The 115,343-nt window shown below is 62.1% G+C and carries 87 protein-coding genes and 1 pseudogene (2 of these 88 cut by a window edge); 27 read left to right on the top strand and 61 right to left on the bottom strand.

The genetic code is table 11. The annotated features are described in order from the left end of the window. Positions 1-908, bottom strand: the 5' portion of a protein-coding gene (locus AC5ZG5_RS04265) for a LysR substrate-binding domain-containing protein (protein ID WP_130224168.1). 16 nt of this gene lie to the left of the window's left edge; 908 of the gene's 924 nt are visible here — the first part of the coding sequence; it begins with the start codon at positions 906-908; its stop codon lies beyond the left edge, outside the window. Between the two features lie 150 nt (positions 909-1,058). After that, complete coding sequence (locus AC5ZG5_RS04270; RefSeq protein WP_456641139.1) at positions 1,059-2,000, bottom strand: alpha/beta fold hydrolase; 942 nt, start codon at positions 1,998-2,000, stop codon at positions 1,059-1,061. A 359-nt stretch (positions 2,001-2,359) separates the two neighbouring features. Between AC5ZG5_RS04270 and sdhA the strand changes: the two genes are divergently transcribed. After that, entirely contained in the window at positions 2,360-4,156 is a 1,797-nt protein-coding gene (gene sdhA / locus AC5ZG5_RS04275; protein ID WP_456641140.1) for a succinate dehydrogenase flavoprotein subunit, read from the top strand. Positions 4,157-4,180: 24 nt separating this feature from the next. After that, on the top strand, positions 4,181-5,044 hold the full coding sequence (locus AC5ZG5_RS04280) for a 4'-phosphopantetheinyl transferase family protein (protein WP_456641141.1): 864 nt from the start codon (positions 4,181-4,183) through the stop codon (positions 5,042-5,044). Between the two features lie 103 nt (positions 5,045-5,147). Here AC5ZG5_RS04280 and AC5ZG5_RS04285 read toward each other — a convergent pair whose 3' ends face one another. The 6 genes from AC5ZG5_RS04285 to AC5ZG5_RS04310 form a co-directional block, all read right to left on the bottom strand. After that, the gene (locus AC5ZG5_RS04285; RefSeq protein WP_456641142.1) at positions 5,148-6,554 is read right to left on the bottom strand and encodes an FAD-binding oxidoreductase; all 1,407 of its coding nucleotides are present in this window, start codon (positions 6,552-6,554) and stop codon (positions 5,148-5,150) included. A 103-nt stretch (positions 6,555-6,657) separates the two neighbouring features. Beyond that, positions 6,658-8,154, bottom strand: coding sequence for an ATP-binding cassette domain-containing protein (locus AC5ZG5_RS04290; protein ID WP_456641143.1), 1,497 nt, complete (start codon positions 8,152-8,154; stop codon positions 6,658-6,660). Next, positions 8,138-9,136 (bottom strand): branched-chain amino acid ABC transporter permease, encoded by a 999-nt coding sequence (locus AC5ZG5_RS04295; RefSeq protein ID WP_130224156.1) that lies wholly within the window; start codon positions 9,134-9,136, stop codon positions 8,138-8,140. The genes AC5ZG5_RS04290 and AC5ZG5_RS04295 overlap by 17 nt, the downstream gene beginning before the upstream one ends. Then, positions 9,137-10,018, bottom strand: coding sequence for a branched-chain amino acid ABC transporter permease (locus tag AC5ZG5_RS04300; RefSeq protein ID WP_456641144.1), 882 nt, complete (start codon positions 10,016-10,018; stop codon positions 9,137-9,139). 53 nt (positions 10,019-10,071) lie between these two features. Continuing rightward, positions 10,072-11,229 (bottom strand): ABC transporter substrate-binding protein, encoded by a 1,158-nt coding sequence (locus AC5ZG5_RS04305; RefSeq protein WP_456641145.1) that lies wholly within the window; start codon positions 11,227-11,229, stop codon positions 10,072-10,074. Between the two features lie 69 nt (positions 11,230-11,298). After that, the gene (locus AC5ZG5_RS04310; RefSeq protein ID WP_245474569.1) at positions 11,299-12,636 is read right to left on the bottom strand and encodes an MFS transporter; all 1,338 of its coding nucleotides are present in this window, start codon (positions 12,634-12,636) and stop codon (positions 11,299-11,301) included. A 231-nt stretch (positions 12,637-12,867) separates the two neighbouring features. Here AC5ZG5_RS04310 and AC5ZG5_RS04315 point away from each other — a divergent pair, with 231 nt between their 5' ends. Further along, entirely contained in the window at positions 12,868-13,782 is a 915-nt protein-coding gene (locus AC5ZG5_RS04315) for a dihydrodipicolinate synthase family protein (protein WP_456641146.1), read from the top strand. Positions 13,783-13,887: 105 nt separating this feature from the next. Then, positions 13,888-14,766, top strand: a complete 879-nt coding sequence (locus tag AC5ZG5_RS04320; RefSeq protein WP_456641147.1) for an IclR family transcriptional regulator — start codon at positions 13,888-13,890, stop codon at positions 14,764-14,766. A 49-nt stretch (positions 14,767-14,815) separates the two neighbouring features. Here AC5ZG5_RS04320 and AC5ZG5_RS04325 read toward each other — a convergent pair whose 3' ends face one another. Then, entirely contained in the window at positions 14,816-15,553 is a 738-nt protein-coding gene (locus AC5ZG5_RS04325) for a GntR family transcriptional regulator (protein WP_245474568.1), read from the bottom strand. A gap of 78 nt (positions 15,554-15,631) precedes the next feature. Here AC5ZG5_RS04325 and AC5ZG5_RS04330 point away from each other — a divergent pair, with 78 nt between their 5' ends. From AC5ZG5_RS04330 to AC5ZG5_RS04355, 6 genes are read left to right on the top strand one after another with little or no spacing between them, the layout of a single operon-like run. After that, positions 15,632-16,600, top strand: coding sequence for a Bug family tripartite tricarboxylate transporter substrate binding protein (locus AC5ZG5_RS04330; RefSeq protein ID WP_456641148.1), 969 nt, complete (start codon positions 15,632-15,634; stop codon positions 16,598-16,600). Positions 16,601-16,659: 59 nt separating this feature from the next. Next, complete coding sequence (locus AC5ZG5_RS04335) at positions 16,660-17,799, top strand: mandelate racemase/muconate lactonizing enzyme family protein (RefSeq protein WP_456641149.1); 1,140 nt, start codon at positions 16,660-16,662, stop codon at positions 17,797-17,799. A gap of 15 nt (positions 17,800-17,814) precedes the next feature. Next, positions 17,815-18,711 carry a fumarylacetoacetate hydrolase family protein gene (locus tag AC5ZG5_RS04340; protein WP_456641150.1) on the top strand — a complete coding sequence of 299 codons (897 nt, stop codon included), beginning with the start codon at positions 17,815-17,817 and terminating at the stop codon, positions 18,709-18,711. Next, the gene (locus AC5ZG5_RS04345) at positions 18,704-19,666 is read left to right on the top strand and encodes a hydroxyacid dehydrogenase (protein ID WP_456641151.1); all 963 of its coding nucleotides are present in this window, start codon (positions 18,704-18,706) and stop codon (positions 19,664-19,666) included. The genes AC5ZG5_RS04340 and AC5ZG5_RS04345 overlap by 8 nt, the downstream gene beginning before the upstream one ends. A gap of 9 nt (positions 19,667-19,675) precedes the next feature. Continuing rightward, complete coding sequence (locus AC5ZG5_RS04350) at positions 19,676-20,815, top strand: mandelate racemase/muconate lactonizing enzyme family protein (protein WP_456641152.1); 1,140 nt, start codon at positions 19,676-19,678, stop codon at positions 20,813-20,815. Beyond that, positions 20,808-21,842, top strand: a complete 1,035-nt coding sequence (locus AC5ZG5_RS04355) for a Bug family tripartite tricarboxylate transporter substrate binding protein (RefSeq protein ID WP_456641153.1) — start codon at positions 20,808-20,810, stop codon at positions 21,840-21,842. The genes AC5ZG5_RS04350 and AC5ZG5_RS04355 overlap by 8 nt, the downstream gene beginning before the upstream one ends. Positions 21,843-21,855: 13 nt before the next feature. Here AC5ZG5_RS04355 and AC5ZG5_RS04360 read toward each other — a convergent pair whose 3' ends face one another. From AC5ZG5_RS04360 to dinB, 15 genes are all read right to left on the bottom strand, one after another. Then, positions 21,856-22,035 carry a hypothetical protein gene (locus AC5ZG5_RS04360; protein WP_456641154.1) on the bottom strand — a complete coding sequence of 60 codons (180 nt, stop codon included), beginning with the start codon at positions 22,033-22,035 and terminating at the stop codon, positions 21,856-21,858. Between the two features lie 71 nt (positions 22,036-22,106). Then, the gene (locus AC5ZG5_RS04365; RefSeq protein WP_456641155.1) at positions 22,107-23,222 is read right to left on the bottom strand and encodes a WD40 repeat domain-containing protein; all 1,116 of its coding nucleotides are present in this window, start codon (positions 23,220-23,222) and stop codon (positions 22,107-22,109) included. 8 nt (positions 23,223-23,230) lie between these two features. Then, positions 23,231-23,524, bottom strand: coding sequence for a hypothetical protein (locus AC5ZG5_RS04370; protein ID WP_155255018.1), 294 nt, complete (start codon positions 23,522-23,524; stop codon positions 23,231-23,233). 22 nt (positions 23,525-23,546) lie between these two features. After that, positions 23,547-23,999 (bottom strand): hypothetical protein, encoded by a 453-nt coding sequence (locus tag AC5ZG5_RS04375; RefSeq protein ID WP_456641156.1) that lies wholly within the window; start codon positions 23,997-23,999, stop codon positions 23,547-23,549. A gap of 13 nt (positions 24,000-24,012) precedes the next feature. Then, entirely contained in the window at positions 24,013-26,055 is a 2,043-nt protein-coding gene (locus tag AC5ZG5_RS04380) for a sigma-54-dependent Fis family transcriptional regulator (protein WP_456641157.1), read from the bottom strand. A 121-nt stretch (positions 26,056-26,176) separates the two neighbouring features. Continuing rightward, on the bottom strand, positions 26,177-26,671 hold the full coding sequence (locus AC5ZG5_RS04385) for a hypothetical protein (protein WP_456641158.1): 495 nt from the start codon (positions 26,669-26,671) through the stop codon (positions 26,177-26,179). Positions 26,672-26,851: 180 nt separating this feature from the next. Beyond that, positions 26,852-28,483 (bottom strand): molecular chaperone GroEL, encoded by a 1,632-nt coding sequence (locus tag AC5ZG5_RS04390; RefSeq protein ID WP_456641159.1) that lies wholly within the window; start codon positions 28,481-28,483, stop codon positions 26,852-26,854. 96 nt (positions 28,484-28,579) lie between these two features. Then, on the bottom strand, positions 28,580-29,416 hold the full coding sequence (locus tag AC5ZG5_RS04395) for a metal-sulfur cluster assembly factor (protein ID WP_456641160.1): 837 nt from the start codon (positions 29,414-29,416) through the stop codon (positions 28,580-28,582). A 5-nt stretch (positions 29,417-29,421) separates the two neighbouring features. Next, entirely contained in the window at positions 29,422-30,444 is a 1,023-nt protein-coding gene (locus tag AC5ZG5_RS04400; RefSeq protein WP_456641161.1) for an amidohydrolase family protein, read from the bottom strand. A gap of 137 nt (positions 30,445-30,581) precedes the next feature. Then, positions 30,582-30,953, bottom strand: a complete 372-nt coding sequence (locus AC5ZG5_RS04405) for an MmoB/DmpM family protein (protein ID WP_130224117.1) — start codon at positions 30,951-30,953, stop codon at positions 30,582-30,584. A gap of 6 nt (positions 30,954-30,959) precedes the next feature. Beyond that, entirely contained in the window at positions 30,960-32,030 is a 1,071-nt protein-coding gene (locus AC5ZG5_RS04410) for an aromatic/alkene monooxygenase hydroxylase subunit beta (protein WP_028162007.1), read from the bottom strand. Between the two features lie 55 nt (positions 32,031-32,085). Next, positions 32,086-33,126, bottom strand: coding sequence for a 2Fe-2S iron-sulfur cluster-binding protein (locus tag AC5ZG5_RS04415; RefSeq protein WP_456641162.1), 1,041 nt, complete (start codon positions 33,124-33,126; stop codon positions 32,086-32,088). Between the two features lie 81 nt (positions 33,127-33,207). Beyond that, entirely contained in the window at positions 33,208-34,878 is a 1,671-nt protein-coding gene (locus AC5ZG5_RS04420; RefSeq protein WP_456641163.1) for an aromatic/alkene/methane monooxygenase hydroxylase/oxygenase subunit alpha, read from the bottom strand. Between the two features lie 618 nt (positions 34,879-35,496). Next, a complete protein-coding gene (locus AC5ZG5_RS04425) occupies positions 35,497-36,549 on the bottom strand; it encodes an NAD(P)-dependent alcohol dehydrogenase (protein ID WP_456641320.1) in 1,053 nt (350 codons plus the stop codon). A gap of 198 nt (positions 36,550-36,747) precedes the next feature. Further along, positions 36,748-37,995, bottom strand: a complete 1,248-nt coding sequence (gene dinB / locus AC5ZG5_RS04430; protein WP_456641164.1) for a DNA polymerase IV — start codon at positions 37,993-37,995, stop codon at positions 36,748-36,750. A gap of 407 nt (positions 37,996-38,402) precedes the next feature. On the opposite strand from dinB, the gene AC5ZG5_RS04435 reads away from it, so the two are divergent. Genes AC5ZG5_RS04435 through AC5ZG5_RS04445 form a run of 3 tightly spaced genes read left to right on the top strand, consistent with a single transcriptional unit; the run spans position 38,403 to position 42,740 of the window. After that, positions 38,403-39,455 (top strand): HlyD family secretion protein, encoded by a 1,053-nt coding sequence (locus AC5ZG5_RS04435; RefSeq protein WP_456641165.1) that lies wholly within the window; start codon positions 38,403-38,405, stop codon positions 39,453-39,455. Then, positions 39,452-41,782 carry an ABC transporter permease gene (locus AC5ZG5_RS04440; RefSeq protein ID WP_456641166.1) on the top strand — a complete coding sequence of 777 codons (2,331 nt, stop codon included), beginning with the start codon at positions 39,452-39,454 and terminating at the stop codon, positions 41,780-41,782. Before AC5ZG5_RS04435 ends, AC5ZG5_RS04440 begins: the two co-directional genes overlap by 4 nt. Further along, a complete protein-coding gene (locus AC5ZG5_RS04445; RefSeq protein WP_456641167.1) occupies positions 41,769-42,740 on the top strand; it encodes an HlyD family secretion protein in 972 nt (323 codons plus the stop codon). The genes AC5ZG5_RS04440 and AC5ZG5_RS04445 overlap by 14 nt, the downstream gene beginning before the upstream one ends. Before the next feature lie 78 nt (positions 42,741-42,818). Here AC5ZG5_RS04445 and AC5ZG5_RS04450 read toward each other — a convergent pair whose 3' ends face one another. From AC5ZG5_RS04450 to AC5ZG5_RS04550, 21 genes are all read right to left on the bottom strand, one after another. Then, positions 42,819-54,902, bottom strand: a complete 12,084-nt coding sequence (locus tag AC5ZG5_RS04450; RefSeq protein ID WP_456641168.1) for a filamentous hemagglutinin family protein — start codon at positions 54,900-54,902, stop codon at positions 42,819-42,821. A 164-nt stretch (positions 54,903-55,066) separates the two neighbouring features. Beyond that, positions 55,067-56,230, bottom strand: a complete 1,164-nt coding sequence (locus AC5ZG5_RS04455) for a FecR family protein (RefSeq protein WP_456641169.1) — start codon at positions 56,228-56,230, stop codon at positions 55,067-55,069. Beyond that, entirely contained in the window at positions 56,166-56,681 is a 516-nt protein-coding gene (locus AC5ZG5_RS04460; RefSeq protein WP_456641170.1) for an RNA polymerase sigma factor, read from the bottom strand. Before AC5ZG5_RS04460 ends, AC5ZG5_RS04455 begins: the two co-directional genes overlap by 65 nt. Then, positions 56,678-57,328, bottom strand: a complete 651-nt coding sequence (locus tag AC5ZG5_RS04465; RefSeq protein ID WP_456641171.1) for an STN domain-containing protein — start codon at positions 57,326-57,328, stop codon at positions 56,678-56,680. Before AC5ZG5_RS04465 ends, AC5ZG5_RS04460 begins: the two co-directional genes overlap by 4 nt. Before the next feature lie 323 nt (positions 57,329-57,651). Further along, positions 57,652-58,116: an Lrp/AsnC family transcriptional regulator gene (locus AC5ZG5_RS04470; RefSeq protein WP_130222800.1), complete on the bottom strand. Its 465-nt coding sequence runs from the start codon at positions 58,114-58,116 to the stop codon at positions 57,652-57,654. A gap of 252 nt (positions 58,117-58,368) precedes the next feature. Then, the gene (locus tag AC5ZG5_RS04475; RefSeq protein WP_456641172.1) at positions 58,369-59,130 is read right to left on the bottom strand and encodes an SDR family oxidoreductase; all 762 of its coding nucleotides are present in this window, start codon (positions 59,128-59,130) and stop codon (positions 58,369-58,371) included. After that, entirely contained in the window at positions 59,127-60,638 is a 1,512-nt protein-coding gene (locus tag AC5ZG5_RS04480; RefSeq protein WP_456641173.1) for a class I adenylate-forming enzyme family protein, read from the bottom strand. The genes AC5ZG5_RS04475 and AC5ZG5_RS04480 overlap by 4 nt, the downstream gene beginning before the upstream one ends. Positions 60,639-60,664: 26 nt before the next feature. Then, positions 60,665-61,654, bottom strand: coding sequence for an ABC transporter ATP-binding protein (locus AC5ZG5_RS04485; RefSeq protein WP_456641174.1), 990 nt, complete (start codon positions 61,652-61,654; stop codon positions 60,665-60,667). Further along, positions 61,632-62,648 carry an ABC transporter ATP-binding protein gene (locus AC5ZG5_RS04490; protein ID WP_456641175.1) on the bottom strand — a complete coding sequence of 339 codons (1,017 nt, stop codon included), beginning with the start codon at positions 62,646-62,648 and terminating at the stop codon, positions 61,632-61,634. The genes AC5ZG5_RS04485 and AC5ZG5_RS04490 overlap by 23 nt, the downstream gene beginning before the upstream one ends. A gap of 1 nt (position 62,649) precedes the next feature. Continuing rightward, positions 62,650-63,495, bottom strand: coding sequence for an ABC transporter permease (locus tag AC5ZG5_RS04495; protein ID WP_456641176.1), 846 nt, complete (start codon positions 63,493-63,495; stop codon positions 62,650-62,652). A 4-nt stretch (positions 63,496-63,499) separates the two neighbouring features. Then, complete coding sequence (locus AC5ZG5_RS04500) at positions 63,500-64,468, bottom strand: ABC transporter permease (RefSeq protein WP_456641177.1); 969 nt, start codon at positions 64,466-64,468, stop codon at positions 63,500-63,502. A 16-nt stretch (positions 64,469-64,484) separates the two neighbouring features. Then, the gene (locus AC5ZG5_RS04505) at positions 64,485-66,089 is read right to left on the bottom strand and encodes an ABC transporter substrate-binding protein (RefSeq protein ID WP_456641178.1); all 1,605 of its coding nucleotides are present in this window, start codon (positions 66,087-66,089) and stop codon (positions 64,485-64,487) included. A gap of 68 nt (positions 66,090-66,157) precedes the next feature. Continuing rightward, positions 66,158-66,592: a PaaI family thioesterase gene (locus AC5ZG5_RS04510; protein WP_028161989.1), complete on the bottom strand. Its 435-nt coding sequence runs from the start codon at positions 66,590-66,592 to the stop codon at positions 66,158-66,160. Beyond that, positions 66,589-67,602 carry a quinone oxidoreductase family protein gene (locus AC5ZG5_RS04515; RefSeq protein ID WP_456641179.1) on the bottom strand — a complete coding sequence of 338 codons (1,014 nt, stop codon included), beginning with the start codon at positions 67,600-67,602 and terminating at the stop codon, positions 66,589-66,591. The genes AC5ZG5_RS04510 and AC5ZG5_RS04515 overlap by 4 nt, the downstream gene beginning before the upstream one ends. Positions 67,603-67,621: 19 nt before the next feature. After that, positions 67,622-68,734 (bottom strand): M14 family metallopeptidase, encoded by a 1,113-nt coding sequence (locus AC5ZG5_RS04520; protein WP_456641180.1) that lies wholly within the window; start codon positions 68,732-68,734, stop codon positions 67,622-67,624. Then, positions 68,731-69,585 carry a VOC family protein gene (locus AC5ZG5_RS04525; protein WP_456641181.1) on the bottom strand — a complete coding sequence of 285 codons (855 nt, stop codon included), beginning with the start codon at positions 69,583-69,585 and terminating at the stop codon, positions 68,731-68,733. Before AC5ZG5_RS04525 ends, AC5ZG5_RS04520 begins: the two co-directional genes overlap by 4 nt. A gap of 63 nt (positions 69,586-69,648) precedes the next feature. Further along, on the bottom strand, positions 69,649-70,383 hold the full coding sequence (locus tag AC5ZG5_RS04530) for an aspartate/glutamate racemase family protein (protein ID WP_456641182.1): 735 nt from the start codon (positions 70,381-70,383) through the stop codon (positions 69,649-69,651). A 317-nt stretch (positions 70,384-70,700) separates the two neighbouring features. Next, positions 70,701-71,375: an FMN-binding negative transcriptional regulator gene (locus AC5ZG5_RS04535; protein ID WP_130222778.1), complete on the bottom strand. Its 675-nt coding sequence runs from the start codon at positions 71,373-71,375 to the stop codon at positions 70,701-70,703. A 14-nt stretch (positions 71,376-71,389) separates the two neighbouring features. Beyond that, positions 71,390-73,072 (bottom strand): hydantoinase B/oxoprolinase family protein, encoded by a 1,683-nt coding sequence (locus AC5ZG5_RS04540; protein ID WP_456641183.1) that lies wholly within the window; start codon positions 73,070-73,072, stop codon positions 71,390-71,392. Then, positions 73,072-75,069 (bottom strand): hydantoinase/oxoprolinase family protein, encoded by a 1,998-nt coding sequence (locus AC5ZG5_RS04545; protein WP_456641184.1) that lies wholly within the window; start codon positions 75,067-75,069, stop codon positions 73,072-73,074. The genes AC5ZG5_RS04540 and AC5ZG5_RS04545 overlap by 1 nt, the downstream gene beginning before the upstream one ends. Before the next feature lie 27 nt (positions 75,070-75,096). After that, positions 75,097-76,074 (bottom strand): Bug family tripartite tricarboxylate transporter substrate binding protein, encoded by a 978-nt coding sequence (locus AC5ZG5_RS04550; protein ID WP_456641185.1) that lies wholly within the window; start codon positions 76,072-76,074, stop codon positions 75,097-75,099. A 79-nt stretch (positions 76,075-76,153) separates the two neighbouring features. On the opposite strand from AC5ZG5_RS04550, the gene AC5ZG5_RS04555 reads away from it, so the two are divergent. The 7 genes from AC5ZG5_RS04555 to AC5ZG5_RS04585 all read left to right on the top strand — a co-directional run bounded on the left by AC5ZG5_RS04555 (position 76,154) and on the right by AC5ZG5_RS04585 (position 82,902). After that, positions 76,154-77,074, top strand: coding sequence for a LysR family transcriptional regulator (locus AC5ZG5_RS04555; protein WP_456641186.1), 921 nt, complete (start codon positions 76,154-76,156; stop codon positions 77,072-77,074). 187 nt (positions 77,075-77,261) lie between these two features. Next, on the top strand, positions 77,262-77,444 hold the full coding sequence (locus AC5ZG5_RS04560) for a hypothetical protein (protein WP_130222768.1): 183 nt from the start codon (positions 77,262-77,264) through the stop codon (positions 77,442-77,444). Further along, entirely contained in the window at positions 77,441-78,721 is a 1,281-nt protein-coding gene (locus AC5ZG5_RS04565) for an alkaline phosphatase family protein (protein ID WP_456641187.1), read from the top strand. Before AC5ZG5_RS04560 ends, AC5ZG5_RS04565 begins: the two co-directional genes overlap by 4 nt. Continuing rightward, positions 78,714-79,829: an ABC transporter ATP-binding protein gene (locus tag AC5ZG5_RS04570; protein ID WP_456641188.1), complete on the top strand. Its 1,116-nt coding sequence runs from the start codon at positions 78,714-78,716 to the stop codon at positions 79,827-79,829. The genes AC5ZG5_RS04565 and AC5ZG5_RS04570 overlap by 8 nt, the downstream gene beginning before the upstream one ends. Next, positions 79,826-80,758, top strand: coding sequence for a carbohydrate ABC transporter permease (locus tag AC5ZG5_RS04575; RefSeq protein WP_456641189.1), 933 nt, complete (start codon positions 79,826-79,828; stop codon positions 80,756-80,758). The genes AC5ZG5_RS04570 and AC5ZG5_RS04575 overlap by 4 nt, the downstream gene beginning before the upstream one ends. After that, positions 80,755-81,597, top strand: coding sequence for a carbohydrate ABC transporter permease (locus AC5ZG5_RS04580; protein ID WP_456641190.1), 843 nt, complete (start codon positions 80,755-80,757; stop codon positions 81,595-81,597). The genes AC5ZG5_RS04575 and AC5ZG5_RS04580 overlap by 4 nt, the downstream gene beginning before the upstream one ends. A gap of 15 nt (positions 81,598-81,612) precedes the next feature. Continuing rightward, complete coding sequence (locus AC5ZG5_RS04585) at positions 81,613-82,902, top strand: ABC transporter substrate-binding protein (protein ID WP_456641191.1); 1,290 nt, start codon at positions 81,613-81,615, stop codon at positions 82,900-82,902. Between the two features lie 492 nt (positions 82,903-83,394). Here the strand turns inward: AC5ZG5_RS04585 and AC5ZG5_RS04590 are convergent, their stop codons facing one another. The 5 genes from AC5ZG5_RS04590 to AC5ZG5_RS04610 form a co-directional block, all read right to left on the bottom strand. Beyond that, entirely contained in the window at positions 83,395-84,372 is a 978-nt protein-coding gene (locus AC5ZG5_RS04590) for a dipeptidase (protein ID WP_456641192.1), read from the bottom strand. Between the two features lie 82 nt (positions 84,373-84,454). Further along, a complete protein-coding gene (locus tag AC5ZG5_RS04595) occupies positions 84,455-85,555 on the bottom strand; it encodes an ABC transporter ATP-binding protein (protein ID WP_456641193.1) in 1,101 nt (366 codons plus the stop codon). An 18-nt stretch (positions 85,556-85,573) separates the two neighbouring features. Next, a complete protein-coding gene (locus tag AC5ZG5_RS04600; RefSeq protein ID WP_130222751.1) occupies positions 85,574-86,392 on the bottom strand; it encodes an ABC transporter permease in 819 nt (272 codons plus the stop codon). Next, a complete protein-coding gene (locus AC5ZG5_RS04605) occupies positions 86,389-87,267 on the bottom strand; it encodes an ABC transporter permease (RefSeq protein ID WP_456641194.1) in 879 nt (292 codons plus the stop codon). The genes AC5ZG5_RS04600 and AC5ZG5_RS04605 overlap by 4 nt, the downstream gene beginning before the upstream one ends. Before the next feature lie 46 nt (positions 87,268-87,313). Continuing rightward, positions 87,314-88,363 (bottom strand): ABC transporter substrate-binding protein, encoded by a 1,050-nt coding sequence (locus tag AC5ZG5_RS04610; RefSeq protein ID WP_496165431.1) that lies wholly within the window; start codon positions 88,361-88,363, stop codon positions 87,314-87,316. Between the two features lie 483 nt (positions 88,364-88,846). Between AC5ZG5_RS04610 and AC5ZG5_RS04615 the strand changes: the two genes are divergently transcribed. After that, entirely contained in the window at positions 88,847-89,329 is a 483-nt protein-coding gene (locus AC5ZG5_RS04615; RefSeq protein ID WP_456641321.1) for a GNAT family N-acetyltransferase, read from the top strand. A gap of 64 nt (positions 89,330-89,393) precedes the next feature. Here AC5ZG5_RS04615 and AC5ZG5_RS04620 read toward each other — a convergent pair whose 3' ends face one another. Then, entirely contained in the window at positions 89,394-90,116 is a 723-nt protein-coding gene (locus AC5ZG5_RS04620) for an isochorismatase family protein (RefSeq protein ID WP_456641196.1), read from the bottom strand. 161 nt (positions 90,117-90,277) lie between these two features. Between AC5ZG5_RS04620 and AC5ZG5_RS04625 the strand changes: the two are divergent. Continuing rightward, positions 90,278-90,415: pseudogene (locus AC5ZG5_RS04625) on the top strand (helix-turn-helix domain-containing protein); the annotation flags it as partial. A gap of 165 nt (positions 90,416-90,580) precedes the next feature. Beyond that, positions 90,581-91,180 carry a LysR family substrate-binding domain-containing protein gene (locus tag AC5ZG5_RS04630; RefSeq protein ID WP_456641322.1) on the top strand — a complete coding sequence of 200 codons (600 nt, stop codon included), beginning with the start codon at positions 90,581-90,583 and terminating at the stop codon, positions 91,178-91,180. 19 nt (positions 91,181-91,199) lie between these two features. On the opposite strand, the gene AC5ZG5_RS04635 is transcribed toward AC5ZG5_RS04630, so the two are convergent. The 8 genes from AC5ZG5_RS04635 to AC5ZG5_RS04670 all read right to left on the bottom strand — a co-directional run bounded on the left by AC5ZG5_RS04635 (position 91,200) and on the right by AC5ZG5_RS04670 (position 102,036). Then, entirely contained in the window at positions 91,200-93,071 is a 1,872-nt protein-coding gene (locus AC5ZG5_RS04635) for a gamma-glutamyltransferase family protein (RefSeq protein WP_456641197.1), read from the bottom strand. 12 nt (positions 93,072-93,083) lie between these two features. After that, positions 93,084-94,376, bottom strand: coding sequence for a serine hydroxymethyltransferase (glyA, locus tag AC5ZG5_RS04640; RefSeq protein ID WP_456641198.1), 1,293 nt, complete (start codon positions 94,374-94,376; stop codon positions 93,084-93,086). A gap of 10 nt (positions 94,377-94,386) precedes the next feature. Next, positions 94,387-95,760, bottom strand: coding sequence for an L-serine ammonia-lyase (locus AC5ZG5_RS04645; RefSeq protein WP_456641199.1), 1,374 nt, complete (start codon positions 95,758-95,760; stop codon positions 94,387-94,389). Positions 95,761-95,764: 4 nt separating this feature from the next. Further along, on the bottom strand, positions 95,765-96,337 hold the full coding sequence (locus tag AC5ZG5_RS04650; RefSeq protein WP_456641200.1) for a sarcosine oxidase subunit gamma: 573 nt from the start codon (positions 96,335-96,337) through the stop codon (positions 95,765-95,767). 16 nt (positions 96,338-96,353) lie between these two features. Next, positions 96,354-99,350: a sarcosine oxidase subunit alpha gene (locus AC5ZG5_RS04655; RefSeq protein WP_456641201.1), complete on the bottom strand. Its 2,997-nt coding sequence runs from the start codon at positions 99,348-99,350 to the stop codon at positions 96,354-96,356. Next, the gene (locus AC5ZG5_RS04660; RefSeq protein ID WP_456641202.1) at positions 99,347-99,670 is read right to left on the bottom strand and encodes a sarcosine oxidase subunit delta; all 324 of its coding nucleotides are present in this window, start codon (positions 99,668-99,670) and stop codon (positions 99,347-99,349) included. The genes AC5ZG5_RS04655 and AC5ZG5_RS04660 overlap by 4 nt, the downstream gene beginning before the upstream one ends. A 17-nt stretch (positions 99,671-99,687) precedes the next feature. Beyond that, complete coding sequence (locus AC5ZG5_RS04665) at positions 99,688-100,941, bottom strand: sarcosine oxidase subunit beta family protein (RefSeq protein WP_456641203.1); 1,254 nt, start codon at positions 100,939-100,941, stop codon at positions 99,688-99,690. 198 nt (positions 100,942-101,139) lie between these two features. Next, positions 101,140-102,036: a CobW family GTP-binding protein gene (locus tag AC5ZG5_RS04670; protein WP_456671179.1), complete on the bottom strand. Its 897-nt coding sequence runs from the start codon at positions 102,034-102,036 to the stop codon at positions 101,140-101,142. Here AC5ZG5_RS04670 and AC5ZG5_RS04675 point away from each other — a divergent pair. Next, entirely contained in the window at positions 102,026-102,160 is a 135-nt protein-coding gene (locus tag AC5ZG5_RS04675) for a hypothetical protein (protein WP_456671178.1), read from the top strand. The genes AC5ZG5_RS04670 and AC5ZG5_RS04675 overlap by 11 nt on opposite strands. A gap of 16 nt (positions 102,161-102,176) precedes the next feature. On the opposite strand, the gene AC5ZG5_RS04680 is transcribed toward AC5ZG5_RS04675, so the two are convergent. Continuing rightward, a complete protein-coding gene (locus tag AC5ZG5_RS04680; RefSeq protein ID WP_456641205.1) occupies positions 102,177-103,835 on the bottom strand; it encodes an amidohydrolase in 1,659 nt (552 codons plus the stop codon). Between the two features lie 240 nt (positions 103,836-104,075). On the opposite strand from AC5ZG5_RS04680, the gene AC5ZG5_RS04685 reads away from it, so the two are divergent. From AC5ZG5_RS04685 to AC5ZG5_RS04695, 3 genes are all read left to right on the top strand, one after another. Then, positions 104,076-105,902 carry a CocE/NonD family hydrolase gene (locus AC5ZG5_RS04685; protein WP_456641206.1) on the top strand — a complete coding sequence of 609 codons (1,827 nt, stop codon included), beginning with the start codon at positions 104,076-104,078 and terminating at the stop codon, positions 105,900-105,902. 35 nt (positions 105,903-105,937) lie between these two features. Then, positions 105,938-106,444: a prolyl-tRNA synthetase associated domain-containing protein gene (locus AC5ZG5_RS04690; protein ID WP_456641207.1), complete on the top strand. Its 507-nt coding sequence runs from the start codon at positions 105,938-105,940 to the stop codon at positions 106,442-106,444. Positions 106,445-106,636: 192 nt separating this feature from the next. Next, positions 106,637-107,662, top strand: a complete 1,026-nt coding sequence (locus tag AC5ZG5_RS04695; RefSeq protein ID WP_130222725.1) for a GlxA family transcriptional regulator — start codon at positions 106,637-106,639, stop codon at positions 107,660-107,662. Positions 107,663-107,790: 128 nt separating this feature from the next. On the opposite strand, the gene AC5ZG5_RS04700 is transcribed toward AC5ZG5_RS04695, so the two are convergent. Further along, on the bottom strand, positions 107,791-115,343 hold the 3' portion of the coding sequence (locus AC5ZG5_RS04700; protein WP_456641208.1) for a filamentous hemagglutinin family protein. 3,511 nt of this gene lie beyond the right edge of the window; the window shows 7,553 of its 11,064 coding nt (coding positions 3,512-11,064); the start codon falls outside the window, past its right edge — the gene reads right to left on this strand; its stop codon occupies positions 107,791-107,793.

The following is a 115,343-nucleotide window of genomic DNA, read 5'->3' on the forward strand; positions in this document are numbered from 1 at the left end:
GCACCAGTCGGGCCGATCAGTGCGCTGGCCAGCACATTTTGTAGCCAATTCCGCAGTGCAACAATCGCCGGGTCGCGCCATCGCTCCTTCAAAGCGACCAATTGGTACGTTCCCATGTAGACGGAGGTGGAGAGCAGCTCGACCAATGCACCAGTGCGAAGGTCGTCCTCGACAAGGACGTCATTTGCGATTGCCACGCCCTGCCCAAGCCGCGCCGCCTCGATGGCGAGGTGGGCATGCCAAAGACGTTGGCCGCCGAGCTGCGGCAAATCGACCAATCCGGCCAGCCGAAACCAGCGCTCCCATTGCTCCGTCGATTCCTCGTGGATCAACGCGATCGACGCCAAGTCCGTCAGGCTCGTGATGGCGGGATGACGCGCCAGATAGCTCGGGCTGGCCACCGGGAAGACCCTCGGCCGGATCAAGGGCTCGGACGCAAGATCGAGATGCGTGGTGATCACATCGGCATAGACGATCTCGGCATCGGCCTCACCGCGCGAGAGATCGGGGTGCGACAAGGTTGGCTGCAGGTTGACTTCCCATCGGTTCGGCGGGCCCGTCAGCTCCGGAAGCCTCTGCAGCAGGCGGCGGTTGGCGATGCCGGGAATACACCAGATGTTAAGCGTGGTTCGCGACGGAGGACGTACCGCAACCGTGGCGCGCGCGATGATGTCGAACGCTTGCGACAACTGCTCATAGAGGAACGAGCCTCGTTCGGTCAGCATGACGCCGCGACCCTGAGCCCGGACAAGCGTGACGCCGAGGCTTTCCTGCAGGTTCTGGATATGACGCGACACGACCGTATGGCTCACCGCCAACTCGTCGCCAGCGGCACGCATGCTGCCGGTGCGGCCAACAGCTTCAAAAGCTCTCAATGCGACGAGGGATGGAACCCGGGGCCTGGTCATAACAGTGTGGGCAATCAGCGCTTCAATCGCCGAGGGTTATGCCCCACCTAAATGTTTTCTTCAATTAGAACAGACACATCGTTGGGTGGCCCGTTCGGTAATGGGTATGAACGGTCGACTCGCTCACTCCTTGTATAGCTGGCGTTAAGCCTATTCGGGCTGCTTCGGCAGGAAGTCGATCATCAGACGTGCTATATCGTCGACCTTCTCGTCTAGCGCGAAGTGACCGGCATCCAACAGATGAATCTCCGCGTCCGGCAGGTCGCGCCTGAACGCCTCCGCGCCCGGTGCAATGAAGGATGGATCATAGCGCCCCCACACGATGAGCGTCGGTGGCTTATGCTCGCGCAGAAATGCCTGCCATGCGGGGTAAGAAGCCACGTTCATGCGATAGTCGTAAAGCAGGTCCGCCTGGATTTCTCGCTGCCCAGGTCGGGACAGGAACGCATATTCGTCGGTCCATGTATCGGGATTGTAGCGCTCGGGATTGGGGCTGCTGCCGATGTGACGGGCCTTAGCGCCTTCGAGCGAAGTGAAAGCGTCGACCTGCTCCGGGTGCGCATCACGATCGGCCCAATATTGCGCAATGCCGCTCCATTTGGCGCCGAGCCCTTCCCTGTAGGCGTTCGCATTCTGGATCACAAGCGCGCGCACCCGCTCGGGATGAGCCACCATGATGCGGTAGCCAACCGGACCGCCATAATCCTGCAGGTACAGGACATAGCGGCTGATCTTGAGCTGCTCGAGCAAGACGTTCGTGGTCTCAGCGAGATGGTCGAACGTGTAAGCGAAACGCGAGGGCGGCGGAGCCTCGCTCTGGCCGAACCCCGGATAGTCAGGTGCGATCAGGCGATAGCGCGTGGCAAGAAGCGGAAGCAAAGTATCGAACATCCGCGAGGAGGACGGAAAGCCGTGCAACAGCACAATCGTCGGCGCGTCGCTCGGCCCCGCTTCACGATAGAAGATGCCGACGCCATCCACCTGCGTGCGATGATAGGTGATCGTGGCCGAGGTCGATGGCAAGGCTGCAGCATGGGCGCCATGACCAACGGCTAGCGCGGCGACGGCCGATAGAACGGTTGGAAGCTTCATATCCTTACCTCCGGCAATGCGACTGGCCGACTTGCGACCGAAACGCGAAGAGACAAGTCCTTCGAACAGCGACACGCGACGACGTCGGTATCCGCTGAATATCTGTTGCAAGAAGATATAGGCTCGATCTCCATCCTGAAAATTCAAATAATGAGATACGTATCATCTCATTTGACGATATCGGAATCTCTCCGCGAAGCGATGGGCATGGTCAGAGCGAAGCCGATGGAATTTGGCCTGCTCGACGCCATATTGAGTTGTGTCGCCAGAACGGTCGGAGATCGATAAGCTTTTCGCCGATCGGATGGATACCGCTGAACTCAGAAAAGACCAGTTCGCACATTTGGGAGAACTGCAGGATGGCTAAAGCGTACGAGATCATCGACCACAATTATGATGTGGTGATCGTCGGTGCCGGAGGCGCCGGATTGCGCGCGGCACTGGGAATGGCATCGTCAGGCCTCAAGACCGCCTGCGTTACAAAAGTCTTTCCGACACGCAGCCACACCGTCGCCGCACAGGGCGGCATGGCGGCATCGCTTGGAAACATGGGTGATGGCGACGATTGGCGCTTTCACATGTACGACACGGTCAAGCGCTCCGACTGGCTCGGTGATCAGGACGCAATCGAATACATGTGCCGCGAAGCCGTGCCCGCGGTGCTGGAACTGGAGCACTATGGGGTGCCCTTCTCGCGCACCGGAGATGGTCGGATCTATCAACGTCCCTTTGGTGGCCAGACCATCGAGTACGGAAAGAAGATGGCCCAGCGCACCTGTGCGGCGGCCGATCGGACAGGCCATGCCATCCTGCATACGCTCTATCAGCAGTGTCTGACGCACGGCACGGAGTTTTTCATCGAATATTTCGCGCTGGACCTGCTGATGGATGATGACGGCGCCTGTCGTGGCCTGTTGGCGTGGAACATGGAAGATGGGACCATCCACCGCTTCAATGCTCACCGCACTGTGCTGGCCACCGGAGGTTACGGCCGCGTCTACTTCTCCTGCACCGCCGCCCACACCTCTACCGGCGACGGCAACGCGATGGCCCTGAGGGCCGGGTTGCCGCTCGAGGACATGGAATTCACACAGTTTCACCCGAGCGGCATCTACGGCTCCGGTTGCCTGATCACGGAAGGGGCGCGCGGCGAAGGCGGCTATCTCACCAATTCCGAAGGCGAGCGCTTCATGGAGCGTTATGCGCCAAGCGCGAAGGATCTTGCCGGGCGCGACGTCGTGTGCCGCGCCATGACGATTGAGATCAACGAAGGGCGTGGCTGCGGTCCGCGCAAGGACTACATCGAACTACACCTGGAGCACCTCGATCCGGAACTCCTGCACACGCGCCTGCCGGGCATCAGCGAGACCGCCAAAATCTTCGCGGGCGTCGACGTCACACGCCAGCCGATTCCGGTGCTGCCCACCGTCCATTACAACATGGGCGGAGTTCCGACCAATCTGCATGGCGAAGCCGTCACGTCTCGCCATGGCGATCCGGAAACGGTCGTCCCAGGACTGATGGCGATCGGGGAAGCGGCTTGCGTTTCCGTGCATGGAGCGAACCGCCTCGGCTCCAATTCGCTTCTCGACATCATCGTGTTTGGGCGAGCTGCCGCTCATCGCGTGATCGAGACCCTGCGTCCGCAAGAGGGCCACGCACCGGCGTCCGACGAGGCGACCGATCGTGCCATCGCGCATCTCGATCGCATCAGGTGGGCCAAAGGCAAGGCTGTCGCCGGCGACATCAGGCTCGCCATGCAACAGACCATGCAGCGCCACTGCGCCGTATTCCGCACCGGCGCGCTGCTGGACGACGGTTTGACAAAACTTAACGAGGTGATCGCCACGATGCGGGATGACATTGGCGTGACCGATCACACGATGATCTTCAACACCGATCTGGCCGAAACACTCGAACTGGACAACATGCTTGCGCAGGCCAGCGTCAGCCTTCATTCAGCGATCGGTCGCAAGGAAAGCCGCGGCGCGCATGCGCGGGAAGATTTCCCCAAACGCGATGACGAAAATTGGCTGAAGCACAGCCTGTGCTGGCTCGATGATGGTGGCCGCGCGCGGCTCGATTACAGACCAGTGCATTTACAGCCGCTCTCAAACGAGGTGCAGTCAATCCCGCCAAGAGAGCGCGTGTATTGATTGAGGGGGACCGCTCAATGCTGGATGTCGCTCAGTTCAAGAGAACCGGTGGCCGATGTTAGCCAACCTTGCATGAATAACGCTGCCTGCACCGGACAGGACGGTTTCGCCTCATCGCTTACCGCGTTGCAGGCAACAACGGTGGTCGCCTGGGCAATCGCCGTCAAGCGTGTCACGCCTGAAGACGATGAGTTGCGCCTGCGATGGTTGCCCCATCCGAACCTCCCGACGCCGGTCAAAGGACCGACACCCGCAGAGATCGCGTTCTGGCTGGCCGCAGTCTCCCCGCCGGAGAAAGGCGCCACGCCCGGCCCTACCGCGCTTCCTCTTGAGCAAAGCGCCGCGCTGCTTGACGTGCAGGAGACGGACCACTTGGCGCGACTCCGGCATCATGAGGACCGGCGCAGCTATCTGGCCGCCCATGCGGGAGCGCGCCTGATCCTTGGACATGCAGTAGGTCGACCGCCGAATGCGCTGCGGTTTGCACCATCGGCGAACGGCAAGCCGGTCCTTCTGGTCGATCCGCAGGAAATCGACTTCAGCCTCAGTCATGCCAGGGGCGCCGTTGCCGTCGCCGCAGCACGCATGCCCATCGGGGTCGACGTCGAACTCCTACGCGAAGTAGATCATCTGGATTCCATCAGCGAGCTGGTGCTGGCCGCCGAAGAACAAGCTGCTCTGCGGAAAGCGCCGGAGATATCCCGGTCCCGATTGTTTCTCCGCTATTGGACCCTCAAGGAGGCATTGCTGAAAGCGGCCGGACTAGGTTTCGCAGTTCCGCCAAATGAGGTCATCGTCGATGCGGGACCAAGCCCAACGGTCCTCGCAGTACCTCCTGCGCTTGGATCTGTCGCGCAATGGCACCTCCTCGCCTCTGCTGATTTCTGACGGAAGCGCCGACAAAATACGCCGTGGACGAAAATCCACAGTGGTAGTTGCTGGAGGCCAGCGCGGAAAGAGCGTCTCGTCTTCAAACAGCGCACACTGGAAATCAGTTGCTCGGGTAGATCTTTCCCGGATTCATGATTCCTCTCGGGTCCAGCGCCGTCTTTACCGCCTTCATGAGCGCCACCCCCTCACCGTGCTCCGTTTCCATGTGCACGATCTTGTGCAGCCCTACGCCGTGTTCGCCTGAGCATGTGCCTCCCATCGCAATGGCTCGGCGCGCGGTGCGAAAGGCGAGCGCCTCGGCGCGCTCAGTCTCTTGCGCGTCCTTCGGATCGAACAGGATTCCGAGATGGAAATTGCCATCACCGACATGGCCGACGATCGGCGCCGTCAGGCCAGATGCGACAATGTCCGCCTTGGTCTCCAACAGGCAGGCCGGCAGCGCCGAAATCGGCACGCAGGCATCGGTACCCATATTGGCCTTGCCGGGCTCAAGCGCCATCACAGCTTGATAGGAATTGTGGCGCGCCTTCCACAACCGCGTCCGGTCTTCCGGCCGCTCGGCGAATTGAAACGCGCCGCCGCCGTGATCCGCTGTTATCGCTTGCATCATCTCCACTTCTTCGCGCACTCCGTTCGGCGTGCCGTGGAACTCGAGAAAGAGCGTCGGCGTCTCCACATAATCCAGCTTCGAATAGCGGATTGCGGCGCGCATCTGCACCTCGTCGAGCAGTTCAATGCGCGCCATCTTCAGATTGGACTGCAGCGCCGTCACGACAGCGGCGACAGCGCCCTCAAGCGAGGCAAACTGGCAGACGGCCGCAACAGTGGTCTCCGGCTGCCCGTAAAGCCTGAGCTGGATTTCGGTGATGACGCCGAGCGTTCCTTCGCTGCCGACATAGAGATGGGTGAGATCAAGGCCGGCAGATGACTTCCGCGCGCGGCTACCGGTGCGGACGATGCGGCCATCGGGCGTGACGACGGTGAGGCCGAGAATATTCTCACGCATCGTGCCATAGCGCACCGCATTGGTGCCGGAGGCCCGCGTGGCGGCCATGCCGCCGATCGAGGCGTTGGCGCCTGGATCGACCGGAAAGAACAGGCCGGTGTCGCGAACATGCGCGTTCAGCGCTTCGCGCGTCACGCCCGCCTGGACCCGGCAGTCGAGCGAGTCCGGTGTGACCTCAAGGATTTTGTCAAAGCGCGTCATGTCGAGCGACACGCCGCCGGCAAGGGCTGCGAGCTGGCCCTCAAGCGAGGACCCCGCGCCGAATGGCGTGACCGGTACGCGGTGTTCGTTACACAGCGCGAGAACGAAGGCGACCTCCTCGTTGGTCTCGGGAAAGACCACGAGGTCTGGCACACCGACTGCCGGCAGACCCTCGCCGTGGCTATGCAGGTCGAGCACGGCCTGCGAGACGGTGACACGCGCGCCCAGGCGTTCGGCGAGCCTCGCGCGCACAGCGGCGATGACTTCAGTTGTTGGGCGCGGCAGGGTGTGGGCGTTCATGTCGGCTTCCATTGGTGACCCTGCTTCCATCTGCACCACGGCGATCCGCCTTTCAAGCCGCGACGGCGCCGGCTCTCGTGAGCACCAGATCCAGCCCGATGGCTTATTCGGCGGCCTCGCCGTGGCCGAGATAGGCGCCCATCAGGCGGGGATCACGCGCGACCTCGGCGGCGCTGCCCTCGGCGACGATGCGTCCCGAGCTCAGCACATAACCGCGATGCGCGACCGCGAGCGCCATGCGGGCATTCTGCTCAACCAGCAGGATCGCGGTCCCCTGCCGATTGATTTCCACGAGCTTGCCGAACACCTGCTCGACCAGCAGCGGAGCCAGTCCGAGCGACGGCTCGTCGAGCAGCAAGAGGCGCGGACGACTCATCAATGCGCGGGCAACGGCGAGCATCTGCTGCTCCCCGCCTGAGAGCGAAAAGGCCAGCGATGCCGACAGGCGCTTGAGGTTGGGGAATAGTTCGAGCATTTCCTCGATCAATCCCGCCAGTTCGCCGTGCGGCCGTCCATAGGCGCCGATCTTGAGATTCTCGATCACGGTCAATCCGCCGAACAGCCGCCGGCGCTCGGGAACGAGCGCCAGTCCCATTCCGACCAGACGCTCGGTCGGCTCCCTGATCAGCTCCTGACCTGTGAAGCGCACCGAGCCCGAGGCCTGCGCCAGACGCGCGATCGCCTTCAGCGTGGAGGATTTGCCTGCCCCGTTGTTGCCGAGCAGCGCCACGAACTCGCCGACACCGACCTTCAGCGACACCTGCCGCACCGCCTCGATGTCACCATAGCGGACCACGAGATCGGAGACCTCGAGCAGCGGCGCGCCGGTACCTTCGCTCGCGCGGCCGACCTGTTCATGGAGCTCCGCCTCGCGGTCGGCGCGGCCGAGATAGGCCTCGATGACGGCGTCGTTGCGCTGGATCTCGGCCGGCGCGCCCTCCGCCAGCACCTTGCCGAAATTGAGCACGGTGATCCGGTCGGCGAGCGTCATCACCACTTCCATCTCGTGCTCGATCAAGAGGATCGTCATCCCGCGTGCATGCATCTGGCGGATCACCTCGATCAGGCGTGCGGTCTCGGCGTGGTTGAGACCGCCATGCGGCTCGTCAAGCAGCACGAGGCGCGGCTCCAGCGCAAGCGCCTTGGCGATTTCGAGCAACCGCCTTTGTCCCTGCGGCAACGAGGCGGCATTCGCATCGGCAACGTCGGCAAGCCCGACGAACGCAATGATCTCGTCGACCCGGCGTGCGTTTTCCTGGTCGAAGCGCCACGGATGAGCCCTGCCGTGCCGCGCGGCAAGGACGTTCTGGCGCACGGTCATCGAGCCGAACAGGCGGGTGTTCTGGAACGTGCGTGCCAGCCCCATTGCCGCGAGCTGGTGCAATGGCTTCGACGTGACGATGGCGCTTTCGAAGCGCACCTCGCCTCCGGTCGGCGTATAGATGCCGCTGATGATGTTGAACAGCGTGGTCTTGCCCGAGCCGTTGGGGCCAATCACAGCATGGATCGTGCCCTGCGCGACGGTGAGCGATACGTCTTCGAGCGCCGTCAGGCCGCCGAAGCGTTTGGTGACGCCGGAGAGTTCAAGCAGCGCGTTCATGATGCGTCACGTCCGATCGTGCATAGGATTTTTCGCGCCGGCGAAGACTGTGGAAGGCGGAGAGAACCAGTCCGGAGAGACCGGCGGGGAAGAAGGTGATCACGAGGATGACCATGACGCCGAAGACGGCAAAGTAGTATTCCTGCATGAAGCGCAACAGCTCCGGCACGAAAGTGTAGAGGATGGCCCCGAGCACGGCGCCAAGGGGGCTGCCGAGGCCGCCGACCACCGCCATGGCGAGGTAGGAGAAGGTCGACTGCCACGAGAAGACGTCGGGGCTGATATAGCCGCGCAGCAGCACGTAGCAGATGCCGGCAAGACCGCCATAAGCGGCCGAAATCACGAACAGCATGATCTTGAGCCGCGAGATGTCGACGCCGATGGCCTGCGCGGCCAGCGCGTCGTCGCGTAGCGCGCGGATGCGCAGACCCAGCGGACCATTGGCGATCCAGACCTGAAGCAGATAGGCGCAAGCGACGATCGCGAGCAGTACCCACAGCATCTTGTCGTTCTCGCCGGCAAGCCCGATGCCCGGGATCGCGGTGATGCCGTTGGCGCCGTTGGTGAGGCCCTCCCAGTTCACCAGCAGCCGCTCGACGATCAGCGCGAAAGCCAGCGTGCACAGGGCGAGGTAATGCCCCTTCAGCCGCAATGTCGGCCAGCCCAGCGCCATCCCCACCGCGGCGGAGATTGCGATCGCGCCGATCGCGGCGACCGGTACCGGCATGCCTGCGGCCTGAAGCAGCGTGAATCCATACGCCCCGATGCCGAAGAATGCGCATTGTGCGAGCGACATCTGGCCACCGAAGCCGAGAATGAAATTGAGCCCGAGGACCAGGAGGATGTTGATCAATGTCACGTCTGCGACCTGCAGATAGTACACCGACAGGAATTGCGGCAGGAGGAGGCCGCATAGGATCGCCGCGCCGATCACCAGAAGGGCGAGCGTACGCATCGTCAGCGTGTTTCCGTCGGCAGTCATTTATGGACGCTCCAGTTCGAGTTCACCGAAAATGCCCTGCGGGCGGAACATCAGAACTGCGATCAAGACGCCGAACGCGATCACGTCGATATATTCCGACGAAATGTAGAAGGAGCCCGCCGACTCGATGACGCCGAAGATCAGGCCACCGACGAGCGCGCCGGGGATCGAGCCGAAGCCGCCGAGGATGGTCGCCGCGAAGGCACGGAGCGACAGGTTAACGCCCATGTCGGAAGATACGTAAGACAGCGGCGCGACCAGCCAGCCCGCCAAGGCTGCGAGCATGGTGGCGTAGGCAAAGATGAAAGCGATGATGCGGGCTGTGGGGATGCCCATCAGCCGCGCGGCTTCGGCGTCCTGCGCGGTGGCGCGCATCGCGCGACCGAGCGCCGTATGCTGAAACAGCGCGTGCTGGATCGCCATCATCACCGCGAGCGCCGCCAGGATGACGAGATACTGCGCGTAGATCGTGGAGCCGAAGAGCTGCACCGAGGTCGTGCCCAGGGGGCCAGCGAAGTTGAGAGGCTGCGGTCCCCAGATGATCACGGCGATATTCTGCAACGCCATGGACAGGCCGAGCGTTGCCACGATCGCCGACAATTGCGGCGCGTTGCGCAGGGGATGGTAGATTCCCCAAGCCAGCGCGGCGCCGAAGAGGCCAAGGATCACCAGCATCGCGCCGAGGTTCAGCCACAGCGGCATCCCGAGACGATTGGCGAGCCAGCCGACCGAGACGAAGGCGCCGAGCATCACGAGGTCTCCCTGAGCAAAATTGACCAGGGAGACCGCATTCCAGATCAGCGTGTAGCCGAGCGCCACCAGCGCATAGGCGGCGCCGACCGCCAATCCCACCAATACGATCTGAATAAAAGTCTGCAACATCGTAAGATCCCATCCCGGTGCCGGCCACCGGAGGTCCGGCGGCGTCGCGCGCGTTAGCTGCTGATGGCCTTGACGATCTCCGGCTTGCCGCCGGCGACCTTGGTGATGATGCCGGAATGGGTCATATCGCCGTTGCCGGTCCAGCCATAGCGTGTGACGATGCCCGGGAAGTCACGGATCGCGGTCAGGGCCTGCTGGATTCCCTCGCCCGTAATGGCATCGGCGCGCTCCATCGCCGCAATGATCAGCTTTGCCGCGTCGTGATAGACCGTGGCGTAGAGTTCCGGCTCGTCACCGGGATGGGTCGCCGAATAGAGCTTCTTCCAGTTCTGCACCCGCTCGTCGGGATTGTCCTTGACGAACTCGCCGATCGCCATGCATCCGTCGGCGCCCTCTCCGGCGAGGCCGAGGAAAATCGGCTGCGAGAATGCCGTGTTGCCGGCGATGCCGAATTTGACGCCGAGGGTCTTGCTCTGCTTGGCAATGAGCCCGGCCGGTTGATCGTCAGTCCAGACGATGATGCCGTCGACACCGGCCTGCTGGAAGGCCAGGATCTGCGAGGTGTAATCTTTGGTCGCGTCGGTGTGGGCCTGCACCAGCGCAGGCTCGACGCCGCGCTTGGTCAAGGAGGCCTTGACCACGCCCATGCCGGATTGCCCAAAGGCCGTGTTGACGTAGCCAAGTCCGATCTTCTTCCATTGCAGATCTTCGGTGACGTATTTGACCAGAAGGTCCGCGCCGATCGCATCATTCAGGCGGACGCGAAACACCCAGGGGCTGCCTTGCTGGGTGACGACCGGACCGGTTGCGCCCGTCAGGCACGGGATCTTGTATTTCGCGAGCAACGGCAGGTTCGGCAAGATACCCGGCGTGTAGTGCGGACCCACCAGTGCCACGACTTCGTCCTGGGTCGCGAGCTTGGTGACGGCATTGGCCGCCGCAGTGGGGTTCGGCCCGAGATCGTCGGCGATGCGCACTTCGATCATGCGCCCCTTGATGCCGCCCTTGTCGTTGACCTGCTTCACCGCAATCGCGACGCCGTTCTTCATCCACTGGCCGTTCTGGGCGAACTGACCCGTCATCGGTCCGGAAATGCCGATGCGGATGGGATCGGCGGCGCGTGCACGGCCAAGGATCGCCGGCATTGCGAGCGGCGCAGCGGCGATGCCCTTGATCAGACTGCGTCGAGAGAAGCGCAAGGTAGAGACCATGGCAGTTTCCTCACTTGGTTTTGCGATGCCGCCTCGTCTCGAGCGGCTAGTTTTGCGAGCAGGATCGGCTCAGTTATCCGAGCGGAGCGGACGAAGGCCGAAGACACAGGCGGCCGAGAGCAGCGCCATCGCGACCATGTAGCCGGCCACCCAATAGGCCGAGCCGTACTCGGCAAGCAGTGCGGTTGCGATCAGCGGCGAGAGGCCGCCGCCGAGGATCGGGCCGAGCTGCTGCACGAGCGAGAGGCCGCTGTAGCGAATGCGCGCCGGAAACAGCTCCGAGAAGTAGGCGCCCTGCGCGCCGTAGACCGAGCCATGACCAAGCGCGAGGCCGAGCGCGATCGCGAGCCAGATCATGCCGGTGTGCCCGGTGTTCAGCATCTGGAAGAAGACGAGCGCGAGCGCGGCCTGGAAGATCATGCCGCCTAAATAGACTGCGCGACGACCAATCCGGTCCGACAGCGCCCCGAACATCGGCAGCGTCAGGCATTCGAGCGCACAGCCAACGAGCACGCCGTTCAGGATCGTCTGGCTCGGCAGTCCGAGCTTGGTCTTGCAGTAGGTGATCGCGAACACGGCGTAGATGTTGAACAGCCCGCTTTCGGCGACCTTGGCACCGATACCGAACAAAATGTTGCCCTTGTGATTGCGGACCGCTTCGACCACCGGCACGCTGGCAGCCCCCTCCTCGCTCAGCACGCGCTTGAACGCCGGCGTCTCCGAGATCTTGAAGCGGATGAAGAGCCCGATTCCGACGAGGACGATCGAAAACAGGAACGGGATCCGCCAGCCCCAGGCGAGGAAGTCAGGCTCGCTCATGGAGGTCGACAGGATTCCCAAAAGCGCGATCGGGATCAGGAATCCGGCGGGCACGCCGATGTGGACGAGCGAGCTGAAGAAACCGCGCCGGTCGGCCGGCGCGTGCTCGACCGTCATCACCATGCCGCCGCCATATTCGCCGCCGATGCCAATTCCCTGCAACAGCCGCAGCCCGATGAGACAGATCGGCGCCAACACTCCGACCTGCTCATAGGTCGGCATGAGTCCGATGAGGAAAGTCCCAAGTCCCATGATCACGATAGTGATGAGCAGCGCCGTTTTTCGGCCGACGCGGTCCCCGAAATGGCCGAACAGCACGCCGCCGAGCGGCCTTGCACAATAGCCCACGAAGAACGTCGCGAAAGCGAGCAGCGATCCGACCAAGGGATCAGAACTCGGGAAGAAGATCTTGTTGAAGACGAGCGCGGTTGCGGTCGCGTAGAGCGTGAAGTCGTAATACTCGATCATGTTGCCGATGGCGCTCGCCACAGCAACCTTCCGGATGTCGCTGGACTCCCGACCCTTGATCGAAGCGGTCACTTGGTCTGCCACCCGGCTGGACCCGCTCGACCTAACCATTCCGCTCATGACGTCGTCCTCCGGCTTCGGCAGGAAGACATCCCTGCCCGGACTTTTGTCCGTATTGCGGACAACATGAGCAGCGAGTTATTCCACATGTCAAGTGGATTTTTCGGCCGCGTCACTACTCTCCTCTTAAATTTAGCGCGAACAACTCGATATGTTGCCGACCACGCTTGACGTCATGCGCGCATTTGTCATACAAAAATGTCCGTATTCCGGACAATAAAGGAGGATAACGTGCCAGCGAAGATTACGGGGATCATCCCGCCCCTCACCACGCCGTTCGATCAGAACGGCGACATCGACGAAAAGGCCTTCCGTCGCCAAGTGAAGTTTTTGCTCGATAAGGGCGTGCATGGCGTCTGTGTTGGCGGCAGCACGGGTGAGGGTCACACGCTTACCGCCGACGAATTCCGGCGTTTGATCGAGGCCTGCGCAGAGGAGCTGAACGGCAAGGTGCCGCTCGTCGCCGGCATCATCGCCAACTCGACCCGCGAAGCGATTGCCCGCGCCCGCGCCATCGAATCGCTCGACGTCGCCGCGCTCCAAATCACGCCGGTGCACTATCTCTTCAAGCCAGACGAGGATGCGACGGTCGGCCACTTCAAGACGCTGTCCGAGTCGGTCAAGCAGCCCGTCATCATTTACAACGTCGTGCCCTGGAACTACCTGAGCCCCGCGCTGCTGCTGCGGATCATGAACGAGCTGCCCGGCGTGATCGGCGTCAAGCAGAGCGCCGGCGACCTGAAGCTGATGGCCGATCTTTTGCTCGACGTGCCCGCGGGCAAGGTCGTGCTGACGGCGGTCGATGCGCTGCTCTATCCGTCCTTCGCGCTCGGCGCGCATGGCACGATCGCCGCGAACCCGGCCGCAGTGCCCGGCGCCTGCGTGGCACTGTGGAACGCGGTCGAACGCGGTGACCACGCGACCGCGATCGAGATCCACAAGCGCCTGTTGCGGTTCTGGAACACGATCGTCGGCGACAATCTCCCGGCCTGCGTGAAGCATGCCCTCACCCTCCAGGGATCGCCGAGCGGTCTTCCGCGGCAGCCGATGCCGGCTCCGACCAGCCGGCAAAAGGACGCGATCGCGGCTGCCCTCAAGCCCCTGCTCGAGGTCGAAGGCAGCGTGAGGCTGGTCGCAGCCGAGTGAGCGCACGACAAAGGGCGCGGCATTGCCGCCGCGCCCGATTCCGTCTAAGTCGGACTTGGTTCGCGTCCTGGATATTGCGTGGCGACGCCACCCGAAAGGTCCGACATGACTAGCGTCGACAGCGGTCGACGGAGCGTGAAGTCGCTCTTCAAGATGCTCGAGGTCCTGGAGGCCTTCTCCTCGACCGACCCCGAGCTGAGCGTTGTCGAGATCGCGCGACGTACCGGCCTACCGCGCACCACCGTCCATCGCATCGTCGATAGCCTGCGCAGCGTCGGGTTCCTGGAGCAGGATGCGAGCCGCGATCGCTACCGGCTTGGCATAAAACTGTTCGAGCTCGGCGGCAGCGCACTCATGAACCTCCCGCTGTATCGCGAGGCGCCGCCTTTCGTCGATACGCTTGCCAAGCTCAGCGGCGAGGATGTGCATCTTTGCGTCTTCGACGGCGCGCAGATGGTCTTCGTCAATCGCCGCAGCCAAATTGCTGCACGCCCGCACAACACCGTCATCACGATGGAAGCCTCGCCTTGTCACTCGACAGGCGTGGGTAAGGCGGCGCTCGCCTTCCAGAGCGACGCCGTGATCGACCGGGTCATCCGCGCCGGCCTGCCTCGCTTCACGCCGAGCACAATCGTTGAGCCCAAGCGGCTAAAGGCCGAACTGGCCGCGATCAGGTCCCGCGGCTATTCGGTGGACGATTGCGAGCATGAGCCGGAGCTGCGCTGCGTCGGCGCACCGATCCGCAACAGTGCGGGCCGCGTCTTCGCGGCAATTAGCGTGAGTGGTCCGAGCCGGCGCGTTACGGCTGAATGGGTGCCAGAGCTCGCCCGGACCGTGATGACGCACGCCGAGCTCCTGTCGATCCGACTGGGCTACCAGCCTGACTCGCACAGCCGAGCCACCGACGCTGCGCCGGAGCGCAACGCCCCCAAACGTCGTCAACGGACCACGGCAGGAACCGCACAAGGCGAACGTGGCGCCTGATCGAAGGGCTTCACCTTCCATCTTCGCCAGTCCGGGGCGCCGCGCGCAGCTAAGAGGTGACTAGCCCAGACGGTCGCCTCAATTGGCCCGTCGAATCTGCAAGACTCGCGAGGTAGTGCGCGGCATCACTAATGTCGGCGACGATCTCGCGTTCGGCACTATCGGCGTCACCCGCCACGATAGCCTTCAGCGCCGCGGTGTGGTGATCCCAACCCTTCAGCAGGACGACATATTCGGGGATCACGTAGGACAGCACCGGCCCGCAGCGCAGCCACATGTTCTCGATGGTCTCGACGAGCAGCGGGACCCCCGACATCGCGTAGATGCCGAAGTGAAACTTGCGGTGATGCTCGAGGTAGCTCTCGAGCTTGCGCGCAGCGATCAGCGACTGCATCGTCGAGAGCCGCTCTTGCAGCTTCCGCAGGGCGGCCTCGTCATGCCGCCGCAGGGCCGCCTCCCGCGCTGCGCGGCCTTCCAGCGCGCAACGCACCACCGTCAGGTCCGAAAGCTCGCGGCGGGACAGGTGCGGCACGATCGCGGAGTTGCGCGGCCCCTGCTGCAGCACGCCTTGCGCTACGAGACGGGTGACGGCGTCGCGCACCGGCGTGATTGACGTCCCGAAACTTTCGGCCAGCGAGCGCAAGGTCAAGACCGTGCCGGGCTCGAACCGCCCGGCCAGCAGCGCGTCCCGCAACTGCGCGTGCGCGAGATCCCACAGCGGTTCACGCTCGATTCGTTTCAATGCCGTCATACAACGCTCGGTATCGCGGCGCGCGACATCGCGCAAATCCCTCCTCCGGTCGGCCGTCTTGACCTACCGACGATGTTTGTTATAACAAACAACAAAACGGGAGGAAATACCACGATGAGAAAAGTTGCCGCGATCACTCTGGCATGCCTGATTTCGATGCTCCAGGCGCCCGCCAGCTACGGTCAGTCGGACTATCCCCAGCGGGACATCACCTTCATCGTGCCGTGGAACGCCGGTGGCTCGAACGACGTCGCGGCGCGGGCGCTCGATCCGATCCTGCGCGAACATGGGATCAAGATCGTCATCGAGAACGTCGTCGGCGCGACCGGCGTGATTGGCATGCGTCGGGTCGCAAGCGCAGCGCCGGACGGTTACACGCTAGGCATGGGGACCAGCTCGACGCTGGCGCTGATGGCGCAGGGCAAGGCGCCGCTGACGAATGCGCAGTTCACCCACATCGCGCGCGTCTCGACCGATCCGTTGATGCTCCTGGTCTCGACCAAGGCCGAGCAGAAATCGCTCGACGATTTCATCAAGTACATGAAGGGCAATCCCGACAAGGTCACGATCGGCACCCCCGGCAATTACAATCTGAACCACATCTTCGCCTTGATGACCGCGCGCGCGGCGGGCGTGAACCTCGTCAACGTGCCCTACACCGGCGGATCGAAAGTGGTGGCCGACCTGCTCGGTCAGCACGTCGATTCCGGCGTGTTGAAGCCGTCGGAAACACTTGGCCAGATCCAGGAAGGCCTGCTGAAGCCGATCGGCATCTTCGCCAATGAGCGGCTGGAGATGTTTCCGGACGTACCGACCTTCAAGGAGAAGGGCTACGACGTCTTTCCCTACGGCCCCGTCGTCCAGATGGCTTACGTCGTTGGTCCGGCAAACCTCCCCGACGATGTCCGCACCAAGCTGGTCACCGCGTTTCGCGCCGCCATTCAGGATCCGCGCTTCAAGGAATTCGCTAAGAAGAACGTGTTCCTTGTCGACGACCTGACCGGCGATGCGCTGACCAAGGAAGTCGACAACGTCGCGGCCACGCTCGGCACTGTGGCGTCTCAGGTCTTTCCGAAGGAATAGGCTGATGCGGCGGAATCGCTGCTCTTAACTCCAACGCTCTCCAACCAAGGTTCACGCGCTTGTCCATCAAGAAGATCACCTGTCACGTCGTCGCCGCTCCGGTGCAACGTCCTTTCACCTCCTCGCGCGGCTGGCTCTACAAGACGCGCGGCACCTGCTTGGTCGAGATCGAGACCGCTGACGGCATCGTCGGCTGGGGCGAGTGCTACGGCCCGTCAGCGGTCGCGAAAGCCTTTATCGAAACCCAGCTTGCCCCGCGCGTGATCGGCCACGACCCCTTCGACGTCGAGGTGATCTGGGAAGATCTCTACAACCGGATCAAGGATTACGGGCCGAAGGGCATGTCGATCGCAGCCATCAGCGGCATCGACATCGCGCTCTGGGACATTATCGGGAAAGCCTGCAACAAGCCTGTGCACAAGCTTGTCGGCGGCGCCTTCCGCACCGAGGTCGATGCTTACGCCACCGGGCTCTATTTCACCGACATGAACCGGCTGGTCGAGGAAGCGGTCGAGGAAGCGACGGGCTACGTTGAGGCCGGCTTCAAGGCAATAAAAATGAAGATCGGGCTTGGTTCAATCAAGCGTGACTTCGAGCGCGTGAAAGCCGTACGCGAAGCGATCGGCCCCGGCATCAAGCTGATGGTCGACGCCAATCACTGCTTCACTGTGCCGGCTGCAATCCGTCTCGGCCGCAAGCTCGAAGAGCTCGACATCGAGTGGTTCGAGGAGCCGATTTCGCCGGAAGACATCGACGGCTATGTGGAGGTCTCGCGCGCGCTCGACATGGCGGTCGCCGGCGGCGAGAACGAGTTCACCCGATGGGGCTTCCGCGACGCCATCGTGCGCAAGGCGATGGATATCGTGCAGCCCGATGTCTGCGCGGCGGGCGGCATTACCGAATGCAAGAAGATCGCGACGCTTGCCACGACGCATGGCGTGGAATGCGTCCCCCACGCCTGGGGGTCCGCGGTCGGCCTTGCCGCCACCATCCACTTCCTGGCGTCGATCCCGAACCAGCCGCCGAGCCTGTTTCCGATGCCGCCGATGCTGGAATTCGAGCAGGAGGAAAACCCGTTTCGCGATCACCTGGCGGTCGAACCGATCGTCCAGGTCAAGGGCAAGGTCGCGGTGCCGACCGGCGCCGGACTTGGCATCGAGATCGATCGCGGCGTGATCGATCGCTACCGGGTGGCGTGAACCGATGGTCCGCTCATGAAATTCGTCACCTTCAGCGAGCAAGGCTTTACGCGCGCCGGCGTGCTGCTGGACAACGGCAGCGAAATAATCGTCGACCTTGCGCATCCGGCGATGGGCGAAGCCCTCGGCGGCGCGGCACCGCAGGTGCAGGCCCTGATCGAAGCCGACCTGCCCAAAGTCGTGGAACGCATTCGCGTGCACGGCTTCGCTGCGGCAGCGCGGCTTTCGCGCGAGGCGGTCACGCTGATGGCGCCCCTGCCGGCGCCGCGGCGCATCTTCGGAATCGCACATAACTACCGCGACGCGCTGGCTGAACGCGGTATGGCGCCGCCCGAGAAACCGGTGCTGTTCATGAAGGCACCGCAAACGATCATTGGGCCGGAACAGCCCATCGTGCTGCCGGCAACGATCGGCGGGGTCACCTACGAGGCGGAACTCGCGGCCGTGATCGGCACGCGCGCCGAGAACGTCAGCAAGGAGCGTGCGCTCGATCACGTCGTCGCCTATGGCTGCTTCAACGATGTCAGCGCAAGCGAGATCATCAAGGCCGACGGCCATTTCGACCGCGGCAAGAACTACCCGACCTTCGGTCCGTTCGGACCTTACCTCGCCTCCCGCGATGAGGTACCAGATCCGCACGCGCTCACCGTGACGCTGAAAGTCGACGGCCGCATGCTGCAGTCCGGTTCGACGGCGAACATACTATTCGACGTCGCCGACCTCGTCTCCTATCTGTCGCGGCAACAGGCGCTCGAACCAGGCGACATCATCGCCACCGGCACGCCGGCCGGCGTGGCCGGGCTGCACAAGCCGCCGGCGTGGCTCAGGCCTGGTTCGACCGTCGAGGTCGAGGTTCAAGCCCTCGGCCGCCTGCAAAATCCAATCATCGAGGGGCCTGCGCCAGATGCCTGAGAAACCCGTCGTCCTCCTGACCAACGCCATGCACCCTGATGGCGAGGCGATTCTCACCCCGCACGTTCGGTTGATCGTCGCGCCGGACACCAGGCCGGAGACACTGCGCCAATGGGCAGCGGATGCCGACGGCATCATCGTGCGCGCGAAACTGCCCGACGACATCGTCGATCATGCACCGCGTCTGAAGGCTATCGTCCGTCACGGCGTCGGTCTCGACTTCATCCCGGTCGCCGCCGCCACGGCACGCGGCATCGCGGTTGCGAACCTGCCCGGAAGCAACACCAACGCGGTGGCCGAATATGTCATGTCGGCCTTGATGCATCTGCGGCGGCCGTTGCAGCGCGTGGACACGCTGATGCGCGCCGAAGGCTGGGCGACCAGCCGCGCGATGGCAGACGGCCTCACCGAGTTGAGCGGAACGACGCTCGGCATCCTCGGCGTCGGAACAATCGGGCGCCGCGTCGCCTCCATCGCGAGCAACGGTTTTGGAATGACTGTGCTCGGCACGTCGCGCCGAAAGGGATCGCTGCCGCCTGATGTCGAGGAAGTCACGCTCGTGGAGCTGTTCGCGCGGAGCAACGCCGTGGTGGTCTGTTGCGCACTGACAGACGAGACACGCAGGCTCGTCAGCCACGATCTGCTGGCGCACATGCGGCCGCAATCCGTCCTGGTGAACGTCTCGCGCGGCGCCGTGGTCGACACGCCCGCCATCATCTACGCGTTGCGGTCAGGCAAGCTCGCCGGTGCCGCGCTCGATGTATTCGATGTCCAGCCGCTGCCGTCCGACGACGCATTGTTCGATTGTCCCAACCTGCTGCTGACGCCGCATATCGCAGGGATCACCGCCACCAGCGGCCGTGCGATGGCGGTTGGCTCGGCCGAAGAAATGCTCCGAATCCTGCGCGGCGAGCAGCCGCTCAATCTCGTCAATCCCGAACACAAAGCGGTCTGAGGTCTTAAAATGCGTATCACATCGATCAAGGCGGTCCCGATCTCCTATCCCGTACCGCAGGGCCAGAACGTCAGGTTGGGCATCGGCCGCGCGGTGAAGCGCGACGCGGTGCTGGTCAAAGTCACGACGGATGAAGGCCTCGTTGGTTGGGGCGAAGCCCATCACGGCCGCTGCCCCGGCGCCATCGCCGAGCTGATCGACACCACGATCTCCGAATTGGTCGTCGGCATGGATGCGATGAACGTGGTCGGCGTCTGGCAGCGCGTCTACCAGATGCAGTTGGCGAGCCATGGCATGGGCTACGCCGCCGCGATGGCGCTCAGCGGCCTCGATCTGGCGCTGTGGGACATCCGCGCCAAGGCGGCGGGCTGGCCATTGTACCGGCTGCTCGGCGGCGCCTCAAAGCCGATCAAGGCCTATGCCGGCGGCATCTCGCTCGGATGGCAGGCGCCGGAGTCGCTGGCCCAGGAGGCGCTGGGCTACGTCGCGCAGGGCTATCGGGCGATCAAGCTTCGGGTCGGCGACAATCCGCGCGACGACGTCGCCCGCGCCACGGCGGTGCGCAAGGCGGTCGGAGACGCCATTGAAATTCTGGTCGACGCCAACACCGGCTACACGGTCGACGACGTACGTCGCGTGATGCCGGCCTATGACGAGCTGGAGATCGGATGGCTCGAGGAGCCGTTCCCGGCGCAAGATTATCGTTCGTACCGGACCGCCGCCTCGCTCGGCTCGACGCCGCTGGCGGCCGGCGAAAACCACTTTACGCGCTTCGAATTCACTCGCCTGATCGAGGATGGCGCCGTCAGCTTTGTGCAGCCGGACCTGTCCAAGACCGGCGGCGTCACCGAGGCGATGCGGATCGCCGGGATGGCCTATGCGTGGAAGCTGTCCTTCAACCCGCACACCTCCGCGACCGGCATCAACATGGCGGCAACCATCAACGTGCTCGCGGCGGTCGATGCCCCCGGCTATTTCGAGGGCGACGTCGCCAAGCACAATCCGTTCCGCGACGAGGTCGGCGGCGTCCCGTACAAGCTCGACGCCGAGGGTTGCGTCAAACCATCTGAAACGCCTGGCCTCGGGGTCGAGATCAACGAGGCTTTCATCAACGCACATCCACTGATCGAGGGCCCCTGCTATGTCTGAACCGCTGCAGGCTGAAGTCAAATCGCGCGCAACGCGTCTTGCTTACTTCGCCTGCGGCGCGTTCCTTCTTCTGTTGACGGGCGCGGCCTCCGCGCAGACCCCGGCCGCGCCCGCAGCGGCCGATCCGGACACCTACCCCAGCCACACGATCCGCTACATCGTTCCCTATCCACCGGGCGGGTTCAATGACACGCTGGGACGGATCGTGTCGCAAAAACTCCAGGAGGCCTGGGGCGTTCCCGTGGTCGTCGAGAACCGGCCGGGCGGCGGCACGCTGATCGGGACCGACGCGGTCGCCAAATCCCCGCCCGACGGATACACCCTGCTCGGCGTGGCATTTCCATTCGGCTCCAACCCGAGCATTTACAAGAGCCTTCCATACGACACCGTCAAGGATTTCGCGCCGCTGATCTTTGCGGGTCAGACGCAGAATCTTCTCGTCGTAAGACCTGCCATGCCGATCCATTCGGTCAAGGATTTCCTCGACTATGCCCGAAACAATCCCGGCAAGATCTCTTACGGGTCCACGGGCATCGGCTCGTCGAACCATCTCTCGATGGAGTTGTTCAAGAGCATGACCGGGATCGATATCGTGCACGTCCCTTACAAGGGAAGCGCACCGATGGTGAACGATCTGCTCGGCGACCATATCGACGCGGCCTTCGACAATACGCCGAACGTGCTGCCCCAGGTCAATGCCGGCAAGTTGCGCGCGCTCGGCGTCAGCAGCACGGCACGCTCGACGCTCGCGGAAGGCGTTCCGACGGTTACGGAGGCAGGCGTTCCCGGTTACGAGGTCACGGTCTGGTTCGGCATCGTCGGCCCCGCCGGGATGAAGCCGGAGATCGTCCGCAAGCCGAATTCAGAACTGAATGCGATCCTTGGGATGGATGACGTCAAGCGCCGCTTCCAGGATCAGGGCGTCGACCCCGTCGGCGGCTCCCCGTCGCAATTCGCGGATCACATTCGCAGCGAAATCCAGAAGTGGGCCAAGGTCGCCAAGGACGCTAATATCCAGCCGGAGTGAGTTTCGTTAGACGTCACTGTGTTACTGCGCTGCGCTCGAACGGTTTATTCTCGGCGATGAACCTCGCGGCCAGCACCAGGGCGCCCATCGAAAACTCTTTTCCATGCGCGGCGATCATCCGCTCGGAAAGCTCCGCCAGCTCCTTGAAGAATTGATCTTTGCTTTCGGCTTCTGGCGATTGAGTGGCTGTCATGATTTCCCTCCTGACGATAGCGGCAAGGTTTTCCGCCTGGAGCCGGATCAAGCTGTTTGAATCGGGTCCGGCTATTTGAAAATGTGCGGCGGAAACGTCACGATCGCCGCCTCCCCGTCGCCTGTTCCGAATGCAAGATGCTGACCATCGCGGGACCATTGCAAGGCGCGGACAGGGCCTCGACCGGGCGGTTTGACGACCAGTTCGTCGGGGTCTCCGATCCTGGCGACAACGACCATGCCGTCGCCGTAGCCCGCTGCCACCAGGTGACGCTCCGGGTGCATATCCACCGCCTCGACGAGGACGAATCTGGCGCGGCCGGTCGCGAGGTTGGTCGGCTGTTCGCTGGCATCGCTGAGGCTGGAAACGTCCCACGCAATCACCCGATAGCCCCCGCTCGTCACAAGGACGCGGGAGTCTGCACTCCACGAAAGAGACGCAACGCTGGCAGGATAGCCGGGAATCCGGACGATCCGCGCATCGGAAAGGCGCACCAACACGATGCCCGTTTTTGCGACCGATATGGCCAGCCAGCTTCCGTCGGGACTCCATGACAAGGTTGAGATGGAGCCAAAATCGAATGAAGCCGCCGGCTCGGGTCGTGGCCCGAAGGCACGAACAAGCAGACAGCCGTCGACCCCCATCGCAAAGCGCCGACTATCCGATGATACGGCGATTGCCGATGCAGTTCCTCCCGCACGCTCTTGCAGCCAGCCGACGTCGCCATTGGAATCATAGGATATGACTGACCCGCCAGAAGCAGCCAGAATACCCCCAGCCTGCACTGGGGTGACGAGATCGATAGGGGAACCATGGTTTGCGGCTAACTGCGTGATGCCGGATGCCGACACGCCGACCAATCGGCTGCGATCACTTGCGATAAAGCCGGAAGCTCCGATCGGGGCGAGATGAAACGGAGCATCGCTGATTGCGACTTTCGTCAACGGCGGCACCGGTTTTCGTCGCGGTGAAATCGTTGTTCGGCCTTCGTCGAGCGCGATACGACAGCGATCCTGCGGCGGCTCGATATCAGTCAGGGGAGCTATCGCCAGCGCCCCATCGGCGAGGGCGAACGCAACTACCTGTCCCGCCAGGTCGAACGCCACACTGGTAACGGGCGCGCCTAAAGTCCAGTGCCGGCCAAGCAATTCATAGAGCGTTACGGTCTCTGCTTCCATCGTATCCATCGATCGCCTCACATTCGGAGGGGCTGACCCGCGGCGGCAATCCACCTGTCCAGTTCTTCGAGACGTTGCTCCAGCGCGGCGCAATGCGCGTCGCATGCCGCCATTTTGGCATTTGCGTTTTGCAGGCGTCCGCGCGCGTCCTCTAGCTCCTTGGCGAGCGCATGCGAGGCGCCTGTTGCCGCAATCTCCTGCTCGATCCGCTGAATCTCGAACTCCGCCCCGCCGCCAAGCTGACGGTTCAGAAGGCTGCGCGATTGAGCGGACGATATCTCCTGAACGACCAGCAACCGCTGCTTCAGCATTTCGGCAAGCGTCGGAGAATCATCACTCATGAATCCGTCTCGACTTGAACCAGGATTCGCTGCAGGCACCGACATCAGATACGAAGTGTTTCTGCGCATCATTGATGTGAGATCGCAGCGAGTCCCACAGATCGACTCTCAGCAACCGCGCCGGATCTCCGGCCATCGTCTCGAGCGTCTGCAGGCCGAACTGATGTCGCAAGCCGATACCCTGCAAGACGAAATCGGTCAGCTCGCGTGCATGCGTTTCGATGAAGGGACGCAATAGTGGGTGTACGCCGTAGCTGATGCCGCGCTTTGCGAGTTCGGTCTCGATGAACACGATGAAATGCCGCACCAGGAGATTCTGGCTTTCGCCGATCAGGTGCATCATGAAAGTGACGTCGCTGTCGGCGCGCGCAAGAATCTGCGACGCCAGCGTCGCCGCCGCGACCGGCTCTCCTCCGCTCTTCTGTTCATCCCAGACAGTTGCCATGCCTGCCCTGTCCTCAGCTCCGCGAGCGATATTGATGCAATTTGCGATACAGCGTAGCACGCGAAAGCCCCAGCTTTTCGGCGGCGGCAGCAATATTGCCGCCCGCGTTTGCGACAGCCCTCTCGATGGCCCGACGCTCCATTTCGTCGAAGCGCGCGATCTCGTCGCCTCCCGATCTAGGGCCATCCTCCGCCGGCGAGCGCGCCTGAAGTGGCTGAGCCGCAGCTTCCCGGAAATCCTCCGGCAAGTCCCTGGGGGTGACGATGCCGGTGAGCGTCATCAGCACAAGGTTCTCGATCAGATTGCGCAGCTCGCGAACGTTGCCCGGCCAGCTGTAGCGCCGCAGCAATTCCATCGTGGCGGCCTCGAAACGCAGCGGTTCGGTGCTATAGGTCGCGGCGAACTGTCTGTTGAAGTGATCGATCAGGATCTCGACATCGCCCAAGCGCTCGCGGAGCGGCGGGATGATGAACTTGACGACACCGATCCGGAAATACAGATCCTTTCGGAAACGTCCCTCCGCCACCTCCTGCTTCAAGTTCCGATTGGTCGACGCCACGAGCCGGACGTCCACCGGGCGCGGCTTGCTGTCACCGAGCCGGTAGACCGCGCGCTCTTCCAGCACACGGAGCAGATAGGGCTGCAGATCCAGTGGCATCTCGCCGATCTCGTCGAGGCTGAGCACGCCGCCATTGGCAAATTCAAACCGTCCAGGCCTGCCCTCGCGCGTGGCGCCGGTGAAGGCGCCTGGCGCATGGCCGAACAATTCGCCGCCGAGAAGCTCTTTCGATACCGCACCGCAATTGAGGGCAACGAAGGGCTCCTTGCCCGTCTTCTGGCTGGCCGCGTGAACCAGGCGGGCAAATAGCTCCTTACCGACTCCCGTCTCGCCCTCAAGCAGGATTGCTGTCCGGCCGAGCGCCGCCCGCTCAACCTTCTCGACCGTTTGCAGCAATGCTTCACTGCATCCGACAATTGCGTCCTTGGCCGACATGAGTGCGGCGTGGGCTGTCGGCGACATCTGGGATACGGCAAGATTCACGCGCGGCCTCGATGCGAGCACCAGCATCGCGCCCTTCACCACGCCGTCGACCACTAATGGCTCGATCCGCTGCTCCCGCAGTTCCTCAGGCAGCCCATTCGCAAGCTCTCTGGCCAAGAAGCCGTCGGTGCTCGGGAGAAGCTGCGTTCCGATGCTCAAGTCCTGCGATTGCGCAATCCGCCGCCAGCGAACCGAGGCCATGTCGTTGTGATGAACGACCCTGCCGAACCGATCAAGAATGACGACGCCGTCCGCGCTGTTCATCCCGGGCATTCGAGAAATGCTGGCCTCGAGTAGCTGCATTCTCTCGATGCGAATCTTCTCCGAGAGAGCGAGCTCGATATGATTGGCCGCGACCACCGCGAGCGCGACATTATGCCGGTGAAAGATCGCCTGGGGTCCGGAAAAATCGACAATGCCGATGATGCTGCCGTCGATCGGACTACGAATCGGGCTGCCGACACAGGTCCATGCCTTGATGCCCTCCGAAAAGTGCTCGGCCGCATGGACATGAACCGGTTTTCCCGTGATGAGCGCTGTGCCAATGCCGTTGGTGCCGGTAACCGTCTCGCCCCACGCTGCACCGACTTCCAGGCGAATATCATGGCCTGCATCAATCGTCCGCTGATCGCCCCCCACGTCCAGCACGACGCCGTTCCTGTCTGTGATGACGACCATCGTGGCGGCGTCACCGAGCACCTCCGCGACGCGGCGGAAGGTCTCCGCACTCGAACCAAGCAAGTCATCATTCTTCAGACGCAGCTCGTAGAGATCGTCCGGCGAGGCGACGAGATTGCTGCCCTTGCAATGAGCATTGACCCCGGACTGGACACTGCGCTGCCATGATTCCTCGATGACGCCTCGCACTGGCGCGTTCTCCCGCCTGAGGTCCCCGAACGTCAAAAAGTTTTCCCATGCCCTGTTGGTTTCTCGCTCATCGTATGGCCGCCCCTGCTCCGTATCCGTGGCGCCCGGAACTTTGTAGCCTTCCAGGGAAAACGGCGGCTTGGCCATGAGCGTTTCCGTCAGCATTGGAGCACCATACGTACGTTGGCAAACAGCAACCCGATCGGCAGAAACGACCTGAACCGGACCTGATCGGAATCGTCATCCCCACAGGCCGAGTTTACGGAGATCATTCGACGTTTTTGGCGATCGCATCCAACCCGAGACGGCCGGCGATGATCTGTTCCAGGCGTTCCTCGCACACCTCATCGGGCACGCTCACTCCTTCAAGGTCGGCGAGGACCTTGCAGAGCTCTTCATCCAGCGGATCGAAGATTCCGTTCTCGCGCGTCGCGAGAGCGAAGTATCGCGATTGGCCCGTTCCGCGCAGCTCGCCGACAAAATGGAGTTGCCGCCCCGACGCGAGATCAGCGATGACGACACGGCCGTTAAGGCTGATCCGCACGTATGGTTCCAACTCTCTGGGACGGCCTGGCGGCGTCAACCAGAGCTTGCCTGATGGCTGGGGCTGCGGCGGGGGTGCGGAATTGCGCAATTCCTGCCAGCGCCCAGCCGTCAGATGATTGGCGATCGCGTCGATCTTCGTGCGGTTCTTCCGAATGAAGTCCTTCGCCGCGACCTCTTCCCGGCGCGGACCATCGCGCTTGGAAATGATGTGGACCATGTTTTCCTCCCGCCCGGTCGGTCGGATGACCGTAGAGGCTTGTGCACTGCCTCCTTCGGCTCACGCCGGAGCTTTTTAAGATTGTAGCCCGTTCTCGCTCATTGTCACCGTCCAATCATTCGACCACAAAAGGTATGGATCGTCAGACGACGATGCGGAACACTGACCGCGTACAGTGCCTCAAGCGCGCCCTAGCTTCTCTGCCCCGCCCCCCAGCGCCGGTCCCTGGGTCGGGTCGATGTACTGCGGCACGTCGGCCACAAGCGTGTTGGTGGTCAGCACCAGCGTGGCAACGGAAGCCGCGTTTCGAAGCGCGGTATACGTCACCCGCACCGGATCGACGATGCCGGCTGAAACCATGTCGATGAAGACACCGTTGGCGGCATCGAACCCCACGCCCGCCGGTGCGCTCAGCAGGTCGGCCACGACTTTCTCCGCATCATAGCCCGCATTCCGGGCAATGAATGCGGCGGGACGGGATAGTGTTTCGCGCACCAACTTGATGCCCTCGCCGAGGTCGCCATTGACGTTGCCGAGCGTGCGCACGACCACCGGCGCGCACTGCGCCAATGCGGTGCCGCCACCCGGCACGATGCCCTCCTCGGCTGCGGCACGCGCCGCACTGAGCGCATCGTCGATCAACTGGATCGTCCGTTTTTGCTCGACGGGCGTCACGCCACCCGCAAGGATCACCGCCGTTCCTCCTGAGAGCTTCGCCAGGCGCTCCTTGAGCTTGTCCTGCTCGATATTGGGTGGTGCCAGATCGTACTGCTTCGCCACCTGCTGGCGCCGCGCCGCGATCGCCGCTTCGTCGCCACCGCCGCGAATGATCACCGTTTCGCGTCCACTTGCCCGAACTTGTCGCGCGGTTCCCAGATCGGCAAGGCTGGCGTCTTCCAGCTTGCCGCCAAGCTCGCGAGCGATGACCCGTCCCCCCGTTATGATAGCGAGATCGTCCATCATCGCCTTGCGCCAGTGGCCGTAGTCGGGTGGATTTACCACCAGAACCTTGCCGCGGTTACCATCGCCAAGCAGCGTGACGACGACGTCAGGCGCGATCTCTTCAGCGACGATGACAAGCGGTCGCCCGGTCGAGGCGACCGCCGCGCGCACTGCCGACAGTTCGCCCGGAGCTTTGATCTTCAAGTCAGTCAGGAGAATGTAGGGCTGATCCAGCACCACCTCCATCTTTTCGACATCTGTCACCATGTGATGGGAGATGTAACCACGGTCGAACGACATGCCTTCGACCACTTCGAGCGTCGTGCTGGTCGTCAGCCCGTAATCGGAACTAATGATGCCATCCTTGCCGACACGCTCCACCGCCTCCGCGATTAGACCGCCAAGATGGGGGTCGGTCGAGGCGATCGTCGCCACCGCCTGCAGTGTCTTGCGATCAGATACAGCAATTGCCCCACTCTTGAGAGTCTCGACAACGACCTCGACGGCCCGGTCAATCCCCTTGCAGAGATCGACCGCCTTGGCACCGCGCTCCAGGGCTGCAACGCCTCCTTGGATCAGGCCGTTTGCGATCACCATCGCCGTCGTTGTACCATCGCCGGCAACCTCGTTGGTCTGCATCGAGACCTCACGCACCACCTGCGCGCCCATGTTCTCGAAACGGTCAGGCAACTCGATTTCCGAGGCAATGGTGACGCCATCGCGTGACACCATGGGCGTGCCGATTGGCCTGTCGACCATTGCGTTCATGCCCTTGGGACCGAGGGTCGATTCGACCGCGGCGGCAAGCTTCTGGACTCCGCGTGCGAGAGCGCGACGGGCTTCTATGTCATGCAGCAGAACTTTCGCCATTATGTTTCACTCCCACGTGGCTATCTATTTTGTCTGGTCGGGCGGACTTGCTGACCGCTCCGGTTGTTGGCACCCGCAAGCACGAGGCGCGTCACCTCATGCAACCGCGGTGGAATGCTTCTCGACTGGCCCGGCCGCCCGCACGGCACAGCCACTGCCGCAGCCTCCGCACGGCGCCACGTCGACGGCAGTCTGCCCCGCATCGCCGTCGGGCTCGCGATAGCGCGCCGCAAGAAGGCCCCTGCACAACGAGCTGTTAAACTCCATGTTGATCCGCACCCCCCGCAACCGCTGCAGATAAGAAGCAAGCTCGCGGCGCTTGATCGGATGTCCCTCGTAACTGACGAAGACCTGATCACCAGGCCGCCTGGCAAGGCGTTGTTCAACCAAAAGTTCGCGATAGCGCGGCTTCTGGCGCGCGGCTTGCTCCGAACCGAACGCGATTTCGTCATAGGTGCCTAGATTCATCTGACAAATCGCCTGGTCGTCATGACCAGCCTCTCGCAACGCCAGAATCATGACCTCCTGGCGTCGCTCGAACGCCTTGCGGCGGAACTTCTCACGTACCTCATCAAGCGAACCTCCGGAAGCAAAGTCCCGGAGTGCGTCGCCGAACGATTTGCCCTCGCTGACGCCACGATTGATCTCTTCGGCGACCATGTGATCCCGAAGCTGCAGTCGCGTCTCGCTAACCCATGACAGCGAAGACACCGCCCGCTGCATGTCGTCGGCCATGAGGAAAGCGAAGTTCGCTGAGCACCAGTAGGTCGGCAAGCGGAAGACGATATCGACCCCGCCGTCATCATCGACATTGACAAGCTCAACAAATCCAAGCTCGGTGACCGACTCGTCGAGCTCGGGATCGGTGACCAGCGCGAGGCGTTCCCATACCTCGCGGGTCCTTCGGTCATGATGCAGAAGGACAGCGTCCATCGTTGTCACTCCGCCGCGGTTGCGTGCGCGCTTCCCGCGAGCTTGCCCCTCTGCGCCTCGACATCCACCCCGTAGAGGCGCGCGGCGTTGAGACCGAGGATCTTCTTCTTTGCCTGCAGCGTCAGATCGACGCCGTGCTCCTGCTTCAGATCGTCGGGCAGCTCGAAGTTCCAGAATTTTTCGACGAGCCAGCGGGGCGTCCAGATGGCGTAATCGCTGCCGAAAAGAAGCTTGTCTTCGCCGACCCAGAACAGCAGTTCGCTGATCACTTCGGCGAAATAGCGTGGACGGCCATGGATGAACGGCAGCGCCACCGCGAGGCCGCCATAGACGTTGGTCTCCTGCACAGCGATCCAGCAGAAATCGTCCAGTCGCGGCAAGCCGCAATGCTCGATGATGAAATTAAGACCCTGGAAGTCGGTGGCTGCATGATCGACGTCGTGAACATCGAATGCATCCTTGTCCAATGGAATGATGGTCGGCCCCTTGTGGACGTGGATGTTCTTGATGCCGAGCTTTTCGCAGAGCTCGAGGCAACGATAGGCGTTTGGATCGGTCAACTTCCAGCCCCGTGACTCGCCCTTCCACTCCGCCGTATAGAGCTTCACGCCCTTTATGCCGAACGTCTCCTTCATATAATGAATGTATTCGAGCGCCCGCTCTCCATCCCGTGGATCAAAGGCGCCGTTGACAATGAAGCGATCCTTGTACCGCTTCGCCATTTCGGCGTTGCGGTCGATCGTATTGAACCCGTTCTTGTAGAATTCGGTAAGGTACGTCGACTGCACGATCGCCATATCGTCCGGGCCGTCGACGAACAGATCGTGGTACATCTGCTCGGCGCTGTACTTCTCGAACTGGTCCTTGGGCCAGAGCTTATCCGGCGGGCTGAGTGAGGTATGATAGGCGTAGAAGCAGTCAATGAACTGCTTGCCGTGAATGTTCCGCTGGTTCGCCGGACTGCCGTCCCAGAAATGGGTGTGCCCATCGATGACGAAGACTTCCTCGCCGGTGGGGGTTATGAACATGATAATCTCCAAGGTTTTGCTAAGCGCTTTTCCATCAACGTCGGGACCGCCGACCGTGCGAGAAATTGGTGGGGCCGCAGTCACCAGGATACGACCCCACCCAGGCTCGGGAGTTGCAAGAGGTCACTCCCAAGAGGTCACTCGATGTATTCGAAGACCTCTTCCATGTTGCCGAACAGCGTCACCGTATTGTCGTCGATACGCACCATTCGGCCATAATGGGTCGAGGTGTTCACTTCGAAGATCTCGGCCGTCATGTCTTTGCCGAGAATTTCGCTGATCTCATCCATCTTGAAGACCAGCTTGCCCTCACCGTCGATGCGGATCAGGGCTGGCTGGTAGGTCACGGTCACGTTCGGCTTCTTCGCCATGAACTCGGCGATGGCACGCGCTTCCACGCTGTCATTCATCGTGACGCCGCACTGATGAGAAATCGTCTGGTCGAAGACGATGTCTCCCATCTTCTGGAAGATGTTCTGGTTGGTCGCAGTTCTGGAAGCAACGGACATTGCAATTTACTCCTTGGGAAGGACGAGACCGAGCTCGCCGAGGATCTTCTTGATGCGTTCGACCGACTGTGCGCGGGCGTCGGCGTACTGCACCGGCTTCGAATGCGGCTGCGACCAGATCGGCTGCAGGCCGGCGGCCGCCTTGTTGGCGAGCGCCACGTGCTTGTCCACCCAGCCCTGGAACAGGTTCTTGTTGTGGGCGGCATGCTGATTGTCGGTCACCAGAAGATGCAGAAGGTCGATCGTGTTCGCGAGATTGCGCTCATAGTCGGCCTCGGCCGCCGAAATGACGGACGGCGTGATGAAGTCGCCGTTCGACGAGGCCACCTGCATCAGGAAGCCGCTACGAAACAGCTCACCGACGAGCGGCTCGAACACGATGTTGATGGCGAAGTATTGCTCGAGATAGTCGGACGAACCCATGATCGATTCGACCGCTTCCCTTGCGCCTTGCCAGCCCTTGTCTTCCAACCAGGTGCGCTTGCCCGCCGCGTCGTCGAAGCCCGGAATGTCCATTCCGATCTCGGCGAGATAGAGCGTGATGTCCTGCGCAAGGCGAAGCTTGTAGGACGAGTTGGTCAATGTCGCATTGTTGATCATCTGCGTATAGCCGTAGCGCTGAGCCTGCATCAGCGACGTGCCGAGGCCGAACTCGACATGTTTCCACGCGCCGAGGTGATTTTGCAGAATCTTGACCCACGCTTTGTTGAAAGCCTTCGGCGCGCCGGACTTGCGGCCGTTGGCGATCACCGATTGAACCATCCCTTCGATCTTGGACTGACGCTGGTAGTGGGTGCGCTCCCACTCCTGGTCGGGCGCACGGAATGCATGCCAGTTCGAGCTCAGCGCCGCAGTGTTGTCCTTGGTGTAGGCGCCCTTCCCGTTGGGGAAGGAGATGATCCAGTCCTGCAGCAAATAGCGTTCCGGATCCGGCTGCACATCAACGGTCACGTCCTCGTAGTGCGTCGCCCGCTTGCTGCGCGGCTCGAAATACCTGTACCTGCGGCTGTCCGAATCCGGAAACACCGCAGCGCCTGCTGCACCGGATCCCACTGAAACGCTTGGAACTGCAGTCATAGTCTCCTCCTCCCATTGGTGGCTTTGCACTTGATGGACCGGCACTCGGAAAGTCTCAGTTGGCGGCCGGCGTGAACTTGTCGAAGAAGATGCGGTCCGCTTCGACATCGTTCATCTGCAGCACCGGCGTCAGCGCCTCGATCATCGGCGATGGTCCGCAGGCATAGACGTCGACGTCTTCCCCGTATCCCGAGCTGCGCAGGTGTGCCCCGACCGCTTCATGCACGAAGCCCTTTTCCCCGCGCCAGGCTGTGTCGTCGGCTGCGTGAGAGAGGACGGGCACGAACGTAAAATCCGGATGCTTTGCCGAGAGTTCTGCAAAGCGATCGAGATAGAAAAGGTCGTTCTGCGTCCGGGCTCCGTAGAAGAAGCGCACTGGACGCGCTTCCCCGGAGCTGATGTGATCGTGGAGGATTGACCAGAGCGGCGACATTCCCGATCCGCCCCCGACCAGGATCATGGCTCCGTTTCGGTTTTCTCGCCGGAAGCAGGTGCCGTAAGGTCCCCTGATCCCGACCCTGGTTCCGAGGGCAAGGTCCCCGTCGAGCCGGGAGGAGAAACGTCCGTTCGGGTACTTCTTGATGATGAATGCGAGTTTTTGGCCTTCGAGCGGCGAATTTGCCATGGAAAACGAGCGCGTAATCGTCTCTGCCCCCGCGAGCGTGATGTCGACATATTGACCCGCCCAGAACTTCAGAGGTTGCTCCAGCGAGATCTCAAGGTGCCTGATGTCGTGGGTCAGCGCGGAGACGCTCGTCACTGTGCCCGTGAAGTCCCTGACCGGTATCGATTTCGACAGCACCTCTTCGTCATAGTTGAGGAGCTCTACTTCAAGATCCGAGTAGGCCAACGTGCGGCACAACAAAATGTAATCCTGACCACGCTCCATCTCGTTGAGCGCGAACGTCGAGTATTTCTTCAGCTCCACATCGCCCTCGGTAAGGACGCATTTGCACGCTGAACATTGTCCCTCCTTGCAACCATGCGGCAACGCGATGCCTTGGCGGAAGGCGGCATCAAGGACGGTCTCGTTCTCCTCGACCTCGAATTCTATGCCTACCGGATGCAGGCGAACGACATTAGCGGGCGCGCCCATGGGGCCTCCTCAAACCAAGGCTTGCAGAACTTTCAGGGATTGAGAGAAGGAGCCGACCGGAGCCGGCTCCTTTCGTTTGGGTCAGTTGCAGGGATTGATGGTGAATCCCTTGCGATACTCGGCGAGATGCGCCTCCCGGTCGGCCGGGCTCATTTCTCGCAGCGTCAGCAGCGGGCTCTTCAAGGTGTGGCCGCGGACATCGTCAAGCGTCCACATCTCCTTCTCGTCGAAGCGCAGGTGTGGCTGCGGCACCAGCGTCTTGCCGTCAGTGCGGACGAAGCCGAGGTCCTTGATCGCATCGGCGAGGTCCCAGCCATCGTAGCAGCTTTCCCATTCCCGCCGTCCGCTGAACCGGCCCATCGCGGGCGTCGGTCGTCCCTCGTATTCGCCGGCGAATGCCTGCACGGCAGTCCAGCGATCCAGCTCATGCGCGAAGGTATAGAGCTTGCCGTCAATCTCGTCCGTAACGATGTCCTCACGGATCAGGCAAGGCACCAGGCACGACCAGCAACGATGCGGATAGACGTAGCCGACATCGCTATTGAAGAGGATGTTGGTCTGGCCGGGATGCGACAGCTTCTCGTACCATTTCCAGAATTCGCCGAACTGGGCGTACCAGCCCGGATATTTATGCTCGAACCACTCGAAGTCCTTGTCGGTCTGAGCTTCGATCCGCCAGAAGTTCACCGACCAGCCAACCGCGAAGAATTGCGCGACCCTGTGCACGTAGTGCTTCTCGGTCAGGCGCTTCCAGGCTGTCTGGACGTCGTCATGATGGATCTTGATGCCGTATTTCTCGAGCGGCAGCATATAGGTGCGATAATAGTCCTCGAATATCCAGCGATGCCACATCTCCGCATAGGACTCCTTGGTCTTGTCGCGGTTCGTGGTTCCATACTCGATGAAGGTTCCGATCGCGGCATCGACGATCGCGTGGTTCTGCCAGAAGGCATAGCGCAGGTCCCGCTCGATCAGCAGATGGTTGTCGGGCTCCTTGAGCATGGACATCAGCATCGAATGGCCGTTGCCGATGTGCCGGCTTTCGTCCGACTGCACGGAAAGGAACACGGTCGGAAGCGCGTAGTCGCCGTTGCGAGCGGCTTCGGACGGCATCGCCACGAACAGCGTGTTCGTGAAGGCAGTCTCAGCCACGACGGTCAGATAGATGTTCGCCGAAGTGATTGCGTCACCGGTGATGAAGCCCTCACCAAACTGACGGCCGATCGTGGTGGCGTAGCACTTGCCGAACGCCTCTTCCGTGATATCGAACCCGGCCGGATCGATGTAGTTCTCCATGTACCACTTCTTGAGGTTCATCTGGATCGTCGAGTGACGAAACTCGTCGACCATCTGCATCGTGAAGCCGGTGCGGAGATCCTCACCCGGAGCGAGACGGCCGACCATCGCCATCGAGCGCGCCGCCGATATCTCGGGGAACGGGATGATCGCCAGGAACAGCTTCATCCACTCGACCCATCGCGGCTCGACGTTGCGGAACATGTCGCCGCGCAGGGCCGCATCAAGCGCGCCATAGACGCGGTTGTCCTTTTCCTCCTGCATCGGGAAATAGGAGCGAAGGACCTGTTTCATCGGGTCCTTCGGCGCCTTCGTGATCTTGTAGTCCGTGGGGAAGGTCATCGCTTCCTGGACGTAGGAAGGATTCCAGCCGAGATCTGCAATCTTCTTTGCAGCGTCACCGACGGAAATGCCGCGCTGGGCGGTGATCTTGTTGAGCGTTAGCGTTCCAGACATCTAGTCTATCCTCCTGATCGAGTCAGAAACCACATCGATATTCCGCCTGCCCTGCGCCTCGACGGGCCGGGCAGTGCTTACCCGTGCGTTACGGGCCACCTCGCGGCCGTTCTCACGACCGGACGTTTGATATCGGCAAGGGTCTCAGGATGACTGTGGAGCGCTCTGCGGACGATCAGCAGCGATCATGGAACCAGCGGCCTCGATCGCAATTGCGTTGTCCCGCAGAAGATACGCCCTCAGCTCGACATCCCCTTCCCTCGTTCTTTTCGCGGCTCGCCCCAGACGATGGACCAGTCAGCGTTGTTGTGCTCAGGAGCTTTGCAATGGGCGTGCCAGCTCGTCCGAGCGCCTCGCCAGATGATTTCTGATGACGTGAGCATGAGATGAGTGACGGTCGCGCCCGCACGGCTCTCGGCTTGACGACTGATCGAGACGCAAATTGCGACAGGAATTGCAAAATGAGAATCGCTGCAACGCAGAGGCGTCAGTTTGCATCGCAATGTTTGCGCCGCAATAGCGGTCACTCGCTTGGACCAAGTCCGCCATGGCATATGACGGGCGGACGCCAAATCCATCGCGAGCAAACGGATGCCCGCGATGGATTAGAACTCTTTGTCAAGGAATCAAAACTGCGCGTCCATGGATCTTGCCGGCGTTGAGATCGTGCAGTGCCTTGTTGGCGTCCGCGAGGCGATATTCGGCGGTTGCGAGTTCGACCAAACCCCGATCCGCAAGCGCCATCAACTCCGTTAGCTCGGCCCATGTACCGACCAGGTTGCCGATAATGTTTTTCTCGGTGATCACCATATCCACGGTCGGAACGCGGATGTCTTCACCGTAGCCAACAACGTAGTAGCTGCCCATCGGGCGGGTCATCGCCAGCCCCTTGGACGTCGTGCCTTTCTCGCCAACAAAATCGATCACGGCTTCCGCGCCGTTTCCGGCAGTCAATGCCAGAACGGCTGCCACTTCGTTGCCGTCAGCTTTCACCAGATGGTCGGCGCCCGATTTTTCGGCCAGCTTCAGCGACGCTTCGGACTTGTCGACAACGATGATATCGGCCGCACACATCGCCTTGAGACACTGGATTCCGATGTGGCCCAACCCACCTGCACCGATTACGACGCAGGATTCGCCCGGCAAAAGGTGACGAGAGGCCTTCTTGACCGCGCGATAGGCCGTGAGGCCCGCATCCGCATAAGGCGCCACATCCTTTGGCGCAAGAGTTCGTGGCAGCGGCACAATATTGCGTTCGGAGGTGCAAAGGAATTCTGCATAGCCGCCGTTGCAATCAAGCCCCGGAAACGTGCCGGGACCATGCATATCGAAGCCTCGGCGACAGGCGAGACAGGTGCCACCGGTGATCTTCGGGTGAACGATGACCGGGTCACCCTTCTTTACTCCCTCGACTTCCTTGCCAACCTCTTCGATCCAACCTGCATTTTCGTGTCCCATGATGATGGGTAGCAGTTTGTCGCCGGTCGGATCCATATGCGGCTTCCATACACCTTCGATGATATGAAGGTCGGTCCTGCATACGCCAGCACCACCGATGCGGACGATGACATCAGTCGATTTAGTCAACTTGGGATCAGGCGCTTTTTCTTCGCTGACCCACTGGTCGTTGGAAAGCTTCTCGTCGTACGCTCTCAATACTTGGGCTCTCATGTTGTCCTCCGTCTGCCCGGCGAGCTTTGCGCTCGCCATCGCGGAGGCGCCTCAGCATTTTTCGTGCCAGCGGAGCTGTACAGCACAAGCGCGCGCATCTAAGCACGTCAGGAACGGCGAGGTCTTTGCCGCTGGCGGCTAGCTGGTAAATAGGAGCTCGTACCCACCGGTCGCTTGTCGGGCCAAGGCTTTCGAGGGTTAGAGGTCTTTTTCGGCGAGTTTGCGAAACTCGTCGGGCACGGAACGAGAAATGCCAAGCGCTGCCGGGCCGTATCCGATCGCATCCCATCCGAAGCGATCGCGGATCTTGTCGACGGCGCAATCAGCCGCCCAACGGGCCATGCCTATCCTGGTGCCGGGGCGGCGCGCTTCATCTTGAAGTTCAAGGGGGAGTTCGAGCTCGAGATCCCAGTGCTCCTCAAGATGCGACACGGAGATCGCCAATAGCGAGATGGTCTTCTGGTCCGGATGATCTGCAAGGATTGCTCGCACCAGTTCCTCGGCGATCTCAGCAAGAATCATGGTCGCGGAGATCGGCGCATCGAGCGTTACCGAGCGCGTCACCGAGCTCAGGTCGGCGAAGCGAACGCGGACCGTCACGGTTCGACCGGGCCTGGACTTCACCCGGAGTCGCGTAGCGATGCGGTCCGCGAGGTGAAGCAGCGTGGGTCGAATAATCCGCTCTTCGGCCGGCTTCCTGCCAATCGCTGACTGCGCCCCTGCCGATCCGGCCCGGCGGTGAGACTTGATCTCCCGCGGATCGCGATTCCATGCCAGCGCCGCGAGTTTCTCGCCTGCAGCGGGACCGAGCAAGCGCTCGAGCGACCATCCCGGTGTCTTTGCCAGATGCCCGATGGTCAGCACGCCGATTTCGGCGAGCTGCGCCTTCGTGACGGGACCCACTCCCCACATCAGCTCGACGGGCAGGCGGTGAAGGAACTCCAGTTCGGTGTCGGGATCCACGACCACGAGCCCATCTGGCTTCGCCACTTGCGAGGCAATTTTCGCCAGATGCTTGGTGCGCGCCACACCGACCGAGATCCCAAGACCGATCTCCATCCGCACGCGTTGGCGGATTGTCTTTGCAATTTCGGCGGGCGTACCGAAGAGATGGGTGCAGCCGGCAACGTCGGCAAACGCCTCGTCGATGGAAATACGCTCCACCAGTGGCGTGAAATCGCCGATCACCTTGATGGCAGCATCACCCAGCCGTTGGTAGTCCTTGAAATGGCCGCCGACAAAAGTGAGTTGCGGACATAGCTGGCGTGCGTGCCGTCCCGGCATACCACCTCGAACCCCGAACGCCTTGGCTTCGTATGAGGCAGCAAGCACAACCCCGCCACCGACAGCGATAGGTCTGCCGCGCAGCGAAGGATCGAGCAGTTGCTCGACCGAGGCGTAAAAGGCATCAAGGTCTGCATGAAGGATGGTGGCCGCCGTTGCCATCCAGAGCGTTTACCGGTGAAATTTGACCGAAATTCACTGAGAACATAATGCGAACATGCTGGAACGCGTGTCAAGCCGGGTTTCACAAAGGCTGAGAAGCTATTGGCTGCTCAAGCCTGGGCCTGGTTGAGCGACCGTTCTCTCTTCAGCTCACGGGAACGCGATTGAGCGAAAGGCTCCTGTTGCACGGCCGTCATCAGGTCTCCGTACAGCATACCGATATCGAGACGAGACCATCATCCCCAGTGACGAGCGGACGGTACCTGATAAGGGCAGAGGTTGACATGCACCCTGCCGATAGTTGATCTTTTTGCTCGCGGAATTCAGCGGATCGAGATTGGACAGACCTAACAACCAAGGCTAGCAAACGACTACCCCGGTCACGGAAAGGGGAATCAGGCGCGGACATGCCGATCTCTGACAAGGAAATTCAAAGTACGTCCGACGCACCAAGGGACGGAGAGAAAAACACCCGCACCGCGACGCGCGCTCCTTCCATCATTGTCGGCATCGTTGCAGCTGCCGTCGTCGCGCTCTCTGTCTTCTATCTCTTGCGACCGGAACCACTGCTCGTCCAGGGCGAGGTCGATGCAACGCGGCTGGATATAGCCGCGCGTGTCGACGGGCGGGTCAAGGAAATTCCCGTCGAACGTGGCCAGAACGTTCCGGCTGGCGCTGTGCTCGTGCGGATCGACAATCCCGAAACTCTGGCCAAACACGAGCAAATGAAGGCAGCAAAGACTGTCGCCGAGGCTCAACTTGCCAACGTCCTCGTCGGAACACGGGTGGAAACCATTGCCGCACGGAAAGCGGCAATGGAGCGGGCGCAGGCTGCCCAGGTGCTTGCCCAGAAGACCTTTGACCGTACCTACACATTGACTCAGCAAGGCAATGCGCCGCAAGCCCGTCTCGACCAAGTGACCGACACGCTGCACGAAAGCGAGCGCGCAGTCGATCAGGCCAAATCGTCCTACGACCAGGCTGTCAATGGCTACACAAAGGAGGAGCGGGCGATCTCCAGGGCCAACGTCGAAAAGGCCATTGCCGATATCCAGAGCGTTCAATCGATCATCGATCAACTCGTGGTCTATGCCCCCGTCGCCTCGCAGATCTATCAGCGCAATATTGAGCCTGGCGAATACGTATCGCCGGGCGTGCCGCTGGTTACCTTGATCGATCTGGGCGACGTCTGGATTCACTTCGATCTTCGCGAGGATCTCGTCAAGGGCTTGAAGGTCGGCGATCGATTTGATGTCCGCATTCCGGCTCTCGATGACCGCCGCGTCACCGTCGAGGTCAAGCTTATTGCAACCAAGGGGGAATATGCGAGCTGGCGGGCCACGCGTGCTTCGGGCGATTTCGATTTGCGGACGTTTTCGATTCGTGCCTACCCGGTCCAGCCGGTGCCCGAGCTGCGACCAGGTATGAGCGCCTATCTCGACTGGCGGTCGCGGCAATGAGGCTGGCGTTAACACCGGGATTTCTGCTGGTCGCACAGCGCGAGTGCCAATGGCTGTTTCACGATCGTGTGGCGCTGCTTTTGATCTTTGGCGTGCCTCTCTTCGCGTTCGTGGTTCTCACAACGGTCTTCAGCCATCCGGTCATCCGGGGGCTCGGCGTGACGGTCGTCGACGAGGACAAGTCGGACGCTTCGCGTGCCCTGGTGGAATACGTCGCGGCATCTCCGAGCCTGAAAATCGTCGACCGCTCCGGTACGCTGTCCACGGCCGTGAAGGATATACGGTCCGGAAAGGCGATCTCGGCAATCTATATCCCACCGGATTTCGAGCGCGACCTGCAGGCTCAACGCCGTCCGCAGGTGGTTGGATTCTACAACCAGCAGTTCCTGACGGCGGCCGGCATTGCCTCCTCGGGGCTGAGCGATGCGCTTTCCGCCGCAGCCGCCGTGGCAGCCCCCGCGAAGCACGCAGCGCCCACACCAGCCTCGATCGGAACGATGGCCGGGGAAACCATCGCGCTTGTCAATCCTCAAAAGAACTATGCCCAGTTCCTGCTCCGTGCGCTGCTGCCGACGATCATCCATGTAGTGATCACGCTCGCGGCAGGCTATTCCGTCGGCTCCGAATTCCGCCGGCGCGACGCGCGGGCCTGGCTCGAAAGTGCCGGAGGCGATCCGGTCGTTGCGCTAGCCGGCAAGCTCGCGCCCCTCTTCGGCATCTTCCTCCTCATCATGCTTGCCGAGCCGCTCTTCCTGGAGGGCGTGCTGCAAGTCCCCTTCAGGGGAGACCTGCCGTTGATGGTGGCCGCCGGCTCGCTCCTGATTGTAGCCTACCTCTCGCTCGGTGCCCTGCTGCAGCTCCTGGTCGGCGATCTGGCGACGGGGCTGGGACTTGCGGGCCTCGTTGCCTCTCCTGCATTCGGCTACGCCGGCGTCGGCTTCCCCGCGATCGGCATGAATGCGTTTGCGCAAGTCTGGAGCGCGATACTGCCGCTGCGCTGGTACATGGCCGTGTTGTTGGGCCAAGCGGCACGCGGATTGCCGGTGTCGGACTCCGCCATTCCGTTCGCGGCGCTCGCCGGCCTGACGATGCTCTATGCTGGCCTCGCCTTGCTGCGTATAGCGAGCCTCAAGCGCAGGGGCTGGTTTGAGACGGCGCGACCAGCCGAGCAATCAGAGATCGGCCGCGCGCCCCCCGGCGTCGGCGGCGCCTTCATGGCGGAGTGGCGGCGCGTGCTCGGCGCGCGGAGCGCCTTCACCCTCCTGTTCCTGGCTCCCTTGGTCTACGGCATTTATTATCCGCAACCCTATCTGAATCAGATCCTGCGCAAGCTTCCCATCGCGGTCGTCGACAACGATCTGAGCGATCTCAGCCGCCAGATCGTCGAGACGCTGGATGCGAGCGGAGCATTGAGCGTTGCGGTCCGCACCCGTACACTCGCCGAGGCACGCACCGCAATCGATCGTGGGAAGGCCTTTGCCGCCGTCGAAATCCCCCCAAACACTGAGCGCGACGTGCTCAAGGGCATCACCGCTCACATTCCGATCTACGCGGATGCCACCTATTTGTTCATATTCAGATCGACCGCCAGCGGGGTCGCCACCGCAATCGGGACATTGACGTCCGAGCTTGTTTCGCGAGGCGCACGCTCGGATGGAAGCCTTGTCAAGGCGAAGCTGGCGAGTTCGAGCCCGGCCGACATTCTGCTGCAGCCGATCTTCAACCCCGTGGGCGGCTATGCAAGCTACATCGTCCCAGCGGCGTTTGTGCTGATCCTGCAGCAAACCCTTCTGATCGGTGCGGCGATGTTGACCCGTACTGCGCTGGCAACCGGCGGCGGAGCGTTCGCCGGCGTGCTCGGCCGCGGCATCGCCCATCTGACGATTTACCTTCCAGCGCTCGCACTTTATCTCATCGTGCTGCCGCGCATCTATGGCTTTTCAACGCTCGGGCATCTTCCACAACTGCTCGCGCTTGCTGCCGTCTTCCTGCTTGCGACGAGCTTCATGGGGCAGGCCGTCGGCGCCTGGTTCACGCGGCCCGAAAACGCAACCATCCTGCTCCTTGCAACCAGCCTGCCCCAATTCTTCACCGCCGGCTTCGCATGGCCGCGCGAGGCGATCCCCGATGTGGCCATCGCCCTGGGCCGACTGTTCCCGGCCGACTTCGCGATTGACGGCCTCGTGCGCATCAACCAGCTCGGCGCCAGCATTTGGGAGGTCGCACACGATTGGCTTGGACTGTGGTGCTTGGCGCTTGCCTATTTCGTGCTCGCCGTGATCTCAGCGCTTGCCGTCAAGAGAGGGCAGACACGTGCGCAAAGCTAGGCGTGTCGCCATCGCCGCGATCGCACTCGCGCTCGTCGCGGGCGTTGTGATCTATTCCGTCCGTGGTTCCGGATCGCCGTCCGCAATCGTTGGCGTCGTGCGGGCGACCGAGGTCAGGGTGGAGCCGGAAGTAAACGGCCAACTCGTTTCGATTGCGGTCAAGAAGGGCGCGCAGGTACATGCCGGCGATGTCCTCGCGACGCTCTCGGCGGTGGAGTTGACCGCACAGGTGGACCAGGCGCGCGCCGCGCTCGCCTCAACAACCGCGAACCGCAACAACGTCTATGCCGGCGTCAGGCGTGAGCAGGTCGACTCTCTGAAAGCTGCAATCGCCAAGGCAAAGGCCCGCCTCGACTATGTGCAGGCCCAGCTCACAAGAACCACCACGCTGGCGCGTCAGAGCTTTGAGTCCCAGCAGGCGCTTGACCAGGCCGAAAACGACGCCGCGAGCGCACGTGCCGATGTGGCGGAGGCCCAGGCGAACTACGATGCGGCCGTGGCGGGTCCGACCCAGGAGGAACGCGCGATCGCCGATGCAGAGGTGCAGGCCGCAGCGGCCGCGGTCGCGGTGCTCGAGCGTCGCCTCGACAAGATGGTCTTGCGTGCTCCCGCCGACGGTGTGGTCAGCGTCATCGCCGCAGAAGTCGGCGAGAACGTTCGCGCGGGTCAACCGATCCTGATGGTCGAAGCGGCGGGCAAGCAGTGGCTTTCATTCAATGTGCGCGAAGACCATCTGAGCGGTCTCGCGGTCGGAGAAACAGTCGGCGTGGTGCGGAACGGCAACGACGGCGCGATCAAGAGCGCCATCGCCGAACTGCGGCCGCTCGGCGTCTTTGCGACCTGGCAGGCCGAGCGCGTGATTGGCGATCACGACCGCAACACGCTACGCTTGCGCCTCGACCCACAGGGAGAGGCGGCCAGCCTCGAGCCAGGTATGACTGTTTGGATCAAGCAGTGACCACAACGCACTGCCTGCCCGTCCCGTAGCGGTCACCACCAACGACACGACATTCCCAGGCAGATCGCTCCATGCCAATTATGGAGAGCTTGGCGCGACGACCTGGCGGGTGAGCGCATCGCGCTCCAACGCCGTCAACTGCTTGGTGTCCTCCGCGGAAAATGTGCCGTTGCCAAGAACGCGGACCATGTTGTTCGGGTCATAATTGTTGCTTTGTCTGCCACGGTTCCGCTGTTGTTCGCTATTGGGGCGATCTTCCTCACTTCCTCCACCGAAGCCGAGGAACTCGACGATGATGATGGAGGGTTGCTCGCCGGCGCGCGCCTGCGGCACGGTGGCTTGCTGGGCTGCGGCGCCCGCCGTGTTCGAGGCTTCGGTCAGGCCGCCGATGTTGGGTGCCTGGACCTGCGGCACGCCAACGACGCCGCCTTGCGCCTGGATGTTGGCGGCGTTGACGATATGCAAGGCTGCGATGTTGACGAAGCTCGATGCGCGGATCCCCGCCTCGCCTGCATCGACGGTGCCGAGCGGCGCGACCAGATCGACCGTCCCGGGCGGCACCTCCGCGATCTGTCTCAGCGTCGCGATGCCGGCGCCGCTGGACGGCACGACCGGTGACACGGTGACATTGCCGTATCTGTCGTAGGCGCGTTTGGGCGGCGTGTAGATCACCGTGGTTTTGGCGCCGCGGCCGGCGTTGATGTCGCCTTCCGCCGACCAGACGATGATATTGCCGCCGAACGTGGTCATGATGCGCGACAGGCCAAGCAGCACGCTGCCCTTCGAATAGATCTGGATGTCGCCTGCCCCTTGCGTGATGAGGCCGGCATCGGCGCCCGGCGACAGCCCCTCGGTCCCGAGCGTGACCTCCCCGTTCGGCACCAGGAACTGGATGTCGCCGCCGAAATCGGTGTGCACATAACCGCTTTGAACGGTCGTCTTACCCGCGCCGGCCGCGACCGCCGCCGAGAACATCGTGATATCCCCACCATAGGCGGCATCGTTCGGCAACAACGTTGCAATCGCCTGGCGCCCGCGCAAATAAGAGCCGGCACGTGGGCCGCCATCTTCGTTGTATTCGCGCCCGCCTGCGGTCAGTTCGGCGTAATAGACCTGCCGCAGGAAGATGCGCTGCTGCGCTGCCGACAAGGTGAAGAAGTAACCGAGCGCATCGGCCTTGGACCCGCTATAGCTGAAGCGTTCCTTCAGCCAGTCATAAAGTTCATCCCCATAAGTCTTTGCCACCTTGCCGGGCTGATCGGCGAGTTTCCCCTCGCCCATGAGATTCTTCGGATCGAGATAGAGCTTCGCAAAACCGGTCCAGTCGACTTGTCCAACACCGATTTCGCCTGCGCCGACGCCGGCCTGCATCACGACACCAGCACCAGGCCGTTGGTCGCCCGCGAGCAACGGTCCGATGCTTTCGACCGTCGCGATTGACCCTTGATAGATGTCCTTGGCGGCTGTGATTTCGAGCGTACCGGGGCCGGCAATCGCCAAGCCTCCGCGCCACCCGTTGGTGGACGAGGGAGCGCCCGCATAGATGATGCTGCCGCCGGCCGCGATGGTGGACACGTCGTTCTGATCGGTGTGCAGGATCAGACCCATCGTATTGACGATATCTCCGCCTGCGAGCATCCGCAGCGGCCTTGCAGCCTGATAATAGGTGTTTGCAACGATGCTCTGATCGGGGGCGGTCCAGCTCTGGTCGACGATCCGGCCATATCTGATGCCCGTGATGTCGCCATTCACCGCATAGATGTGTGACGGCTTGCGTTGAGACGGATCGCCTTGGTCCAGCGGGGCTTTATTCTTCACCGTGCTTGAATCGAAGGCGAAGGGGTGCCCACCACTCGTGTAGGAATAGACGACAATTCCTCCACCGACTTGGTCAGCCGCATTCGCGTAATCGCCGAAATAGTTAGAGGCCGTGATGTTAAGCCCATCATTCAGAATCACCCAGGCCGGCTTGAACGGCGTCGCCAACGCCGTTGTCGGAGTCATCAAGGGACCCATCTCCTTACCGTCGCCGAAGATCGATCCTTGCGCCAGCACCTCGAGTTCGCCACTCGGTGACGGCAGCATGAGCCCTCCGCCCGGGTTATAGATATTGCCGTTCGCGGCGATCGCCCGCATGATCGTGGGCAGGTATCGGGAATAGGTTGCGCCGCTGCCCGGCTGGAGCGAGCCACCCGCGGCAAACATCTTGACGGCGGTTTGCCCCGTCCACAGCGTGAACCAACTCGCGCCGTCACCGTTCGTTTGACCGTTATTCGCGTCCGTCCAGGCCGTGAGGCCGACGCGGCCCGGATCGAGGATGGTTCCCACGGCCAGATCGCCACGCGCGCGAAGGTTGATCACGCTATCGCCCGGCGCGAAATCTCCGCCATACAGCGTGGTCATCGAATAAGGCGTCAGCGGATTGATCGGCCGCGGATCCGTCCCGTTATCGTTACGAATGTTTGTCGCGGTGAGACTGCCGAAATCTCCCGTCGCGACATCCATGGTCCCGCGCAGATTCACGAATTGGTTGCCGCCGGTGCCGATATCGCCCGCCTTCACCGACAGCGTGCCGCCGCCCGTCTGGACCAGGCTCCCATCGCCCATCACGCGGCCGCTGCCACCGACGGCGATGACCACACCGCGACCTGTGTCGCCGCCGAGCGTGCCGCCCGCTTGCAGCGTGACATTGCCGCCACCGAGCGTACCGAGGCCGGAGAAAGCGGACAGATTCAAAGCAGCGGCGTTATTGGTGTTGATCTGATCAAACGTATAGCTGCCGAAATTGATGCCCCATGCCGTGCGCTGGCCGATCTCCGAACCGCCCTGGCGCCACAGCCAGCTTCCAACCTCGTCCGCGCGCGACGTCAGCGTGCCCTTGACGTCGCCTTGCGCGGCAAGCAGGAAATCGCCGCCATGCTCGGTATAATACATGCGCTCCGAGCCGAGCGTCGCTTCATACGCGGCGTTTGCCGAGCCTAGCACTGTGTTATCGGCCAGCTTGCCTCGGCTCACATTGTAAGCATCGTTCGCCGCGGTGCCGGTCTCCCTAACTGCGGTGCCGGCGGTGTACACACCGAACAGTGACGCTTGCTCGTAGTTGCCGCCAGCCAGAATTTCGAGATCGCCGGTGCCGGTGCGCACGACGCTGACGCCTGACGTCGGCGTATTGCCGGCGGCAAGCGTGACCTGGAAAGGATCATTCAACACGACATTGCCCGAACCAGCGAGAGTGTTGGCGGTTTGCAGCGTGCGCGTGTCTGCGCTCGCAAGATCGGCGCCGCCCACAAGCCGCATCGACCATGATTGGGTGCCTGCCGCCAGCAGCGGCGAGATTGCCCAAATCCTGCGATCCCCCGGCCCGGTCAGATTCACGTTCGTCATGCCGGCCGGCAAAACCGTGCCGATCGGAATCGTAACATCCTGCGAGAACGTATACCCACCAAACACATTAAGCGCCGTCATCGGCGGCAGAGTCGTCGCCTTGATGTAGAGAGCTATCGAGTTGTTTACGACCGGCTGGTTGAAAGCAACGCCCGCTGAAAGTCTGGTGCCGGCAGGCCAGACTTCTCCCTTTACGAGCGAAGCTGTGGCCGTCCCCGCTTCGTGCAGAACCGTACCATCTGGGGCGATGATCCTGCCGCCAGTCAGGCTCCTTGGCGCGGCCGCCACCGTAAACGGCCGTGAGAGGACGACATCGACGGGAATAGGTGCCGAGAGCGTCGGGTTCGTCGTGATCTTCGTATCCTCAGCGATCGGCAGTGATATGTTGATCATGCCGGTGCGCGGGATGCTCGAGCCCTCGGCGAGCAGCGCGCCGTCCGCTGTGACCGTATAGTCGGAGGTGAGGAAACCTTGGGCCAGTACGGTCAGCGCGTCGGGCGATGCTGGCGGCGGTGCGAAACCGTCAGTGATGCTACCGTTGATCTTGAGATCGCTGGCGGCACGGACGACGAGCACGCCCGCTTCGCCGGACCCTCGCACCGCCGGATCGGCTTTTGGCCCATAGCGATAGTTGGAGAAATCGAGATCGCCTTTCGTCGACAGATCGCCGTCCGACGTGATGGCAACGCCCGGCCGCAGATGGAAGGCGGAGCCATAAGCCGCGAGCCCGGCAAGACGATTGTGCAAGTCGCCATTCTGGAGTGCCCCGTTGATGAATGCCTCACTGTCGGCATGCAGACCATCAAGGTAAGCCTGATCGATGACGCTGCCGCCTGGAAGTTCATAGGTGCGGAAGCCGTTCATCGCGATGCTGCTGCCACCGCGGATATCGAGCGGACTGCGCGCGTCGATGGCTATGTCGTTCGCGCCCGCGCCATCGCCATTCGCTCCGCCCCGACGCGGCGCGTTGATTTCCAGCTTGCCGCGCGCCACACTATCCGGCGAGGCCATATCGATGGTCGCGCCTGGCGCCAGCGTCATTGTGCCTTGCTTGGTCGTGAGTCCGACATGCGCGGTGTTGTTGGCCTCGATCGGCGCACCATAGCTGTCGGTCTGCAGAACAGAGTGATGCATATCGAGCACGGCGTTCCGCGTCAAGGTCAGATCGTCACGCGCCGACAGGCGGATGGTGCCGGGCTTCGTCCCGCTCGCATCGATCCTGCCGTCGACCGTGAGGCTGCCTTGATCGACGGAGACCGTCACATAGCGCGCCTTGACGCCGTTGCCGATGACAAGACTGCCCTGACGCAAATCGAAGCTACGCGCGCTGAAGAAGCCGGCGTCATTGAGCTTCGCGTTCAATGCGGCGAAATCGCCAAAATCCTGCGCCGCCACCGTGAACTGGCCGCTCTCGAAATCACCCGTCGACGCCCCCCTGATCGTGCCGCCGAACGAGACATGCCCATGTGCAGTGTCGATGGCCTTGGCCGTGATCGAGCCCGCGGCGTTGTTCACCGCCGAAACATCGATCACCGAGCCGGCGCCCTGGATGATATCGCCGCTCGTGCCATTCAGAACGAGATCGCCGCCCCAGCTATATTTCGTGACTTCGAAGAAGGAAATAGCACGGCCTGACAGGTCGATCACCGCGTTTCCGCCGAGCACGACGTCATGCGCGGCGTTGAACGTCAGCTTGCCGGAGGGCAAGGCAAAAGCGGTATCGACAAAGACGCTGTCACCGCCAAAGGAAACAGTCCCGCCGAGATCTGTCACGCCGCGTGTGTCCGCGGGCGCGGCCCCAGCCGGCGGGACCAGACGCAGAGCGCCGCCCGCGGTGACATCGAGCTTCGCGCCATTGCTCGCCGTGATCAGCGGGGCCGCGATGGTGAGATTCCCGCCCTGCAAGGCGCCCTGACTGTCCTGGCTCAAGCCCACTTTGAACGCGCCATCGCTGTTCGCGGTGACGCGCCTCAACGCCGTCAGCGTGACATCCGAGAAGCCGAGCGCGAGACGATTCAGCGTTGCGCCATCGGTCGGCTTGCTCTGCGAAGCGTCGTAGCCGAACAGAACCTCGTTCGCCGTGATGGCGAGATGCCCCAATCCCGTGCCGGGACCGCCGGGCATGACGCTGGCCGGCGCTTGGCTGCCATACGGAGCGGCAGTGCCGGCGCGGATGCCGTTCCAGATCAGCACATCGGCCTTGATGCTCGCCGTGTCGCTTGCGGAGCCAAGACCATAAATGGCCGGTGTGTTGAGAACGAGCTTGAGCGGATCCCCCGCCCCCTCCTGCCGCGTGGTGTCGAGCGCGGCGCTGCCGACCAGATTGAACGCGCGGTTTGCCGTGAGAATGAGTTGCTCAAGCGCGGGGACACCGGCGGTCGTTGACGGCCGCAGGAGTTTGTCGAGCACGCTCTGGGTGAGGTTCCAACCCGAGGGAAGCTGGCCCGCGGCCTGCGCCGCGGCGAGCGCAGCCTCCGTGCCGGCATTGACCTGCTCCTGTGTGACGTTGAGATAACGTGCGCCGAAATTGACGTCACCCATGGTGAGCCCGCCCGGCCCGGCCAGCACGACACTGCCGTCGGTGAGCAGCGATGCACCGCTCGCGATGTCGATCTTGCCGGGGCCGACGGCATTCAGGAATTGGAACCATCCATTGGCGATCGCGAGCACGGCCGGACTGGCATTGGGATCAGCGCCCGAATAAGGGCTTATGTTGGCATAGACATAGCCGAGCGTGGAATCGACGTTGTTGCTGCTCAATCCACGCGTATCGATGGTCGCGCCGCCCGCCATGTTGACGGCCTTGCCGACCAGGAACACCTGGCCCGCACGGATGGTGGCGCCATCGAGCAGGTTCACGGCCGCAGTCGAGCTTGCGTCGAAATAAATGTTGGCGCCGACGCCGGGTTTGTCCTCCACGAAGAACATGCTCGTGCCGCCCAGCAAGAGCGTCGATGCCTTGAAGGCATTGACGTCGTCGCTCGATATGGATGTATGCCCGGCAATAGGCGCGGCCCCTGGCGCCGTGATGTCGAGCACGGCAGGACCCGACGAGACGCTCGCCGGCTTGATGATCAGCGTGCCGTCAATACCGCCCTTGGCACCATCGAACAGCGCGGTGCCGGCGAAGGACAGCGACTTCATATTATCCAGCTGCGGCAGGAGACTGATCTCAAGTACCTTGCCGTCCTCTGGCAGACGATGCCGAAGACCGTCGAACTGGGCCGCCTGCGCGCGCTCGAAATCGCCATAGCTCGTCTCGTTGTACTGCGAATAACGGCGCGTGTTCTGGCCGGAGCTGAGGATTACCCTGGTCGGAAGCGCGTCCTGAATTCCGGTCTTGGCGACGCCGAGATAGCCCGATGTGATGACGGAGCCATTGCCGATGGTCACGGGCGCAATCGTGGTGGCTCCCGTCGAGCCAAGCTCGACGCGATAGCCGCCGGGCAGCAGCGCATAGCTGGAGGGCAGCAGCGTATAGGTGCCCGCCGGCAGTCCCGGCACGCCAGAGGGAAGCGTGATCTGCTGGCCAATCGCCGGATCGCCAGCGCCGTTGGTTGCGATCGCTGGCGCATAATCAGCGGCGTAACCGGGCAGGATCGCATAGACCTTGTTGCCGGAGGCGCTGTAGCTGTTGACCGGATTGGCATTGACGAGCGCTGTCTTCAGCACATCGACCGAACCGCCGCGGCCGGAAATGAAACCCACGCCGGTGAGCGCGCCGCCGCCGGTGAGATCGAGCACGGCCCCGACCTCGCCCACGACCGATGCGGCGTTGATCGAAACGCCGCTCGAGATCTTAATGCCGTGCTGGTCATCATACGACGCGCTTGCCAGATTGCGCAGCGTGCCGTCCGCGCCTTGATAGGTGATCCCGTCCGAGGTGCCTCCAAAGGGCATGATCAGGCCGGCCGCGCTCGCGGACGTAATGCTGCCGCTGTGGAACGTGATACGCGCGTTAGGCGGCACGGCATTGGCCGCGGACTGATCATAAGTGTTTAACCAGATATGACCCAACGGCGCGCGAAGAACGCCGCCTTGGTCGATGTCGACGGCGAAGACGGCGAGACCGCCGAAGACCGAAGCCGGGACCACCGGTGTCTGATCGTCATTGCGGCGGATGGTGAGACGGGTATCTGGGGCATAGCCGCCATTGTCCAATCCGGCCCGCTGCCCAGCCCTGATGATGGCGACCGCGCCGCTCAGAGGATAAATCTGATCCGCGATCAGCGTGAGATTGTAGGCGTTGAGGCCGCCAACCTGTTCGCTTTGGTCGGCACGGATTGTGGCATCACCAACGCGAAGATCACCGCGGCTTTGCAACGTCACCTGGTCAAAGCCATAGGCGATGGCATCTCGGATCAGCCCTGAGCCATAGCCTTGCTGGGCCGTCGCGCCGAAATGAATATCCCCGTAAACATCGATGAGATCGGCGGAGATCGTGAAATGGCTGTCCTTCGCGATCGATTGAGGAGCACCAAGAAGGAAGCCCGACCCCACGTTGATGCCGGGATAATACCCCTTGATATCCCCAACCTGTGCCGGCTTTGTCCCGCTGTAGTTAAACCCTTCCAGGCGGACGTAAGGCGCCGCAAGGCGAATGTTGACAGCGGATTGATCGGAGGGCGCCGTTATCACACCGCCTGACAAGCGGATGCTGCGCGAAAGCTGAAGATCGATATTGCCGCCAAAAACAAAGAGATCGCGAGTCGAGAGCGAGAGCGATGCAAATCCACCCGCCTCGATCTGGTCGACACCGACCACGGTGCGGCCGAATTGCAGGGCCGGATCTCCCTCACCCGGCTTAAGATCGGCGCTGAGGCCACTGCGACCCGCATACTGCACGAGGGTGATATCGCGCGACCTCTGGAAGGCTTCCGTCAAGTCGCCGGCGGCATAGGGCGAACTCGCGGTGGGTTGCCCCAGCGTATAACCTCGTTCAGCCATTGTCAGACTCAGCGCGCCGCCGGAGGCGCCGCTGCCGCCGCTTGCTGCGCGCAAGGTGCCGTCGAGCGTGATGCCGAAGGCGGAATAGAGCGAGATCGTCCCGCCATCGCTCGCGGCCGGCGTCGAGACATAGCCGTTGCCGGTGGAGACATCGACCAGCGCAGAGGTGCCTGATGCATCGATCATGGCGCCGGGACGAAGGATCACAAAGGCGTCGCTGACAACGGGCACGCCCGCGTTGTCGAGCGCGCCCGTCCCGCCGATGCGGATCGTGCCACCGTCCGGCACGGCTGCGTAGGAGACGCCGCGCTCATCGCGTCCCACCGCGCCACGTGCGGAGACATCCAGCACCGCGGCGTTGCCGATCCAGATCGACCGCGTCAGGGCGAATTCGCCATATCCGGAATTGTACCTGGTGTCGCCGGGCGCGTCCTGCAGGCTCGTGATCAGGATATTGCCGGCGGGAGCCGTGATCGCGCCGTCGATGACGGTCTGGCGATTGGCGAAGATCGAGACGGAGCGCCCCGCATCGACATTGATCGAGGCGCCTTTCGCCAGCGTGAAATCATGCAGGCTCCAGAGCGTCACATCGGCGCCGACGCGCTGCGTGACGCTATGCGCGACGGGGTTGATGATGAAGCTCGGCGGCGTCCACAGCTCCGCGGCATCCGCGACAGGGCTTCCCGTCGCCGCGTCATAGCTCTTGTCCGTGAAGCGATAGACCGGCACCTCGACGTCAAGGCGCGTTCCCTCGCCGATCTCCATGCCAGTGTTGCTGGAGATCTTGTACGCGGAGAAGCCGGACCGGAACAGCTCGGGGTCGAGCACCAGCGCATCGGCCACGGCCTTGCCGATCGCGATCGCCTGGCCCGCATCCAATGTCAGCGTGCCGCTGCCGCCAAAACCATACGCGCGGATAGCGCCCTCAAGGATGAGCGGATTGGTGAAGAACTGCGTCGAGGCCAGATGCGCATAATCATTGGCGACGAGGCTGACATTGCCGCCCTTGCCGCCTTTGGTTTTGCCATCCACCAGGATGGCGCCGCCTGACGACACGTCAATGAGCGAACCCTTCGAAAGCGTGATGCCGCCTGTGGTCGAGACGGTGAAATTTCCGCCATCAAGATGCGCGAGACGTGATGAATCGGTTTGCGTGTCGCGCTGTTCATTGGTCCATAATCCGCTGAGATCAATGGCGATCCCCTCGCCGATCGTGACCTGCGAATTGCCGTTCGCGTCGTTGAGCGCCCACCATTTCGCGTTCTGCCCCTGGCCGAGCACGGCATGCATGAGATTGGTCAACGTAATACTGCCGCCATGAGCCGTGACGTCTGCGCCGATATCGACATGCGGCGCCGCGAAGGTCACCTCCGCGCCGGGCGCAAGTTCAAGCGGCGCCTCGACAACGATTTCCTTGCTGCTCGCAAAGTTGAGACCGCCCAGCTTGGCGGCATTGATCGCGTCCGTATCGAACAACGCGGTGCCGATGCGGCTGTCAGGCAACGGCGATTTGTCGTTCAGCGCCTCAGTGATATCAGACACACGGCCAAAGACGACCCGCGCAGCGGATGCATCGGTGAGACCGATACCCGAGTAGCTGCCCAGCGCAAGCCTGCCCTCGAGCGGCGCGACGTCCTGGGGCAGCTTGTAGCCGTCGGCGGTGCCGGAAGGCCGGTTCCCGGTCTGGCGCTCACCCTTCACGATGTCGGCGAGGATGGTGGCTTCGAAGATCGACGTCGGCGTCGACAGGATAAGGGAGCCGGCGTCGCGGCCGACGGTGTAGCCATCTTCCCAGCGGGTGGAGACGCTGCCCTTGCCGAACGGGGACGTCCAGATCTCGGTCAGCTTATCGTAAACCTTGCCCTCGACGTAGTGCTTGCGCACATAGCCGCCGCCGAGCGCCATGAACTGCATATCGGCGCGCGCATTATTGATATTGTAGGTTCGGCCGTCCGCCCCGAGGAAGTTGGTGGTCCTGATATAGCCGCCCTCGTAGCTGACCGAGCCGCCGGAGACGTCGAACACTGCCCCCTTCTGCGCGACCACCTCCGGCGCCGCCAGCGTGATGGTGCCGCCGAGCGCCGTCCATTCCCCGATGCGATGGGCGGTATTGGCGAGATAGCCCGAGACCTCGAGCAGACCGCCCGGCGTATAATAGCGGTCGGTCGCATAGCCGCCTGTGCCAGCCGGCACCAGCACCAGATTGCGCGCGTCGATCCAGACATCTGCGTTCTTCAGATAATCCTGATCGCGATTGACCGGCGAATCGCGCAGCTCATTGCCTTGCACGTTGACCATGATGTTGTTGGCCGACATCGGCAGCAGCACGCCGCGCACGCCCGAGACATCGATCACCGCGCCATTCTCGGCGAAAACGCGGCGACCGGCGCTGACGGCCACCTGGCCACCTTGCGCCTGCATGATAGAGCCATCCTTGAAGACCACGTTGCCGCCACTGACGATCTCGACGCGGCCTTGGTCGAGCCGATCGGCGAGCAGCGAAAGATTGTTGAACTGGGCGTTGGCGGTCGGAACGTGGGTGAAGGCGTTGGAATCGGCGATCAACTGGTTGCGCTGGCTGTCGAGCGCGGTCTCGGCGCTGCCGAGCTCGGGCAGGATGGCGGTCAGGCTGCCGCTGCCGAGCGTGACGCTACCAGCAGCATCGGAGGCAGCGTTCAGGAGATGGATGGTGCCGCGGGTGTTGACCGAGGTAGTGGCAACCAGCACGCCGTCCTGGCCGACGCTGCGGCCCGCGAGTGTGATGTCGCCTTGCTGCGCGAAGATCAGGCCGGAATTGCCAACGACCGCAAGCGCATCGCGGACGATCGGCGAAATCTCGTTGCCGTGCGTGGTCGAGGCCTGGTTGGCGTCGGTGCCGTAGCCTGGCCGCAGCAGGAAATCGTTGCCGGCCGCAAGCTGCACCTGACCGCGCGGCGCGCTGATCGCGCCGGCGTTGCTGACCTCGGTGCCCATCAATAGGACGAAGCCGCCGCCCTGCTTCGCCGACGACGGCGCGCGGGTCGAGATCAGCGCGCCGGCCTCGACCTTCACGGCCCCACCAGCATCGGTGAAGCTGGGCACGTATTGGCCGCTCTGCTGCCGCGAATAGATGCCGCTGGTGAGGAACTGGTCGTTGGTGATGTTGGCGGTCGACGCGATCAAGCTGCCGACATTCACCTGGCTCGCACCGCCGAAGATGATGCCGTTCTGGTTGATCAGATAGACCGACCCGTCGGCCTTGATGTTGCCGAGGATCTGGCTCGGCGATGTGCTGCCGACCACGCGGTTGAGCGCCACCCAACTGGCGTTGCCCTGCTGGTCGAAGATGAGCGTGGTGCGCGCGCCGACGTTGAACGAATTCCAATTCAGGATCGCCTGCGCCCGGGTCTGCTGGATGCCGACCTGGGTCTGGCCGCTGGCATCGACGGCCTGCGTCGGCGCATTGGCGCCCTGCCATCCAGCCGCCGCCTGCAGGCCGCCCGGCGCCAGCCCATTCGGCACAGCGACCTGCGGCAGCGTCGCGGAGCGCTGCGCGGCCTGCGCCGCGCTGCGCGCCGCGTCCTGCACCGCCTGCATCGCCTGGATGGCGCGCGTGGCCCGCGCCATCGCATCCTGGCTTTGCTTGGCGACCGTCGCCGCGTCCTGCGCCGCCGACTGCGATGCAGCCATCGCCGCCGCCGATGGTGTCGGTGCCTGTCCGCCTAATGGACGTGCCTCCACTGCAGTATTGGCCAGGAACAGCGCCACCACGCTGACGCCGGTTCGCAGCGCCGCGTGACGGGCATGGCGGCGCATGGGACCATTAGCGGTCGAGGGTGAACGGGCGGACATCGGGCGGCTCCTTCAGACGACGGTACGCCCCTGACGCTGCAGCCGGAAGTCGCCGCCGCCTCGGGGATCAAGAGAGGTCTCACCGCTAAGACCGAATCCCGAGTGGCCGTTGACTACGCTTTCGGAAGATTTTTTTGAGAAATTTTTTACCCGTCCCGTCCGAATCAGCTCAGCAGCACGATTCCACCCGGCAACCGCTGCAGTTTTGCGCCGAACGCGCGCCCCAATCCCAGCAGCGCCTCATTCATCTGATCGATACGAAAGCGACCGCTGAGCTGTTTCTGGCCTAAGGCCGCGTTCATCAAGATGATGTGGCCGGGCCGATATCGATTGATTTCTTCCACGGCTTCGACGAGCGGCGTGCCGCGGAATTCGACGATGCCGCGCTGCCACTCCGAGGCTAGCTGCGGATCGACTGCGGCAATCTCGCTCAGTCCCGCAAGATCATAGCGCACGCGCTGGCCAGGTCGCAGGGCCACAACGTCGGCTCCACGTTCGATCCGCACCGCGCCGTCGAAACAGGTCACGCTGACCGGGGACCGCTCGCCGCTTGCGGTGTAGCGGACATCGAACCGGCCGGATTCGGCGATCGTCCTGCCGTGCGCCGCCAGGACCACGAGCGATCGCGCCGGGCGCATCGATGTTGCAAACGATGCTTCGCCGGAGATCAACTCGATGCGATCTTCGATTCCTTCCGCAGGACGGACGGCCAGGCTCGTCTGCGTGTTCAGGCCGATCGTCACGTCGCCGGCGAATGTGACATGGCGTTGCTCGCCGGTGCCCGTGCGGTAATCCGAATTGAGTTCGGACAATGACGGCCAAAATCCGAACGGCGGGTTGAGCACGCCGTAGACCGACGCCGCGGCAAGTGCCGCGACGCCGGCGCTCAATACCGCGCGACGGTTCATCCTGCGGCGCCGTCCCAGCGCATCGAGCCTGGCTAGGAAGCTTTCACCCGGACCCGACAGAGCATCGCCGGCGACACCAGCCGTATGCCATAGGCGCTTCGTCTCCAAAAAGGCTGCTTCATGCAGAGGACTGCGCGCGCGCCAGAGTTCCAGCGCCGCTACGTCCTTCGGCGTCATTTCTCCGGATGTGAGCTTCTGCAGCCAGTCGACCGCTTCCCGCTCCACCGGATCCAAACCAGGGTGTGCCTTGCTCATCTCAATGTTATGCCTTTCGCCGCTGCCTCCGTGAGAAAGCAAGCGACGATCGCAGGAATTCTTACCTCTAAGACGATTCTCGGCGACCGAAAGTGCACGCTCAACCCTTAAATTCCTTATAGCGCGCCAGGCAATGTTCGAGTGCCAACCGGAGTTCTTTCGCAACGAGTTGCCGGGAGATGCTGAGCCGATCGGCGATTTCCTGGCGGGGAACATTGCCGAGCCGGGCCGCCAGAAAGATCACCCGGCGCCGCTCGGGGAGTTCGTTGACGATCGCCTCGAACGCCTCCAGGTCAGACCGCGCCAACGTGGTTTGCTCAGGCGTCGGCGCATGATCGGGCAGCTCAAGCAGGCTTTCGATCTCGATCGCCGATATGCGTTGACGCCGCTCCATCCGGCGGCGATCCTCTGCCACGTTCAGCGCGATCCGGAAAAGATAGTTGCGCGGGCTTTGTACGGCGCCAATCGAATCCGCGCGCGACAGGCGCAACCATGTATCCTGCATCGCATCGCCGGCGAGATCGGCCGAGCCGAGGCGTTGAGTCAAACGCGCCTTGAGGTCGTCATAGCGATCGACAAACAGCCGGCGGATGATCGTCAAGGCGGTCTCGGTCATGGCCGGGTCCCAGCCGATCGGAGGTTGGGATCGGCCTTGCCGCACCCCTGCGCCACGCCGGGTCCTTGCGGTACAATCAAGATCAAGACCGGCTGCAGAAAGCCCGCCGGCGGTGGCTCGTCGAAGCGCACGCCGCGCAAGGTCGCATCAATCCGGTCATCAGCGTCAGGCTTGCCGGTGGACCCGATACGTTGGGATCTCTGGACGGTGCCGTCTGGCGCGATCCAGAACACAGTGGCGAAGCGATAGCTGCCCGGACGCGCGCCGCCCGATCGGCAAAGAGCATCCGCAATGCTCGCCTGAATCTGTCCATAGTAACGCCGATGTTCTGGCGATCGTGTTTGCTGCGCCGCCTGCTGAGTGGCGAGTGGCTCCGGCAACAACACGAAAGTCGTCTCGGCCACGAACTCGGCAGCCAAACCGGTGCCGGACAAGAGCTTTCGGAGCGCCTCGTCCGGTGCAAACACGCCCTGGACATCGCCGGAGAGGCGGCCGGCCGCAAGGCTCGTGTCGTAGAGGGCGTCGCGTCCGGTCGCATCGACATAGCGATTGAGCGCGGCGGCGAGTGGTTGCGAGGGGATATTGAATTCGATCGGCGCATTCGCTGGCCTGGTCTGAGCCGCGGCCACGTCGATACCCGCAGCCATGCCCGCGACGGCCAATGCGCATGCCCAAGCTGCCAGCCGTCTATTGGCCGACGTAACGACAACACGCTTGGCGCGATCCGGTCTGAGTTCGGCTAGGGCCGATCGAAGCATCACCACTGTCCCCGCCCACGCAGATCAGGACAGCCGTTCCAGCTTCCCAGCGCTACGACCTGCCCGCCGACGGTCCAAATTGCGCGTCAGCGCACATCCCAAGCCAACGCGCGGCGGACGCTAGTGACGTAATATTACGGTTTGACGACAGCCATAGCCCCTAATCCGCCTCGACGATCCAGCCCAGACACGCGGGTGCCCGCCTCAGTCGCTCACGCGAGATTCGCGAGTGGCAATTCGGTGGTCGACTTGATCTGCTCCATTGTGAACATCGATGAGACGTCGTGCAGGTCAATCTTTGCGATCAATCGCTGATAGAGATCGTCATAGGCGCGAATGTCAGACACGACGGCTCGGATCAAATAGTCGACGTCGCCGCTCAAGCGATAGAAATCCACGACCTCCGGAAAGCTCGTGACGATCTTCCGGAATTTCTGCGCCCATTCCGCATTGTGCTGGTTGGTCTTGACGGCGATGAAGACGCTGACGCCAAGGTTCAGCTTTTCCGCGTCCAACAGCGCCACCCGGCGTTTGATGTAGCCGGAGCTCTCAAGCTTCTGGATCCGCCGCCAGCAGGGCGTCGAACTCAACCCGACCCGCTCGGCAATCTCCTGCATCGAGAGGCTGCTATTCACCTGCAGCGTCGCCAAGATCTTGCGGTCGAAGTCGTCGAGCATGCAAACCTCCGAATCCAGGAGGGAAAAGAATGTTTTGGTTGCGATGAAACTTGTTTGAAGAATATTATTGTCATGCACGCGCTGCGGCTAGCATGAACTTTCATCAGGCGCTGTACAATCTCGCGGCAGCGTGTAGCGTCCCCGCCGCAAGCGAGGCCCCCCTCTTGGGAAATCTGCTGATGAAAAGCCCGCCAGGCGAGGCATCGGACGGCTAAAGCGGCCAATCCTTGCCTGTTCCGGCGGCAGTGCGGCTTACAGCCGCTGGCCGCCGCTGGCGTCGATCTGTTGGCCGGTGACCCAGCCACCGTCGTCGGACGCCAGGAACGCGACGACTTTTGCGATATCGGCCGGCTGGCCGACACGCCCAAGCGCGATCGAATTGACAACTTCGCGGCTGGCGACGGGGTCGCGCGCATTCGCGTTCATGTCGGTCGCAGTGGCGCCCGGCATCACGGAGTTCACCGTGATTTGCCGCCCGCCGAGATGAACAGCGAGCAGGCGGCTCAACGCCTCCAGGCCCGCTTTTGTCGGCGCATAGCCCGCCATGGCGGGGTACGCGGCGCGCGTTCCCATCGACGAAATGTTGATGATGCGGCCACCATCGCGCAAGTGGGGCAACAGAGCCTTGATCAGAAAGAACGGCGATTTGAGATTGGTCTGCAACAGAAGCTCGAAATCTTCTTCCGTGATCTCCTCGATCGTCGCACGCTTGCCGACACCGGCATTGTTGACGAGGATATCGAACGCCGTCTTGCCGTATCGCTCGGTTAGTTCCGCAGTGAACCTTGCGGTGAGCGCCGCAGCACCGCTTCGCGCCGATAGGTCCGCCTGCAATGCAAACGCAGCCCCACCGGCAGCGACAATCTCGTCGACGGTAGCGCGCGCGGCATCCTCGGCAGAGTGATAATGAACCGGAACGATCGCACCGTCCCCGGCGAGCCTGAGTGCGATCGCCTGCCCGATGCCGCGGCTGGCGCCGGTGACCAATGCAATCTTGCCTGCCAGCGCGCTCACACCGACCAGCCTTTCGCCGCCTCGAGTTGGCGGGCGCGATCAATCAGCGATTTGCGGTCGATCTTGTTGGTGCCGGCCCAGGGCAATTCATTGACGAATTCGATGCGGCGCGGATGTTGATAGGCCGGTCCATTGGCAATCGTGAATTTCCGGATATCGTCCACGGTCGGCTTGGCGTCGGCGCGGGTGACGATGAAGGCGACCGGGACCTGGCTGCGCTCCTCGTCCGGCAGCGGCACCACCACCGCCTGCTGCACCTGCGGATGACGCTCCAGCAACTTCTCGACCTCGCCGGGATAGACGTTCTCGCCCGAGCAGACGAACATGTCGTCGGCACGGCCGACGAAATAGTAGAAGCCGTTCTCGTCGCGACGCATCACGTCGCCGCTGTAATACCAGCCGTCGGTGATCGCCTTCGCCGTCTGCTGCGGCAGGTTGTGATAATGATCCATCAGCGCAGGATTGCGCATCAACAGCACACCCTCATTCTCGGTACCATTGATGAGCTTTACTGCCTCGGGATCGATGGGATAGCCGAGCGCGAGCGGTGGCGTTGGAATGCCCTTCGGATGCGGTCCAAACACTGCCGGCCCGGCTTCGGTGGTGCCGTAGCCGATGGAGAGCGTGACGTTCGGCAGGACCTGCTTGATCTTGTCCCACAGACCCATCGTCATCGGCGCCGAGCCAAGCATCAATCGCCTGATCGATGTGATGTCGTTCTGAGCCAGCAACTCGCGCTCCTTGATCACCCGCGCCCACATGGTGGGGACGGCCGTCGCCGCCGTTGCCTTGTATTTGGCGATCGCCTCGATATAGCTCCTGGTCTCGAACGATGGCAGCAGCACCACGGATGCGTTGGTCGCAAAGATCGTCTTGGTCGCGAACAACCCATTCATATGGAACAGCGGCTGAGCGATGATGTAGCGTTCATTTTCGTTGAGCGCTCCGCTGGTTCGGGTGGAAAGCGCCCAGAGCTGACCGAGATGCGACAACGGCACGCCTTTCGGCCGGCCGGTCGAGCCGGAGGTGTAGAGCATCTGGCCCACTTCGTCCGGTCCGGCCACGACACTATCGAAGGACTCGAAGGGCTTTATGCTCGCAGCAAAACCGTTCGGGCCGGCGTCGTCGAAGTCAATCACCGGAATGCCCTCGCGCACCTGAGGGCGGTTCGCAGCGTCGACAAAGGCGAGCGCGATCTTGGCGTCATCAATCACATAGTCGATGGTGTCGCGCGCGACCTTGATATTGACGGGCACTGCGATACAGCCCGCCCGCATGATGCCGAAATAGGCCGCGACATATTCGGCGCGATTGAATGACAGGATGGCGATATGAGTGCCGCGGCAAAATCCGCGGTCTGTCAGGTACTTTGCGACGCCGTTGGCGAGCTGATCTATCTGCCGGTGGGTATAGATTCTCGGGCCACCGGGCAAAGCGAGATCGATGATCGCTTCCTTGTCCAGATTGCCCCTGCGATCGATCAGATCGCCCAAATTGTGCCAACGCATCGGCGGAACTCCGTCCTTCGTATCAGCTAACTGGCCGCACTCACTGCCCGCGGCAGTTCGGCGGGCTGCTCAAGCAAGTCGTAATGGCAGGCCACCATTCGGCCGCCGGACACCTTCCGCAGCAGCGGCCGCACTTTGCCGCAGCGCTCGCGCGCCATCGGGCAGCGCTCATGGAAGCTGCAGCCTTGGGGTGGATTGAGCGGGCTCGGCAATTCGCCCTGCAAGACCTGCTTGGCGCGGCCGCGCGCCAATCGTGGATCGGCAATCGGCGCCGCCGCCAGCAGGGCAAGCGTGTAAGGATGCGCCGGCTGCCGCCAAATCTCTTCACCGCTGCCGCTTTCGACGATGCGGCCGAGATACATCACGATCAGCCGATCGGAAATATGCTCGACTACGGAGAGATCATGGGAGATGAAGAGAAAGGACACGCCGGTCTGCTGCTGCAAGTCCTGCAGCAGATTGATCACCTGCGCACGGACGGAGACGTCCAGCGCCGATACCGGCTCGTCGCAGATGATGACTTTCGGCTGCAACGCGAGCGCACGCGCAATACCGACGCGCTGCCGCTGGCCGCCGGAGAACTCGTGCGGATAGCGGCGCTCGGCATCCGCCGGGAGGCCAACCTGCCTGATCAGCTCGGTAACACGATCGCGGATGTCACGGCGTGACCAGCCGGCGACGCTGAGCGGCTGGCCGATGATGGTGCCGACATCGTGGCGCGGATTGAGCGAGCCATACGGATCCTGAAAGATCATCTGCATGTTCTTGCGCACGGACTTGAGCTGCCCGCTTGACATGCTCGTGATGTCCTGCCCGTCAAGCACGATGCGGCCATCGGAGCTCGGCACCAGCCGCATGATCGCCTTGCCAAGGGTCGACTTGCCGCAACCGGATTCGCCGACCAAGCCGACGGTTTCTCCGTCTTCGAGCTCAAAGCTGACGTCGTCGACTGCGCGCACAGTGCCCTGCGCGGTCTGGTACTGAACGCAAAGGCTAAGTACGGACAACAGCGGCATGTCGCGACAGCTCCTCTTCGGCGGCGAAACACGCGGCGGTGCGCCCCGGCAATAGCGGCATCAGGCCGGGCCTCTCCGCACCGCAACGATCGAATGCGTCGGGACAGCGGTTCTGGAAGGCGCAGCCGGCCGGCAGATCCGACAGCGGCGGCACGCTGCCCCCGATCTCCGCAAGTCGCGTGCCGCCCCGGCGCGTCGCCGAAGGCGTGGCACCAAGCAAGCCGCGGGTGTAGCGATGCAGCGGCCGTTCGAATAGCGCCTCCACCGGCGCCTCCTCGACCTTCCGGCCGGCATACATCACCACAACACGGTCGGCGGTCTCGGCCACGACGCCGAGGTCGTGCGTGATGATGATCAGCCCCATGCCCGAACTCGCTTGCAATTCCTTGAGCAAGGCAAGGATTTGCGCCTGGATCGTCACGTCGAGCGCCGTGGTCGGCTCATCGGCGATCAGAAGCTTCGGCCCGCAGGCGATCGCCATCGCGATCATGACGCGCTGGCTCATGCCGCCGGACATCTGATGCGGAAAATCGTTTAGCCGGCGCTCGGCATCGGGGATGCGCACCTGCCGCAGCAATTCGACGGCGCGGGTATGCGCCTCTGCGCGCGAGACGTCATTGTGCCACCGGATCGCCTCGATCAACTGGTCGCCGACGGTGGTGACCGGATTGAGCGAGATCATCGGATCCTGAAAGATCATCGAGATGTCCTTGCCGCGGACCCGCCGCATCTCGCGATCGGACAAGGACGTCAGCTCGCGGCCCATGAAACGGACGCTGCCGCCGACGATCTTCGCCGGCGGACATGGCAACAGCTGCATGACCGCGAGCGCCGTCAGCGATTTGCCGCAGCCGGATTCGCCGACGATCGCTACCGTCTCGCCCGCCGCGACCGTCAAAGACAGCCCATCCACCGCCGGCAGCACGCCGCGGCGCGTGAACAACGACACGCTCAGCCGGTCGATCTCGAGAACCGGGCCGTTGCCAGCCACCATGTCAACGATCCCTGAGTTTCGGATTAAGCGCATCGTTGAGACCATCGCCAACCAGGTTGAGCGCCAGCACCGTGATCATGATCGCAAGGCCCGGCACGGCGCAGATGTACCAGGAGGTGCGGATCAGGGTCCGGCCATCGCCGATCAGCCGCCCCCAGCTTGAGACGTTGGGATCGCCGAGCCCGAGGAACGACACTGCGGATTCGAACAACACGGCGCCGGCTATCACGAGCGAAGACAGCACGATCACCGGCGGCAGCGCATTCGGCAGGATCTCGCCAAGCATGATGCGCAAGTTTCCCATGCCCATGGCGCGGCAGGCCTGCACGAACTCGCGATCGCGTAGCGCCATGAATTCCGCCCGCGTCAGTCGCGCAATTGGAGTCCATGTGACGATGCCGACAGCGACCGTGACATACTCAATCTTCTGGCCGAGGATCGAGACGATGGTCAGCACGAAAATCAAATTCGGAATGGTCTGAAACAGCTCGGTGAAACGCATCAGCATTTCATCGATCCAGCCACCGAAATAGGCGGCGGTGGCGCCAATCGTGATGCCGATCAGAGTCGCTGTCAGGCTCGCGCATAGCCCGATCAACAACGTCGTGCGCGCGCCGTAGGCGATCATCGCCGCGATGTCCCGGCCAAGCGAGTCGGTGCCCAACGGGTAGCGCGAATTGACAAAGGGCCAGATCTCGGGACGGCCGACGATGCGCAAGGGATTGCGCGGAAACAACCAGGGCGCCGCCAGGGCGACGCCGACCACGACAATGACCAGCAGAAGACCGATCAGCGCGGCGCGGTTGCGCGCGAAACGGCGGGTGAAATCGATCGCGAGATTAAGCATCCGCCTACCTCGCCCGGATGCGCGGGTCGAGCCGCAGATAGAGCAAGTCAACGGTTGCGTTGGCGACCGCCACGAGCAGCGAGCCAAGCACGAGTACGCCAAGCACCATCGGAAAATTCCGGCTCATCACGCTGTCGAACAGCAGGCTGCCGATGCCAGGCCAACTGAACACAGCCTCGATCACGACGGAGCCGCCCAGGATGGTGCCGAGCTGCAGGCCGAGCAGCGTCACGATCGGAAGCAACGCGTTGCGCATGACATGCGCGAGCACAACGCGTGCCGGCGAGAGCCCCTTGGCGCGCGCAGTGCGGACGAAGTCGAGCCGGAACACCTCCAGCATCGAGGCCCGCATCACCCGCGCATAGGTTGCGGCATAGAACAACCCGAGCGCCGTCGCGGGGAGCACTAGGTGGTGCATGACATCGAGCGCATCGGCGAACGCGCCGTTGCCGGCTCCGATCGTCCGCATGCCTCCGACCGGAAACCAGCCGAGTTTGACTGCGAACAGCACCGTCATCATGATGCCGAGCCAGAAGCTTGGCGCGGCGAAGAAGAACACTGCGGCAAGCGAGATCAAATTGTCCCAGATCGTGTTGACCTTGACGGACGCCAGCACGCCCGCCGTGACGCCCACCAGCAGTGCCACCGAAGTAGCCGCCAGCATCAGGATCACAGTGGCCGGCAGCTGGTCCATGATCACGTTGAGGACCGGCGCATTCTGCCGGTAGGAGAAGCCGAGATCGAGCCGCATCACCGACCAGATATACTTCGCGAGCTGTACCCAGGTCGGTTGGTCGACGCCGTAGGTGTGACGGAGCTGATCCAGCATCGCCGGATCGGAGATCTGCTGCTCGGCAGTCATGACGTCGAACAGGCTGCCCGGCGCGAGATGGATCAGCACAAAGTTGAGCACGATCACCGCCAGGACTAGCGGGATTACCTGAGCCAATCGGCGAAGCACGATGCGGTTCAAGTCGATGCTCCCTTATCTAGCGATCGAGCCAGAGTTCGGCCCAGCTTTCCCCCATGAAGTCGGCGGTAGCGGAATGATTGCGGACGTCCGATCGGACGATCGTCACTGGCTCCAGATCGACCATGGGAAGCAGCGGAGCCTCTATCGTGGCCAGGCGATCGAAATCCTTGGCCAGCGCGATGCGCTTCGGCTCATCGGTCTCGACCGTCATCTTGGCCACGATCTCGTCGAGCTTCGGATTGGAATAGCCGGTGGCGTTGCGGAACGCCGCACCCTTCACGATGCCGTCGGTGGTGTAATATTGCGTCGTGCTCGGGATCAGCTCGACGCTCCCGGAATTGTTGGAGATCGCGACGTCATAGTCGTAGTCGCTGTAGATCCGCTTGAGCGAGGTAGCACGATCCGGCACCGCGAGATCCACGGTGATATCGAGGTCCTCGAACGCCTGCTTCACATATTGGCCGATCTTGATGTTCTCCTCGAACCAGCCAGCTGAAACCAGGCTGAGCTTGAAGCGCGAGCCGCCCTTCACCGGGAAACCTGCAGCATCCAGAATCTTCCCTGCTTTCTTGACGTCGAACGGATAGTCCTGGACGTCCTTGGTGAAGAAGATGGAATTCGAGCTCGCCACCGCGCCGATCGAGGGACGGGCGCGGCCGAAGAACACCGTATCGGCGATGAACTGCCGGTCTATCGCCTGCATCAGGGCCTGCCGCACCTCCTGATTCTTGAAGATCTCGCGGCGCTGGTTGAACTCGATCGTCGTCACCCAGGCCGAGTTCGAATAACCCTTGGTCTCGGCAACGAACTTGCCGCCGGAGGTGAGCCGCGCGATGTCCGGCATCGGGATCGGATTGAAGGTGCCGATGTCGAGCTGGCCCGCCTCGAAAGCAGCAGCCCGTGACGCCGGATCGCGCCACCAGCGGATGACCAGGCGGTCGAGGTACGGCAGTCCCGGATTCCAGTATTTCTCGTTGCGCAGATACTCGACATGGCTGCCACGCACCCATTCCTTGACTTTGAACGGGCCCGTACCAATAGGCGCGTTGTTGATCGGATTGGTGATGATGTTGCTGCCGGCATAGATATGCTTCGGGATCACCAAGCCGGATTTGCCGGCGAGCACGGATTTAAGGAAGAACTCCGGGACCGGCGCCTTGAACTTCAGCACCACCGTGAGCGGGTCGGTGGCCTCAGCGCCTTCGAGCGCGTCGAGCGAGACGCCGGCCGAGATCGGCTTCCAATACTGCATCGCGTTGAAAACGACATCCTCGGCAGTGAAGGGGTTGCCGTCATGCCAGGTGACGCCCTCGCGCAGCTTGATCGTATAGCTCTTGAAGTCGGCCGATGGCTTGATGTCGACGGCCAGCACCGGCTCGAACTTCAGATCGACCGTCAGGCGGATCAGACGCTCCAGCACCTTGGTCGAGGTGAAGTATGGGCTTGAGCCACCGCCCGGCGGTACGAACAGGGATTGCGGCTCGAAGCCGCCCCAGGTGCCGATCAGCGTACCGCCACGCTTTGGTGTTTCCAGCCCGGCCAGCGCAGGTCCGGCCATGCCTGATGCGAGCGCGGCACCCGCCGTGGTGATCAGAAAGTCACGTCTTGAAAACCTGCTCATCGTGTGGCCCCTCTATGATTGCGTCGAACGGGCTCTTATTGCAGCGCCCGTTTGCCCCGTTCCCGCTGTTACTTTGCATCCAGCGTCGAATAGGTGCCCCTTCCGATCGCGAGCAGTGAGCCTTTCTCGTCGAACACGTCGACATCAGCGACGCCGACGCTCTTGCCGGCGCGGCGCACGCGTGACACTGCAACCAGCGCCGTATCGACCGCAGGCTTGAGATAGTCGACGCGGAAATTGACGGTCGGCAGGCCCCGTCCGACCATCATGCCAACGGCAAAATCGCCGACAGTGTCGATGACAGAAGCGATGACGCCGCCGTGCCACTGCTTCGAGCCGGGACGACGCTCGAATTCCGGACGCATCGCCGAGCGCATGGTGACTTCCTGCTTGACCGGATCGGCGTCAATGACGGTCAGGCCGAGGAACAGATTGAACGGCGAGACATCCAGCATCTTCTGGATGTCGGCGGCCGTAAGGGTCGTGACTTCTGTCTTGCTCACGGCGTCACCACGACTTTGCCGAACACCGCCCGATCTTCGATCACGCGCACGGCTTCCTTGGCCTGTTCGAGCGGATAGGACTTGTCGATCAGGACCTGCAGCTTGCCGGCCTGCACCAGGTCGAACAGCTTTTCGATGTCCTCGCGCTCCCAGCCGTTGGAGCCGAGGACCTGTAGCTCGAAGGTCCATATGAAACGGATGTCCTCGGTCGGCGCATACCCGGCCGTGGCGCCACAGGTCAGCAGACGGCCTCCCAGCTTCAGGCAGCGAAGCGATTTCACCCAGGTGTCGCCTCCGGTAAAATTGACGACGACGTCGACGCCGCCGCCTTCGACGAACCGCCGGCGATGCGGCTTGCCGTGGCGCTCGAAGACTGCCTTCATGAAATCGGTCTGCGTGTAGAGAATGATTTCGTCGGCGCCGAGCTCCTTGAGCCGCCGCCCCTTCTCCTCGCTGCCAGCACAAGCGATTACATAGGCGCCCGCCAGTTTAGCGAGTTGCACGCAGCAGACGCCGACACCACCGCTCGCGCCAAGGATCAGCACTTTTTCGCCCGGCTTGATCTTGCCGATGGTGTTCATCATGCGGATCGCAGTGCCGTAAGCCACCGGCAGCGCCGCCGCCTGCTCGAAGCCGACATTGTCGGGAATCCTGACCAATTGGTGCGCCTTGGCCCGGCAATATTCTGCGAGGCCCCCGTCCTGGGTCTCGCCCATCAGGCCGCCCTCGACGCGGTTGACCGGATCGATCAGTACGCGATCGCCGACCTTCCAGCCGGTGACGCCCGGGCCAAGCTCCGCGATCTCGCCGACCACATCGAGGCCGATGATGACCGGCAGCGGCACCTTGATGCCGGGCATGCCGCGGCGGGTGAACACATCGTGGTAGTTGATCGAGGAGGCCTTGACCCGTACGACGACATCACCCTCCGCCGCCTTCGGCGTTGGATAATCCGGCACGAATTGAAGCTTGTCGTTGTCGCCATGTTCGCGAAGGATTACGGCACGCATCTTGTCATTCAGCTCCGTGTTAGGCCGCCGCGGCAAGCGACCAGGTCGCCAGTCCGTCGATCGCCTGTTGAGTTATCGAGATCGCCTGTTCGGTGGTCTGCTCGCGCCAATTGGCCGATACCGGCACGAAGCAGTCGTGAAGATCGGCTCTCAAGAGCCGCACCCGTTCGCTGTCGCGTTCGGCCTTGAACTTGAGCCATAGATCGAGTTGCAGCGCGCGGCGGACATGGACGCCGCGGGTGCCGAACTCGACGACCGCGCCGACCATCGGCCGGCGGCCGAGGAATGTCGTCAGGCCGTGGAACACCAGCCCTTGATAGTTCGGCCGCGCCATATTGTGTGGCCGCTGGCCGATGATCCGCTCCTTGCCCCACCAGCGCACGGCCTCGGCGTGCAGCGGACCGTTTTCGTCGTTGAAGCAAAGGAAGAACGATTCGGCCCAGCCCCCGATCCCGGTATGCCAATCGATAAAACCGACACGTTCAGCCTTGCCGAGATGATCGATGACGATCTTCTCCAGCGTAACGTTCGACCACTCGCGAGCGACGCCGCCGAAATTATTGCCATTGGGAAAGTCATACTGCCCGCTCGCCAGCACATTGAACAATGCATCATCGCCATGCGCGGCACGAAAACGATCGAGCGCTGCGGCATAGGCTTGAAGGGCGGGCGGCGTCCAATCGTCCGGGACCAGATCCGGGTACAGCGTTGCGTAGCCGGGATTGGCAGGATGCGGCGCCTCGTGATCGACAAAATTGCGGTTGAGATCGACGTTATTCTCGGTCGTGCGAGTGCCCCACGCGAAACCATAGGGATTGATCGCATGCACCAGCAACACGGAGACACGAGGCGGCAGCGCGCGCCCTTGAGCGCTTTTCATCCAGGCGATCTGTGCCGCAGAGCCGCTGAGACCTTCAAGGCCGTGCGTACCGCTGATCACGATCAACTGCGACGGGGCGGCGGCATCGCCGAGCCGCGCGACGTCGACCACGAGATCCTGGCCGTCAGGCGTCTTTAGGGTCGGATGACGATAGTCGGAAAGCGCGCCACCCAGTTCGGCCGCAGTCGCGCGGAACTTGGCGCGGGCGCCCGCATAGTCCAAGGCGAAGCTCTCGGTGAAATCGATCATCATGGCGCCGTGAACCCGAGCGCCACATTGGCTGCGTCGGCATGGCTGACGATGATCCCGTCGACATAGGGCCGGTAACCGATCCCCGACCTCTCGAACACCGTCCGCGCAGCCTCGAGCGAAGGCACCTTGAACACCAGGGCGACCATACGATCCGAGCCGTTCTCGTCGACCAGCGCTGCGCCGGCATAGCGTTCGGCAACTGCCGACGGCTCCAGTACACGGATGATGGCGGTGCCGGCACGGAACGATACGCCGCCAGGTACCTCAGTGAGCAAAGGCGCGCCGAACACCCGCTCGTACAGGGCAGCGGTGCGCGACGGCGCTTTCGACGCGATGACGAATTCGACGATGTCGGTGACACCGTTCGGGTGCGCACGCCATTCCGATCGGTAGACCAGTTCCGGAGTATCGTGGTGGCAGAAGAAAGTGCGGCCGTTTTGCACCTCTTCGCCGCTGACGCGAACCACCCTGAAGCGCGCGTCCTGCGCACCACCTGGAAGCGACACCGGGCGCGAAAAGCTCATCGGCTCTTCCGCTGGAATGCCGCGCTGTTTCAAGGCGGCAAAGACAAGGTCGGGGTCGACCGATTTGAACACCAGCCCGGTCAACCCGGGCGGATGTGCCCACAGGTCGGCGCGCCTGGTCTCGTTCCCCGGCAGATATCCCAGCAGTTCCAGGTAGTTCTCGCCAAAGATCGCGAGGTTATTGCTCGAGCCGAGCGAATGATGACCACGTTCCGTCAGTTTGAAGCCGAGCCGGTCATATTGCGCGGCCGCCTCGTCGAGCTTCCCCATCACGCTAATGACGGCGTGATCGAGAACGGGCTTCACTGCATCGATAGTCAGAGCCATTTCACTCACTTCCTTACAAACCTACTCGCGGCTCGCTGATTTTCAGGCAAGATCGGTGCCACTTCAGGATTGCACTCCCTGCGCTGCACGCGGATGAGACGCTTGTTTCGTCATGGAGAAATCCACGGCAGCGTCGGCGTGCAGCATCGTCGAGTCGAACACTGGAAGATCAATGTGTTGCGGTCCGACCAACAGACAGATTTCGGTACAACCGAGGATCACGCTGTCGGCACCGTTTAACTTTCCGCGCGCGATAACATCGAGGTAGCGGCGGCGCGACCGCTCGCTGACGACGCCTTGGCATAGCTCATCGAAGATGATGTCATGGACGGCGATGCGATCTGCTTCGTCGGGAATGATCGGATCGAGCGCAAACTGCTCGCGCAGCCGCTGCACATAAAAGTCCTGTTCCATGGTGTAGCGTGTCGCCAGCAGCAACGGGCGCTTGCATCCGCCGGCCTTGATCGCGCTGGCGGTAACGTCGGCGATATGCAACAGCGGGATCGATACCGCCCGCTGCACCTCGTCCGCGAGCTTGTGCATGGTGTTGGTGCAGATCAGGAGGCAGCCGGCGCCGCCCTCCTCCAGCTCGCGGGCGATATTTGCAAGAATCCTGCAGGCTTCGTCCCAGCGTCCCCGCTTCTGCAGGTTGACGATGGCATCGAAATCGACCGACCTCATCAGGATTTCGGCGGAGTGAAGCCCGCCCAACCGGGTTCGGACCTGTTCATTGAGCCGTCGATAATAGACGGCGGTACTCTCCCAACTCATTCCGCCGATCAAGCCAATCGTTCGCATTTCCTGTTGCTCGCTCCACGCGACATTTCTGCCTTGTGGAAAGACTAGCAACGCCGTTGCGCAATTCGGTTGCGTATCGAGGACTTATAGGAGCTTCGAGCTGAAAATAGACTTCATAGTTCGAGCGAGTTCTGGAATAGGATTTCACAATCTTGGGGCGTCCCGAGTTGGACATGCTGCGGGACTCATTATTCGCTATTCGATGTCCTCAGCGCGACAACCTGTCTTCCGTACGGATTGATCGACGGTTCTTCCGTCTGCTCGTCGAGGCTTAGTCGTTGGCGACGGACCCGTGGTCGTTCAGGGCGAGCTCGGCACTAGCCCTTTGAATAATTGTCAAGAATGTCGTTAGCCGGGCGATCACCCTGCACCGAGAGCGTCTCAGCCATCAGTCCCGCGATCTGTCGGGCATCATCCTTGCCGGTCTCGATGAGCCCCGCGATGGCGCCGCGCTTGTCGGCGTCACTGTAGTGCCGCTTGATGTTGAATTTGGGTTCGAGCCGCGTCACTGCCATCGAGAACCCAACGATGTGCGGCATCAAGGCGGCGCGGCGCTGCGGGCTGTAGTCCGCGATCGACCACTGGGTGGGAAAGCGGCTTTCATTGACACGCACCAGGTCATCGACAACCTGATCGAGCCCAGCGCGGTCGAGCAGGCGGACGTCACCATGGGCATGGACCACCGCATACGACCAGCTCGGCGCCGCCGGACATTCCTTCGTGTACCACTGAGCCGACACGTACGCATTCGGGCCGTTGAAGACGAACACCGCCTTCGGCTGGCGCTCCAGCGATTTCCAATGCTCGTTGGCGCGCGCGACATGACCGCGGATGTGGGTTACCGCACCGTGTTTCACATCAACCAGCACCGGGATGTGGGAGAAATGCAACTCACCGTTTTCGGTCGAAACCAGAAGCGCGAAGCCGAGCTCCGACATAAGGTCGATAGCAGCAGCGTCGGTCGTCAGAGTGCGTTCGGGACGGTAGAACATGCGAGACCCTCCGGTCAGGCAACGTGCGCGGGCTTGAAAGCCTGAGGGTAATGTCTTATCGCAAACTCCGTGGTGATCAGCCCCTGCTCGAGGTCACGCTCAACGAGTTCGACCGGGCGCTTCGCAGGATCGCCCCAGCCGGCGCCGCCGCCGACGGTGAGCTGAACGATATCCCCTTTCTGCAGGGTCATGACCGCGGTGGTTGGCAAGTCGATGACGTCTTTGCCACGGATCACCTTCAACGATGCGAGGGCTCCATCGGCACCGCCCATCCTGCCGCGTGCCGGATAGAGGAAGTGCTCCGAGTAGTAGCTGAGGACGACGTTATCCTCCAGCACCTGGATGGCGCGGGTAAAGCCTAGACCACCGCGCCATTCCCCCGCGCCACCGGAATTCGGAACAAGGCCATAACGCAGCATGCGGATATGAGGGTGGATCTGCTCAATCGATTCGATCGGCGTATTGCGGCTCGACGACAAGACGCCGGCGAGCGCGTGCGCGCCGTCGTAGTCCGGCGCACCGCCATAGCCGCCGCCAAGCACGTCCGCGTAGATGCGGGTGCCGCCGTTCGGCCGCTCCTGCACGAGGTAAAGGCCGGTGGTGGAATTGAAGCCCTGCGCGGGAACGCGATCCGGAATCGCCTTTCCGAGCGCCTCATGTATCGCATCAAGCACGCGATAGGACACGGCGATGCGGGCACGCACCGGTCGGCCGGGCGTCGGATTGACGATCGTGCCCTCGGGCAGTCTGATATCAATCAGACGATTGCAGGCATCGTTGGCAGGAATGTCCTTGTCAGCAAGCAGGCAGCGAACAGCCGAGATCGCCGCAGCGATCGACGAGGATTTCGAGCTGTTGAACATGCTGTGCACCTCCGGCGCCGTACCGGCGAAGTCCAGCACCATGGCTCCGTCACCGACCGTAACGGCCGCAACGACCTTTAGCGGAGTATCGCCACGTACGTCCGCGTCGATCCAGGCCTCGCCGGTCCACGTTCCGTTCGGAATCGTCGCGATGGCCGCCCGCATGCGGCGCTCCGTATAATCGAGCGTCTCTGCCATCGCGCGGACCACCAGATCGTATCCGTGACGTTTGGCGAGTTGCTGGAGACGCTCTATGCCGGTCCGATTGGCGGCAATCTGAGCGTAGAAGTCGCCGCGGCCGACTTCTGGCGTCCGAACGTTGGCGAAGATCAGGCGGTCGATCGCGCCGCCCATCAGGTCCCTTTCGACATCGATCAGCAGCGGCGGAATGACAATGCCTTCCTGCAGCAATTCGGTCGCATCAATGTTGATTCCGGCGCCGCCGCCTCCGACGTCGAGATGATGCGCCGTATTGCCGACCCATCCGATCAGGACCTCATCGGCGAACACCGGCTGGAAGATGATGAAGTCGTTGAGATGCTGGCCGCCGGCATAGGGATCGTTGAGCAGGATCGCGGAGTTGGGCCCGATCCCGGAGATGTCGAGTTGCGCGACCGACGCCCTGAACGCTTCGCTCAACCCGCCATTGTGGATCGGGATCATTTCGGCCTGCGACACCACGTTGCCGCGCGCGTCAAGGATCGCGGTCGAGCAGTCGCGGGCTTCGCGAACGATGGTCGAGAACGCAGAGCGGACAAGAATCGCGCCCATCTCGTTCGCGATTGCACGGATCGCGTTGGCGAGGATCGCGAGCTTGGTCTGTTCGTCGAACATCACTTTTTCTCCAGCAGCAGATCGCCGCTCTCGCAGCAGCGCGCTATCCAGCCCGGTGGCACCAGTGTCGTGGTCGTCGGCTCTTCGACAATAACCGGGCCCGTGATTGTCTCGCCGAAGTCAAGGTCAGAACGATCCATGAAGGTCGCGGTAATGGATTTGCCCTGTAGGACGATGCCGCACGTCTCGCGCGTACCGTTCCGACCAGGATCTCCCTTGGGAGTAACAACGTTGAGCTTGTTCTTGCGGGTAAGCCGCGCCCGCGCATTGACGATCTGAACCGGCAGGTTCGATCGCGTGTAGCCGTAGCGCTCGCGGTGCAGGCTCTCGAAAACGGCACGCAATTCCGACGGGCTTGCCCGTGCCACGTCCGTCCAGACCGTCAACTCGAATCCCTGGCCCATGTAGCGCAGATCGAGTCCCATTTGGACGTCGTAGCCGCCAGCGGCCAAGCCGAGGCTCGCGGCATAGCCGTCACATGTCGCGGCCAGATCGGCTACGCCGATCTCGGCGAGCGATTCGGCGGTCAAGGGCTGCAATCTCGCCTTGATGAAGTCGACTTTGAGGTCGGCGATCAGCAGGCCGAAAGCGCTGGTGATGCCCGGCGACCACGGAACAAGAACGCGGTTCATGCCGACCTCGTCCGCCACTGTCGCGGCGTGCAGCGGGCCGCCACCGCCATAAGCCACGAGCGTGAAGTCACGCGGATCGATGCCCCGCGCGGTCGAGACAAGACGAACCGCTGCCGCCATGTTGCTGTTGACCATCTGCAACACGGCATCTGCCTTATGCCTGAGGTCGCCCGGCACCTTCAGCGACGCGAATGCATTTTTCGCGGCCTCGACATCGAGCTTCATCTTGCCTGCAAAGAAGTGCGATGACCGGAGCAGTCCGGCGATCAACTGCGCGTCTGTCACGGTCGGCAGCTTGCCGCCGCGGCCGTAGCATGCCGGTCCTGGTTCGGCTCCTGCACTGGCCGGCCCGACATTGAGGAAGCCGCCGGAATCAAGCGCCGCGATGCTACCGCCGCCGGCGCCGACCGTGACCATGTCAAGCGCGGTCGTGCGGATCGGCAGGTCGTCGACCATAAGCTCTTGTACGACCCGCGGCTCCAGCATGGGCGCGACCGCCACATCCGTGCTGGTACCCCCCATATCGATCGTGATGATGTCTTTGATGCCGTTGCGGCGTGCGAACCATGCGGCGGCCTGAACTCCTGCGGCCGGCCCCGACAGCAGCATGCGCACGGCGTTGTCGCCCGCCGCTTCCGCCGGCATGATGCCGCCATTCGACTGCATGATCTGCAAGCCGCTGCTGCAGCCGCGATCGGTCAAACCGCGATCCAGCCGATCAACGTAGTCAACGACCACCGGGGAGACGAAGGAATTGACCACCGTCGTCACGGTGCGCTCGTATTCACGGAATTCAGGCGATACGCGGCTCGAACAGCCGACGCGCGTTGTGGGGCTCATCGAGAGAATGAGTTCGCGCAAACGATCCTCGTGAACGCCATTGCGGTAGGCGTGCAACAGGCAGATCGCAATCGACGTCACGCCGCTGTCGAGGAGGAACTGGATTTCCTGTTGTGCCACCTCTTCATCGAGGGCCTCGACCACATTGCCGCGCCCGTCGATGCGTTCAGGAATCTCGCGGATGAAGCGCCGCTCTACCGGTGCGCGGGGTTTGTGATAGAAAGCCGTATAGATGTTGCCAACGCGATCGTGCAGGCCGATTTCGGTGATGTCGCGAAAGCCTTTGGTGGTAAGAAGCCCGGTGCGCGCGCCGCGCCGCGTGATCAGCGCGTTGGTGGCGATCGTCGAGCCGTGCGAGAAGCGCGTCACCTCCTTTAACCGCACGGCAGCCTGATCGACCGCGTTCTCAACTGCCTTGTGGACCTGGCTCGGTGTCGATGGAACCTTGCCGACGGAGACCACGCCTTTCTCGTCCACCCAGACGAGGTCCGTAAATGTCCCGCCAATTTCGACGCCAACCTGCATTCTTCACCCCGTTCGATTTGAAGTCGCTCAAGACCGCAGAAGGCCGGCGCGGCGGATCTTCTCACGTTCGATCTCGAAGTTCTTCCTGATCACCTCGCCAAAATCGGCGCCATCTCGATATTGGATCGACTGCCCGTACTTTTCCTGGATCGCGACATGTTGCGGATCAAAAAGCGCCAGTTTGAACGCGTCGTGCAGCCGCTGGACCACCTCCTGTGGCATTCCCTTTGGACCAATCAAGCCGTTCGGACTCGCTGCGGTCACATCGTAGCCGAGATCGTAGAGGGTCGGCGCGTCAGGCCAACGCTTCAACCGCTCGTCAGAGAAGACCGCGAGCCAGCGCGCCTGCCCGTTGTCGACCAGATCGCCGAGGATCGTGCCGCCCGCGTGGGCGTCGATGTGGGCGCCGAGCAAGGCGGCGATGCCCTCGGAGTCTCCTTTGAACGGCACATGGATCAGCTTGATCTTCTCGATGTCGGCGACCTGGACCATCGCGAGGTTCTGCGCGGTCGCCGGACCGTTCGTCCCATAGTTGACTTCCTCGGGCCGCTTGCGGGCCTCGGCGATAAAGTCGCCCCAGGTCTTGAACGGTGAATCCTGGCGAACGACCATGCCGACGTTGAAAGCGCCGATCTGGATGATCGGCGTGAAATCCTGCAACGCGTCATAGGGCGTCTTCTGCATGAGTTGGACTCGCAGAACCGCCGAATGAGTGACCGCGATACGGTAGCCATCGGGCGACGCCGACAGCATCGCAACCGCACCTAGCGTGGCACTGGCCCCCGGACGATTTTCCACGACGATCGGCTGGCCGAGGTGCCCTGCCGCGGCAGTCGCCAGTACGCGGAACGTGGTATCGGCCGTTCCGCCGGCCGGAAACGGAACGATCAGCGTGACAGGCCGCGACGGGAACTTATCGTTCGCCCACGATCTCCTGGGCCACGACGCGGCCAGGGACAGCGCACCCACACCGCCCAACCACGACCTGCGAGACAGTCCGACCATGGTGACCCCTGCTCCCTACGATTTGTGAAGGAAGCTTACTTGCGGGCCACAAATCTGATAAATCGAAAGATCATAATGATTGATCGATTCTATGAATATAACGAGCCAGGACCTCCATATCTTCCTCACCCTCGCTCAGGAAAAAAACTTCACCCGGGCGGCCGCGCGATGCGGGCTGTCGCAGTCGGCGTTCAGCACCCGCATTTCGTCGCTCGAACACGCGTTGGGAGCCAAGCTGTTCGACCGGACCACACGCAGGGTCGAAATGACTCCCGATGGTGAGGTCTTCGAGCCTTTCGCTCATCAGTTGCACGCGGATTTGTCCGACGTTATTCAGATTTTCCGCGACCGGGCGGCGCGCCGCCGGGGCCGGGTGTCGATCGCGGCACTGCCATCGGTCTCTGCCGGTTGGATGCCGAAAATACTATCACGGTTTGCAACCCGGCATCCAAACGTTCAGTTGTCGCTGACCGATGCAATAGCGGAGACATGCGTATCATTGGTACGCAACGGCGACGTTGACTTTGCCCTGTCGACACTTGACGGTGCAGAGGACTTGGACGGGCAGGTCGTGGCAACCGATCACTTCTACCTCGTGTGCCGCAAAGACCATGAATTGCTGGCGAAAAAGAAGATCGCTGCCGCTGCCATCGCGTCGTATCCGTTTATTCACCTGACACGCAACAGTAGTGTTCGCCGCGCTCTCGATGCCGCCTTTGATCGCGTGAAACTAAAAGCCCATCTCGAAGCGAATTACATGGCGACGCTTGCCGGCATGGTGGAAGCGGGTCTGGGCATCACAATAGTTCCGTCGCTTAGCCTCCACCAGTTCGAGCGTCCGACACTTGGCGTCAGAGTTCTGCAAGCGCCACGGATCTCTCGTCCGATCTATCTGATCCGTCGGCGCGGTCGCACATTATCGGCAGCCGCTGAAGCACTCTTCAACGAGATCCGCCGGACGGACTTCGAAGAGCCTTCGATCACGCGCAAGCGCACCTAGGGCGAACGTAGTCTTAAACAATTGGTCCGGGCGCCACGTCGAGTTGCCTGGTCCGGCACATCCGTCTCCCTGCGACACGCTCCACATCGCAATTCGGCGCTCGGAACAAATGTACCTCATAAGTCACAAAAGTGTCGTCGACCTCCATTAGGAGTCGCCTCCTCTCAGGCGCAAACGATGGAACGACATGCAAAGTGGTGAACCGACGCCGATCCGGCTTGCTCAGGACGTAAACGGAAAACTCCGCGCGTGGCCCGAGCGGCCAAAGATGGCCAAACATCGGTTGAAAGCCGGTCGCACCAGCGACCCAGCACGGCTGCTGCGCGAATGTCGCGCCTCTTTCGTGCCGCTCAACGACGTGGATGCATGAACGTGCGCCGCGCCATCCTCGTCATCCTCGACGGCTTGCGCCGGGACCTCATCAGTCCCGAGACTACGCCGCACGTAGCCGCCTTCGCCGCGCACGCCGAGCAATTCTCAGACTACAGCACGGTCTTTCCTTCATGCACGCGCGTGGTCTCCGCCAGCCTCGCCACCGGCTGCCTGCCGGCGCACCACGGGCTCCAGGGCAACACCATGGTCCTCGTTGAAGACGGCCGCCTTGTGCGTCACGATGCGGGGCGGCCGGATTTTCTCCAGCACAAAAGACGTGTCACCGGACGGTCCCTTGGCGTTCCGACTCTTGCCGAGCGGCTGCGTGAGCACGGTGGTGCGGTGATCTTCAGCAACGTGTCGCCTGGTGCGGCCTATGCTCACGATCCCGACGGCCACGGACGCATCTATCATCGCGCCGGCTCGTTCGGGCGAGGCCGCATTCCCCTGCCCGAAGCTGAGCAGCTTCGCGTGAGCCTGGACGTGGCTGGCGATCGAGCCATGACCGAGCGTTTCATTGCGGAGACTGTGCTGACTGCGGGTCCTCCAGCCCTCACTCTGATGTGGCTGGGCGAACCCGACTCGTCCCAGCACGCACTGCCGCTGGGCTCGCCCGAACACCTGGCTGTCCTGACGGAAGCCGATCGGAACGCGAAGCGCGTCATGGACGCTGTGGCGCAATTGCCCGACCGTGAGGATGTGCTCTTTCTCCTTGGATCCGATCACGGTCATCAAACCGTGAGCGGCGTCATCCACATCGAGGCCGAGCTGGTCGCCGCCGGCCTCAAGGAAAGTCTCGATTCCGAGGAGGTGGTGGTCGCCTCCAACGGCACTTCGGCACTGATCTATCTTCACCCGGACGCCGCTCGGCGCGAGGCGGCGATTGCAAGCTTCCTGGCCAGCCAAGATTGGGCCGGCACCGTACTGACCAGGGCCGAGTTGAACCGTATTGGCCAGTCCACCGACAACGGACTCGCCTGTGCCGTCTCCATGCGCGAGACCGAGGCTACCAACGCTTTCGGCATCGTCGGGACAAGCTTTGCCGCTAAGCGTTCCGAAGGCAAGGAAGATGTCATCGGCGCAGGTCAGCACGGTGGGCTTGGGGCTGCCGAGCAGTCCCCTTTCCTGATGATCTCAGGTCCGGGCTTCTTGGCCGGAGCGGTGCGCTCCAAAGCAGCCTCGGTTATCGACATCGCGCCGACCATTCTTGCTCATCTCGGTCTGCCCGGCTCCGGCACAGACGGCAACGCGCTACAGCGAGGCGGCTGTGGCTGAGATCGAGCTGCGCGCCATCGAGAAGCGCTATGGCGAGGTGCCGGTCCTGAAGGGCGTCTCCCTGAAGATTCAGGACGGAGAATTCCTGACCCTGGTGGGACCGTCCGGCTGCGGCAAGTCCACCTTGCTGCGGATCATCGCCGGGCTCGAAGATCAAGACGCCGGCGAGGTGAGCGTGGGCGGCCGGACCGTGGATGGTGCCCGTCCAAAGGACCGCGACGTCGCCATGGTGTTTCAGTCCTACGCCCTCTATCCCCATCTCACCGTATTCGACAATATCGCGCTGCCATTGCGCACGCGGAGACTCTCCTTCGCACAGCGCCTGCCGCTCATCGGACGGCTGCTGCCGGGTCGCAGCGGCATCGAAAAAAACATTCGCATGGAGGTGGAGCAGGCCGCCGCCATGCTCGACGTGGCCCATTTGCTCCACCGCAAGCCCGGCCAGCTTTCCGGCGGGCAACGCCAGCGCGTCGCCCTCGGGCGCGCAATGGTGCGGCATCCCACCGTCTTCTTGATGGACGAGCCGCTATCCAATCTCGACGCCAAGCTCAGAGTGCAGATGCGCGCGGAAATCACCGCGCTGCACCGCCGCCTCGGCGTCACCTTCGTTTATGTCACGCACGACCAGTCGGAGGCCATGACGATGGCGGACCGCGTGGCCGTGGTGATCGGCGGCGAGCTGCTCCAGGTGGGCCCCCCAGAAGCGCTCTATCGCGACCCGCAGGATCTGAGGGTGGCCGAGATGATCGGCAGCCCCAAGATCAACGTGGTCGCTCGCGGCCATTGGGCGGACGATCGACCGATTCTGTCGGCAATCCTTGCACCGCAGACCAAGCACCTCGCATTTCGTCCTGAAGCAGCCGTCCTGACCACGCCAACCGCTGGCCTGCCCGGTGGCACCGTGACGGATCTTGAAAATCTCGGCTCGGATATCTTCGTGCATGTGGCGCTCCGCGACGGCTCAGAAACCGTCGTGATCCGCACCGCACCCGACGAACCGCGCCTTTCGCTCGGCCGCGCGGTTGGGCTCAAGGTCGATGCCGCGCGACTGCTGCAGTTCGATGAGGCTGGCAGACGCTGCGGCGATATCGAGCAGGTGGCAGCATGAGCGTGATGGCCTTGGCCCACCGCCGTGCTCGCCCGGCTGCCCGTCGTCGGCAGCATCAGGCTGCAGAGGCCACCGTCGGCTGGCTCGCCGTCTCGCCGGCCTTGATCCTGCTCATCTGCCTGCTCTTTGGCCCGGCCGCGGCGGTGATCCTGTTCTCTTTCACCGACTGGCAATTGGGCGCCAGCACCTTCCGTTTCGTCGGTACCGAGAATTTTGCAGCGTTGTGGGCGGACCCGCCCTTTTGGAAGGCCCTGATAAACACCTGCATCTATGTGGCTATCGTGGTGCCGGGGACGGTGGGGCTTGGCCTTGCCACAGCTCTGCTCATCGAAGCGAGCCCTGGCCTGCGCGGCTTCTATCGCGCGGTGCACTTTCTGCCAGTCATGTCCACCATGTCGGCCATGGCCGTGGTGTGGGGCACCATGCTTCATCCCAGCATCGGCCTGGTCAACCGGACGCTCGCCGTATTCGGCATGACCGGCATCAATTGGCTGCGGGACGAGCACACCGCGCTCCTCGCCGTCGCCCTTATTGGCATTTGGCAGGGTTTTGGCTTCGCCATGGTGCTCTTTGTCTCCGGCCTGAAGGCGGTGCCCCAGCAGCTCTACGATGCCGCTGCAGTCGATGGCGCGGACGGCCTCTTTGACCGGCTGCGCATCGTGACTCTCCCCATGTTGGGGCCGGTCACTATGTTCGTCATCGTCCTCACCGCAAGCCGCGCCTTTGAGGTGTTCGATAGCGTGCGCGTGCTCACCCAGGGCGGTCCGAATTACGCCTCCGAGGTTCTACTGAATCGGCTCTATTCCGAAAGCTTCGACTATCTGCGCACCGGATACGGCGCGGCCCTGACGGTGGTCTACCTTGCTATCGTGATCGCCCTCACGATTGCCCAGGCGCGGTTCATCGAACGCCGGGTGCACTATTCATGAGTGCACACCGCCCCCGACGCCGGCTCGCAGGTCGCATCGCGCGCCACGTCTTGCTCGTCGCTTCCGCAGCATTCGCGTTGCTGCCTTTCGTATGGATGGTCAGCTTATCCCTGAAGCCACCGGACGAAATCTTTCAACCCGACTTCCATCTTTGGCCCCAAACCTTCCACGGCGTCGAGAACTATCGCGTTGCGCTGACCGCAGCGCCGATGCTCCGCTTCCTGCTCAATGGCGTCTTCGTCTGCGCGGTCATCTTCGCGCTGCAGCTCGTGATCTGCGTGCCATGCGCCTACGCCCTTGCCAAGCTGCGCTTCCGCGGACGTGACACTTTGTTTTCTGCAGTGCTGGTTGGGCTTCTCGTGCCGCCGCAGGCCCTGGCCATTCCCCATTTTGTCCTGCTCCACGTCTTCGGGCTGCTCGACACCTACGCGGCTCTCATTCTTCCCTGGATCATCTCGGCCTTCGGCATCTTCCTGCTGCGCCAGTTCTTCCGATCCATCCCCGACGAGATCATCCACGCCGCCCGGCTCGATGGGCTCGGTGAGTTCGAGATCATCTGGCGCATCATGATGCCCATGAGTGCGCCCGCGCTCGCCGCCTTCGGCATCTTCTCGGTAGTGGCCCACTGGAATGACTTGTTCTGGCCACTCATCGCCGTGCGGAGCGAAGAAATCTCGACACCGGCGCTAGGCATTCTCCTGTTCCGCGATGACGAGGCCGGCCAATTCCTCGGCGCACTGATGGCCGGCGCCACGATCATCGTCGCCCCGCTGCTGCTCGCTTTCCTCTTCGCCCAGCGCCGCTTCATCGACGGGCTGGCGACCACCGCCATGAAGTAACCAAAGGACACCATCATGTTCGACAGATTGCTGCCGCGCCGCGTGTTGAGGGTCGTGGGTGCCACATTGCTGGCCGCCTTCGCGCTCACGCCCGCCCATGCCGAGCTAACGCTCGACGTGCTTTACACCACGCCGGGGACTTTCAACGCACTTCACCAGGAGCTGGCCAAGCGCTTCACCGAGACACATCCCGAGATCAAGGTAAAATTCCGCAACCCGGCGGCCGGCTACGAGGAGGGGGCACAGCAGATCCTGCGCGACCAGATCACCGGACGTCTTCCGGATATCGCCTTCAACGGCATCAACCAGATCGGCTTGTTCGTGGACCGCGGCCTCGGCGCGCCCCTCGATGCCTTTGTGGCGGCAGATGGTGGTCTCGACAAACTCGGCTACTACTCAACGCTCGCAGCGCTTGGCCAATGGAAAGGCAAGCTCTACGGTCTGCCTTTCGCGGTCTCGACACCGGTGCTCTACCTGAACGCCGACCTCGTGAAGAAGGCCGGCCTCGATCCGACTACGCTGCCCAAGTCCTGGCCCGAGCTCGTCGCCGCAGGTCAGAAAATTCAGGCCAGTGCCGGAGCCGGCGTGACGGGATTCTACTACCAATGGGACCAGACCGGAAACTGGCTGCTGCAGTCGCTCGTCACCAGCCGCGCTGGACGCATGCTGAAGGCCGACGGCTGCACGATCGCCTTCGATGACGATGCCGGCATGTGGGCGCTCAAGACCTTGGAGTCTTTTGGCAAGTCAGGAATGCCCAACTTCGGTATCAGCCAAGTGCGTCAGTCATTCGTCGCCGGCAGCGTCGCCATCCTCGTCGATTCCACGTCCTATGTCGCCGCAGCGGATCGCCAGATCGGCAACCGCTTTGATTTCAACACCGTCGCGTTTCCGTTGTCGGCACCCGACGGGAAGCTGCCTGCCGGCGGAAACGTCGCTATGGTCTTCGCGAAGGATGCCGAGCGGCAGAAGGCGGCGTGGGAGTATGTGAAGTTTGTCACCGGCCCGATCGGTCAGACGCTCATGGTGAACTATACCGGTTACATGCCCGGCAATGAGATTGCAGTGAAGTCACCCGAGCTCCTCGGGTCATTCTATGCCAAGAACCCCAACCACATGACCAGCATTCATCAACTGCCAGTGCTGACGGATTGGGCGTCCTTTCCGGGTGGAAATTCGCTGAAGATCATCGAAGTGATCAAGAACCACACCGAAAGCCTGGTGACGGGCAAGCGTTCCGCCGCGGAAGTGATGCCCAGCCTGGTGCAGGATGTGAACGGCCTCATGCCCAAATGCGGCGGCTAGAGCAACTTCGGTTCTGATTGAATCAGAACCGAAGTTCTGGATTCTTGTCTTGACGCGTTTTCTGCGCAGATAAGTCTACGCAATCTGCGTACACTTGATTGCTACGCGAACCGATGTCCACCTCGGATCAAGTCCGAGGGCATGCTTGGCTCGAAAACGCTCTAAAGCCAAGAATGTGTCAGGCAAGAATGAGAAGCTATCGCCCTCTTCCAACTCGGCCGTCCTTCTCGCTATGAACCGGACCATGTTCGTCAATTTTAGCGTCGAGACCGGTACGATCAAGGCAGTCAAGAACCCCATCGCTTTGTTTCATTCCCGTGGGCAGCGAGACCTGCGCACCGTCGGGACAGATGTGGAAATCGCTGACGTCTCCTTGGAACCTAAGCGATGCCCTCAACTGCGTGAACCAGTTCCTCATGGAAGGCGCCCTCAACAAACCGGCGTGCACAAGTGGTGGCAAGCAATTACTATGCGAATTCGTATGCAGGCGATCTAGGCGCCCCAGACTTCGCGCAAGACCGACAGCCAGTTTTCTCCGATCACGCCCTCGATTTTGCTTGAATTCCAGCCGCGTTTCTCCATCGCGGCCGTGAGATTTGGCCAATCACCGATGGTACGCATGCCCTGCGGATTGATCACGCTCCCGAAGTCCGTGAGCTTGCGTCCGTATCCTTTGTCGTGCGTGATCCAATCGAAGAAGGGCTGCCCGTAGCCTTGAGTGAAGTCGGTCCCAATGCCGACGTTTCGCTCGCCGCAGATGTCGATGACGTATTCGATCGCCTCGACGTAATCGTCTACTGATGCTTCAGCCCCGCGTTTAAGGAAGGGAGGAAACATCGTAACGCCGACGAACCCGCCGCGATCGGCGATGAACTTCAGTTGCTCATCGCTCTTGTTGCGCGGATGGGACTTAAGCCCGGCGGGCAGACAGTGCGAGTAGGTCACGGGCTTCTTGGAAGCAAGGATCACGTCTGTGCTCGTCTGAGGACCGACATGCGAGAGGTCGCACAGGATGCCAAGCCGGTTCATCTCGGCAACCACCTCGTGTCCAAAGTCGGACAGCCCACCGTCCTTGCTTTCATAACAGCCGGTGCCCACGAGGTTCTGGGTGTTGTAGGCCATCTGAATGATGCCAACGCCGAGCTCCTTGAAGAGGCTGAGATAGCCGATCTGATCCTCTATACCGGTGATATTCTGCCACCCCAGTATGATCCCGGTTCTGCCTTCCTTTTTCGCAGCCATGATGTCCTGGGTTGTATAGACCTGCTTGATCAGATCGCCATGTTCGCGGAACCAGTGTTTCCACTGCATCACGTTCCGCATCGTCTCGGTGAACCCCTCCCAAATGCAGCACGTGCAATTGGCGGCCGTAAGCCCTCCCTTTCGCATATCCTCGAATATATCCCGGCCAAAATTGGAGATGATCAGACCGTCAATGACGATCGAGCGGTCGTGCAGTTGCGACGACATATTCTTGTTCTCCTGACGCAAATCGATGTTCGAACGCCGGGCAGCGATTGGGACGCAGCCGGTACCAAGTAGTGACGGTCCGTTAGGGCTCGCCCTCCAGGTTTGCCCTCGTGCCCGCGTCGGCATTGAAGAGAAAGCACCACTTGGGAGCAATCGTGAGCCTGACCGCCTGCCCTGGCTGAACCGCTTCCGGCATGTCCCGATTGGCCTGCTGAACCAGAAGACGTTGCTCGCCGCGAACCTTAATCTGATACTCGGTGAAAGGTCCGAGATAGCTGATGAGCTCGACCACCCCGTCGATCTCGTTCGCATCGCCGTGCACCGTCGCCGCCGATGCCTGGCCGACGGCAATCTTGATTTTCTCGGGCCTCACCCCAAGCAGCGTCGCCCGCGCGATTTTCGGCGCAACCTTGAGGGAAATTCCCGCATCGGTCGTGAACCTGTCGCCAACCAGTGTTCCCTTGAAGAAGTTTGTCTTACCGATGAAGTCGGCGACGAAAGGCGTAGCCGGCCGCTCGTAGAGATCGGCGGGGCTCCCGATCTGCTCGATGGCACCCCCATTCATCACCACGAGCCGATCGGCGAGGCTAAGCGCTTCCTCCTGGTCGTGGGTGACGAACACGGTCGTCAGCCCCAGCGATTGTTGCAATTGTCTTATCTGCAGCCGAACGTCGTGTCGCAGCTTCGCGTCGAGAGCCGACAGCGGCTCGTCCAGCAACAACACATGCGGATTGATGACCAGTGCGCGAGCCAACGCGACCCGCTGTTGCTGCCCTCCCGACAATTGTCGTGGCATGCGTTCTGAGAAACGGCCGAGCTGCACCAGGTCCAGAACCTTGGCCACGCGCTGTCGGATATCGCCTTTGGGAACGCGGCGCATCTCCAGTCCGTAGGCGATGTTCTGATGGACGTTCATATGGGGAAACAGGGCAAAGCCCTGAAACACCATTCCCGTATTGCGCTTGTTGGGCGGAAGATCGGTCACATCCTGATCGCCGAACAAGATCCGGCCCGCACTAGCCTCGATAAAGCCCGCGATCATCCGAAGCGTCGTGGTCTTTCCACATCCGCTGGGCCCGAGCAGCGCCAGGAATTCTCCGTTCGCGATATCGAGCGACATTTCCCTCACAGCGACGAAGGAGTCGTATTGCTTCACCACGTTCTGGAGAGTGACGTTGGACACTGTTAGCCCTTTTGTTCTTCAGAATGTTCGGCCGAGACGCACGTATCGGTCGGAAACGATGAGCGCAATCGCGATGATGAGAACCTGGATCGTCGCAACCGCCATGATCGTCGGATCGGTTCGGTATTCCAGATAGTTGAGCATCGCGATCGGCAGCGTGATACGACCAGGACCGACTAGCAGGAGCGACTTCTCAAGATCGCCGAACGAAGCGATGAATCCGAACAGAACGCCAGCCGTGATACCCGGGCGTATCAGCGGAAGGGTTATACGGAAGAAAGTCGTAAGCCGCGTGGCGCCGAGACTAAGTGATGCTTCCTCGATCGCAGGATCGAGCCCGGCCAAGGATGCGACGAGCAGCCGCAACACCCAAGGTATCGCGATCAGAGCATGGGCCAAAGTCAGGCCATAAACCGTAGAGGCGAACTGAACGTCGCTCCAGATCTGAAGCTCAATGTAGAACAGATAGATCGCGCTGCCGGCGACGATGGCCGGGATCATCAGCGGCGACATCAGCACAGTGTTGATGAACTCCCGTCCCCGGAACTGGTATCTGCCGATCGCGAGCGCTGCGGGAACGCCCAGGCATAGCGCGAGCACCGACGCACTGATCGCCACCTGAAAGCTCAGGAAGAAGCCGCTCCTGAAGGCTTCGAGGCTCCAGGCCTGAACGAACCAGCTTCCCGTGTATCCCTCGGGAGGAAATGAAAGGATTTTGTTGCTGAAGAACGCGACCCATATCGTTGTCGCCAGCGGAACGAGCACGAACAGGATGGTGGCCCATACGAAGATCAGATAGATCCACCTGAGCGGGCTCGCTTTGCTGATACTCGTCATCGGACGGCACCTATCCGTGCCGTCCGATTGAACATTACGGCGGACACGACCGTGAGCACCATCGTCAGGGAGATCAGCATGAACGCCAGCGCCGAGGCGAACGGCCAGTTCATGGCCGCTGATATCTGCTTGTAGATGGTCGGCGCCATCATGTAGAACTTTGGCCCACCGATGAGGATCGGCGTCGCATAGGCATTCATCGACAGGATGAAGCACAGCACGCAGCCTGCGAAGATACCCGGCATCAGAAGAGGAAGGACGATCCGGCGAAACGTTGTCAGCGCGGAAGCCCCCAGGTTGAGTGACGCTTCCTCCAGCGATACGTCGATATTGTGCATGACGCTGTTGAGCGTCACGATCATGAATGGCAATAGTACCGACGTCAGACCCGTGATTACCGCGCCGGACGTGTAGAGTAGTTGCAGCGTTTCGCCTCCCGGGTCGAGTTGTTGCAGCAGGAAATTCAATAAGCCCTTGTTATCGAGGATGATGATCCATCCGGCGGTCCTCGCCACGTTCCCCATGAACAGCGGCAAGACGATTGCGATGATCAGATAGCGCTTCAGTATGGCTGCAGTCGTCCTCGCCATGAAATACGCAACAGCCAATCCACCGATGAGGCACAGCAACGTCGTGACTGCCGAGACCCAGAGGGTCGTCCACAACACCTGACGGTAGAATTCGTCCTTGAAGAACCTGACGTAATTATCCAGCGTGAACGCCTGGATGTACATCTGTGCCGCGTCGTACTGGTAGAAGCTCAACCGCAGCATCATGAGGAGCGGAAGCATCAACAGTAGCGAGACAAAGACGAAGGCCGGTCCCGACAAGGCATAAGGGGCAGCCCACCGGGTGCGTCTTGCGACGGCAGGCATGCCGCTTGACTCTCGTGCAACTACTAGCGTGGTCATCTAGACGCGTTCAGCTCTTGAATTCTTTGTTCCACCAATCGAGCAGATCATTGCGGTTCTTCAGCCAGAATGCATGGGGCCGGTTATGGATCGCCTTCTTCTCTTGCTCAGTGAATTCGATCTGCTTGGCGGCAGCTTCGGGCAATACCGACTTGGTGTTTGATGGCGAATAGAATGACTTCTGGACCAGAGCCGTGAGCCCGTCCGGGTCTAGCAACGCATTGCAGTAGAATTTCGCCGCCTGAGGATTCGATCCCTTCTTCGGCATCACCAGACCGAAGATGATGCCGATGCCGCCCTCCGCCGGATACGCGGAAACCACATCGACGCCCTCCGAGGCGAATTGCAGGATGCGCGCCTTGTACTCGGGAGCGACGAGGATCTCTTCGTTCTTGAGCGCCTGCTCGATCTGCAGATGGTTCGGATAGATGCGCGGGCTGGCCGCTTTCTTCCATTCCATCATGCTGGCTTTCACGGCCTCGATATTGATGTTGTCGAGGGACTTTCCGAGCTTGAGTGCCGTGGACTCGATGTGGTGAAACCAGTGGGCGTCGCTTAGGCCGACGATGCCCTTGTACTTGGGGTCCCAGAGATCGGCAAAGCTCTTGGGAGCTTCCTTCAATTTCTTGGGGTTGTAGCCGATGATCCAGGCGCTGTATTGCCAAGGGACGAATGTGGGCGTTCGCAGGATGGACAGGGTATCCTTCAGTCGCGGGACGGCCTGTTCATCGATCGCATCAAGCGCTTCCAACGAAGCCAGTTCGAACGCGGTCGCGTCGTCCATGTGCGCGACATCCATAGGCGCACGCGGCAGCCTGCGGCTCGCAATGATCTTTGTTCTGCGTTGGTCAAACCCGTCGAGGTCGCGGACAACAGTGTAACCGGCCTTCTCGACAATGGGCGCTTCGAAGAACTGGACCGTGCGGTCGTTCCAGTCCCCACCCCAATTGGCGACGATGATTTGGCCACCTTCGGCGCGGACCCCGCCCGCGCTCGACATGAGCGCCATCGCGCTCGTCGCACCCGCAAGAAACCCGCGCCGGTTCATCAGATAGCTCATGCGTCCCTCCGTGGTGCCACTCGCTCTTTGGCGCCATTGCCAAAGGCTGCGAATGCCCTCCCGCTTCCCCTCTTGCTCTCGTCTTTCGAAAGTCACAAAAATGTATACGTGCACTGCCAGCCGGGGCTTGTATGAATGCGACATGAAAATTGTAGCTGTTGGAAGACGCGAGGGACGTCGCGTCGCACGACCCTGGCAATGTGCAGTAAGTATGCAAACGGCCGCTTATCTACTAAGCAAATGGCATGCGATCGCAGCGCAGTCGACTTGGCGTAGTTGTGCGATTCCGAAATAGCGCCCAGGTTGAGTTGCGTTCGCGAGCACCTCAAGTCACGGCGGGAAGTTGCTTCGCGGCGCCGCATGACGTGGAGGGCTAGAAGGACTCGGATCGCCATTCCCTGTATTAGAATGGCCTTTGCTCGAGCTTCATCGGCGAAGCTCGCTTTTCCCCCACTCGACATACCCACGGAACAATCACTCATGCTGCAGATAAGGCCGGCCACAGTTGAGGATAGCGCATCGATCTGGTCGATCATCGGCCCTGTCATTCGCGCCGGCGAGACCTACACACTCCCCAGGGACATGTCGGAAGCAGACGCTCTCCGCTATTGGATGGGGACGGATCGGCAAACCTTTATTGCGGTGCAAGACGGAAACGCGGTGGGGACCTATTACCTACGCGCCAATCAGGCCGGCGGCGGATCGCATGTCGCCAATTGCGGCTACATGACGCACGTGAGCGCTCAGGGAAAAGGTATCGCACGGCAGATGTGCGAACATTCCCTGCTGCATGCGAAGAGCCAGGGATTTTCCGCGATGCAATTCAATTTCGTTGTCAGCAGCAATGAGCGCGCCGTCAGCCTCTGGCATTCTCTTGGCTTCCGGGACGTCGGTCGCCTGCCACTCGCCTTCCGTCGGCCCTCAGGCGACTATGTTGATGCGCTTGTGATGTTCAAGTTGCTGTAGCGACTGAACCGTTCAGTATCAGCAACGGCGGGACGCTGTCCATCTCGCCGCTGCTGCGGGAGCGTTACTCGGCCGCCATGCGCGTCGATCCCACACTGTCCAGGTAATCGACGCATTCATCGACGCTGTGGACGTCAGCGAACTTGGCGTCGATGTCGTAGAGGTTCCAGGCGACCGCGCCAGGCACGCGGTCACCGATGCACTCACGAACAGCAATGGTGCGAAAACCGTCTGCGAGGCCATCGCAGATCGTCGTGCGGACGCAGGCCGTCGCGGTCACGCCGGTTACCAGGATGGTGTCGACGCCGGCAGCGCGCAGAATTCCCCCAAGGCCCGTACCGTGAAATGCGCTCGCCCGCTTCTTCAGCAAGGTATATTCACCCTCGACCGGAGCGATTCGCGCGTCGATGGCCCAGAGTGCCCGATCGTTGAGATTGACGACCTCGATCGGTATTTTGCAGTGCCACAAGCCCATGTCGGTGAACGGTGCGTTGCGATCGGTGATCTCGTAGGCCGTAGTCACGTGGATCACCGGATGGCCGTTCGTGCGGCACGCCTTGAGGAGCCGCTGCATGCCCGGCATGATCTGGTTGTCCATCGCTTCCTGATCGCAGGTGAAGGGATTGCCGGGCCGCGTCCAGGCGTTGGCGAGATCGACGCTCACCAGCGCGGGACGCCTTCCAAATCCGATACGACGCTGGAAACCGCGCTCCTGATAGATCTTCGTGGAAGCATCGAAGGCCTGCTGCAACATGCGGTTAAGTTCGCGATTGTCGATGTCCTGCACGGTCAATCTCCTGGTTGTCCGGCCGTCCTGACCGACGGCTCCATGTCCCGACCCCGCCATCATGACGAAACACAGCGCGCGCGGAAGTGATCGTTCGCCAATTGTTGTTGCACGGCCTGCATCAATCGATATCCTTCACTCGCCCGTAGGGAAGGCGCCGAATGTGCGGAGACGGAGGTCTCGAACTCACGCAGTCGTTTGTGGTAGTCGCCGAGGAACTCAGTTTCCGACGCGGCGCCCAGCGTCTCAATATTGATCAGTCGGCCCTGACCCGTCGCATTCAAAGATTGGAACAACAGCTCGGCTTCAAGCTGTTCGAGCGCACCACCCGGGAAGTTTCGCTCACGCCGGCGGGCCGCTGCTTCTACGAAACAAATGTCGAGCTGTTGCGGGGTTACGAACGGGCAGTCGGCGCGGCGCGTCTTGTCGCGCAAGGCAAGACCGGAGAGCTACGGCTGGCTTACATGTCCTTCGCGGCAACGACGCTGATGCCGTCGGCAGTCTCTCGATACAGACGGCTCCATCCGCATGTCGCGCTGAACCTGCGTTACATGCGTACGCAAGGTCAGAAGCTGGCACTCGCGCATGACGAGATCGACATCGGCTACATGATCGGGCCGTTCGACCATCCCGATTTCCAGGTCCTGGTGGTTTCGATAGAGCCGCTTTATCTCGTCGCCCCGCGGGATCACGAGTTGACCCGTGCGCCAAAGATACGTCCAGCCGACCTTGCCGGGCAGGATCTTATCCTCGGAGATATGGGCGAGTGGGAAGCGTATCGCTGGCGCCTCAGCGACATCTTCGCGGCGGAAGGCTTGAGCATGAAGGTCTGCCTGGAGGCGTCGAATCCGATGGCCCTGCTCGGACTCGTCGCGGCCGGTCTCGGCGTCACGATCTATCCAAAGAGCTTGATCGGATTCGCCGGTCACAATATCGATCTGCGTCCCATCGACGATCAAAGATTTTGTCTTGAAACGGTTCTAGCCTGGAAAAGAACGAACAGGTCCAAGACCGTCCGCGCCTTCATTGAGCTGGCCGGGCAACGGCACTCATCTATCGACTGATGAGCGCGCACTGTGTCACTCAACGGCCAAAGGCGTAACCCTGCATGTAGCGAGGGTTCGCCGCCGCGCGCAGCACCCTCCCTCTTTTGGAAACCGCCGAAAGCCTTCCGAGCGACCAGTCGTCGACGATTTCGATGCGATGTCCCCTGTCCGCAAGCTCCTTCTGCACCTCCATCGAAAAACGACCTTCCATCGTCAGTGAGCCGGGTTTAGCACGTCGTGGAAAGAACGAGCTCGGCATGTGGTCGTTGTGAAACATCGGTGCGTCGATCGCACCCTGCAGATTGAGATTGTGATGCACGTGGCGCAGAAAGAAGACGGAGCTCCACTGATCCTGTTGATCGCCGCCGGGAGTGCCGAAACTCGCGTACGGCTCCCCGTCCCTGTACACCAGGGAAACGGAAAGGGTGGTCCGGGGGCGCTTACCGGGGGCAAGCGACGATGGAAGCCCCGGCTTGAGCCAGAACATCTGCGCTCGCGTCCCGAGCGCGAACCCTAGTCCGGGAATTACCGGCGAACTTTGCAGCCAGCCTCCGCTTGGAGTTGCCGAGACGATGTTGCCGTGCCGGTCGATCACGTCGAGATGGACCGTATCGCCGCGCACCGCGCCGCGGCGGTTGATCGCGGGCTCGCCGCTGTCGGCCGTGGAGCGGGCAACCGTAGGCTCGCCGGCGCCCAGCGCCGCGCTCCCGTCCTCGGCGTCGCCGATGGCATAGGGCACGGCATGATCGAACCCCTCGATCGAGCCGGGCCGGAAGTCGAGCGAGGCAGCACTCCCCACCAACTCTCGTCGCGCGTTCGCGTATTCCTCGCTCAGAAGCCTTGCCATCGGCACATCGACAAAATTCGGATCGCCGTAATATTTCTCGCGATCGGCGAATGCGAGCTTGGAGCACTCGGTGACGGTGTGAATGAAGTCGGCGCCGAGAGGATCCATCGAGGATAGATCGAATCCCTTGAGCAAAGCGAGCTGCTGGAGGAACACCGGCCCCTGCGTCCACGGTCCCGGCTTGAGCACTTGGAAAGCACCATAGCTCAGCGAAAGCGGATCCTCGTATGTCTCTTGCCAGAGCGAGAGATCCTGTCCGGAGATGATTCCGGCATGCCGCGATCCCGAGGTATCCATCACCGGCGTCCGGACGAACTGGTCGATCGCCTCGGCGACGAACCCCTGGTAGAACGCCTTGCGCGCTGCTTCTATTTTCTGTTCTCTCGTCCCTCGCGTTTCATCGGCAACCCGGACGATCCTCTCATACGTCGACGCAAGGTCCGGATTCGCAAACAGTGCGCCTGCCGGCGGAATGCCGTCCTTCAGATAGACGTCTGCTGATGTCGGCCACTCCTCCTGGAAAAGGGGAGCGACCGTTTGGATCGCAGCGGCGATCCTCGGAAGCATCACGTAACCGTCGCGAGCGTAGGTGATCGCGGATTCCAGGACGTCACCGACGTCCATTGTCCCGTAGTCGCGGAGCAGTCTCATCCAGGCGCCGAACGAGCCGGGAACGCATGCCGGAAGAAACCCGCTTCCCGGAATGATGTCGAGGCCGAGTTTGGCGAACGTCTCAATCGTGGCGCCTGCCGGCGCAACCCCTTGCCCGCACAGCACGCGCGCGCGTCCCGATTTCGCGTCGTGGAAGATGATCGGGACCTCGCCGCCGAACCCGTTGAGATGCGGCTCGACGACTTGCAGCGCAAAGCCGATGGCCACCGCGGCGTCGAAGGCATTGCCTCCCTTCTCGAGGATCCGCATGCCAGCGGCAGTTCCCAGCCAATGAGTCGAGGCAACCACCCCGAACGCGCCGACGATTTCCGGCCTCGTCGTAAATGCGCCCTCGCCGGCATCAGGACCGTAGCTGAGTCGGAAGTTCCCCAGTGCCAAATTGCTCGACATTCTCGGCTCTCTTCAGCCCAACGGATAGATCGGGAACGCCTTCGTCAGCTCTGCGACCTGTCCTTTCACGCGCTGCTCGACAGCCGGAGCCGCGTCGGTATTCGCGGCGGAAACGGCGTCCAATACATCCGCGATCAGATTGCCTACCGCCTGAAATTCTCCTTCGCCGAAACCGCGCGACGTCGTCGCCGCTGTTCCGAGCCTGATTCCCGAGGTGACAGTCGGCTTCTCCGGGTCGAAAGGTATCCCGTTTTTGTTGCAGGTGATGTTAGCCCGTCCGAGTGCGGTTTCTGCCGTCTTGCCGTTGAGGTTCTTGGAACGCAGATCGACCAGAAACAGATGATTGTCGGTCCCACCGGAGACGACGGAGTATCCCCGTTCCATGAGGGTATTCGCGAGCGTCCTGGCGTTCCTGACGACGTCGCTGGCGTATCGGCGAAATTCCGGCGTCAGCGCTTCGCCGAATGCGACCGCCTTTGCAGCGATCACATGCATCAGCGGACCGCCTTGAAGGCCCGGGAAGATCGACGAGTCGATCTTCTTTGCCAACACTGCGTCGTTGCACAGGATCAGACCGCCGCGCGGACCCCGCAGCGTCTTGTGCGTGGTCGAGGTGACGATATGCGCGTGAGGAACAGGCGACGGATGGACGCCGCCGGCGACCAGACCGGCGAAATGTGCCATGTCGACCATGAGATAGGCGCCAACCAGGTCCGCGATACGACGGAATTCGGCGAAGTCCCAGAAGCGCGAGTAAGCCGACCCGCCGGCGACAATGACCTTCGGCCTATGCTCCAGTGCGAGACGCTCCAGCGCCTCCATGTCGATCCTCTGATCTTCCGGACGCACGCCGTAGCTCACGGCGTTGAACCACTTGCCGGACATGTTGGGCTTGGCGCCGTGGGTGAGATGGCCTCCCGCGGCCAAGTCCAGTCCCATGAAAGTATCGCCTGGCTTCATGAGAGCCATGAAGGCGCCCTGGTTGGCCTGACTGCCCGAATTCGGTTGCACGTTCGCGAAGGCGCAGCCGAAGAGCTTCTTGGCGCGCTCTCTCGCGACCTCCTCCGCCACGTCGACATGCGCGCATCCGCCATAGTAGCGTCGTCCCGGGTAGCCTTCCGCATACTTGTTCGTCAGAACCGAGCCTTGCGCCTGCAGGACCGCGCGCGAGACGATGTTCTCGGAGGCGATCAGCTCTATCTCTTCCTGCTGTCGCCGCAGCTCGTCTGCGATGGCGGACGCCACCTCGGGATCCAGGGTCGAGATGTCGGTGGTGAAGAACTTGTTCGACGCAGCTTGTCCCATGTGTGTTCCTTCAGCATTCCGCCAGGTTTACCGCGAGTCCTCCGAGCGAGGTCTCCTTGTATTTGGATTGCATGTCCCGGCCGGTCTCGCGCATCGTCGCGATCACCTTGTCGAGCGACACCACATGCGTCCCGTCGCCCTGGAGCGCCAGCGAGGCGGCGCTGATGGCCTTGATGGCGCCGAAGGCGTTTCGCTCGATGCAGGGTATCTGCACCAGGCCGCCGATAGGATCGCAGGTCATGCCAAGATGGTGCTCCATGCCGATCTCGGCGGCGTTCTCGATCTGCTCGTTCGTACCGCCGAGAACCGCCGCCAATCCCGCGGCCGCCATCGAGCAGGCGACACCGACTTCGCCCTGACATCCGACCTCCGCGCCGGAGATGGACGCATTCATCTTGAACAAGGCTCCGATCGCTGCAGCGGTCAGAAGAAAGCGGCGCAGTCCTTCGGTGTCGGCGTCGTGACAATGGTCGCGAAAGTAACGCAGCGTGGCCGGAATGATGCCGGCCGCGCCGTTGGTCGGCGCGGTAACGACGCGGCTTCCCGCGGCGTTCTCTTCGTTGACGGCTATCGCATACAGGCTGACCCAATCCATCACGGCGTGTTGCGCGCGATTGTTCGCTCCGGATGCCACGAGGAGCCTCCGATGGAGCGCAGGCGCCCGCCTCCGCACCTCAAGACCGCCCGGGAGTTCTCCCTCCGTCACCATGCCGCGGTCTATGCAAGACATCATGACCGCGACGATGCGATCAAGATGTGCCTCGACGTCTTCGCTTGGCAGCCGCGAGGTCTCGTTGGCCAGAACCATCTCGGCAATAGACAGGCCTGACGAAGCGCCCATCGTGAGAAGGTCGCGGCCGGAGCGAAACGGATAGGGCACCGGCGCCGACGAGGCGGGCGACGGCTCTCCCACCTCCTCTTCCGGCACAACGAAGCCGCCGCCGATCGAGCACCATCGCTGTTCGAGGAGCCGCTCTCCCGCAAAATCGAAGACCATAAGCGCCAGCGTATTTGGATGATGGACCGGAGGAGTGATGCCGTCGAATACGATGTCCGCCTCGGGATCGAAGGCGATCCGGTACTTGCCTGCGAAACGGAGCACCTTTTCTTGCCGGGCCGACGCCACGATCTTGTCCGCATCATCAGGATCGACCGCATCAGGACGTTCGCCGGCAAGGCCGAGAATGACGGCTTTGTCCGTGCCGTGCCCTTTACCGGTCCAGGCGAGCGATCCGAACAGATCGACCCGCACCCGCGCCACGCGTGGCAGCAGACCGGAACGCTCCACGGTCTCGGCGAAGAGGGCCGCCGCCTTCATGGGGCCGACCGTGTGGGACGACGATGGGCCTATGCCGATCTTGAAGAGCTCGAACGTTCCGATCATGAAATCACGTGGGTGACCTTGCCGACTGGTCGTGGAGGAGTTCCTGGCGGGCTTCGTCCAGGAACGACCAGACGTAAGGCGAGAAAGAGCGCCAGACGTCCAGATGAAACACCTCCTGCTCCGTTCGGGAGAGCACTATCGGCGACTTGCCGAGAATGGTGCGCGTGCACATCCCGACCGGAAATGCTCGTTCGGAGAGATCGAGCGGGCAGCCGTGATTGAGCACGTATTCGCTCATCGGTCCCCTTATCGCCATGGAGTCGGATCGATGACTGACGTCGACGAGGGAACAGGAATGGGAGGCGAGCTTTTCCGACATCGTTGAGAACAGCTCAGAAGAATCCACTCCGATCGCTTCCAGCAACCACTCGTCCGGACCCAACCAATAGGCTTTGCGTCCCGCCGCCTCGCGGAAGCGGTTGGCGGTCTGGGGCAGCTCGACGCCGAATGCCTCTCCGGCCGCGCCGATCGACGAGGGTCGTCCGCGAAACACCAATTTCGCCGCATCGGGCAGCACCGCGAGCGAAACCTGCGGAGAACTGGCGCTGTCGCGGCTGACGGCCGCCAGCGAGTTCACCCTGACGATCGTTGCCTCAACCATCGAGACGCTTCCCTTCCGGATCGTAGAATATCGGCTGGACGACTTCGAGCGTCACGGGCCCGCTTGGCATCGGAACGCTCAGGCGTGAGCCGATGCGCGCCCGGCCGCCTTGCACCAAGGCCAGAGCGATCGAGCGGTCGAGCGCAACGCTCCAGTACGACGACGTAACGTGGCCGATCATCGTCATGGGGACAGGCTCAAACGGATCGGCGACGACCTGCGCCCCCTCCTCCAGCACGATGTTCGGATCGACAGTGAGCAGCCCGACCAGTTGTTTTCGATCGCTTCGGCTCATGGCGGGCCGCGCCAGCGAACGTTTGCCGACGAAGTCCTTCTTGGCCTTCCCGATCGCCCAGGCCAGCCCCACGTCATCGGGGGTCACGGTGCCATCAGTCTCCTGACCAACAATGATGTATCCCTTCTCAGCCCGGAGAACGTGCATCGTTTCGGTGCCGTAAGGCGTGATGCCGAACTCGCGTCCCGCGGCGTAAATCGCCTCCCACACCCCACGGCCATATCCCATGGGGACGTTGACCTCGAAGCCCAGTTCGCCGGTGAAGGAGACCCTGAAAAGTCGCGTCGGCACCCCGCAGATATGCCCCTCCTGCACGCTCATGTGCGGCATGGCCTGCTGGGAGATGTCGATGCCGTGCACGAGCGGCTCCAGCACCTTGCGTGCATTCGGTCCCTGGACGGCAATGACGGCCCATTGCTCGGTGGTCGACGTCAACCAGACGTCGAGGTCCGACCACTCCGTTTGCAGGTAGTCCTCCATGAGGGCGAGCACGCGGGCGGCGCCACCCGTCGTCGTCGTGACGTGGAAGCGATCTGGCGACATTCGCCCGACGACGCCGTCGTCCATGACAAAGCCGTCCTCGCGCAGCATAACCCCGTAGCGCAGACGCCCCGGCTCAAGCTTGGTCCATGCATTGGTGTACATCCGGTTCATGAATTCGGTGGCGTCCTTGCCGACAACCTCGATCTTGCCGAGCGTGGTAGCGTCGAAAATCCCGACCGATTCCCGTGTCGCCTTGCATTCGCGCCTGACCGCCGCGTGCATGTCCTCGCCCGGTCGCGGGAAATAATGAGCTCGTTTCCAAAGGCTCACATCCTCGAAGACGGCGCCGTTCTCGCGCGCCCATTCGTGGATTGACGTTTTCCGAACCGGATCGAACAGCTCTCCTCTGGACTGGCCGGCGAACGCGCCGAAGCTCGTCGGCGTATATGGCGGGCGGAATGTGGTCAGGCCGACTTGGGAGACGGGCAACGCCAGTGTTTGCGAGACGATGCCCAACGCGTTCATGTTGGACGTCTTGCCCTGGTCGGTCGCCATACCCGTGGTCGTGTAGCGCTTGACATGCTCGATGGATCGAAAGCCTTCGCGCGTCGCGAGTTCGATGTCTTTTGCGGTGACGTCGTTCTGAAAGTCGACCCAGGCCCGTGTTCGTCGCGATTTGCCGCCGCTCGGCGCGGCACCGATGAAACCATCCCTGCCCAACGATTGAGTGAAAACCGAAAACTTGTGCTCGGCCGCCGCAGTTCCTCCCGATGCCTTTGCCGCACTGAGTCCTCCCGCGAACCCGTCGGCGAGAGATGCGCCGAGGTCGAATACGCCTCGACAAGCTCCGACGGAACGCTCGCGCTCGACCGAGGTGTCCGGCAGATATGCCTTCAGATCCTCGTCATAGACGAGCTTGCCGCGCGACTGCGAGAACAGGTGCACACTCGGCGTGAAGCCAGCCGACATCAGCAGAAGGTCACACGCGAAGGTTTCGGGATGCCCCGTGCTTCCTCCGGAAATTCGCGCCAGATCGGCATGCGAGATGCGCAGACGGCCGTAAGTGCCGGCGACCACCGTGGATGGACGCACGTCGATGCCGGCGGCTCGCGCCCGCTCGATCCATCGGCCATTCGGAGCTGATCTCACATCCGCTATCGCAGCGATCTCAACGCCCGCGCTCTTCAACTCAAGCGCCGCGCGATAAGCGCTGTCGCAGGCGGTGAAGACAACCGCCCGGCTGCCGGGCAACACTCCATAGCGATTGAGATATGTCCGCGCCGCCTCGGCCATCATGATCCCGGGGCGATCATTGTCCGGAAACACCAGCGGCCTTTCGATGGCGCCGGTCGCAAGGACCACTTCCCTGGCCCGCACCTGCCACATTCGCTCCCGCGGCTGCTTTGTGATTGCCAGTCCCAAATGGTCCGTGACGCGCTCACATAGCCCAAGGAAATTGTGCGGATACCAACCGAACGCGGTGGTCCGCGGCAACAGGACCACGTTCGTTCGCGACTTCAATTCCCGGATGGTCTGCTCCAGCCAATCGGCGGCCCCCTGCCCGTCGATGGTTGCGTCCCGCTCCGACAGCAGCGAGCCTCCCATCTGGTCCTGCTCGTCGCAGACAAAGACCTTCACGCCTGATCGCGCCGCCGCCAGCGCGGCTGCGAGGCCGGCCGGCCCCGCACCGACGACCAGGACATCGCAATGCCCGTACACTTGCGTATAACGGTCGGCGTCAGCGGCTTCCGGAGCGCGCCCCAGCCCGGCGGCCCGCCGGATCATCGGCTCGTACAGCTTCTTCCACGCCGACGCCGGCCACATGAAGGTCTTGTAGTAGAAGCCCGCCGGGAGAAATCGCGAGAACAGGTCGTTTGCGCCGCTGAAGTCCAGCGACAGGGACGGCCACCGGTTCTGGCTCTCCGCCACGAGGCCGTCGTACAGCTCGAGCTGGGTTGCGCGAAGGTTCGGCGTATAACGCGCTTCCTCGCTGCCGACGCCTACCAGCGCATTCGGTTCATCCGGCCCCGCGGACAAAAAGCCGCGAGGGCGATGGTACTTGAACGACCTGCCGACGAGATGGACGCCATTGGCGATAAGTGCCGAAGCGAGCGTGTCGCCTGCGAACCCGGAATATTTCTTGCCGTCGAAGTGGAACGACAGCGGCTTGCTGCGATCGATGCGGCCGCCCGCGGGAAGCCGGTATCTCATAGCGCCGCTCCGCTCCTGCTGGACCACTCTTCCAACCCCGGGTCGACCGGTTTGGGAGGCTCCTCGCCGATCTTGTAGGTCGCCACGATCGCATCGGAGACCGTATTCCGCTGTACGTTGAAGAAGCGCGCACAGCCGTGAATGTGCCTCCAGCGTTCCGCGTGCAGTCCTTTCGGATTGCTTCTTATGTACAGGTACTCCGCCCAGGACTCGTCATCGAGAGCGGCCGGATCCTTCGGGCGAGCGATGTGAGCCTGTCCTCCGTAGGAGAACTCGAGTTCCGGCCTCGGACCGCAGAAGGGGCACTTGATGAGAAGCATGTGACTGGATTTCCAAACTAGTGGGCCACCGCCGCAGCAGCGGCTTCGTCGATCATCACGCCATCGCGAAATCGCTCGATCGTGAAAGGCGCGTTGATCGGGTGAGGATCATTCTTCGCAATCGTCCACGCGAAAACGTCGCCTGAACCTGGCGTCGCCTTGAATCCTCCAGTGCCCCAGCCACAATTAACGTAGAGCCCGGGCACCGGCGTCTTCGCCACGATGGGGGACCGATCGGGGGTTACGTCGACGATGCCCCCCCAGTTGCGCAACATCCGTAGTCTTCTGAACATCGGCACAAGCTCGCAGATGGCGTCGAGCGTATGGGTTGCGATATGCAGCGCGCCCCGCTGTGAATAGGATGTGTAGGCATCGGTGCCGGCGCCGATGACCATCTCTCCCTTGTCGGATTGCGAGATGTAGGCGTGAATGGTGTTTGACATCACCACGCAGGGAAAGGCCGGCTTGACGGGCTCTGAGACCAGAGCCTGGAGCGGAAAGCTCTCCAGCGGCAACCTTACCCCGGCCATGTTCATGACGACGCTGGTGTTGCCGGCCGCAACGACTCCGATCTTGCCGGCCCGAATGAAGCCCCTTGACGTCTCGATCCCTTCCACTCGGCCCGATGCGGCGCGGCGGATGCCGAGGACCTCGCAGTTTTCCAGGATGTCGACGCCACGCGCGTCCGCGGCTCTTGCGTATCCCCATGCGACAGCATCGTGCCGAGCGGTGCCGCCCCGCCGCTGCAAGGCGCCGCCAAGGATCGGATAGCGCATGGCGCCGCCAACGTTCAGCGGAGGACAGAACTCCTTGCACTCTTGTGGCGACAGCCATTCATTGTCGATACCGTTGAGCCTGTTGGCATGGACATGCCGCCTGAAGCTTTGGACGTCGTGAATGTTGTGCGCCAACATCAGGACGCCCCGCGGGGAGTACATCACATTGTAGTTCAGCTGCTGCGAGAGCCCTTCCCACAGTTTCAGGGCATGCTCGTAGAGCCTGGCGCTCTCGTCAAAGAGATAGTTCGATCGGATGATCGTCGTGTTACGGCCCGTATTCCCGCCTCCGATCCATCCCTTCTCTACGACCGCGACGTTTGTTAGTCCGTACCGTTCGGCCAGGTAGAATGCCGTCGCCAAACCGTGCCCACCGCCTCCGACAATCACAACATCGTAGGCAGGTTTCGGCTCGGGCGAACGCCACTGCCGTGGCCACGTCTCGTGGCCCCCGAGAGCTTCGCGAAACAAGGAAATTGCAGAGAATCGTCTCATGGGTGCCCGTGCCAGAATAACTGCGATTTATTATCGCCTGCCGATACGATCTCGCCAGCATCCGCTCGCCGTGCTTGTTGGATGAAAGCGACATCCCGGCGATCGACGCCGTCGCCGGGGTGCGTCGGGCTTCCGGATTGGACGGTATCGAACCGGGTGCGCCACACTGGGCGGAAGTGCGGCATCACCACCCCCTGGTCATGGTATGAGCCGGGATACCTCGGCCTCATCCCACTGCTCGGAGAAGCCGATCAGGACGAGCCTCGAGGCATGCTGGGCAATCGATGAGGGAGCCGATACGGCTTCAAGGCTCTCGCGCTTGCCGACCCGCTGATAGACGAATCTTCGTTGTTCGTCGTCCTTGAAGCAAAAGATACCCTTTGCTCGTATGACATTCGGCGGAAGCTCGCGCAACGCCCGCATGATCGCGTCTCTGTCTGCCGGCGTCGACCAGCTACGCGTTGTCGAGGCGAATGAGGTGTGATGGCCGGTGTCTGAGCATCCGAATGTCGACGAGGGACTAGCGTTCACACCCAGCACGATATCGGCAGGAATGTCGCCGTGCATCGCCTCGAGGACGGTGCGGCCCGGAGCCGCTGATTCGATCAGCCCCTTGATCATATCCCGCCGATCCTCGATGAGGTCGGATTTGCTCATCACGACGATATCGGCCGCAGACAACTGCGCCAGCATCGTCGGCCGGGTTCTCTCATCCCTGATGCGCTCGGGAAATGTTTCGCAGTCCACCAGTGCGAGGATAGCATCGAGCCGTATTGCAGGATTGGCCAACGCGACCTGCGCGATGCCGCGCGGATCCGCGAGTCCACTCGCTTCAAGGACGATGGCGTCGGGAGGTTCTTTTCGCTCGATCAGCCGCTGGATCGCGTTGACCAGATCGCCGTTGGTGGAACAGCACGCGCAACCGTTGGTCAGGCCGATCGTATCCTCGCTTTGAAAGCGGATCAGCTCCTCGTCGATGTTCACGGCCGCAAAATCATTGACGAGTACGGCTATCCTCCTGCCCCCGGGCTCGGAGAGCAGACGGTTCACCAGCGTTGTCTTTCCCGCCCCCAGGAATCCGCTGATGATCGTCAAAGGCAGCGATATCGGGGCGACCGCGCGAGGAACGACCCTCGCGGCCTCAAAGATGCCCATCAACATGGCCAGCGTTTCTTTGCCGGCTGTCGGATTAACCGGCACAGCGACGTCGTCGGCTTGATCGCGGGATTCGGCTGTCATGCGGGTTGCGGCGTGCCGCCGAGAACCGTGCCCCAGATCTTGATGTCCTTGAGATCGACGGGATCGACCTCGAACGGATCAGCTTCGAGCACGGCAAAGTCGGCGAACTTCCCCGGCTCCAGACTGCCCAATCGCTGTTCGGCGCCCAGCACGTAAGCGGCATCGATCGTGATCGCACGCAGCGCTCGTTCGACGCCGATCCGTTCGCCCGGCGCCAGCACCGTCTTTCCATCCAGGGCGATGCGATTGACCGCGACCCAGGCGGCGGTCAACGGATGGAGCGGAACGAGGACCAGCGAGTAGTCGGAGTGAAGCGCGAAGATCACTCCTTCGCGCTCAAGGGACCCCAATCGCGCCACCGCCTCGGAACGATCCGGCCCGAACCCCTCTTCGGCGTGAAGCTGACTGCGATAGTGCACGAAATAATTGTTCACGCTGGCGACGCCGCCGAGCGCCTTTAGCCGGCGGGCCTGGTCGGGCGTGCTGATGCAGTAGTGCTCCAAGGTGAAACGATGGTCGAATTGCGGCTGCGCCTTCTGAAGCTTGGCCAGGGCGTTGAGCGACGCATCCACCGCTTCGTCACCGTTTGCGTGGCAGTGGATCTGGATCCCCGCCTTCCAATACGGAAGCATCCGCTCGTGGAGCTCATCCCACGGAACATCATTGCGCAGGCCGTTGCTTCCGTCGAGATAACCAGGAAAATTCAGCCGCAGGGACATCGCCGGGAATGACCCGTCAGATAGAAACTTCACGCCATGAAAGAAGAGCTTGTCGCCACTCCTCTTCATCGCATCGCGAAGAAAATCTGCGCCTTTGCTGCCGTGATCGGCGTAGAGTGCGAGCTCGAGCGAAACAAGGCCCATGCGTAGCGGAAAGCTCTCGTCCGGAACCACCTTCGCATGGAGCGCCCATTCGTTCTCGAAGTTTCCCTTGCCGAAGATCATTTCGGCGGTCGTGGTGACGCCGGCCTTGCGCGCGATGTCTCCCATTCGCTTCAGGCCATCGGCGCCGCCACGCTCCGCGATCGCTTCGCGCATCGCGCCGAGCGCGAGACGTCCCGCCTCCAGCTCGACGAACTGTCCGTTCAACCTGCCGTCCGGATACCGCATCACGCCGTGCACATTGGTGTTGTCGGGAACCTTGGCCCGTTCCAGCGCCGCGCTGTTCAGGTAGATGAAATGTGGGGCATAGGAGATCACCCACATCGGCCGATCGAGGGAAACGGCATCAAGCTCGTCGCGATGCAGATGTCCGTCCTGCGATGCGGGATCCAATCCCCAGGCAATCAGTGGCGCATTCGGATCTGGGTCGGCGTTGGCGGCTTCGCGAAGCTTGGCTAGAACCTCGCCGCGGGTGCGCAAACCCTTGTTGATGCCGTGCGGTCCCGGCGAGTCGATCGGGCCGATGTAGTGCATCGCGAGATAACCGGCCGAGAACGCGAAGTGCGTGTGGGGATCGATGAATCCCGGCAGGATGACCTTGTCCGCAAAGGTATCGTCGATCTTGTAGGGGTACCGCTTCAGCCAGGGCTGCATGGTCTCGATCGTGCCGGTCGACAGAACACGACCATCTCTCACCGCCACGCATTGGGCGAAAGGACGACCCGGATCCATCGTAACAACCTTCCGCGCCCGATAGACCGTGATATCTCCCATTTGATCTCCCCTGAGTGTCTGGTCAGTTCGCCAATGAGCCGAGCGGCCCGGTTACTCGAACCGTGGAGCAATGTGCACTTTCGCACCCCTTCGCGGTTGGAAGCTTGCGACATCGCTCGCGTAACGACGCGACACGTACGGCCCCGCATCTTGCCTATGGACGTGTAGCCGTGATGATCGGCCCTCCTGCTCGTGCAGCTTGTCGCGGGCGTCAAAACGACAGGACTTCGGGATTTTCAGATGGCCGATAGCGACATGCGCGGAGATGCCTGGATGGTACCGCCGAGCCGGTACATCCGCGGCAGGCCCGGGACCCACAAGGTAACTCTGCCGAAGTCGATCTACTTGAAAATGAGGGATGGCTGCCGGCTCGCCGCCGATGTGTACCTTCCCGACGGGCCGGAACAGGGCGGGCCCTGGCCGACCATCCTGATTCAAACTCCATACTACCGGCGCTTCGCTGTCGATCCCGCGGCCAAGAATGTCGAGCCGTCGCCGAACGTCGCCAAATATCGCGATACCTTCGTCCCGCGAGGATACGCGCTTGTCGTCGTCGACGTCAGAGGCACGGGAGCGAGCTTCGGTACGCGCGACATTTTCAGGTCACCCCGCGAGCGAGACGACGCCTACGAGGTGGCCCAATGGATCGTCCAACAACCCTGGGCGAACGGCGCGATCGGCGCGACCGGGATATCCTATCTCGGGGCGGCCAGCGATTTCCTTGCTTCGACATCGCATCCTGCCGTCAAGGCGATCGCCCCACTGTTCTCTGTCTGGGACACCTATCTGGATAACTATTACCCCGGCGGGATACTTCTGACCAATCTCGCCGATGTCTACGATCGCCTGATGGCCGGCCTCGACCAGGATCAGCGCGATCTGCTCAAGGAGTTCGTCTACTACTCCAATCCCGCCTTCAGGGGACCGCATCCCGTCGATGACGATCCGGACGGCTCCGACTGCAGAGCGGCAATCGACGAACACTCCGGCAATTTCCGCATGCCGGAGCTGATGCGCGCCATGGAATTCAGGAGCGCCACCCTTTCCCAATTCGCCGGGCACTCGTCCGATGCCATCAGCCCGGCGAACTATTGCGAGGGCATCAGGAGAGATGTGGCGGTCTATTCCGTCTCCGGCTGGATGGACGGCGCTGGCTACGCGAACGGAGCGATCAGCCGGTTTCTCACCTTGCCGAACCAGAACAAGTACCTTCTCCTCGGCCCGTGGGATCATGGCGCACGCATCAATTGCTCACGGTGGCGTGCGGACGAACTCCCGGAATTCGACATTCTCGCTGAGGTCTTGAGGTTCTTCGACGAGCACCTCGCCGGACATGACACCGGCCTCCGCTCGGAGAAGCCGGTGCACTATTTCTCTGTACATGACGAGAGGTGGCGCTGTGCTGATACCTGGCCGCCGTTCGACGCATCGAAAACGCTATTCCTGGCGCTCGACGGAAAGCTCGCCGATGCGGCAGGCAAAGCGGCGACCGACTCTCACGAGATCGACTTTGGTGCGGGAACAGGCAGACAGACGCGATACGAGCGGATCGCTGCGATCGACAGCCGGCAGTATTATACGGACTGGGATGGCCGTGACCGCTCCATGCTGAACTATACAGGCCCCGAATTGCCTCACAACACCGAACTGAGCGGCCATTGCCTGGTCAATCTCTGGATATCAGTTCCGGCACCCGATTTTGCAATCCACGCCTATCTCTCCGAGATACTTCCTGACGGAGAATCTCTCTACGTCAGCGAAGGGTGCCTTCGCGCGCTCCATCGGGCGGAAAGTCCCATGCCAAGCAACTATCAGACGCCTGGCATATTCCACGCTTGCACGCGAGATCAGGCGCGAGAGCTGGTGCCTGGCCAACCTCATTTGTTTCGTTTCTCATTGCTCCCTGTCGCCTGGACCTTTCTGGCGGGGAGCAGGATCAGATTGTCTCTCGCGGGCGCCGATGCGGACCATTTCCAGCGCATCCCCGCGACAGGTCCACTGCGGATCGAGCTGCTTCGTGGTGGCGGCAATGCCTCACACATCAAGCTGCCATTGCGGCCAGCATGAGCAGCGGCTAGAGAAAGCGATCTATGGGCAGCAGCATGAACCAGAGCGACGAACTTCTGGCCTATCTCGAGAGCAACGGCATCGAGGCACGCACTTTCCAACACCCGCCGGTGCACACCGTCGAGGAGTCGAAGAGCCTTCGCGGCGATATTCCCGGCTTGCACACCAAGAACATGTTCCTGCGCGACGGCAAGAAGAACTACTTTCTTTTCGTGACCGACGAGGACGCAGTCATCAATCTCAAGCAGTTGGCTCGAAAGATCGGAGCGAAAGGAGGTCTGTCGTTCGGATCGGCCGATGCGCTGCTGGAGTTGCTCGGCATCCAACCCGGCGCCGTCTCCGTGCTGGCGGTTGTTAACGACAAGGAACGAAAAGTCAGGGTTGTGCTGGACCAAAAATTGGGCGGCGTGGCAACGATCAATTGCCATCCCCTCAGCAACCAGAGGACGACGTCGTTGTCACGGGAGGCGCTCGAGAAGTTCCTGGCCGTTACAGGCCGCGATCCTTCCTACATCGATCTGGACGACGACAGCCCGACCTGAGCGATCGATCTGCTGCGGCCCCCAGCTTGGGCAGGTCGCTGGCGCAGAGCCCGGGTTCGCGGCCTCCCGAATGGTCTTGTTTTTGCTTTCGTAATACCCGCAATATGGCGCCCCGATCGCGAGGTTGGGGAGATGCGGTTCCACGACAAGGCCGAAGCCCCGGCCCTCGCGCGGATACGCTCGGAGGCAAGGATGGAGAGAACGATACGACCGCTTCGCGTCGGCTTTATATTGTCGAACAACTTCACCCTGACGGCGTTCTCGAACTTCCTGGATGTCGTGCGATTGGCGGCCGACGACGGGGACAACAGCCGTCCAATCCGATGCCAATGGCACATCATGTCCGCGGGCGGCGATCCAATCAGGTCCAGCAGCGGCGTGCTGGTCACGCCCACCTCCAAATTCATCGACCCGTCCGAGCTCGACTACATCGTTGTGGTCGGAGGCCTGCTTCACGACGGTCCGCAGATCGACGAGCGCACCGGCAAATATCTTTTGACGGCGGCCGAGTCCAGCGCGGCGATCGTCGGTGTCTGCACCGGCAGCTTCATTCTCTGGCGCCTGGGCCTCCTGCGCCAGAAGAAGTGCTGCATCAGTTGGTACCACTATCGCGACTTCCTGGAGGAGTTCGGCGACACGTTGCCGATTGCGGACCAATTGTTCGTTGTCGACGGGCGGCGCATCACGTGCTCGGGCGGGATCGGCGCGGCCTATCTTGCGGCGCATATCGTCGAGTTGCGCCTTGGCCTGTCCAACGCGCAGAAAGCGCTTCACATCATGCAGATCGACCGGATGCGACCGGGCTCATCGGCTCAATCGGCTCCGCCTACGGAGTTCGTGGGCAACGATAGTCGGATCTCGCGCGCCTTGTTGATCATGGAGCAGAACCTGTCGTCCCCCCTTTCCATTGCCCGGCTGGCGGCGAAGGTCCGCCTCAGCACACGTCAACTCGAGCGGCTGTTCAAGGACGAGACGGGCCAGTCTCCTCAGAACGCCTATTTGCGCTTGCGGTTGAAGCATGCACGCTGGATGATGAAGACTGAGATGACGCTTGCCGCCATCGCTGCGGAAACCGGATTTGTCGACGGATCCCATCTCAGCAAGGCGTACAAATCCACGTTTGGAAGCAATCCGTCCGAGGATCGCAAGAGATCCGTCCGTAGCGTCCTCGATCTCGAACCGAGCGCGGAAGGTCGTCGGGTCTATGACCCTGCCTGAGTTTGGTTTCTCAAGAGATTGATTGCTGCGCTCAGTCAGCGGCGTGTTGATCAGACTCCGCGGCCGAAGCCCCAGCCGCCGGTCGACAATACCCGGAGAGTCGCTGGTGATATCGGCCACATTTGGGGTCAGCGCACCTGCTTTTTCTTCTCGTAGATCAGAGCCTCGGTCTGCACATCCGACAGCGCACCGGCCCCCAATACTTGAACCGGACTCGTCTGATCATAGTTGTAACTGCGCCGATCGTTCCTCCGACGCTCTTCTTCCTTACGACGTTCTTCCTCCTGACGCCGCTCTTCATCGCGTCGCAGCGTTTCCGAATCGCTCTCGCCGCCAAAGCCAAGCAGTTCGACGATGATGATCGACGGTCGCTCATTCGCGGGCTGCTGCGTCGCGTCCTTGGTCGCGTCGGCCGCCGCCTTGTCCTTGGTTTCGACCGGCAGATTGACGGCCGCGGGCGGCGCCTTCAGCACGCCCTTGGTCTCGCCACCGACCTTGATGTTGTCGGTGTTGAGCACATACATCGCCGCCACGGTGAAATTGCCGCTGACCCGGATTCCGGCGTCGCCCGCATCCACCGTGCCGACCGGAGCGATCAACGAGACGTCGCCGGCCTCGACACCGGTGAAGCCGATGATGGTGCCGATGCCGCTGCCGGAAATGTCAGCCTTTTCCATGACCTTCGTAACGGCGTCGGCATCGGTGACGATTTCCGGCGCCGACGGCACGCGCGTGGTCTTGGCACCGCGGCCGGCGTCGATATCGCCGTGCGTCGACCAGATCACCTCATCGCCGCCGGCGAAGGTGAGAATGCGCGAGCGGTTCACCGTCACACTGTCGCGCGCAAAGATGTTGATGTCACCATAACCAAGCGTGACCAGGCCGGCGCCCGGCGGCACCACCGTGCCCAGCGCCGCCACCTGTAGTCCGCCGCCCGGTGTCAGCGTCTCGATACCGCCGCCAGCCATAGTGAGGAACGCGGTGTTGCCGATCTTGATATCGCCGCTCCAGTCCTTGCCGGGGAACAGGGTCTCGATCGCGGTGTAGCCACGCTTGTAGCCGCCGTGGATCGGCCGATCATCCGCATCGAGCGTGTTCTGATCGTCGCCGGCAGCCTTCAACTCCTGAATATACACCTGGCGCAGGAAGCGCTGCTGCGTCAGCGCAGGCAATGACTGGAAGCGCGCCCAGGCGTCGAGCGGCGACAATGTCTCGCCGGTGATCTCCTGGATGAACGAGACCAGGCCGGACCTGACCTTGTGCGAAGATCCGCCGCGCGTGTCGAAGGCGTCGGTCAGATAGATTGGCCGCATGACGCCATCGATCGTCACCTTCAGGTAATCCGGCATCGCCGTGACATTGGCAGGATCGAGATAAGCTGCCGCCAGCGCATCGTAGGAGGGCTGCTTGCCTTTGAGGCCGGCCATCACGGAGATCGCAGCGCCGTCGCGCGGCAGTCCCCGAACCTCCGAGGTCTCGACCGGGCGGTTGTCGGCGTACGCGTAGTAGTTACCACGACTGTTGATCACGAAGTTCGTGCTATAGACGTCTCGCCCCGCCGCCAGTGCAATCATGCCCGGGCCTTGAATATCGATGTTGTAACCGATGATATCGTTGCCGGCCTCGAGCAGCGAGACGTCAGAACGATGAACGTTACGCAGATCGTAGCTGATATTGCGAATATCACCCCCGGCACGGAACCAAGTCTGCTCGTTGGTGCTGACCTTGCCGAGGCGCATCAGGTTGCCGGCGGCAACGATCGGCGAGCCCAATATATTGCCGCTTCTTGCAAAGATACGGCTGGGCTCCTCGTCGCCCTCGTTAGGCAAGTGATCCGGATTGCGAACGCTTTCGATATAGCCGCCATGCGAATTGTAGCTGATCGGATTCTCGAACGTCATGACATTGAGCAACAGAGCATGAAATCCACTGTTCGCCGGCGATTGGAAATCGGGATCGAACGGAGACGTCACGAGCTGGATATCCGCGCCTGAGCCTCCGCCCACAGGCCTGAAAGGCGAAGGCATCATCTCGAGATTTGCCCGTGACATGCTGATTTCACCGAGCGTCACATCTGTTTCGGCGAGGATACGGAGTTCGGGATGGCTTCCGGGAGCCGTGTAGAAACGACTGCGGTTGGTCACCGATCCGTTGAGAGCAGCGATGCGCGTCATCGAGGGATAGAGATTGGTCGCCATCAGACCGATGATCGAATAGTCGATATCGCTCGTGTAGACGAAGCCGGACACATCGATGTCCTTGGAGAGAAATCTCCCCTGGTTGGCCAACGTGACGTTGCCGCCAACCGCCAGCAGGTCGAGCGCCGTCCGATCGGTGTAGCCGCTCATATGGGCGTTGTAGAAACTCTGACCGCCGAGCAACAGGGGGTCGGAGTTGAGCATCAGGGGATCCATGACCGTCTGCAGGAGCAGGTCACCAGCGGTTCTGACCTTCATCGTCGTGTCGCCAAGCGCAATCACCGGCGCGATGAAATAAGCATCGATCTGCGTCTCCGACTTCTGTACAGACACCGTGCGTCCGACGGTGAATTCGCCGGCGGTGATGGTGCCCGCGCCACGTCCCGCATAGTAATAGCCTGCGCGGATCGCGCCGCCGGCTTCGACCTCCATCAGGCCGCCGTTGCGGACTTCGAGAAGCTTGCGTTCGCCGCTCGACAGTCCGCCGCGGACGCGGCCATTGGTCGGCAGCGCCACCAGCAGGTTGACCAGATCACCGCCCGCGTTGACCGACACGTTGCCGCCGCCGAGCGCACCGACGCCCTGCTGGAAATTGCCGTAATCGACCCACCATGAACTCTGCTGGCCCGGCAGATAGACATAGCTGCTGTCGGTCGTACCGGCCTTCTTCAGCCATTCCACGAACAACTGGTTGTCGTCCGGATTGGCCGGCAGCACCGACCCCACGCTGCCCTGCGCCGAAATTCTGAGATTACCGCCGTTGATGCCATAGGTCGCATTCACCGGCACAATGAAATCGGCAAACGAGGTCGGGTCAGCCCGTCCCGCCGTGTAGATGACGGATTCGTTGTGCTCCAGAACCAGATCGCGGCCGGCCGCGACATCGATATCACCGGTGCCGGTGCGGACGACCTTGCCGGCGGTGGCATCGCCAACAATGAGCGAACCGCTGCCTGATGGCAGAGCCGCCAGCGGAGCGACCGCAAGTGCGTTCGCAGATGTCAGATCGGCACCGGAGACGAGCCGCAGATCCCACGACGCGGCATCCTGCAATACACCACTCCGGTCCGCCGCCGAGAAGCCGTCGCTGAGATGGCCAAGGATGATGAGATTACCGGCCGCACGCAGCGTCAGCCCGCCGGCGCGGGCGTTGGCACCGAAGTCGGCGAACAGATTCCAGTCGGTTTCGGCGACGAGGTCGCCCGAGCTACGGATCTCGATGCCGGGCATCACGGCAAGGCTGCCCGAGGCATTGAGGCGGGCAGCAATGGCCGCGGCATGGCCAGCGAAATTGTTGGCGTCGGCAATCGCCGCCGCGCGGACCGCGTCAACCGAGCTGCTGTCATAGACGCTGACGGCTTCGAGCACGGCGGAACGTGCGCCGACGATACTGGCCTGTAGATTGCTGACAGCGATCTCGTCGTGACCGGCCGACTGCAGCGCGCGGAAGCGTACACGACCACCCTCGGCGCCGGAAACGTCGATGCTGCCGCCGCGCAGATCCAACTGGCCGCCGCTGGCTTCCAGCGTCACGCGCCCGCCACCGAATTCGCCGGTGGCGCCGGCCTGGAGCCGGGCGGAGCTCAGCATCGTCAGCCCGTTGCCGGCGCTGACTGCGATCTTGCCGCCATATTCCGAACGAGCGTCGATCACGCCCGCCAGCGTGACTGAGCCCCGGTCAGCGACCAGCGCGAAGTCCGCGACATTGGTGATGCCGTCGATCACAACATTGCCGGAGCGTATCCGGAACTGCCGCGACGCGGAGAAGCCCGACAAGTTCAGCGTCTGGCTCATGGCGGCAAAGTCCGGCAGCGTCGCAATGTCCAGCGCAAACGAACCGCCCTTCTCGCCGGCCTTCGCCTGGGCCTGGATGCGCCCGTCGAGCACCACGGTGCCGCCGTTCGATGCGGCCATCGAGAGCTTGCCTGCCGCGCCCCCATCGGCATGCGCGGCAAGATTGAGCGTTCCGCCCGAAGTCAGTTGCACCGAGCCAACCGCCGTCAATGCGATGCTCCCTGCATCGGCGAATTGCGCGACGTCAAAGAACTCCTTCCTGAAGCCACCGACATCGATCAGACCGCCTTGGCCGATCACGACATTGCCGCCGGTCGCAGTCAGATTGACGGCACCTCCAAGCGCCACGATGCGCCCACTGAGATCGACGCTCGATCCTGTCAGCGAAAAACGGGTGCCGAGGCTGAGTTCGGGACGATCGATGGCGCTATCGCCGCCACCGATCACCCGAAGCGCGCTCTGGGTGAGGATCGATTGCGATGCGCCGCCGCGCCCGGTCACCACCGGACTAGCCAACGTCACGGTCGCCATATCGGCTTCGATGCTGCCGTTGCCCTGCCCGACGATCTGGCGGCCCGCATTCAGCGTGACCGCGTCGAAGCCCCGCAATACCTTGTTGCCGCTGCCAAGAACGATTTCGTCGGCGTTCAGTGTCAGCTGGAGATGACCAGCACCGACGGGGCTGCTGAAGCTGCCGCCGCTGTTGTCGAGTGCGATGCTGCGACCGCTGATCGCGATGGCACCATTGCCGTAACCAACCAGCCCGGCAGAATCCAGCGTCACCGCGTTCAGACCGGCACCGCCGAGATTGACGGAGGTGTAGACGTCGATCGTGCTGTAGCTGCGCAAGGTGAGAGACTGCGTATTGGCCAGTTGCGCCAGTGACACCGCATCGAGAACGAGGCCGGAGGTGCCGCCGCCGAAGCCGATCCGGCCGCTCGACAGTGACAGCGCCGCTCCTGAAAGATTCGCATTGCCGGCAACCACCGTGTTCTGCGTCGCATCGATCAGCAGCGCATTGCCTCCCGCAAGTGTCGCATTGGCGCCGATCGTCACGATCCCGCCCATCGTGATATCGACATTCTCGCGCAGCACCTTGACAGCATTGCCGGTGGAGACACGAAGCAGCGCACCGTAATCCTTCGACGGGCTCAACAGCACATCGTTGTCGGGATTGCCATCACTCACTCCGCCGATGTCACCGTAGACCGCCTTGACCTGCGGCGCCATCACGAGATCAACGCTGCTGCCTGGGGCTGTTCCCCTTGCGAGGATGACGCTGCCGTCGCCGACGCGGATCGTGCCGCTCGCCGCGAAGAGGATTTCCGATCCTGTCAACGCGCTCGCCGCATCATTGCGAATGGCGACGTCGTTCGCCGTCACATCGATACGCAGGCCTCTCGCGTCACCACTGCGAACGCCACCAATCAACAGGCTGCCGGCGCCGAAGTTGCTGAGCGAGTTCGCGTCGACCACCAGATAGCCGGTCAGATCGCTACGATCCTGACCGCTGCCGACGACCGCGATCCTGCTCCCGGCGATATCCACCAGACCGCCGCGACCGCCCGCGGCCGGTTGCGACCGCAGCAGACCTTCCAGCACGAGCTCGGTTGTCGCCTTGAACACCACCGATCCGCCGTCGGACGGAAGCCGCGGCGTGACGATATTGATGCCGGTAAGACGGTATTGCCCGAGCTTGAACGCATCGGATGCGAAGTAGGTGTTGGCGAAGGCTTCGTTGTACTCACTGTAGGTGCGCAAGGTCGAGCCCGACATCACCTGCCACGTCGAGCGGAGCTGCTCGTAGCCACCGCCATAGGCATCTGCACGGTAACCGCTCATCAGCACCGAACCATCCGCCATCGGCACGGAATTGGGGACCTCCTTGCCCGCAGATCCCTTTACGACGGACACCGCGTAGGCCCCGGGCAGCAAGGCATAGCGCGCCGGCAGCAAGGCATACCAGTCAGCGGCGAGGCCATTGCCCCCGGCAAGCCAGACTTGATCCTGTGAAGCCGTCGATACATTCAGCCCCGGCATGATCGCGTAAAGTCCTGGCTGGGTCAGCACGTCGTGCGAGCCGCCGGGGCCGGGGACGTGCTCCCAAGCGTAAAGATCGCCGCCACCGCGAATGTCGACAACCGAACCGGCCGCGAGCGTGACGCCAGGCGCATTGAGGACGATATTCTTTTCCGGCAGCTTGCTCAGCGTTGGCGTCGGATTGCCCGTGGTCGGTCTCGTGATCGGATCGATCCAGAACTCGTCGTTGCTCAAGGTCCCATAAGGAAGCACGAGACCGTCGCCGGACACCGACGTGATACTTCCAGCGCCCAGTGCGATGCTGTCCGTCGCGGTGAAAGTGATGCGGCCAAATGGCGCGCGCACCACGCCATTCTGCGCGATCACTGGCGCCTCGAGGTTCAAAGTGCCAGCAGCTGACAGCGGCAGCCCTGTATCGCCGTTGCGCTCGATGACCAATTGCGTGCCGGCTCTGATCGAAGCAACGATGCCGGTGGCCGGATAAACCTGCCCGACCTTCAGCTCGAGACGGCCGTCTGCATCGAGCGACGAGGTGCGGTTTGACAGCAGATCGGTCAGCAGGCCGCCCATCCTGAGATCGCGCGCCACCAGTTGCGTTTCAGCGAATCCGGTAAAGGCCGTTCTGGTGATGTCGATCAGATCGGCGGTTAGCGCGATCTTGCCGGCGCCGGCCGGTCCGGCGGAACCGGATGCTCCGAGGAGCGCGATATAGGGCGCGGTCAGCTTGGTCGTTCCTGCGCCGCCGCTGATGATCGCGCCGCCGATCGAGATTGATTTGCCGAACGAAAGATCGATGCCGGGCGCCACCATGAATCCGCTGGTGTTCGCCTTGAGATTGGCGAAGCCGCCATTGTTCACCGTATCGGCGGAGATCTTGGTGACCTTGATCGCCGCGGTCGGCAATACCACACGCTGTGTGGCGTCCGCGTCGGTATAGAAATTGCGCTCAAGGAGCGCGAGCTGCGCCGCGCTGGCCGGCATCACCGACGCCAATGGCTGGGACAGCCCGCTCGGCGTGGTGTCGGCGTCGAGATCGACAATGCCAAGTCCGCCGCCGCGGATCAGGCTGCCGGTCGCCGTCAATATCTGGCTGCGAACCGTGCTGTAGCGGAACGCTGTATCACTGCCCGAGCTATACTCGTGATAGACGTCGAGGTTGCCACGCGTATTGAACGATATGATCGCACCGGTATCGCGATCGATATAATAGAGGGTCGTCGGCAGCAACACCGGTTCGGTCGGCTCGGACAAGCTGCTGACCGCGATGTCGATGGTTCCGCCGATGGCGCCGGCACCGCCGGAACGGCCGAGGAAAGTGCCGGCGATCAGATCGTTGGCGGCGCCGCTCAGATTGAGCGCAATCGTACCGCCGTTGCTGGCGAGGCTATAGGTCGAGACCGCGCCCCGTCCCATCGCCAGGTCGAAAGTGCCGCTCGCCCCCGAGACATCGATCAGCGAACCGGCTTCGATCTTCATCACCGCCGCATTAGCGAGGCTGACACCGCCTCCGGCCAGTACCGTCCCGGAGCGTAGACCTTGCGCGTCGATCTCCGTCACCGATGTGCCGCGTGCCAGCAGTTGCGCTCTTGCCGTGAGCGCGAGCTCGCCATTGGCGGACACGGAGATCGAGCCCGCCGGCGCGTCGATCA

It is taken from the genome of Bradyrhizobium sp. Ses1 (genome assembly GCF_059512365.1).

Coding starts and splice junctions, on each gene's coding strand:
- AC5ZG5_RS04680 (WP_456641205.1), bottom strand. CDS start 103,835: ATGGGAGATATCACGGTCTATCGGGCGCGGAAGGTTGTTACGATGGAT.
- AC5ZG5_RS04565 (WP_456641187.1), top strand. CDS start 77,441: ATGAACGTGCGCCGCGCCATCCTCGTCATCCTCGACGGCTTGCGCCGG.
- AC5ZG5_RS04520 (WP_456641180.1), bottom strand. CDS start 68,734: ATGATGATCGATTTCACCGAGAGCTTCGCCTTGGACTATGCGGGCGCC.
- AC5ZG5_RS04470 (WP_130222800.1), bottom strand. CDS start 58,116: ATGCTCGACGACTTCGACCGCAAGATCTTGGCGACGCTGCAGGTGAAT.
- AC5ZG5_RS04320 (WP_456641147.1), top strand. CDS start 13,888: ATGACTAGCGTCGACAGCGGTCGACGGAGCGTGAAGTCGCTCTTCAAG.
- AC5ZG5_RS04420 (WP_456641163.1), bottom strand. CDS start 34,878: ATGTCTGGAACGCTAACGCTCAACAAGATCACCGCCCAGCGCGGCATT.
- AC5ZG5_RS04480 (WP_456641173.1), bottom strand. CDS start 60,638: ATGCGTTGGCACAATTTGGGCGATCTGATCGATCGCAGGGGCAATCTG.
- AC5ZG5_RS04365 (WP_456641155.1), bottom strand. CDS start 23,222: ATGGATACGATGGAAGCAGAGACCGTAACGCTCTATGAATTGCTTGGC.
- AC5ZG5_RS04395 (WP_456641160.1), bottom strand. CDS start 29,416: ATGGACGCTGTCCTTCTGCATCATGACCGAAGGACCCGCGAGGTATGG.
- AC5ZG5_RS04590 (WP_456641192.1), bottom strand. CDS start 84,372: ATGTCGTCGCAACTGCACGACCGCTCGATCGTCATTGACGGTCTGATC.
- AC5ZG5_RS04645 (WP_456641199.1), bottom strand. CDS start 95,760: ATGATCGGAACGTTCGAGCTCTTCAAGATCGGCATAGGCCCATCGTCG.
- AC5ZG5_RS04440 (WP_456641166.1), top strand. CDS start 39,452: ATGAGGCTGGCGTTAACACCGGGATTTCTGCTGGTCGCACAGCGCGAG.
- AC5ZG5_RS04630 (WP_456641322.1), top strand. CDS start 90,581: ATGTCCTTCGCGGCAACGACGCTGATGCCGTCGGCAGTCTCTCGATAC.
- AC5ZG5_RS04540 (WP_456641183.1), bottom strand. CDS start 73,072: ATGTTCGACGAACAGACCAAGCTCGCGATCCTCGCCAACGCGATCCGT.
- AC5ZG5_RS04585 (WP_456641191.1), top strand. CDS start 81,613: ATGTTCGACAGATTGCTGCCGCGCCGCGTGTTGAGGGTCGTGGGTGCC.
- AC5ZG5_RS04330 (WP_456641148.1), top strand. CDS start 15,632: ATGAGAAAAGTTGCCGCGATCACTCTGGCATGCCTGATTTCGATGCTC.
- AC5ZG5_RS04485 (WP_456641174.1), bottom strand. CDS start 61,654: ATGCCGCTGTTGTCCGTACTTAGCCTTTGCGTTCAGTACCAGACCGCG.
- AC5ZG5_RS04525 (WP_456641181.1), bottom strand. CDS start 69,585: ATGGCTCTGACTATCGATGCAGTGAAGCCCGTTCTCGATCACGCCGTC.
- AC5ZG5_RS04515 (WP_456641179.1), bottom strand. CDS start 67,602: ATGCGTGCCGTAATCCTTCGCGAACATGGCGACAACGACAAGCTTCAA.
- AC5ZG5_RS04600 (WP_130222751.1), bottom strand. CDS start 86,392: ATGACGAGTATCAGCAAAGCGAGCCCGCTCAGGTGGATCTATCTGATC.
- AC5ZG5_RS04400 (WP_456641161.1), bottom strand. CDS start 30,444: ATGTTCATAACCCCCACCGGCGAGGAAGTCTTCGTCATCGATGGGCAC.
- AC5ZG5_RS04490 (WP_456641175.1), bottom strand. CDS start 62,648: ATGGTGGCTGGCAACGGCCCGGTTCTCGAGATCGACCGGCTGAGCGTG.
- AC5ZG5_RS04270 (WP_456641139.1), bottom strand. CDS start 2,000: ATGAAGCTTCCAACCGTTCTATCGGCCGTCGCCGCGCTAGCCGTTGGT.
- AC5ZG5_RS04460 (WP_456641170.1), bottom strand. CDS start 56,681: ATGACCGAGACCGCCTTGACGATCATCCGCCGGCTGTTTGTCGATCGC.
- AC5ZG5_RS04660 (WP_456641202.1), bottom strand. CDS start 99,670: ATGCTTCTCATCAAGTGCCCCTTCTGCGGTCCGAGGCCGGAACTCGAG.
- AC5ZG5_RS04355 (WP_456641153.1), top strand. CDS start 20,808: ATGTCTGAACCGCTGCAGGCTGAAGTCAAATCGCGCGCAACGCGTCTT.
- AC5ZG5_RS04405 (WP_130224117.1), bottom strand. CDS start 30,953: ATGTCCGTTGCTTCCAGAACTGCGACCAACCAGAACATCTTCCAGAAG.
- AC5ZG5_RS04685 (WP_456641206.1), top strand. CDS start 104,076: ATGGCCGATAGCGACATGCGCGGAGATGCCTGGATGGTACCGCCGAGC.
- AC5ZG5_RS04345 (WP_456641151.1), top strand. CDS start 18,704: ATGCCTGAGAAACCCGTCGTCCTCCTGACCAACGCCATGCACCCTGAT.
- AC5ZG5_RS04535 (WP_130222778.1), bottom strand. CDS start 71,375: ATGTTCTACCGTCCCGAACGCACTCTGACGACCGACGCTGCTGCTATC.
- AC5ZG5_RS04580 (WP_456641190.1), top strand. CDS start 80,755: ATGAGTGCACACCGCCCCCGACGCCGGCTCGCAGGTCGCATCGCGCGC.
- AC5ZG5_RS04675 (WP_456671178.1), top strand. CDS start 102,026: ATGATCGTCAAAGGCAGCGATATCGGGGCGACCGCGCGAGGAACGACC.
- AC5ZG5_RS04505 (WP_456641178.1), bottom strand. CDS start 66,089: ATGAGCAGGTTTTCAAGACGTGACTTTCTGATCACCACGGCGGGTGCC.
- sdhA (WP_456641140.1), top strand. CDS start 2,360: ATGGCTAAAGCGTACGAGATCATCGACCACAATTATGATGTGGTGATC.
- AC5ZG5_RS04550 (WP_456641185.1), bottom strand. CDS start 76,074: ATGGTCGGACTGTCTCGCAGGTCGTGGTTGGGCGGTGTGGGTGCGCTG.
- AC5ZG5_RS04450 (WP_456641168.1), bottom strand. CDS start 54,902: ATGTCCGCCCGTTCACCCTCGACCGCTAATGGTCCCATGCGCCGCCAT.
- AC5ZG5_RS04665 (WP_456641203.1), bottom strand. CDS start 100,941: ATGAGACGATTCTCTGCAATTTCCTTGTTTCGCGAAGCTCTCGGGGGC.
- AC5ZG5_RS04495 (WP_456641176.1), bottom strand. CDS start 63,495: ATGCTTAATCTCGCGATCGATTTCACCCGCCGTTTCGCGCGCAACCGC.
- AC5ZG5_RS04300 (WP_456641144.1), bottom strand. CDS start 10,018: ATGTTGCAGACTTTTATTCAGATCGTATTGGTGGGATTGGCGGTCGGC.
- AC5ZG5_RS04605 (WP_456641194.1), bottom strand. CDS start 87,267: ATGCCTGCCGTCGCAAGACGCACCCGGTGGGCTGCCCCTTATGCCTTG.
- AC5ZG5_RS04390 (WP_456641159.1), bottom strand. CDS start 28,483: ATGGCGAAAGTTCTGCTGCATGACATAGAAGCCCGTCGCGCTCTCGCA.
- AC5ZG5_RS04285 (WP_456641142.1), bottom strand. CDS start 6,554: ATGAACGCCCACACCCTGCCGCGCCCAACAACTGAAGTCATCGCCGCT.
- AC5ZG5_RS04410 (WP_028162007.1), bottom strand. CDS start 32,030: ATGACTGCAGTTCCAAGCGTTTCAGTGGGATCCGGTGCAGCAGGCGCT.
- AC5ZG5_RS04310 (WP_245474569.1), bottom strand. CDS start 12,636: ATGAGCGGAATGGTTAGGTCGAGCGGGTCCAGCCGGGTGGCAGACCAA.
- AC5ZG5_RS04690 (WP_456641207.1), top strand. CDS start 105,938: ATGAACCAGAGCGACGAACTTCTGGCCTATCTCGAGAGCAACGGCATC.
- AC5ZG5_RS04290 (WP_456641143.1), bottom strand. CDS start 8,154: ATGAACGCGCTGCTTGAACTCTCCGGCGTCACCAAACGCTTCGGCGGC.
- AC5ZG5_RS04530 (WP_456641182.1), bottom strand. CDS start 70,383: ATGCGAACGATTGGCTTGATCGGCGGAATGAGTTGGGAGAGTACCGCC.
- AC5ZG5_RS04575 (WP_456641189.1), top strand. CDS start 79,826: ATGAGCGTGATGGCCTTGGCCCACCGCCGTGCTCGCCCGGCTGCCCGT.
- dinB (WP_456641164.1), bottom strand. CDS start 37,995: ATGGCAACGGCGGCCACCATCCTTCATGCAGACCTTGATGCCTTTTAC.
- AC5ZG5_RS04295 (WP_130224156.1), bottom strand. CDS start 9,136: ATGACTGCCGACGGAAACACGCTGACGATGCGTACGCTCGCCCTTCTG.
- AC5ZG5_RS04360 (WP_456641154.1), bottom strand. CDS start 22,035: ATGACAGCCACTCAATCGCCAGAAGCCGAAAGCAAAGATCAATTCTTC.
- AC5ZG5_RS04385 (WP_456641158.1), bottom strand. CDS start 26,671: ATGGTCCACATCATTTCCAAGCGCGATGGTCCGCGCCGGGAAGAGGTC.
- AC5ZG5_RS04465 (WP_456641171.1), bottom strand. CDS start 57,328: ATGGCTGCGGGTATCGACGTGGCCGCGGCTCAGACCAGGCCAGCGAAT.
- AC5ZG5_RS04435 (WP_456641165.1), top strand. CDS start 38,403: ATGCCGATCTCTGACAAGGAAATTCAAAGTACGTCCGACGCACCAAGG.
- glyA (WP_456641198.1), bottom strand. CDS start 94,376: ATGGGACAAGCTGCGTCGAACAAGTTCTTCACCACCGACATCTCGACC.
- AC5ZG5_RS04350 (WP_456641152.1), top strand. CDS start 19,676: ATGCGTATCACATCGATCAAGGCGGTCCCGATCTCCTATCCCGTACCG.
- AC5ZG5_RS04370 (WP_155255018.1), bottom strand. CDS start 23,524: ATGCTGAAGCAGCGGTTGCTGGTCGTTCAGGAGATATCGTCCGCTCAA.
- AC5ZG5_RS04425 (WP_456641320.1), bottom strand. CDS start 36,549: ATGAGAGCCCAAGTATTGAGAGCGTACGACGAGAAGCTTTCCAACGAC.
- AC5ZG5_RS04380 (WP_456641157.1), bottom strand. CDS start 26,055: ATGGCCAAGCCGCCGTTTTCCCTGGAAGGCTACAAAGTTCCGGGCGCC.
- AC5ZG5_RS04560 (WP_130222768.1), top strand. CDS start 77,262: ATGCAAAGTGGTGAACCGACGCCGATCCGGCTTGCTCAGGACGTAAAC.
- AC5ZG5_RS04655 (WP_456641201.1), bottom strand. CDS start 99,350: ATGAGATACCGGCTTCCCGCGGGCGGCCGCATCGATCGCAGCAAGCCG.
- AC5ZG5_RS04340 (WP_456641150.1), top strand. CDS start 17,815: ATGAAATTCGTCACCTTCAGCGAGCAAGGCTTTACGCGCGCCGGCGTG.
- AC5ZG5_RS04695 (WP_130222725.1), top strand. CDS start 106,637: ATGGAGAGAACGATACGACCGCTTCGCGTCGGCTTTATATTGTCGAAC.
- AC5ZG5_RS04375 (WP_456641156.1), bottom strand. CDS start 23,999: ATGGCAACTGTCTGGGATGAACAGAAGAGCGGAGGAGAGCCGGTCGCG.
- AC5ZG5_RS04415 (WP_456641162.1), bottom strand. CDS start 33,126: ATGGGCGCGCCCGCTAATGTCGTTCGCCTGCATCCGGTAGGCATAGAA.
- AC5ZG5_RS04610 (WP_496165431.1), bottom strand. CDS start 88,363: ATGAGCTATCTGATGAACCGGCGCGGGTTTCTTGCGGGTGCGACGAGC.
- AC5ZG5_RS04305 (WP_456641145.1), bottom strand. CDS start 11,229: ATGGTCTCTACCTTGCGCTTCTCTCGACGCAGTCTGATCAAGGGCATC.
- AC5ZG5_RS04280 (WP_456641141.1), top strand. CDS start 4,181: ATGTCGCTCAGTTCAAGAGAACCGGTGGCCGATGTTAGCCAACCTTGC.
- AC5ZG5_RS04545 (WP_456641184.1), bottom strand. CDS start 75,069: ATGCAGGTTGGCGTCGAAATTGGCGGGACATTTACGGACCTCGTCTGG.
- AC5ZG5_RS04635 (WP_456641197.1), bottom strand. CDS start 93,071: ATGTCGAGCAATTTGGCACTGGGGAACTTCCGACTCAGCTACGGTCCT.